Below are 113,936 nucleotides of genomic sequence, written 5' to 3'. Positions count from 1 at the left end.
TGCGCGCTCAGTACGGCCCACGAGTCCGGCGTTTGAGTGTCAGCAGCGAGCCCAACGCGATCATCGTGAAGAGCAGGCCGCTCCAGATGTCATAGGACAGGCCAAGCAGCTTGTAGGTCGCGGCTTCGCTGCAGGAGGCCGTGGCCATGAACACCGTAGGCCAGCGCGCTTCCAGGTCGAGAGCGGAGAGCACCTTGTCCGCGAAGGTCATGTCGCAACTGGCGAGCTTGGCGGCCACTTCGTGCTGATAGCCGGCCGCCACCAGCCCCGCAATGCCCAGCGCCGCCACCAGCAGCAGGGCTACCACGCGGCCCGCCTTGACGCGCTGCACGCACCAGCCCAGCACGCTGACCACGGCGATCAGGATGTAGAGGCCGCGCTGCATCACGCACCAGGGGCAGGGTTTGATGTCGAACTGGTATTGGGCGATGAGGGCACCCGCCAGGGCGGCGATGGATGCCACCGCCGTGGCAGCGAGCACCCGCGCAGGAGTGAGCAGCATACGCATCAGTCCTGGATCTCGGCGATCAGTTCAATCTCCACGCAGGCCCCGGTGGGAATCTGCGCCACGCCGAAGGCGCTGCGTGCATGGGCGCCGATTTGCGGCCCGAAGACGTCAACGAACAGCTCGGAGGCGCCATTGGTCACCAGATGCTGCTCGGTGAAATCCGCCGTGCTGTTGACCAGGCTCATCAACTTCACGATGCGGGTGACCTTGCCCAGGTCACCCACCGCAGCTTGCAGCGTGCCCATCAGGTCGATGGCAATGGCACGTGCGGCGGCCTTGCCGGTGGCGGTATCGGTGTCCTTGCCCAGTTGGCCCACCCAGGTCTTGCCGTCCTTCTTGGCGATATGGCCGGACAGGAACACCAGGTTCCCGGTGCGCACGAACGGCACATAGGCGGCGGCCGGCACCGCGACGGGCGGCAGGGTGATGCCCAACTGCTGCAGGCGGTCGTGGACGGCGGAGGGGGAGGCAGAGCTGCTCATAGCGATGGAACGAGGGTGGTCCTGAACGGGACGAATGCTACACCCGGGCTGCCCCCGGGTTTGGGCGGGCCGGTGCGGCACGAGGATTGCCAAAACCGGTCATGCAACTGCTTGATTTCCCGCTCTCCGCCACCGATGTCCCCCTGGACAGCGATGCCCAGCTGATGCGGCAGCTCGGTGAATTGCTGCAGGAAACGCTGGGTCAGGCGCCTGGGGTCCGACTGCGGCGACTGATTGGCGAGGGCCTGGATGCGTTGCCCCAGCCTGGCGGGGGCCGCACCTTGCAGCGCTGGCAGATGCTGGCCCGGGTGGCTGGCGATGACCTGGCGCTGGCCAAGCTCTACGAGGCACATACCGATGCGCTGGCCATCCTGGCGGCGCTGGACCCTGGCGCCGGTGTCGGTTTGTTCGCCAGTCCGTCTTATGGCGTCTGGGCAGCCGAGGCCGCCGACATCCGTGTGGTGGCGACAGAGGACGTCAGCGGCCAGGTGATGCTGAACGGCCGCAAGCCCTGGTGCTCCGGCGCGACCGAAGTCCAGCGCGGGCTCCTGACTGTCTGGATGCCGGACAGTGCCGGGCCGTGGCTGGCTGACGTCGATATGCGCCAGCCGGGTGTCCGGTTCGACGACAGCGCCTGGGCGGCGGTCGGCATGGCCGGAACGGGCACGGCGGAAGTGATCTTCGAACAGGTGCCGGCCCGTCTGGTGGGCGGCTGTGGCGCCTACCTCGACCGCGCCGGGTTCTGGCACGGCGGCGCTGGCATTGCCGCCTGCTGGCATGGCGCCCTGGAAACCCTGACCGAGGCCTTGCGGGTCGCCACCAGCATCCGGCAGGGGGAGGGGTGGCACCTGCAGGTGGCCCTGGGGCAGGTGGACGGCCTGCTCAGCGCCAATGCGGCCACGCTGCGCGAGGCCGCCGCCTGGATCGATCAGCATCCGCAGGCCGATGCACGCACCTGGGCGTTGCGGGTGCGCACCGCCACCGATGAAGTCGCCCAGCAGGTGCTGCGTGCGGTGACACGCGCGCTCGGGCCAGGACCTTTTTGCCGCCATCCCGGCCTGGCGCGACTGATGGCTGACCTTCCCGTGTTCCTGCGCCAAAGCCATGGAGACCGTGATCTGGCCATGCTGGGCACGCTGGCATCCGCGAGCGCTGCGGATGCTGGTGGAGGTCCGCCATGGCGGCTGTGATGGGCGACGCCGCCCGGGCACGAGACCGCCAGATCGAGGGTGCGGGTACCCTGGAATCCACCTGGCAAATGGCCCCCACGCTGCAAGCGCTGCAGGTCACGGATCTCGACACCTTGCTGCCCGCGCACCGTCGCCTGGTGGTGGTGGCGCCGCATCCTGACGATGAAGTGCTGGGCTGCGGCGGCTTGCTGTCCATGGCCTTGCGGCGGCAGGGCGGGGCCACACCCGTGCTGGTGGTCGGCGTGACGGACGGTGAAGCCAGCCATCCGGCGTCCTCCCGCTGGACACCGGATGGCTTGATTGAACGGCGAGGCTGCGAGCGTGCGCGCGGGTTGGCGGCGCTGGGCCCCGGTGCCGAGTTGCGCGTGCTGCGGCTGCCGGACGGAGGGCTGTTGGATCGGGAAGCTGCTCTGGTGCAGCGACTGATGGGGCTCCTTCAACCGGCCGATGTGGTGGTCACGACCTGGCGGCTGGATGGCCATCCTGACCATGAGGCCTGCGGTCGCGCCTGCGCCGCCGTGGCACGCGGCATCGGTTGCAAGCTTTGGGAGATGCCGGTATGGATGTGGCACTGGGCCACCCCGGGCGACGCGCAGGTGCCCTGGCACGCCTTGCACCGCCTGCCATTGCAGGAAGAGGCCTGGACGCGCAAGCGAGCGGCCATCCAGGCCCACCGCAGCCAGATTGACCCGGATGGTCAGCATCCTCCAGTGCTGACCGCCGCCACGCTCGAACGGCTGATGCGTCCTTCCGAATTCTTCTTCCATGGAGGGGCATCGTGAACACCCAGAGAACAGATCGTCCGTGGGGGCAGCAGCCCGCACAGCCCTTGCCCGACGCAGCGAATTCGCTGATCCATCACATGGACCGGCTGTTTGAGGAGCCGGACCCGTGGCGGTACCGCACCAGCGCGTACGAGGCCCGCAAGCGCGCCATCACCATGGCCTGCCTGCCGGACCTGCGGTATGGGCGGGGGTTCGAGCCCGGCTGCGCCAATGGCGCCCTGAGTGAGTTGCTGGCGGCCCGTTGCAGCGAACTGGTGTGTGCCGACGCCAGCGCGGGTGCCTTGCACAGGGCCGTTGAACAGGTTGGCGCCCGGCAAGGCGTGCAGTGGCGCCAACTGACGGTGCCGCAGCACTGGCCGGAAGAGCACTTCGATCTGATCGTGCTCAGCGAGTTTCTCTATTACCTGGATGCCCAGGCGTGCACCGCAGTGGCACAACAGTGCCTGGCCTCCCTGACGCCGGGCGGTAGCGTGCTGGCATGCCACTGGCGGGGCCAGGCGGACGACTTCGTGATCCAGGGAAGCGAGGCCCATGGCTGCCTGCGAGAGGTCTTCCATTCATCGCCGGAGATGGCAGCCGTGCGCGCGCATCGGGAGGCGGATTTCTTGATTGACGTCTGGTCGATGCGGTCGTCGTCCCCCGCGGCTGTGCTGTCGCCATCACTGCCGAACCGAGCCGAAGGGAGCCGACGATGATGGGCGTGGTGGTGCCTGCGCATGATGAAGAGGCCCTGATCGGCCGTTGCCTGGAGGCACTGGCGGCGGCGATTGCACATCCCGGGCTGGCGGGCGAGCAGGTGCAGGTCCTGGTCGTGCTGGACAGCTGCAGCGACCGCACCGCCGAGATCGCCGCCCTGCACGGCGTGCAAACCCTCGCTGTGGATTGCCGCAATGTCGGCATGTCCCGCGCGGCCGGCGCGCGTCTCATGATCGAGCGTGGGGTGACCTGGCTGTCATTCACGGATGCGGATTCCACCGTGGCGCCATGCTGGCTGTTTCATCAGGCCGCCTTCTGGCGGGGGCGGTCGGCCGACGCCGTGTGCGGCGTGGTCACGGTGGACGACTGGCAGGATTTCAGCGCCGGGGGACGGCAGCATTACGAGGCGCTGTATGCGGACGAGGACGGTCATGCGCATGTCCACGGCGCCAGCCTGGGCATCTCCTCGGACGCTTATTTGCGGGCGGGTGGTTTTGCGCCGCTGGCCTGTCATGAGGATGCGGATCTCGTGCAGCGGCTGGCAGCGCTGGGCGGCCGTGTGGCGCGCACCAATGCAGTCCGGGTCTCGACCAGCGCCCGCCGTGTGGGCCGCGTGGTGGGCGGTTTTGCCAGCTACCTCGACCAACTCTCTCGATGTGCCACTGCCGCGATGGCGGTAGTGCCGAATGGGCACGGGCTCTGATGGATGACGTGCTCAATGCGGTGCAGTGGCCGGCCATGCTGGTGACGCTGCTGGCGGCCTGGCTGGTCGCGGCGCGCAGCGCGCGCAAGCGCGTCTGGGGATTCTGGATCTTCCTGGCCAGCAACCTGCTGTGGGTCCTGTGGGGCTGGCATACCGGTGCTTATGCGCTGATCCTGTTGCAGGTGGGGCTGTTCGTGATGAACCTGCGAGGCGTCAGGAAGAATGAACACCGCCGGTGAGGGACAGAAAGTCCAGCGCGTTGTCCGCCGCAGCGCCTGAGGCGGTGTTGTCAAAGATGCACCATTGGGCCGCCTGTTCGCTCCAGCGCAGAAGTTCGTCCGCCCGGGATTGGAGCCAGTCGGCGTCGTAGGCCGACCAATACATGCGCGGGGAACCGTGCCACCGTCTGTACAGGATGGCGTGGCTGCCGTCACTGTCCGAGCCGAGCCAGCCGCCGGGGAGTGCGGCATCGGGGTGGCGCGCGGGATCAACCGCCACGCGTCCGATCCGGGCGGCATTCATCAGGCGGTCGGCCTGCGGGGTGAACCAACTGGCATGGCGCGGCTCGCAGACGGCCGGGGTATCGGTCAGGCGCGCCAGCAATCGGAAGAAGGCGGAGGCAGCGCGTGCCTCGAAGGCCAGGGAGGGCGGCAGTTGGATGAGCAGGACCGACAGCCGGTCACCCAGGGCAGCCACTTCATCCAGGAATTTCACCAGTGCTTCCCGAGTCCCGCGCAGGGCGGCGTCGTGCGTCACCGTGCGAGGAAGTTTGACCGAAAACCGGAAGCCGTTGGGCGTGGCATCGGCCCAGCGTGCATAGGTCTGCGGCTGGTGAGGCCGGTAGAACGAGGTGTTGATCTCTGCACAGTTCAGCACGCGCGCATATCGCTGCAGATGGCTGCCGTCACCAGGGAACGCCTGGGTCACGGCGCGAGGGATGCTCCAGGCGGCGGTGCCAATGCGGAGGTCGGGCATGAGGCGGGGTGATGGGGAAGGTGAATGAAGCTGATGGTGAAGAGCAACTCGCGCTCCTGTTGGTGAGAACTCGCCGCACCCTTCGTGCCCTCTCCTGGGGGATGCGGCGCGCAACCCCTCTCTGTCGGGAACTCGTCCATTCGCTTGATCATCCGCAAGCCTGTGTCTTGGACCGGTCCCACCATGCAGGGCCTGTGTCACCCCGTCCGCCGCTGTCATCTGGGCCTGCATGATCCCTCGCGAACACCGTCACGAACACCGTCAAGCAAAGCTTCCCACTGACGCTGCCGCCCCCGGCGTCGTTCGTCGCGCCACGCCTGCGTGGTGCTGGACGGCTGTGCTGGTGTCGCCGCTGATCGGCGTGTCGGTGGTCCATGGGCTGCCCCGTCTTCCGTCCAACATCGAATGGATGGGGTTGGTCACCGTGGTGGCGATCCTGCTGCTGTGTCTGTGGAAGCTCAGACATTGGGCGCTTGGGGCGGTGCTGGTGGCATTGCTGGGACTGGCCTGGTGCGCGCATCGGGCGCAGATCCGCATGGCCGAGCTGCTGCCCGCCGTACTGGAGGGGCAGGTGGTGGCGGTGCAAGGGCGGGTGGATTCCCTGCCGCAACGGCTCGTTGGTTTTGGCAGCACCGAGGGGTGGCGCTTCGAATTCCAGGTGCGCCCGTCCGTGGCGCAAGACCTGCCGCCGCGGGCGCTGTTGTCCTGTTATGGCATGCCCATGCCGCCACGTGTCGGCGACGCCTGGGCGCTCTCGGTGAAATGGCGGCGGCCCCATGGCCTGATGAATCCGCAGGGGGGCGACAGCGCCCTGTGGATGCTCTCTCAGAACATTCCGGCCACCGGCACCTGCAGCAGCCGGGGGCAGCAACGGCTTGCCCAAGGGAGTGGGTGGCGCATCGATGCCTGGCGGCAGGCGTTTCGCGAATCCATCGAGCAGGGGGTTGCCGACCGCCGAGGCGCGGGTGTGCTGGCTGCGCTCAGTCTGGGGGACCAGGGTGCCGTGCGGCCGGCGGACTGGGCGCTGTACCGGGACACGGGCGTGGCGCATTTGCTCTCGGTGAGCGGCCTGCACGTCACCATGTTTGCCTGGCTCGCCGGCGGTGTGGCGGGCTGGTGCTGGCGTCGAAGTGCGAGCCTGTGCCTGCGTTGGCCCGCGCCGCATGCGGCGCTGTGGGCGGGCAGCCTGGCGGCCGGGCTGTATGCCTTGTTCTCCGGCTGGGGCGTACCGGCGCAGCGGACCTTCGGGCTGCTCCTGATCCTGGCGTTGCTGCGGCAGTGCCGGGTGCAGTGGCCCTGGTCCATGAGTCTCGCGGTGGCCGCACTGGCCGTTGTGCTGGTGGACCCCTGGGCGCCCACGCAGCCCGGTTTCTGGCTCTCGTTCGGTGCGGTGGCATTGCTGATGGCCTCCGGCGGGATGACCACGGCGGGATCGGCGCCCGCAGGACCCCGTCGCGCCAAGGCCCGGGGCCCGGGCGCGCTCGATGCTGATGTGGCCTCTGCGCGATCGGCCAGGGCGGTATGGCAGCGTGCACTGCTGGCAGGCCTGCAATCGCAATGGGTCATCACCATCGGCCTGGCACCATTGACGCTCTTGCTGTTCCAGCAACTGTCCCTGGTGGGGTTGGTGGCCAATGCCGTGGCCATTCCGCTGGTCTCTTACGCCATCACCCCGCTGGCTTTGCTGGGGATCTTCTGGTCACCGTTGTGGACGGCAGGGGCCTGGTTGGTGGCCGGGCTGAATCTGCTGCTGGAGTGGCTGCAGCAAGCGTCCGGCGCCGTCTGGTATTTGCCCTGGGCGCCGGCATGGGCCCAGGGGCTGGGGCTGGTGGGCGGCCTGGCCGCCACGATTCCCTGGGGATGGGCACTGCGGCTGGCCGGGCTGGGTCTGTGCCTGCCGCTGTTGTGGCCGGCGGTCACTCGCCCACCGCCGGGCGAGGTCGAATTGCGGCTGCCGGATGTGGGGCAGGGCGGTGCAGCCGTGTTGCGAACGCATCGCTACACGCTGGTGTTTGATGCCGGCCCCGGGTGGGGGCAGGACGCGGACGCGGGGGACCGGGTGTTGCTGCCGCTGCTTCGCGGCCTGGGTGAGCGGCGCATCGACCTGCTGATGGTCAGCCATGCAGACCAGGACCATGCCGGTGGCACGGCCAGCTTGCTCAAGGGCCTGGCGGTCACCCACCGCTTCGGTGCCGTGCCACAGGGCCGTCCCTGCGAACGTGGGCAGCAGTGGGTATGGGATGGTGTTCGTTTCGATGTGCTGTGGCCGCCCGCCGGGCTGTGGCGTGACCTGACGCGCAACGGCGCCTCATGCGTCCTTCGCGTCGAGGCGCATGGGAAGCGCGTGCTGCTCACTGGCGACATCGAATCGGCCCAGGAGGCACGGCTGCTTGCTTTGGAAGGGGCGGCAGGATCGGCGACGGATGTGCTCATCGTGCCGCATCACGGCAGCCGAACCTCCTCCAGTCCCGCCTTTGTAGCGGCGACCTGGCCGGCCGTCGCCGTGGTGCAGTCCGGGTATCTGAATCGCTTCGGCCATCCGCGAGCCGAGGTGGTGGAGCGATATCGGCAGGTGGGTGCGGAGGTGATCAACAGTGTGGGGTGCGGCGCATGGATGTGGCGCAGCCAGGAGGCTGATCAGATCCCCGTCGCCGGATGCGAGCGCATGGTTCGCAGGCGGTATTGGTTGGCCGCGCCGAGCACGGGGTTTGCCGCGCCGAGCACAGGGTTGCCCGCGCCGCGCACGCGCTTGCCCGCGCCGCGCACGGAAGAGGCCGTGCGGCCCGGCTCAGGAAGCTGAGCCGGTTGCTGACGTTGAAGGACCTGTTGGTGAAGGACCTGTTGGTGGCGTGGCTGCCTGACCCGCCTTGCGCCAGCTCGCCAGCGTGTTGGCAAATTCGATCACCGCCATGGCGTAGTAGCTGCTTTGGTTGTAGCGCGTGACGACATAGAAATTCTTGGTGCCCGCCACATACACAGGTGAGGCGCTGCCCATCTGCAGCTCGATCAACGCCAGCGGGCCGACGTGCCCCAGGCCCTCGACACTCAGATCGGCGCCTGCCGCCAGGAACTGGTTGACGTCCAATTGCGGTAGGACATCCGAGATCAGCAGCTGCGCACGTGCGGCCGTGTCCACCGGCGCCTGGACGGCGTAATGCGTCGGCAGGCCAGGCTGCCAGCCGTGTTCGCGCAGGAAGTGCGCCACCGAGCCGATGGCGTCCACCGGGCTGTTGATCAGGTCCACATGCCCGTCGCGGTCGAAGTCAACCGCGAAGCGGCGCCAACTGCCCGGCATGAATTGGCCCCAGCCCATGGCACCGGCGTACGAGCCTTTCATGCCCAGCGGGTCCAGGCCGTTTTCCCGCGCCAGCAGCAGGAACTGGCCCAGCTCTTGCCGGAAGTAGCCGCTGCGATCTCGGGCACCGGGAGGCAGTGGCGAGGGGTAGTCGAAGGCCAGCGTGGTGAGCGCATCCAGCACCCGGTAGCCCCCCATGATGCGGCCGTAGAAGGTCTCCACCCCGATGATGGCCGCGATGATCTGGGCCGGGACACCGAAGGTGGCTTCCGCCCGTGTCAGGTCCGCCTCGTTGGCGGCCCAGAAGGCCAGGCCGGCCTGCAGGCGTTGCGGTTCGATGAAGCGCTGGCGGTAGGCACCCCAGTCCTTGGACTGGCCGGGCGAGCCCGGCAGGATGAGGCGCTGCACCGAGGCCTGCACACGGGCCTGCGCCAGCAGGTTTCGCAGCGCCTGCGCTTCATAGCCCAGCGCGGAAGCCTGCTCGTCCGCAAACTGCATCAGGTCGGCACGCTCACCGAAGGCGGGAGCGGCGGCTGCGGTGCGTGCGGGTGAGCGTGCCTTCAATGGCTTCTTCTTGCCGGCTGTGGCGGCCTCTGCCGCCGTGGCCACACCCCCCAGGGCGGGCAGGGCGGCGGCCAGCGAGGCTTGAAGGAGGGAGCGGCGGCGGAGGGTCATGCAAACAGCCAGAGTTCAGTCGGACACCGCTCTTGCGCAACAGCAGCGGCCCATGTCAAATGAAAAAAGCGTCGTCAACGCGCCTGGGTGGCGAGTTGCTGCCGGAGCGACTCGCAGGCCGCCAGGAAACCTTGTTGCCATTGTGACGTGCCCACCAGGCGATCCTGTCGATAGCGTTGGGCATCCAGTTGCAACAGGGCGTTCACCAGCGGTTGAGCGGCTGCGCCGTGCCGGGCCTGCAACTGCTGGGCCCATTGGCGTGGGGTTTCATGGTCGGCGGTGGACAGGCCCAGGCCATCCAGGGCGCGGCGCAGGCGGGCTCGCTGGCGCGACCACGGGTCATGGGGCCGGCGCTGCCAGGCGGCCACACCGGCCCCGACCACCGCGCCGCCCGCCAGCAGCAGACCGCCCATCTGGACCAGCAGCGCCCAGTTGGGGTCGTCGAAACCCAGCCGCTTCAGAAGATCCATCTGCTCGCCGCCGGAGAAATTCAACACCTGTTGCTGCCATTGGTTGTTGATCGATTCCCAGGCTTGGCGCATGCGTTCCAGGGTGCCCGGGCTGACGGTATCGAACACACCGGCAATGGCACCTGGCGGCTGGCGCAAGCGGCGGCCCTGGACCCGGTCCGGTGCCACGGCCGCCGTGGGGTCCACGCGCTGCCAGCCGCGGCTCTGGGTCCAGTATTCAGCCCAGGCGTGCGCCTGGCCCATGCGGACTACCATGGCGCCGTCTTGCAATTCCGGGTCGGCGCCCTGGAAACCGGTGACGACGCGGGCCGGTACACCCGCCGCACGCATCATCACGACATAGGCTGCGGCGAAGTGCTCGCAGAAGCCCAGCTTGCGATCGAACCAGAACTCATCGATGGCGTCAGGCGTGTTTTCACCATAGACGCCGGGGGTCAGCGTGTAGGTGTAGCCGTTGGTACGGATCTGGCGGAGCAGGTCGGTGCTGATCGATGTCGCCCGCGCCGCTTCGTCCTGCTCCGCATAGCGTTGGCGCAGCGTGGCGCCCAGGGCTACGGCGCGTGGGTTGAGGTTGGGGGGCAGTTGCAACTCCTGCTGCGTCAGCCCCCGCGACTGCTCCATGCCCCAACTGGCCCGTGGCCAGGCCTCGTAATCAAAACGCAGCCGCTCGGTAACGGCCCGCGGTGCCACCCATTGGCCCTGGCCGCCGCGCACCAGCGCCATGTCGCCCACCCGCAGACGGTCGTCCGGCGGCGGCGGGCTGAACTCGAGCATGGGCAGCACGGTCACCCGCAACGGCTCCATCGTCACCTGGAAGCGGTAGACCGGCCCGGTCAGTTGGACGTCCTTGTGGCTGCTGCTCCAGTAGCCTCGCGCGGCGGTCCAGGTGCGTCCGTCGAAGCGCGACAGCACCTGTGCGCGGAAATAGAGCTGGGATTGCGGCGGCGGGGGGCCTTTGAACTGAAGCCGCATGGCAATGGAGTCGTCCATCGCCACGTCCGCAAAGGAGCCGAACTCCATCGTGTCGGACAAGCCGGTGCGCGCGCCTGCGTCCTTGGGCAGGCCCCACAGCGGCGGCAGGCGGGGAAACAGCATGAACAGAACCAGCATCACCGGCAGGCCGTAGGCGGTGTTGCGTGCTGCAATGCGGGCAGCCAGCCGGAGGCTGGGCACGCCCTGCGGCATCTGCGCCAGCACCAGCGCGGACAGCAAGCCCCAGACGCACAGCAGGGTCCACAGCGCCGTCAGCAGCGCCTGTGAATAGAGGAACTGCGTCAGCACCAGGAAGAAGCCCAGGAAAAACACCACGAACGCATCCCGGCGCGCCCGCAACTCCAGCGTCTTCAGCGCCATCAGCATGGCCAGCATGGTGATGCCGGCCTCGCGGCCCAGCAGCGTGCGGTGGGTGATCCAGGTCAGCGTCATGATCAGCGCCAACGCGGCCACCAGGGTCCAGCGCCCGGGCAGGGCGGCACTGCGCCAGGCCATGTGGGCGCGCCAGGCCAGCACCGCGGCCGTGACGGCACTGCACCACCAGGGCAGGTGGTCGGCATGCGGTATGAGGGTGGCGGCGATGATGGCGAGCAGGAACAGGGTGTCCCGCGCTTCACGCGGCAAAGGGCTTCGCACCCGCGAACGCCCGCTGACAGCGGTGCGCAGGACGCTGCTCATGGCCGGTCCTCCAGCAGCGTCAGCGCTTCCATGCAGACGCGGTAGTGGTCCGTACCCAGGTCGGGGTCGACCGCACGGTCGCCCAGGCGCAACCCATAGGGCAGCCCGGCGTCTTCGGCGCGCTGCACCCAGGCGGCCAGGCGGGACAGGCGTGCTTCAAAAGGCAGGCCCCGGGTGGCGGCCAGATCCAGCCATTGCTCGCTGGCGCGACTGCCCAGGCGTTCACGCACCAGCAGGGGCGCGGCGCCGCTGTTGATCCCGCCGGAGGGTGGTTGTGGCTGCGCGAGCGCCATGGCGGATTTCTTCCAGAGAATCTGTCGCGGCGAATCGCCGTGGCGGTAAGGACGCAGGCCGGGGTCGTCTCCCAGCCCGGGCTGGCCCTGGCCTTGGGGCAGGCCTTCCTCACTGGCGGCCGTGGCTGGCGCATCGATCTCGGGGGCGGGATAGACCCAGGCCACGGCGGCGGGCCGCCACAGGCTCCAGGCCCCAAAAAGCCCCAACGGGAACCGCGACTCGATGCGCAGCACCGGCAACAGATGGCGGCCCCGTGCCGGGAAACTGACCTGCAGTTGCAGTTGCGCATGGCCGCCGGCCGGCACGTCGGTGAACGCGGTGTCGGCGTAACGTCCCTCCGGCAGCCGCAGGCCGATGCCGTAACGAGCCTTGCCGGTGTTGTGCAACCGCACATCCAGCACCAACGCCTGGCCGGCGAAGGCGGGGGCGGGTGTCTTGAGGTCAAGCTTCAGCCCCCGCAGGTTGCCGTGGGTGCTGTGCATGGAGGCCAGCCCGGCGCCCGCCAACAGAAAGGTCAGCAGGTAGCCCAGGCTGAGCTGGTCATTGATGGAAGCCAGCAGCAGCAGGAGCAAGGTGGCACAGAACGCCATGCCCGGCCGGCTGGGCAGGATGTAGATGTTGCGCTGGACCAGCGAGGTGGTGTCGCTGCGGGGGTGGCGGGCCTGCCACCAGGCGTCCCAGCGGTTCTGCCACGGCCAGCGCCAGGCGCGGCGTGGCGGGGTGATGGCAGAAACGAGGGCCGGGGCAGCGGCCGAGGTCGGAGCCGCCGCAGGGGCGGCCGCGCCGTCCCCGGAGGTGCCGCGCAAGGAAGCGAGCTTCAGTCGTCGGAGCATGCGCGTCTGTGCCGTGGTCGGTGCAGTGTGGCCGGCCCGCTGCTCAGGGCAGCGGCACCGCGGCCATCATGGCGCGCACCTGCTCGCGGGCGCCCCGGGCACTGCCGCCGCGCGGACGCAGGCGGTGCGCGATGGTCTGCGGCAGGATGGCCTGCAGGTCGTCCGGGGAGACGTAGTCGCGGCCACTCAGCAGCGCCTTGGCCCGGGCGGCGCGCAGCAGCGCCAGGCCCGCGCGCGGGCTCAGGCCTTCCTGGAACCATTCACCACTGCGGGTGGCTTCCAGCAACGCCTGCAGATAGTCCAGCAAGGAGGGCGCCACATGGATCTTCAACACCTCGCGCTGCAGGGCCTGCAACTGTTCCGGTGTCATCACCGGCTTGAGCTGGCGCAGCAGCTCACGGCTGTCCTGGCCCATCAGCAGCTCGCGTTCGGACTGACGGTCCGGGTAGCCCAGGCTGATGCACATCAGGAAGCGGTCCAGCTGGGATTCCGGCAGCGGGTGGGTGCCCAACTGCTCGCTGGGGTTCTGGGTCGCGATGACGAAGAACGGCAGGGGCAGGGGATGCGTGACCCCGTCCACGCTGACCTGGTATTCCTCCATCGCTTCCAGCAAGGCACTTTGCGTTTTGGGGCCGGCGCGGTTGATCTCGTCGGCCAGCAACACCTGGCTGAAGACGGGTCCACGATGGAACTGGAAGGCGGAGGCGCCGGTGGCAACAGCGGCCGGGTTGTACACGCTGACACCCAGCAGATCGGACGGCATCAGGTCCGTGGTGAACTGAACGCGGGAAAACTGCAGCCCCAGTGAAATGGACAGCACATGGGCCAGCGTGGTCTTGCCGACGCCGGGTAGATCCTCGATGAGCAGATGGCCACCCGCCAGCAGGCAGGCCAAACAGTCCTCCGTCTGGGCCTCCTTGCCCTTGATGATCGTGCTAATCTGCCGGCGCAGGTCGGCCAGCGGTCGAGACGTGAGCGTCGTGGTTGCTTCGGAGTCCATCACAGCACCATATCGCAAAATCGGAGCGCGCAAAAACGGAGCGGTTTCAGGGACGTCACACAGCGACGTCATACAGCGACGTCATACAGCGAAGTCATAGAGAGATGTCAACTGCCTACCTCAGCCACCAGGACTGCCACCGTCATGACATGGGTGGGGGGCATCCGGAATGTCCGCAACGGCTGGATGCGATCGAGGACTGGCTGATCTCCCACGGCATGGATGCCGCGCTGGACCGGCATGACGCGCCCAAGGCGGAGCTGGCCTGCCTGGAGCGTGCTCACTCCGCCCGTTATGTGGCGGAGATGCGGGCCACGCTCGAGGCGCTGGAGCAGCAGGCCGCCCGCGGCGAGGGCGTGGCGCCCAAGGCGCTGGACCCCGACACTTTTGCCAATGGTCACACTTGGGCGGCCGCCTTGCGCGCGGCTGGCGCTGCCGTCATGGCGACGGACCTCGTGATGGACGGCCGCGCGGAGAACGCCTTCTGCGCGGTACGCCCACCCGGCCACCACGCCACCCGCGACCAGGCCATGGGTTTTTGCTTTTTCAACAACGTGGCGGTGGCCGCGCGCCATGCCCTGGATGTGCGAGGGCTGGACCGGGTGGCGGTGGTGGACTTCGATGTGCACCACGGCAATGGCACTGAAGACATCCTGGCCAATGATGACCGGGTCTTGATGGTCAGCATCTTCCAGGACCCGCTCTACCCCTATAGTGGCAATGATCCGCTGGGGCCCAACATGCTGAATGTGCCGGTGCCGCCCTACACCCGTGGGCCGGAGGTTCGCGAGATGATCGAAGCGCTCTGGATGCCGGCCCTGGAACGGTTCAAGCCGCAGATGATCTTTGTCTCTGCGGGTTTCGATGCTCACCGCGAGGACGAGCTGGCTCAGCTGGGCCTGGTGGAAGCAGACTATGAATGGATCACGCTGCGGATCATGGATGTGGCCAGGCGCCACGCCAAGGGCCGCATCGTTTCCTGCCTGGAGGGCGGCTACCACCTCAGCGCCCTCGGACGCAGCGTGGGCGCACATCTGCGTGCGCTCGCCGGACTTTGACTTGACTGATGAGTGCTGAACTGAATTCCCCCTCCCTGAGCCAAACGCTAAGCCACACCCTGAGCCTGAACGAGCTGAAGACCCTGCTGGCTTCGCTCACCCAACCCACCGCCTTCATCGAGCTGGGGCTGCTGGTGGCCTGCCTCGGGTTGGCATGGCTGATCGTCTACCGCATCAGCCGGCACTTTCCGCAGCCGGAAGGGCACAAGTCGGTGCTGCTGGGGCGTCGGGTGTTCGACGGCTTGCTGTTCCCGGTGCTGGCGCTCTTGCTGGCCTTTGCCGCCCGGCGGCTGATGCCGGTGCTGGACCAGCCGGTGGCGCTGCTGCGGCTGGTGATTCCGGTGCTGATGTCCCTGGTGATCATCCGTTTCGTGGCCCGCGTGCTGCGGGCGGCCTTTCCCCATTCCATCGGCACGCGGCTGCTGGAGCGCAGCGTCTCGTGGGTAGCGTGGGGGGGCTCCATCCTCTGGATCATCGGGGTGCTGCCCGTGGTGCTGGACGAACTGGATCACGTTCAGGTCAAGTTCATGAAGGGCAGCGGCACGAAGGTGCCCAGCCTGGCGGATGTGCTGGGCGACGTGCTGTGGGTGGGCCTGGTGATGATCGTGGTGCTGTGGCTGTCGTCGGTGGTGGAGTCCCGCCTGCTGCGGGGCAAGGCCATTGACCTCTCCATGCGCAAGATCGCCGTCAACATCATCCGCACGGTACTACTGCTGGCGGGCGCACTGGTGGCCTTCAAGACCTTCGGCCTGGATCTGAGTGCCTTGTCCTGGCTGGGCGGCGCGGTGGGCGTGGGCCTGGGTTTCGGCCTGCAGAAGATTGCGGCGAACTATGTGTCGGGCTTCATGATCCTGGCGGAACGCTCCTTGCGGATCGGGGACATGGTCAAGATCGACAACTTCGAAGGGCGCATCAGCGACATCAAGACCCGCTACACCGTCATCCGCGCGCTCGGCGGGCGCGAGGCCATCGTGCCCAACGAGACCCTGATCACCAACCGGGTGGAGAACCTGTCACTGGCTGACCCGCAGGTGCTGATCAGCACCGTGGTGCAGGTGGCCTACGGCACCGACCTGGACGCGCTATTCCCGCAACTGGTGGCTGACATGAAGCAGGTGCGGCGTGTGCTGAGCGAGCCTGCGCCCAGTGTGAACCTGAGCAACTTTGCGTCGGATGGGTTGGAGCTGACTTGCTCGTTCTGGATTTCCGATCCGCACAACGGGCAGGGCGGGGTCAAGTCGGATGTGAACCTGGCCATCCTGCGGCTGCTGAACCGGCTGAACATCGACATTCCGTTCCCCCAGCGCGTGCTGCGCACCGTGGACGCCACGCCCGCGCCTGCATGGACAGGTGGGGGCGCGCCGCGAGTGACGGGCTGACGGCCGGCACGTCCCTCGGGCGCCAAGCAAAACGGCCACCCGAAGGTGGCCGCTGGCGGGGACGCTCAAAGTGGCACCGGATCTCGCAGATCTCGCGGTCCGGATGCCGCATCAACGCGGTATCAGACCGCCGTCACTGGAATGGCGACGGCCTTGCCTGAGGCAATGCGTTCCTTCCACTCGGCCGGGCCGGTGATGTGGGCGCTGGTGCCGCCGGCATCCACCGCCACGGTGACTGGCATGTCCACCACGTCGAACTCGTAGATGGCTTCCATGCCAAGGTCTTCGAAGCCCACCACCTTGGCGGTCTTGATTGCCTTGGAAACCAAGTAGGCGGAGCCGCCCACGGCCATCAGGTAGGCGCTCTGGTGCTTGCGGATGGACTCGATGGCCACCGGGCCGCGCTCGGCCTTGCCGATCATCGCGATGAGGCCGGTCTTCTCCAGCATCATGTCGGTGAACTTGTCCATGCGGGTGGCGGTGGTGGGGCCGGCAGGGCCGACCGCTTCATCGCGCACGGGGTCCACCGGGCCGACGTAATAGATGACGCGGTTGGTGAAGTCCACCGGCAGGGATTCACCCTTGGCCAGCATGTCCTGGATGCGCTTGTGGGCGGCATCACGGCCGGTCAGCATCTTGCCGTTGAGCAGCAGGGTGTCGCCCGGCTTCCAGCTGGCCACTTCTTCCTTGGTCAGCGTGTTCAGGTCTACGCGCTTGCTCTTGTTGTAGTCCGGCGCCCACTCGACGTCGGGCCACAGATCCAGGCTGGGCGGGTCGATGTAGGCGGCACCGCTGCCGTCCAGCACGAAGTGGGCGTGGCGGGTGGCGGCGCAGTTGGGGATCATCGCCACGGGCTTGGAAGCGGCGTGGGTGGGGTAGGTCTTGATCTTGATGTCCAGCACCGTGGTCAGGCCGCCCAGGCCCTGCGCGCCGATACCCAGCGCGTTGACCTTCTCGTAGAGCTCGATGCGCAATTCCTCCAGCTTGTTCTGGGGGCCGCGCGCCAGCAGCTCATACATGTCGATGTCTTCCATCAACGCTTCCTTGGCCATCAGCATCGCTTTTTCGGCGGTGCCGCCGACGCCCAGGCCAAGCATGCCGGGCGGGCACCAGCCGGCGCCCATGGTGGGCACCGTCTTGAGCACCCAGTCGACCAGGTTGTCGCTGGGGTTCATCATCACGAACTTGCTCTTGTTTTCCGAGCCGCCGCCCTTGGCGGCGACCATCACATCCACCGTGTTGCCGGGCACCAGGTGCATGGAGATGACGGCGGGGGTGTTGTCCTTGGTGTTCTTGCGATCGAAGATCGGATCGGACAGCACCGAGGCGCGCAGCTTGTTTTCTGCGTGGTTGTAGGCGCGGCGCACGCCTTCATTGACGGCGTCGTCAATGGAGCCGGGGAAGTCCGCGAAGCGCACGTCCATGCCGATCTTCAGGAAGACGTTCACGATGCCGGTGTCCTGGCAGATCGGACGACGGCCTTCCGCGCACATCTTGGAATTGGTCAGGATCTGGGCGATGGCGTCCTTGGCGGCAGCGCTTTGTTCGCGCTCATAGGCCCGCGCCAGATGCTGGATGTAATCCGCCGGGTGGTAGTAGCTGATGTACTGCAGGGCGGCGGCGACGCTTTCGACGAGATCGGCGTAGCGGATCGTGGTGGTCATGATTGCTTGTCTCACTGGGGCAACCACTCATTATCGCAAGGTGCCACGCCTCCTGCTCACGTCAGGGCGGGGCGGGGGCGGGTTCTCGCACGGTTGCTGAGGCTTCTTGCAGATGTGCCCTGCCAGCGGAAAGGGTTCCACGGCGTATCGCTTCCGCTCTCCGTTTCGAAGTGCTGTAGATCAGCTTGAAGTTGGTGCCGAGATTCCGGCGAGCGTCACCTGTGGCGATACGCCGTTCTTGACTCCGCGATTGAGCTGGGGCGGCGCGATAGCTGTCGGGAAGCGCGGTCAGGGAGGACTTGCCACGAATGCCTTCGCGACAGATGGTGGAGGGGCTGAAGCCGAGCTTGTCTGTGATCTGACGAAGGCTGCCTCCGGACTGAAGCAACAGCTAGATGGCAACGCGATCAGTTTGACTCAGGCGATAGTAGTGAATTCCCATTGGCGCGGCTCCTTACAAGATGTGGGATGTCCCACTTTAATCTTGAGCCCGCCCTACTTGAATTCCATGTCCCAGTCTTCTTTGGCGGAACGCTTGATATTCTTGAACATGTATTCCATCTTCATCAAGTCCTCGTTGACGTCGAGTTGCTTGTCTTCATCGTCAGTGGTTGCGGCTACTTGCTCCAGGTGCTGCTCGTAGTGTTTCATGGCAGCCCAGAGGATGTTGTATTCGGCGAAGATGAGTTTGACGGCCATTACTTCGCTTCCACGGTAATCAGTTGAACTTGCGTCGGGTCCGGGCCGAGTTCTTCCAGTGCGCCCAGATACTTGCGCAGCGGCATAGTCGTGGATGGTGCAATCAACTGTGCCCCTCATAATCAGGACGCATGTCCTTTGCGAGCACAAACTCATTGGGCAACCTCGCACCCGTCTTGATCTTCCAGACTCTAGATGCGAGATGCGCAATTTCGGTGCGCTGTGCGACGGAACCGGGGCACCGTTATAGATGGATATGAAAACAGCCGGCCAGTTGTCACCAACAAGCCCGCACAGCGGCGGGTTTGTTGATCGTCATTGGGCAGCTGCTATTTGCCCCCGCCGCCCGGGATCCCGCCGCGGGTCGGCTTGAACGTGTTGGCGGCTTCGTCAGCCAGCCGACGACGTTCTTCTTCACTCAATGGAGGGCCGCAGACCTTCTTGGCCAGCATGGAACCCGTCTGGGATTCGCCACGCTCACACTGGCGGGCCTGGGCAACCTGCTGGTTGTCCGGACCATCGCTGGCGGGGTTGGGGCCGGCACAGGCGGCAAGTGCCAGCAGCGGCACGGCGAGAGCAAATACGGCTCGCATGAAAAACTCCCTCGATCAATGTAGGTGTTGCGGCCCGGATGCTAGCAGCCGGTTTGCCGAGGGCTTACCCGGGTGAACGCCAACGCACAACGAAGTCCAGTGGACCTCTCGCAGAGAATGTTAGCCTACCGCACGATTTCTCCGTCTTTGAGTCATCCCGGTTTCGGTTCGTTACTGCTGTACTGGCGAGTTGCAGAACTGAAGCCCCTGGCCACTCCCATGCAGACCACCACACGCCTGACACCCGGCCTCAAACGCTTCTTTGGCAGCGAATCCGCTGGAGGTGTCGTGCTGGCGCTTGCCGCCATCGCCGCCCTCATCCTCAGCAACTCGGCCTGGGCACCGGCCTATCTCGCGTTTACGCAGATTCCGGGTGAATTGAACATCGGCCGTGGCGCCCTGGTGCTGGACAAGCCGTTGATCGTCTGGGTGAATGACCTGTGGATGGCCGTCTTCTTCTTTCTGGTCGGGCTGGAGATCAAGCGGGAATTCGTCAGCGGCGAATTGGCCCAGCGTTCCCAGGCGGTGTTGCCGGCCGTGGCGGCCTTGGGAGGCATGGCCGTCCCGGCCTTGATCTATGCCGCCTTCAACTGGCACAACAGCGTCAACCTGCATGGGTGGGCGATTCCTGCTGCGACCGATATTGCCTTCGCCATCGGCATCGTGATGCTGCTGGGGCGGCGGGTGCCGGTCTCGCTGAAGATCTTCCTGACCGCCGTGGCGATCATGGATGACCTGGGGGCCATCGTCGTGATTGCGCTTTTCTATACCAGCCACCTGTCGCTGGCCATGCTGGCCGCTGCGGCGGGTTGCCTGGCGGTGTTGCTGGCGCTGAACCGCGCCCGGGTCGGGCGGGCGGACGTGTATATCGTCGTCGGGCTGGCCCTGTGGCTGTGTGTGCTGAAGTCCGGTGTGCATGCCACCCTGGCTGGCGTGGCAACGGCCCTGTTCATTCCGTCACTCGACCGCCATGGGCAGTCACCTGCCGAGAGCCTGGAGCACGGGTTGCACCCGTGGGTGGCCTTTCTGATCCTCCCGGTATTTGCCTTCACCAACGCCGGGGTGTCCCTGCGCGGCCTCTCGCCGGCAGATGTGCTGCACCCGATCTCCCTGGGTATCGCCCTGGGTCTGCTGCTGGGCAAGGCGGTGGGGGTGTTCGGTACCGCCTGGCTGATGATCCGCCTGGGGTGGGCCAGCAAACCGGGCGGTGCGAACTGGATGCAGTTCTTCGGCGTCTGTGTGCTTTGCGGCATCGGCTTCACCATGAGCCTGTTCATCGGTGGTCTGGCCTTTGCCGGCCTCCCGCCCGACTTTGATACGCATGTGAAGCTGGGTGTGCTCGGTGGTTCGCTGCTGTCCGGCATCGCCGGCACGCTGATCCTGATGCGGCGGCCCTCCCAGGCCGCCTGACCCTCAATATTTGGCGTCAGTGCTCAGCGCCAGTGCCTGGCTTCAATGCTTGTCCGAAGGCCCGTGTGAGAGCAGGCGGTCCGTATAGGCAATCGCCAGTGCGGAGAGCAAGAAGGCCAGGTGGATCACCGTCTGCCAGATCAGCACCTTGTCATCGATGTTCTGGGCATTGATGAAGGTCTTGAGCAGGTGGATGGACGAGATGCCGATGATGGCCGTGGCCAGCTTGACCTTCAGGACGGAGGCGTTGACGTGGTCCAGCCACTCTGGCTGGTCCGGATGGCCTTCCAGCTTGAGGCGGCTGACAAAGGTCTCGTAACCCCCCACGATCACCATGATCAGCAGGTTGGAGATCATCACCACGTCGATCAAGCCCAGGACGGCCAGCATGACGATGGTCTCATTCAGCTTGGGGTCTCCCCCGTCTTTCAGGATCTCGGCCTTGTAACCCACGCTCTTGACCAGCAACTGCAGGGCCTGGTCGTTACCGAAGGCGGCTTCGATCAAATGGATCAGCTCGCTCCAGAACTGCACCACATACACACCCTGCGCCAGGATGAGGCCCAGGTACAGCGGCAGTTGCAGCCAGCGGCTGTGAAACATCACGGCCGCGAACAGGCCCAACCTGGCGGACTGGGGCGGTGTATGGTCAGGCGTTCGGTCTGGCGTGCGGTCGGACATGTAAGGGGCGCTTTCCTGGGTTCTTGATATCGATGGGCGTTCAGCGGCGAACCGCCCTAAAAGGGCAATTTTAGTGAGTCAAAGCCTTCGGTAGAGTAAGGCGATCGTCAGTGTGAAACCGCAAAGTCGCGGCGCATCGGATAAACCGAATCACGATCCAGCCTGCACGGAGACAAAGGCATGAGCGACAAGATCTACACCCCCCCGGCGTCCGCCGTCCAGGGCGCGCACGTATCCGGCATGGCCGCCTACGAGGCACTGTGCAAGGAGGCTGAGTCGGATTACGAGGGCTACTGGGCGCGTCTCGCACGCGAGCTGCTGAGCTGGAAGCAACCTTTCACCCAGGTGCTCAACGACAGCGATGCCCCCTTCTTCAAGTGGTTCGAGGACGGCAAGCTCAATGCCAGCTACAACTGCCTGGACCGCCATGTTGCGGCCGGGCGGGGTGATCGCGTTGCCCTCATTTTTGAGGCGGACGACGGCACCGTGACGCGGGTCACCTATGCCGAGCTGCTGGCCAAGACCAGCCAACTGGCCAATGCGCTGAAGCAGCGCGGTGTCCAGAAGGGCGACCGGGTGGTGATCTACATGCCCATGTCGGTGGAGGGCGTGGTGGCCATGCAAGCATGCGCTCGAATCGGTGCCACCCATTCTGTGGTGTTTGGCGGCTTCTCCGCCCAATCCCTGCGGGATCGGGTGCAGGATGCTGGCGCGGTCATGGTGCTGACGGCAGATGAGCAGCAGCGGGGCGGCAAGTCGCTGGCGCTGAAGAGCATCGTGGACGAAGCGCTGGCCGACAACAGCTGCCCCACCATCCGCCAGGTCATCGTCTATCGCCGCACGGGTGGCACCATTGGCTGGGTGCAAGGGCGCGACGAGTGGCTGCACGACGTGGTCGCCTCGCAGCCCACCACCAGCGAACCGGAATGGGTGGAAGCCGAGCATCCGCTCTTCCTGCTCTATACATCGGGCTCCACCGGCAAGCCCAAAGGGGTGCAGCACAGTACCGGCGGCTACCTGCTGCACGCGGCGCTGACCACCAAGTGGACCTTTGATCTCAAGGACAGCGACATCTTCTGGTGTACCGCTGACATTGGCTGGGTGACTGGACACACCTACATCACCTACGGCCCGCTGGCGCTGGGCGGCACTGAAGTCGTTTTCGAAAGTATCCCGACCTATCCGGATGCGGGCCGCTTCTGGCAGATGATCCAGAAGCACAAGGTGAGCATCTTCTACACCGCACCGACGGCGATCCGTTCGCTGATCAAGGCGGCAGAGACCAACGCCGCAGTGCACCCGAAGAACTACGACCTGAGTTCGCTGCGTATCCTTGGGTCCGTGGGGGAGCCCATCAACCCGGCGGCCTGGGAGTGGTACCACCTGAACGTGGGTGGCGGCCGCTGCCCCATCGTAGACACCTTCTGGCAGACCGAAACCGGTGGCCACATGATCACACCGCTGCCAGGTGCCACGCCGCTCGTGCCCGGGTCCTGCACGCTGCCGTTCCCCGGCATTGCTGCGGCCATCGTGGATGAGACCGGCCATGACGTGCCGAACGGGCAGGGCGGTATCCTGGTGGTGAAGAAGCCGTGGCCGTCGATGATTCGCACCATTTATGGTGATCCCGAGCGTTTCAAGAAGAGCTACTACCCGCCGGAGCTCAAGGGCTACTACCTGGCGGGTGATGGCGCTATTCGTGACGAAAAGACCGGTTACTTCACCATCACCGGACGCATTGACGATGTGCTGAACGTGTCGGGTCACCGCATGGGCACGATGGAGATCGAGTCCGCGCTGGTGAGCTGCACGGAGCTGGTGGCGGAGGCCGCGGTGGTGGGGCGCCCGGACGAGACGACGGGCGAAGCGATCTGCGCCTTTGTGGTGTTGAAGCGGCCCCGCCCGAGTGGTGACGAAGCCAAGGCCATTGCCAAGCAATTGCGGGACTGGGTGGCCAAGGAGATCGGGCCGATCGCCAAGCCCAAGGACATCCGCTTTGGCGACAACCTGCCCAAAACCCGCAGCGGCAAGATCATGCGCCGCCTGCTGCGTTCAGTGGCCAAAGGGGAGACGGTCACGCAGGACACGTCCACGCTGGAGAATCCGGCCATCCTGGAGCAACTGGGGCAAGCGTATTGAGGCTGCCCGATTCTTCGGGTGGGCTCATAATTCCGCTGCCCCCTCAATTTCTGGAGCGCCACATGAGCCGCCGTTCCATCGCTTTGTTCTCCCCGCGCAGGTGGGGCTTGATGTGCGCTTTGCTGCTTGGGTCGGCAACGTTGGCATCGTCGCCGGTGTTTGCGCAGGCGCAGGTCAGCTTCAAGGAGCCTGACAAGTTCTCCGACCTGGGTGATACGCAGTGGGATCGTCGCAACGCCATGAAGCAGATCGAGGAACACCTCAAGCAGCAGGCCGGGCGTGAGTTGCCGGGCAAGCAGCTCAAGATCGTGTTCACGGACATCGACCTGGCAGGGGAGCTGGAGCCGCGCGTGTCGGCCAATCGGGTGCGGGTGATGCGCTCGATCACCATCCCACGCATGGAGTTCACCTACACCCTCACTGAGAACGACAAGGTGCTCAGCGAGGGCAAGGCCGTCATCAACGACATGAACTACCAGAGCTCGATGAACCGCTATTTCGACAGCGAGCCCTTCCGGTTCGAAAAGAAACTGCTGGATGACTGGATGGCCAAGGAGTTGCTGCACAAGGATCGTCTGGCGCGCACAGGCCCTTGATACCGCGCCATGGGCAGGCTGATGGGCCGCCCCTCAGCTTCAGCTTGTGCAGCTTCGCGTTCAGGCAACAAAAAACCCGCCAGCGGCGGGTTTTTTGTTGGGAGAACGGGCTGAATTACTTCAGCTTGGTTTCCTTGTACAGCACGTGCTTGCGTGCCTTCGGGTCGAACTTCATGAATTCCAGCTTTTGGGGCGTGGTCTTCTTGTTCTTGTTCGTCGTGTAGAAATGACCAGTGCCGGCAGTGGATTCCAGCTTGATCTTTTCGCGTCCGCCTTTGGATGCCATGGTGTCGCTCCTTCAGTGATTAGGCTTGACCGCGAGCACGCAGGTCGGCCAGCACGGCGTCGATGCCGTTCTTGTCGATCAGGCGCAGGCCAGCGTTGCTGATGCGCAGACGGACCCAACGGTTTTCGCTCTCGACCCAGAAACGACGATATTGCAGGTTCGGCAGGAACCGGCGCTTGGTTTTGTTGTTGGCGTGGGAAACGTTGTTCCCGACCATGGGCTTCTTGCCCGTGACTTCGCAGACGCGTGCCATGTGGACACTCCGATACTTGTCGTACAGCGACCGTTCACTCACCCGGTTTGATTCAGGGAAGAACGGCGGCCTCACCTCGCCAGAAGGGGTGGCGGTAACCCTGGCCGCTCGGTACCTGGTAATTGGTACCTGAGCTGCCGCATTTCTTTAACTGAAGCCCTTCACAGGAGTCAGCCAAGGAAAGACCGCGACTGTAGCACAGCCGCGCTCGTGGCGCCAAATGCTGAAAAGCCCTTGGCGCCGGTTTGCCGCCCAGCGGCCGGCTTACTCTTCCAGGAAGCGCTGGGCGTCCAGCGCGGCCATGCAGCCGGTGCCGGCGCTGGTGATGGCCTGGCGGTAGATGTGGTCCTGCACGTCGCCAGCAGCAAACACGCCGGGCACGCTGGTCATGGTGGCAAAACCATCCAGGCCGCTGCGGGTGCGGATGTAGCCGTCCTTCATCTCGATCTGGTTCTGGAAGATCTCGGTGTTGGGGCGGTGGCCGATGGCGATGAACACGCCCTGCAGCTTCAATTCCTCGGTGCTGTCGTCCCGGGTACTCTTGACCCGGATACCGGTGACACCGCTTGCGTCGCCCAGCACTTCATCCAGCGTGCTGAACAAGTGCAATTCGATCTTGCCGGCGCGTACCTTGTCCATCAGCTTGTCCACCAGGATGGGCTCGGCGCGGAACTTGTCACGGCGGTGGATCAGGTGCACCTTGCTGGCAATGTTGGACAGGTAGAGCGCTTCCTCGACCGCCGTGTTGCCGCCGCCCACCACGCACACTTCCTGCTCGCGGTAGAAGAAGCCGTCACAGGTGGCGCAGGCGCTCACGCCGCGGCCGGAGAAGGCGGTCTCGGACGGGATGCCCAGGTATTGCGCGGAGGCGCCCGTGGCGATGATGACGGCATCAGCCGTGTAGGTGTTGCTGTCGCCCACCAGCGTGAAGGGGCGCTTGCTGAAATCCACCGAGTTGATGTGGTCAAACACGATCTCGGTCTGGAAACGCTCGGCATGTTCCTGGAAGCGCTGCATCAGCTCCGGGCCCTGCACGCCCATGACGTCGGCCGGCCAGTTGTCCACCTCGGTGGTGGTCATGAGCTGCCCGCCCTGGGCCATGCCGGTCACCAGCAAGGGCTTGAGGTTGGCGCGCGCCGCGTAGACGGCGGCGGTGTAGCCGGCGGGGCCGGATCCCAGGATCAGCAGCTGGGTGTGGCGTGTAGTTTGGCTCATGAAAAGAAGATGGGGACGCACGTCGGACGCACAAGAGCGACAGCCTACGGCCTTCACCCTATCAACACCCGAGAACAAGTTGGCACAATGCATTCATTCTAGGTTGCACCTCATGGGTGCAACCGGAATGTCCCAGATAGACCCTAGACCCCGACAGGAGGTGCCTCTTTATGGCCATGTTGTCCAACCTGGATCTGATCCGCAGGGTCCCCTTGTTCTCCCTGCTGACCGCCGACCAGGCCCAGTCCATTGCGGACAGTGTCGTCAAGCGGCGCTTCAAGCGTGGTGAGCTGATCGTCGAGCAAGGCACGAAATCCAATGCCTTGTTTATCCTGCTCAACGGACGCGCCCGCGTCCTGACCGCGGACAACCGCGGGCGCGAGGTCATCCTCGCGGTGTTGCAGCCCGGCGACTATGTGGGCGAAATGAGCCTCATCGACAACGAGCCGCATTCGGCCACGGTCCGGGCGGAAGTCCAGACCGACATGCTGGTGCTGGGCCGGGCGGACTTCGCCCGCGGCCTGCCCGAGCCGAGCAGCCTCGCCTACGGCATCCTGCGTGGCCTGGTGGCACGCCTGCGCAATGCGGACCGTCAGATCGAATCCCTGGCCTTGCTGGATGTCTATGGCCGTGTGGCTCGCACGCTGCTGGACATGGCCGAGGAAGAGAAGGGCGTCAAGATCATTCGAGGCAAGGTGTCCCGCCAGGACATGGCCAAGGTGGTCGGCGCCTCCCGTGAAATGGTCAGCCGGGTCATGAAGGACCTGGAGGACAAGGGTGTGATCGAGACCCTGGAGAACGGCTCCGTGGTGATCAAGGAACGCCTGCAACACGATTGAACATGTTCAGGGCGGCCTGCCCGGCGGTTCCGGGGATTTGCTGCGTCACAATCGCACCATGAGTTTCCCCGGTACCCTGCTGGGCGGCGAAGACGCCGCCGCTGAGCTGTCTGATCGTCCGTCCGAAGGTTCGGCTGACCGTGCGGCGGAGCGTGCTGAACGCTCCGCCGAGCGTTCATCCGAGCGTTCATCCGAGCGTCAGGCCCGCAAGCCCCGCAAGGCCACACCCGCCCCGCCGGCCCCGGCCAGCCCGCTGCGCACACCCATCTGGCTGCTTGCCAGTGGCCTGGTGTGGTGCCTGGTGCTGCTCGCCATGGTCAGCCACGACAAGGCGGACAACGCCTTCAGCGTGGCCGCCGGCCAGGCGCTGACGCAAAACCGCGTGGGAACGCTGGGCGCGTGGATCTCCGACCTGCTTCTGTTTGGTTTCGGTTATTCCTGCTGGTGGCTGCTGCTGGTGGGGCTGCGCAGCTGGCTGGGCAGTCTGGCGCGCTTGCTGCGCGCGGATGGTTCCCCGGCGCCAACCTTCCAGCAACGCCTGCCCACTGCGGGTGGGGTGCTGCTGCTGATGGCCGCCAGTTGCTCCCTGGAATGGACCCGCCTGTACGGCTGGGAGTCGCATCTGCCCGGGCATGCCGGCGGCGTGCTGGGCTACCTGCTGGGGCCCTGGAGCATGAAGCTGCTGGGCTTTGCCGGCTCGGGCGTGGTGTGGATCGCTGCGCTGGTGGCGGGGGTGTCCCTGGCGCTCAAGTTCTCGTGGCTGCGGGTGGCCGAGCACATCGGCACCTGGCTGGAAAGCCTGCGCGAGCGCCGTGTCGTGAAGCGTGAAATCGCAGAAGACAAGCGCGTCGGCAAGGTCGCCAAGCGGGAACGTGATGCCGTGGTGGAGGTGGAGCGCCAGGTGCTCGTGGAAGAGCATGTGCCCATCCTCATCGAGCCGCCCGTGGTGGAGGTGCCCAAGTCCACCCGTGTGGCCAAGGAACGTCAGCAGACGCTCTTCGTCGACCCTGCCGACACCAAGCTGCCGCAGGTCGACCTGCTGGACGCGCCACCGCCGCGCATTGAAACGGTCACGCCCGAGTCGCTGGAAATGACCAGCCGCATGATCGAGAAGAAGCTCCGGGACTTCGGTGTCGAGGTCCGCGTGGTGGCCGCTTCTCCCGGGCCGGTCATCACCCGCTACGAGATCGAGCCGGCCACTGGGGTGAAGGGCTCGCAGATCGTCAACCTGGCCAAGGATCTGGCCCGCTCGCTGAGCCTGACCTCCATCCGGGTGGTGGAGACCATCCCGGGCAAGAATTTCATGGCGCTGGAGCTGCCCAATGCCCGGCGCCAGACCATCCGCCTGTCCGAAATTCTCGGCTCCCAGGTTTATGCCGATGCCGCCTCCCCGCTGACCATGGGCCTGGGCAAGGACATCATCGGCCTGCCGGTGGTGGCGGACCTGGGCAAGATGCCGCACTGCCTGGTGGCTGGCACCACCGGCTCGGGCAAGTCGGTGGGTATCAACGCCATGATCCTCAGCCTGCTCTACAAGGCCGAGGCCCGGGATGTGCGCCTGATCCTGATCGACCCCAAGATGCTGGAAATGAGCGTCTACGAGGGCATCCCCCACCTGCTCGCACCGGTCGTGACCGACATGAAGCAGGCCGGCAACGCGCTGAACTGGTGTGTGGGCGAAATGGAGCGGCGCTACAAGCTCATGTCCAAGATGGGCGTGCGCAACCTGGCGGGCTACAACAAGAAGATCGCCGACGCGCATGAGCGCGAGGAAAAGATCCCCAACCCCTTCAGCCTGACGCCGGAAGAGCCTGAGCCATTGGACCGCCTGCCTCACATCGTGGTGGTGATCGACGAACTGGCCGACCTGATGATGGTGGTGGGCAAGAAGATCGAAGAGCTGATTGCCCGCCTGGCGCAGAAGGCCCGTGCTGCCGGCATCCACCTGATCCTGGCCACGCAGCGTCCGTCGGTGGATGTGATCACCGGCCTGATCAAGGCCAACATTCCCACCCGCCTGTCCTTCCAGGTCAGCAGCAAGATCGACAGCCGCACCATTCTTGATCAGATGGGCGCCGAGGCCCTGCTGGGCATGGGGGACATGCTCTACATGGCCTCCGGTACCGGCCTGCCGGTGCGGGTCCACGGCGCCTTTGTCAGTGATGATGAAGTGCACCGCGTGGTCGAATACCTGAAAGAGCAGGGCGGCCAGCCCAACTACATCGAGGGCATCCTTGAAGGTGGGGTGCTGGATGACGGTGGTGGCGGCGACGGCCTGCCGGGCCTGGCGGCGGGGGACGACGGTGAGTCCGACCCCATGTATGACCAGGCAGTGGCCATCGTGCTGCAGCACAAGCGTGCGTCCATCTCCCTGGTGCAGCGCCATCTGCGCATTGGCTACAACCGGGCCGCCCGTTTGCTGGAGCAGATGGAGAAATCCGGCCTCGTTTCCTCGATGGCCACCAATGGCAACCGCGACATCGTTGTTCCCAAGCGGGACGATTGATCTCGTCTGACTGAATCCGATCTGTCGAGTCTGATCCCCATGCGCTTCAAGAATCTGTTCCCGCTTTCCCTGTGGTCGGGCCACCGGGCTCCCAGCCTGGCCCGTGCCGTGGCGCGCACCGTCGCTGGGGGCGCCTTGCTCGGCGCCGCGACCCTGGCTCACGCGGACGGCGTCACGGCCCTTCAGCAGTTTGTTACCGAGGTCAAGAGCGGCCGCGCTGCCTTCACCCAGACGGTGACCGCGCCGGACGGAAAGCGCAAGAAGAGCACCACTGGCAGCTTTGAATTCCAGCGGCCCAACCAGTTCCGCTTCAGCTACGACAAGCCGGCCGAACAACTGATCGTGGGTGATGGCAAGAAGGTCTGGGTCTATGACCCCGACCTGGCGCAGGCCAGTGTGCGCAACATGGACCAGGCGCTGGGTACCACGCCGGTGGCGCTGCTGGCGGGCGGCGACATGTCACGTGATTTCACGCTCAAGTCCCAGCCGGCGGAGCAGGGCGTGGAATGGGTGCTGGCCACCCCCAAGCGCAGCGACAGCGGCGTGCAGAACCTGCGCCTCGGTTTCCGGGGCCGGGAGCTGGTGGGGCTGGAGATCGTGGATGCCTTCGGCCAGCGCTCGGTGATGCAGTTCAGCTCGGTGCAGATCAATGCCAAGGTGACGCCCGATCGTTTCCGCTTCGATCCACCCGCCGGCACGGACGTGATGGAGCAGCGCTAAGCGCATGAGCAACGCCTCCCTCTTCCCGGATGAATTCGATCCGGCGCCCAGCCTTGCGGCCGCCGCCGCCCCGGTCAGCGCCCATGCGCCGCTGCCCGAGCGGCTGCGCCCCCGCAAGCTGGACGAGGTGGTGGGCCAGCGTCATCTGCTGGGTGAAGGCATGCCGCTGCGGGTGGCGCTGGAAAGCGGCCGCCCCCACAGCATGATCCTGTGGGGGCCGCCGGGCGTGGGCAAGACCACGCTGGCGCGCCTGATGGCCCAGTTCTTCGACGCCCAGTTCATTGCCATCTCCGCCGTGCTGGGCGGAGTGAAGGACATCCGCGAGGCGGTGGACCGGGCATTGGCCGCCTCGGGGCAGGGCCGGCGCACGATCGTGTTTGTCGATGAAGTGCACCGCTTCAACAAGGCGCAGCAGGATGCCTTCCTGCCGCATGTGGAGTCGGGCCTCTTCAGCTTTATCGGCGCCACGACGGAGAACCCGTCCTTCGAGGTCAACTCCGCGCTGTTGTCCCGCGCCACCGTTCATGTGCTGAAGGCCCTGGACGAGCAGGACATGCGCGAGCTGCTGCAACGCGGCGGCGAAGCGCTGCACAGCCCGCCGCTGAGCGACCCCGCCGCCCAGCGGCTGATTGGTTATGCAGACGGTGACGCGCGCCGCCTGCTCAACACGCTGGAGACTGTGGCCCAGCTCACGCCCGCCGGCACCACGGAGATCGACGAGGCGCTGCTGGAGCGCACACTCGGCGAGCAGTTGCGCCGTTATGACAAGGGTGGTGATCAGTTCTACGACGTCATCTCCGCGCTGCACAAGTCCGTGCGGGGCTCCAATCCGGATGCGGCGTTGTACTGGATGGTGCGCATGCTCGATGGTGGCGTGGATGCGCGCTACATCACCCGGCGGCTGATCCGCATGGCCAGCGAAGACATCGGCCTGGCGGACCCGAGGGCACTGCGGATCTGCCTGGACGCCGCAGAAACCTACGAGCGGCTGGGCTCGCCCGAAGGCGAGCTCACCCTGGCCCAGGCGGCGGTCTACCTGGCCATCGCGCCCAAGTCCAACGCGGTCTACAACGCCTACAACGAGGTGCGCGCGCTGATCAAGCAAGACAGCTCGCGGCCTGTGCCGGTGCACCTGCGCAATGCGCCCACCCGCCTGATGAAGGAGCTGGGTTACGGCAAGGCCTACCGCTACGCGCACGACTTCCCAGGCGCCTATGTGGCGGGCGAGCAATACCTGCCGGACGGGCTGGAAGACCAGCGCTTCTACCAACCCGTGCCGCGCGGCCTGGAGCTGAAGATCGGCGACCGCATGGCCGAACTCCGGCGGCAGGATGCGGTGGCGCGGGGAGACCAGGCGCCGGGGAGTGATGAGGAAGAGGGGGGCGACGCTCGCGGTTCGCGGGGAGCCTCGCGCTCGTCGTGATGCGGGACCGCAGCTCGCTCCGGGTCGCCTCCGCGGTCTCGACCGCCGCTTTGACCGCCTTGAACGCCCTGGCCGCCTTGACCAGCCTGGCCCCCTTGGTCTCCCGTGCCGCCTTGGGCGGCATGACGCTCGCCTTCCTCGCCTTCCTCCCCCTGCTGCCCGAGGCCGCCTGCGCTGCACCCCATGTGCAGTCGGCCAAGCCGGCGGCGACCAGAACCGGCACCTCGGCCAGCACCTCGGCCAGCAGTACGGTAGCCGGCACTTCAGCCAGCACCTCAGCCAGCACGTCCAGCACCGCCACAACAGGTGCGCCAAAAGCTCCCCCATCCGTCCCGCCACCGGCCGGCCCATCGACCGCGCCCGCCCGACCACCGGAAGGCCCCACGCTCACCCGTATCCGCGACACCGGCGTGGTGGTGATGGGTTATCGCCCCGCCTCGCTCCCGTTCTCCTACCTCGACGCCCAGCTCAAGCCCATTGGCTACACCGTGGAGCTTTGTGAGCGGGTGATCGACACCCTGCGTGCACGGCTCAAGCTGCCCGACCTGGAGGTGCGGCGTGTGGCGGTGGGTTCCGCCACGCGCCTGCCCATGGTCACCAACGGCACGCTGGACCTGGAATGCGGCATCACCACCAACACGGCGGAGCGCGCCCGCACGCAGGCCTTCTCCATCACCATCTTCGTGGCGGAAACCCGCCTGATGACACGCAACGGCGAGCGTGTGCAGAGCCTGACGGAGTTGCGGGGGCGGCCGGTGGTGAGCACCATCGGCACCACCAGCATCCAGCATCTGGCGGCCGTGAATGAGCAGCAGCAACTGGGCATTCGCATCGTCGCCGGCCTGGATGATCCGGACGCCTTTCAACTGCTGCGCAGCGGCCGCGCGGAAGCCTTCCTGATGGATGACGTGCTGCTGCGCAGCCTGCTGGCACAGCAAGGCGGCTCGGTGCCTGCGCAGGATTACGTCGTGTCGAATCGCGGGCTGACCGTCGAGCCCTATGCCATCGGCCTCAATCGCGACGACCCGGCTTTCAAGGCGCTGGTGGATGAGACGATCACCGGTCTGTACCGCAGCGGCGAGATCTTCAGCATTTACAAGCGCTGGTTTGCATCCTCGTTGCCCGCCTCCGGCATCAACCTGCAGATGCCTATGAGCGCGGCGCTGCGCAAGGTGGTGGCCCAGCCCACGGATTCACCCGACCCCGCGCGGTACCGCTGAACCTTGCAGCCTTCGCTGGGCCGGGCAGCGTTCGCTAGCGTGGGTTCCGATAGCTTCGCAGCAGGCGCCGCAAGGGCCGTAGCGGCCGCAGCAGCCAGAAGCGCAGCGCCCGGACCAGCCGTTGGCGCCGGTCGCTGTGCAACGGGGCGTAGGCGTGGCTGGCCAGCACCCGAACCTCCACTTCCGTGCCGCCTTCCTCGCGGCTACGGATGCGCAGGCTGCCATGCAGGCGGCGCGCACGCTCGAACATGCCCTTGATGCCGTGATGGCCTGGTCGCCCGTCCGGGCTGGCGAATTCCGGCGACACGCCCTGGCCGTCGTCCACGATGCGCAGCGTCAATCGGCGTTCGTCGTAGTTCAACCAGACCGACAGGTGGCGGGCCTGGGCATGGCGCAGCGCGTTGGCGATGGCCTCCCGTCCGATCATCAGCAGCTCATCCCGCACGGCCGGCCGCAGTAGCGGTTCGGTGCCTTCCACGTGCAGGTCCACCTGCATCCGCTGGTCGGCCTGGGCCGCTGCCGCAGTGGCGAGGTCTTCGCTCAAGGGGCCGGAATGGGTGCGCAGGTCGGAGACACGGTCCCGTGCGGCGAGGATCAGGCGCTCGGCGTTGGAGAGGGCCCGTTCCAGCTTGTCGTGGACGTCCGGCTGTTCCACCCGGCGCGCCACGCTGTTGAACTGCAGCACCAGGCCCTGCACGCCCTGCAGCAGCGTGTCGTGCAGTTCGCGGGCGATGCGTTCCCGCTCCCGGTGGCGCTCTTCCATGCGCCACTGCACCTGCCGCGCGATGGCGCGGGTGCGCATGCGGTAGGCCATCCAGGCCACCACCAGCACCACGAAAACGGCGCTGAAGGCAAACAGGCGGCTCTGCATCCAGGTGGGGGCGATCTCGAAGTCCAGCGCGGCGCCCTGGGTGTCCCACACGCCGTCGCCATTGGCGGCCATGACCTGGAAACGGTAGCGGCCCGGGGCGAGGTTGGCGTAGGTGGCTTCGCGCACGCCCCCGGCGTCATGCCAGCCGCGGTCCACGCCTTCCATGCGGTAGCGGAAACGGGCCCGGTCGGCCGCTGCCAGCGTGACGGCGGTGTAGCTCAGTGTCAGGTGGGTTGTGCCGGGTGGCAGGCTCAGACCTTCATCTGCCAGGAAATGCTGTTCGCCGCTGCGCAGGCCATAGATCTCGGTGCGCGGCGGCTGGTTGTTGCGGGGTACGGTGCTGGGGTCGAGCCAGGCCACGCCACGGTTGGTGACGAACCAGAGCCGTCCGCGCCGGTCGCGCAGGGCAGTGGGCACCATGCCGGCCTGCAGCGCGATACCGGGCAGGCCGTCGCGGCGGTCGAACAAGCGGTAGTTCAGCGGTTCACCGGGCCGGGCGGACAGCGCCAGCAGGTTGTCCGCCTGTACCTGGACCACACCACGGCCGCCGTTGAGCCAGAGGTCGCCGTTGAGCGACTCCACAATGCCGGTGACATGGCCGAAGACGGCATCGGTGTTCTGGGTGACGGTGGTGAAGCGCTGCCCATCAAAGAAGGCCACGCCGTTTTCGCCAGCGGCCACCAGGCGGCGGTCGGTGACGCTGAGGGCGGTGGCCCGGCCGATGGCCAGGCCATCCCGGCTGGTCCAGCGGGTGAGCTGGTCGTCGCTCCAGCGCAGCACCTCATCTTCGTTGGCCATCCAGAGCGCGCCGTCGGGGCCGCGGGTCATGGTCTGGGGGGCATGCAGCTCGCGCAGGCGTGGGTCGCGCCGCACGCCATCGGGCGTGGCGAGGTAGAGGCCGTCGTCCTCCACCGACAGCCACAGCCCATGGCCGCCATCCGGCAGCGCGGCCAGCACCTGGGTGCGGCGGGCGCTTTCGGGCAGCAGGAACTCGCGCGTGTCGCTGTCGTCGCGGCGGTAGAGGCGGTCCGACCCGATCCACCAGAGGGCGCCATCCGCCGTCCGCACCGCATTGCGCGACGGCACGGCGCCGCCCTGTTCACGCGGGGCGGCGGGTGGGTCGGCTTCCACGGCGGCGCGCAGGTTGGCCGCCAGTACGCCGTCGCCCTGGGCCACCAGCGCAAAGCCCCCCAGCGAGGTGCCCGCCAGCGTGAGTAGTTCGTGAAGCCGGGTCCGCTGGAAACTGCTCAGCCCGTTGTTGCTGCCCACCCAGACGGTGCCTTCGCGGTCTTCCACCACCGGCACCACCACGGGGGAGGTGAGGCCCTGTTCGCGCTCGAAGCGCTCCAGGCCGTCCTGGGGCGTGAGGATGTGGCCGGTGGGAATGTCCGCCGCCGAAGGCAGCCGCCAGACGCCGGCACCGGCCACGGTGAGCCATACCGAGCCGTCGCGGGCGAAGAGCAGTTGCTTGGCGGTGGCGTAGGCGGGCTCGAAGGGTGGTGTCGGCGTGGCCGGCGCTGGCGCAGTTGTTGCGCCAGAAGCTGGCGCAGAAGCCGACGCAGCATCTCGCGCAGCTGTAGGCGTCGGTGCAGACGCCGATGAAGGTGCTGGCGCGATCGCAGGTGCGGCCCCAAGGGCGATTGCTGCCGCCAAGCTCGCCGTCTTTGCGGTGAGGTCGGGCAACGGCCGGGTGCCCCGAAGGGATTCGCTCAGCCAGATCCGGCCTTCCAGATCCTCCGCCACGACAGCCGAGCGCGAGACCGGGATGCCGGTGTCCCGGAGCCGGTGTTCACCTGGCATCAGGAACAGCAATCGTCGCGAGCTGCAGACCCACAACACGCCCCGCCGGTCCGTGTGAACGTAGTCCACGGCACCATCATCCAGACCCCAGTCGGCACCGATCATCTGCCAGCGCTCGTTCACGAAACGCGCGAGCCCGCTGCCTGCAGCGGCCCAGAGCACGCCGTCCGCCGTCTGGGTGAAATGCAGGACCCGGCCCGTGGGCAGCCCCTCGGCGGGGCCGAAGGCCTTGATGCGCCCGTCCTTCAGCCGTGCCGCCCCACCGCCATGAAAGCCCAGCCAGATGCTGCCGTCAGGCATGACCTTCAGGGCGTTGATGTTGGTGGAAGGCAGGCGCTGGCCTTCGCGCAGCGCATAGCGTTCGAAACGCAAGCCGTCAAAGCGGAACAGGCCCATGCCGGTGCCCAGCCACAACACGCCATTGGGGCCCTGGTCCAGGGTCCAGATGTCGGCCGGGGCGCCGTCGTTGACCAGCAGCGGGGTGTAGGCGTAGTCCTTGATGCCGCTGTTGGCGGGACCGCTGGTGGTGTTGGTGCTGGTGCTGGTGGCCGGCGTGGCCGTGGCCTGGGCCATCAGGTGCGCGGCGGTCAGCAGCAGGGTCGCACCCAGCATCAGCGGGCGGATCCGAGGCACGAGGCGGGACCAGTGGTCGGAAAAAATGGAGCTGAACTGCATGGGAGGGGCCGGGCAGCGAAGTATGCCATCCGGCCGGAGGGCCCCTTGTCCAGGGATGCGCACAGCGCAGCGTGCCTCACCGCGCCCTTAACGGCGCCCCTAGCGGCGCTGTTGCTGCGCTACGGCCCCAGGGCGCGGCGCACGGCTTCGGCCGGGTCTTCGGGTGGCGCTGAGGTGGCACCCGAGGCGGCACCGGAGGTCGCATCTGGGGCGGCGCCAGATCCGGCATCAGGCGGGGCGCCGGACGCGGCCGACCCCGGCGAAGATGCGGGCTCGAACAACTGGGCCGGATCCTGGTGGTGGCTGCCGGAGGCGTCCGTGCCGGTCTCGATGCCCTGCAGCATCTCGGTGGCCTTGTCCATATCCACCGCCTCCTCCTTGTCCAGGAAGGCGGTCACCGTGACCGGGAAGAAGATCACCACCGCCACCAGGATCAGCTGCATCAGCACCCAGGGGATGGAGCCCAGGTAGATGTCGCTGGAGGCCACCTTGCGGGGCAGGGCGCCGGTCTTGAAGAGCGTGTCGGCAATGCCGCGCAGATAAAACAGCGCAAAACCGAAGGGGGGATGCATGAAGCTGGTCTGCATGTTCACGCAGAGCATCACCCCGAACCACACCAGGTCGATGCCCATCTTCTCGGCCACCGGGCCGAGCAGCGGCAAGATGATGAAGGCGATCTCGAAGAAGTCCAGGAAGAAAGCCAGGAAGAAGATGAAGAGGTTGACCGCGATCAGGAAGCCGATCTGGCCGCCAGGCAGGTTGGAGAGCTGGTGCTCGATCCACACGCCGCCCTCCACGCCCTGGAACACCAGCGAGAACGTGCGTGATCCGATCAGGATGAACACCACCATGGCGGTGATGCGCATGGTGCCGGTCATGGCGCCGCGCAGCAGGGGCCAGGTGAGCCGGCCGTGCAGGGCGGCCAGGATGAAGGCGCCCACGGCGCCCATGGCTCCCGCTTCCGTCGGCGTGCAGACGGCGGTGTTGATGCCGGGCAGGCCGCCCATCGAGCCCAGCACGGCAAAGATGAGGATGGCCGAGGGGATGATGCCGCGCAGGCATTTGCGCCACAGCGCCCAGCCCTGCAGCGTGCGGGCCTCCTTGGGCACGCCAGGCACGTGATGCGGCTTCAGGCGGCCCAGGATGAAGGTGTAGAGCGCAAAGATCAGCACTTGCAGGATGGATGGGCCCCAGGCGCCCTTGTACATGTCGCCCACCGAGCGGCCCAGTTGGTCGGCCAGCACCACCAGCACCAGGGAGGGGGGCACCAGTTGCGTGATGGTGCCCGACGCGGCCAGCACCCCGGTGGCGTAGCGCATGTTGTAGCCGTAGCGCATCATCACCGGCAGCGAGATCATCGCCATGGCGATCACCTGGCCGGCCACGGTGCCGGTGATGGCGCCGAGGATGAAGCCAACAATGATCACGGAATACCCCAGCCCGCCGCGGACCGGGCCGAACAACTGGCCCATGGAATCCAGCATGTCCTCGGCCAGCCCGCATTTCTCCAGCACCGAGCCCATCAGGGTGAAAAACGGGATGGCCAGCAGCAGGTCGTTGGAGAGGATGCCGAAGACGTTTTGCGGCAGCGCGGACAGGAACTCGGGCGGGAACCAGCCCTGGCTGACCGCATAGATGCCGCAGGCCAGGCCCAGCGCAGCCAGGGAGAAGGCCACCGGGAAACCGATCAGCATGATGATGATCAGCCCCGCGAACATCAGCGGCGGGAAGTGCTCCATCGCGATCATTGCAGCGGCCTCTCGTAATGGGTGTCCATCTCGAGGCGGTGCATCAGCCACGCCAGCCGCTTGATCAATTCCGACACGCCCTGCAGCCCTAGTAGCGTGAAGCCCAGCGGAAGCAGTGCGGCGGCCGGCCAGCGGATCAGGCCGCCGGCATTGCCGGAGACCTCGCCACTGGCGAGCAGCTTCCAGGTGTAGCCCAGCCAGCCCAGGGCCTGCACGCTGTCCTGCGGCCGCATGCCGGTGGTGAGCTTGACCACGAAGAACTGCCAGGACAGCCAGGCCGCATAGAAGATGACCGGCAGCAGAAACACGAGCAGCCCGAAGGTGTCGACCCAGACCTTGCTGCGACCGCTGAGACGGCTGTAGACCAGGTCCACGCGGACATGTTCATTGAGCCGCAGCACCTGCGCGGCGCCGAGCATCACGCAGCCGGCGAACAGATACCACTGGATTTCGAGGAAGGCGTTGGAACTGATGTCCAGACCGTAGCGGATGACCGCATTGGTGGCGCTGATCAGGCACGACAGCAGGACCGCCCAGGCCGCCACGGCGGCAAGACGGTCATTGAGTCTGTCGATGCCCCTGGCAAAGGCGAGCAGGGCGTTCATCAAGGCATTCAGGTGTCTCCGAGCGGCTCCTCGACAGCGGGAGCCTGCTCACAACCGCAGGGCGGTCTTGGAGACTGTAGCCATCGCTGCGTCTGGTGCGGAGGAATTCCGGGGCCAGTCCGGGAAAGTCCTCCCCTTGAGCCGTGTGATCACGCCCCTGCCGGTAATCGCCATCCGGGGGGGCGAAAGGCAAAACGGCCGCGCTGGGTGGCGCGGCCGTTGGATGGGTCAGGTGGGGCGGGCAGGTCGGTCGGCGTCCGGCAGGTGTGCGCCCGCGCCGGTTTCAGAGCTGGCTGGCGGCTGCGAACAGCTTGGTCGAGCGAGCACCGGAGCGGCAGAAAGCGAGTACCGGCGTGGGCAGCTCGTCGATCAGCGCGCGCATGGCCTGGATCTCTTCCGGCGACTGGTAGCCGCCCTGCACCGGCAAGTGGCGGTAGGCCAGGCCGGCCGCCTCGGCGGCGGCCTGCATGGTAGCGCTGGTGGGTTGATCCGGGCCGCCTTCGAAGTCCGGGCGGTTGTTGATCACGCTCTTGAACCCGGCACCCGCCAGGGCGGCCATGACCTCCGGCGTGAGCTGCGGGGCGACGCAGAAGTCCGGCGTCAGCTGTTGAACGGTCAGTTCCATGGCGGGGCTCCTGGGGTGGGGTCAGGCCAGCGCGGCCTTGACGGCGGCGGAAACCAGGCCCATGTCGGCCTTGCCGGCGAGCTGCGTCTTGACGGCGCCCATCACCTTGCCCATGTCGCCGGGGCCTTTGGCGCCCAGTTCCGACACGATGGCGGCCACTGCAGCCTGGATCTCTTCGGCACTCAGGCGCTGCGGCAGGTAGGCTTCCAGCACCTTCACTTCGGCGCTTTCCTTGTCGGCCAGGTCCTGGCGGCCTGCGGCGCTGAATTGGCTGATGGCGTCCTTGCGCTGTTTGATCAGCTTGTCGACGATCCCCACGAGCGTGACGTCATCCACCACGATCCGCTCATCCACTTCCTTTTGCTTCACGGCGGCCAGCAGCAGGCGGATGGTGCCCAGGCGTTCGCTGTCCTTGGCACGCATGGCGGTCTTCATGTCTTCGGTGACTTGTTCTTTGAGGCTCATGGACTTCTCTCCGTTGGAATCATGACGTTGGAATCATGAAACAAAAATCAGAATACAAAAAAGCCCGCGGCAGCGTCCTGCGCGGGCTTTCTGTGCTGTTCGGGCGTTGGGAGGCCGTCTGACGGGCATCCCGGGCCGGAAACTGCTGATCTGCTGACTGACAACGGATGAACCGTGTCAGCGGGCTGGGATCAGTACAGCTTCTTGGGCAGCTGCATGCTGCGCACGCGCTTGTAATGACGCTTCACCGCGGCGGCCTTCTTGCGCTTGCGCTCGGCGGTCGGCTTTTCGTAGAACTCGCGGGCGCGCAGCTCGGTGAGCAGGCCCAGCTTTTCAATGGTGCGCTTGAAGCGGCGCAGGGCCACGTCGAACGGCTCGTTTTCTTTGACGCGAATGGTGGTCATGAAAAAAGAATTCCTTCAAATAGCGCTCGGTGTTCGCAAGGATCGCTGCTGGGGGAGTAATTTTCAGCTCCCTCAACTGGGCTCTCGAAGCGGGGGTATCCGGATTCCGCTTCCGAATCGACGCGCAGGGTTTGCCAGCAAAGACGCGGATTCTAGCCTGATTTTTTCAGGCTGACCACCAAGTGGGGGGTGCCAGGGCGCAAACCGGTGGGACGAAGCCCGGAAGTATCTCGCAAGAGGGTGAGGTAAGCCTGTGCAGGGTGTGACATATTCCCTTCCATGACTCAAGGCCTGTCCCTGGCTGGCAAGCTAGGATGCTGAGCCCCAAGCTTAGGGGGAGTGGCCACGCAACCGTGCGGTCTGCTCTTGCCCCGGCTTGATCAAGCCATCTACATTCACTTCATCCACCATTCGACCGCCAGGCCCACCTGGCCTGGCCTGTCCATGGAACTCACTGCCGCCGCGTCCCCTGCGCCTGCCAGCTTCGATGCCTGGCTCGCTTCCTTCGGGGCACCTCTCGGGCCGGTTGCTGCCGGCCTGGTGAGCCTGCTGGAGCCCACCGGCGCCTGCCTGGCGGTCAAATCCATGGCCACCGGGCGTTATGTCTTTGCCAGCGCCGGCCTGACCGAGCTGTTCAGCCGTACCGAGCAGGGCATGGTGGGCGCCACGGACAATGAGCTGATGCGCGCCGACGAAGTCCAGGCCATGCGCCGGGCCGAGCAGGCCACGCTGGCGCAGCGCGGCGTAGTGAGTTCCGAGCACCGTCTGGAGCTGGGCGGCCGCCGCCGCGAGGTGATGGTGACCCGCATTCCGCTCGGCTCCGAACACATCATGGCGCTATGGAGCGACAAGACCGAGGAGCGGCATCGCGAATCCCATCTGCAACGCGCGCTGCAGCAGCTGGAGCAGCAGCAAAAAGCGCTGGAGCAGATGCGCCGGGAACTGCAGCAGGGCAGTGGCCGCGACGAGGTCTCGGGCCTTTACATGCGCGCCCAGTTCGATGACCAACTCCTGCGTGAGATCGACCTCTCCACTCGGGAGCACCGCGAATTCACCTTGGTATTGATCGCCCTGGATGCCCAGCCGGCACCGGAGGGCCAAGTGCTGGACCACGAGGCACGCCAGCGCCTGCTGGAAGGCTTGGGCCGCATGCTGCGCGCCAACACCCGAGCCATGGATGCCGCCTGCCGCATTGGCGAAGACCTGTTTGCGGTGCTGCTGTCTGGCGTGGGCCTGGCTACGGCGCATGCGCGCATGGAGCAGCTTCGTCGCCAATGCCATGCCCAGATCGTGGTGCTGCACGGTCAGGACCTCGGCCTGTCGCTCTCCATGGGCGTGGCCAGTTTTCCGCACACCGCTTCACGCCAGGAAGAATTGCTGCATGCCGCCGAGATGGCGGTCAAGGAAGCGCAACGCCGTGGAGGCAACCAGGTGGTGCTGGCGTCGATCCCATTCGGGCTTGGTGGTTGACTTGGCGGCTGACGTGGCTGGGCAACGGCTCGCCAAGGTCAGTCAACAAGGTGGGTCAGCAGGGTCAGCCAGCAAGGTCAGCCCAGCAAGGTCAGCCCAGCAAGGTCAGCCCAGCACCTTCAGCAGATGGGCCCATTCGCCGGGCGTGACCGGTGTGATGGACAGACGGTTGCCCGGTTGAAGCGTGCGCATGGTGGACAGGGCAGGATCCCGCTTCATCTCCGCCAATGACAGCAGCCGTGTCTTGCGGACAAAACCCACGTCCACATGCAGCCAGCGCGGCGTCTCGCGCACGGACTTCGGGTCGAAGTAGGGGCTGGTGGGGTCGAACTGCGTGGCGTCGGGATAGGCGGCACTGCGCACTTCCGCCAGGCCGGCAATGCCGGGTTCGGGGCAGGAGGAGTGATAGAACAGCACGCCATCACCCACTTGCATCGCATCACGCATGAAGTTGCGTGCCTGGTAGTTGCGCACGCCGGTCCACGCAAGGGTGCCGGCGGCTTGCAGGTGATCGATGGAGGCCTCGTCCGGTTCGGACTTCATCAGCCAGTATTGGGGCACGGTAGATAAGGTGTCCACAGCGAACCGTGAGTCGCATTCCTGAACCCTAGGGGTACAGGTGGGCGAGGTCAGCAAAGCTTCGGGTTCATCTGACGCGAGACGCTCACACCAGCCTTGCAATATTCCAAGCCCTTGCTCGCGAAAGCATCGGTTCAAGGAAATATAAAACTCACGCGAACGCGGTGGACGAAGACCATTCTACGCGCGCGTGGCCAGAGTCAAAGCAGTTGCCCATCCTGCGCAAGGGCTTCATCCAGGCGTTTCATCAAGGTTTCGATTTCAGGTATGGAATCTGCGCCGAGATCGGCTGCGGTGGACGATGCAGACGACGCGGCCGCCGACAGATTGGCCGCCGATCCAGCCGCAGCGGCGCTGGGATCCGCCGCGCCGTTGCTGCCATCGGTGAGGGAGTAGGCCAGGTTCAACGCCGCCAACACGGCAATGCGTTCACGCGCCTTGATCTTTCCCGAGTCGCGGATGGCGCACATTTCCTTGTCCACCCGCGAGACCGCCTTGGTCAGGGCGGCTTCACCCCCCTCGGGGCATCCAAGCAGGTAGCTCTGGCCCATGATGGTGACTTCCATTTGCTTCATGTGCCGCTCTTTTGCGAGTCAGTGGATTCCAGAGGGAGACGGTCGAGCAGCGCATCCACCCGCGAACGGGCAGCGGCCAGGCGCGAGCGCAGGCTGTCGCGCTCCTGGGTCAGAGCCAGCACCTGCTGTTCCAGCAAGGTGTTGGTCCGTGTGAGTTCCTCATGGCGCACAAGCAGGCGTTCCACACGATCGACAAGGTCGTAGATGCTGGGCATGGTTTGCGGGAGTCCCTTCGCTTTGTGAGTCAGGCGCTGTCGCGAGATTGTAGGCGTCAGGGGGTCAGCGAGCCGCTGCCATCGGGGCGCTGTCACATTGCGACACCACTGCGCATCGTTCGCACAGCGGGCGTCGCGCCTGACAGACGTAGCGGCCATGCAGGATCAGCCAATGGTGCGCATCCACCATGAATTCCTGCGGCACCCGCTGGAGCAGTTGCTGCTCCACCTCCAGCACGTTTTTGCCGGGGGCCAGGCCGGTGCGGTTGCTGACGCGGAAGATATGCGTGTCCACCGCCATGGTGGCTTCACCGAACGCCACGTTGAGCACCACATTGGCGGTCTTGCGTCCGACGCCCGGCAGGGCCTCCAGCGCCTCACGGCTGCGCGGCACCTGGCCGCCATGCTGGTTCACCAGGATGCCGCAGGTGGCGTAGAGATTCCGGGCCTTGGTTTTGTACAGCCCGATGGTCTTGATGTAATCGGCCAGGCGTTCTTCACCCAGGGCGAGCAACTTCTGCGGCGTGTTGGCGACCACGAACAGCCGCCGGGTGGCCTTGTTGACGCCCACATCGGTGGCCTGGGCCGACAGCAATACCGCCGCCAGCAACTCGAACACGCTGGCGTATTCCAGTTCAGTCTGGGGCGACGGGTTGGCCTGACGCAGGATTTCAAAAAAGGCCTGGACCTGGGAGGCGTTCACGGGGCGAGCCTCCTTCAGGCGCCGCGCTTGGCGCGCGAACGGGCCAAGGCGGCTTCAATAACGGCCCGCTTGCGATCCAGCTGCACCGGGTCGGTCAGCCTGGAGGCTTCTTCCAGATGTTCCAGCTTGTGCTGGGCCTTGGCCTCCAGCTGCAGGTCGTGCTCCCGCTGTTGCCTGGCCACACGCACCTCGTGGTCGCGGTAACGCTGGCGTGCCACCTCCGCCTGGGGCTGGCTCCAGGCCGCCCAGCCGGTGCGGCCCGGTGTCACGTCCTTCAGGGAGATGCAGTCCACGGGGCACACGGGAATGCAGAGTTCGCAGCCGGTGCAGTCCTCGTCGATCACCACATGCATCTGCTTGTTGCTGCCCAGGATGGCGTCCACCGGGCAGGCCTTGATGCACAGGGTGCAGCCGATGCACCAGTCCTCATCAATGAGCGCCAGGCGCAGGGGGCCTTCCACCCCGTGTTCCGGGTTCAGGGGGACAACGGGGTCTCCCGTCAGTGCGGCCAGACGGCGGATGCCTTCGGCGCCACCGGGCGGGCACTGGTTGATGGCCGCCTCGCCGCGGGCGATGGCGTGGGCGTAGGAATGGCAGTCGGGGTAGCCGCAACGCGTGCATTGCGTCTGCGGCAGGGCCTGGTCCAGGCGATGGACCAGGTCCTCAAGGGCAACGGGATTCACTCGGTCGTCTGGCGCTGGCGGCTCGATCTGGCTGACGAGCGCTTGGGCGCGGCTGGCTGATTCAATGGAGCCGCATCGTACTGGGCAATGAAGTCGCGCACCGACGGATACACCTTTTCGCGCCAGCGGCGGCCCGAGAAGATGCCGTAGTGGCCGGCACCCATCGCGTCGTAATGGCGTTGATGCTGGGCCGGGATGCCGCTGCAGAGCTCATGCGCGGCGCGCGTCTGCCCGGCACCGGAGATGTCGTCCAGCTCGCCTTCCACCGTGAGCAGGGCGGTCTGGTGGATGTCCTGGGGGCGCACCCGTTGGCCGCCCACGTCCCAGGTACCGTTGACCAGGGCAAAGTCCTGGAAGACGGTGCGGATGGTGTCCAGGTAGTACTCCGCCGGCATGTCCAGCACGGCGTTGTATTCGTCGTAGAAGCGGCGGTGGGATTCGGCGCTGTCGTCGTCCCCGCGCACCAGATCCAGAAAGTAGTCGTAGTGGGAGGTGAGATGGCGGTCCGGGTTCATCGCCACAAAACCGGTGTGCTGCAGGAAGCCGGGGTACACCTCGCGCCCTTCACCGGGGAAGTTGGTGGGCACACGGTGGATGACGTTGTTCTCGAACCAGCTGTAGCTCTTGTTCATCGCCAGGTTGTTGACGGCGGTGGGGCTGCGGCGCGCGTCGATGGGGCCGCCCATCATGGTCATGGAGCGGGGGGTGGTCTCGCCGTTGCTGGCCATCAGCGAGATGGCGGCCAGCACCGGGACCGTGGGCTGGCAGACCGAGATGACATGGCAGTCCGTGCCGACGTGGCGGATGAACTCCTGCACGTAGAAGATGTAGTCGTCCAGATGGAAGGCGCCGTCTTCCAACGGCACCATGCGAGCGTCGGTCCAGTCGGTGATGTAGACCTTGTGATCCTTCAGCAGCTGGGTGACGGTGTCACGCAGCAGGGTGGAATGGTGGCCCGACAGCGGGGCGACCACCAGCACGGTCGGTTGGGCCTTCATCTTGGACAGAACGGCCGTGTCGTCCGTGTAGCGCTTGAAGCGCAACAGGCGGCAGAAGGGTTTTTCCAGCGCCACCAGCTCTTGCACTGCAACGTCCACGCCATCGACCTGGACGGAGCGGATGTTGAACTCGGGTTTTTCGTATTCCTTGGCCAGCCGGTGCATGAGATCCAGGCTGGCGGACACACGCTGCGAAGCGGGCATGTGCGAGAACGGCGACAGCGGATGGCTATAGAGCTTGGCGGCAGCGCTGGCGAATTCCGCGAACGGACTCATCAGGGCGCGCTGGGTTTCATAGAGCTGATAGAGCATCTGGCTACCCCTGCGGAGGACCGGTGGACGGGAGACGGAGGACGAGGCGCATGCCTCTGTGCATTGTGCAACGCAGCAATTCTAGGCCTGCGGCAGGCTCAGTGTCCGCCTGAGTCGCGTCAACTGCGCAGCCAGGAGGGCGGCCAGAAGCGAGGAGGTGGGATTTTCGTCACACAGCTCCCGGAAAAAGACCCGGGGCCGGCCCGCTTTCGCAGGACGGCCCCGGTGGGAGGCTTTTGTTGCCCCAGTGCCGCTCAGGCGGGCTGTCTGAGGGCTTTTCAGCCCTTCTTGACCGCCGCAATCGCTGCGGCCACCGCCTTGATGTTCTTGCTGTTCAGTGCGGCCACGCAGATGCGGCCCGAGTCCACGCCATAGACACCGAACTCGCCGCGCAGGCGCTGCATCTGCTCCACGCTGAGGCCGGAGTAGCTGAACATGCCCTTCTGACGGGTGACAAAGCTCAGGTCTTCCGAGATGCCGGCGGCCTTGAGTTCCAGCACCAGCGCTTCACGCATCTGGCGGATGCGTGTACGCATGCCGGCCAGTTCTTCTTCCCACTGGGCACGCAGGGCCGGGGTGGACAGCACCGTGGCCACCACCTGGGCGCCATGGGTCGGCGGGTTGGAATAGTTGGTGCGGATGACAATCTTGAGCTGGCTCAGCACCTTGGTGGTTTCTTCGGCACTGCTGCACACCACGCTCAGGGCGCCCACGCGTTCGCCGTAGAGCGAGAAGCTCTTGGAGAAGCTGGTGGACACAAAGAAGTCCAGGCCGGCGGCCAGGAACTGCTGCACCACGGCGCCGTCTTCGGCGATGCCTTCCCCAAAGCCCTGGTAGGCCATGTCCAGGAAGGCCACCAGGCCGGCCGACTTGACGGCCTCGACCACCTGGTCCCATTGGGCGGACGTCAGGTCGTAACCCGTCGGGTTGTGGCAGCAGGCGTGCAACACCACGATGGTGCCGGCCGGTGCGGCCTTGAGCGCGCCCAGCATGCCGTCGAAGTTGATACCGCGGTTGGCGGCGTCGTAGTAGGGATAGGTCTCGACCGGGAAGCCGGCGTTGGTGAACAGCGCGCGGTGGTTTTCCCAGGACGGGTCGGAAATCAGCACCTGGGCCGAGGGGTTCAGCCGCTTGAGGAAATCCGCGCCCACTTTCAGGCCGCCAGTGCCGCCGAGCGCCTGCACCGTGGCCACGCGCTTGTTCTTCACCACGTCGGAACCGGCGCCAAACACCAGTGCCTGCACGGCCTGGTCGTAGGCGGCGATGCCGTCGATGGGCAGGTAGCCGCGGGCCTTGGGGGCTGCCAACATCTGCGCCTCGGCTGCGGCCACGCAGCCCAGCAGGGGAAGCTTGCCGTTGTCGTCGTAATAGACACCCACGCCCAGATTCACCTTGCTGGGGTTGGGGTCGGCATTGAATTGCTCATTCAGCCCCAGGATGGGGTCGCGGGGGGCCATGGCGACGGCGGCGAACAGGGACATGAGGATTTCCTGACAGGTGTCCTGACACTACGTTGGCACGAGCGAGCGCGACAATTGCCGGGCGCCAAGCCAACCAGAGCGGGGAGCAAGTTTGACGGGTTTGCTACGCTGTTGAATTGAGTGACCAACGCAGCCTGTCGATTGTAGGCAGGGAATGGGCGTTGCCCAGGGATTACCCGATGAGTCGTACCACAGTTGCCAAGACCTCCAAGCCTGCCAGCGGTGCCAGCACCGCAGCGGCTGCAGGCATTCATTCAGAGGGCCAGGGCGCTGATATCGCCGTGGCCGATGGCGAGTTTCCGAAGGGCGAATTCGTCTCTTTCGAAGGCTCTCCCTTCCAGCTCTTCCAGCCCTATCCGCCCGCCGGAGACCAGCCCGCGGCCATCCAGCAGCTGGTCGAAGGCGTGCACGACGGCCTCAGCTACCAGACCCTGCTGGGCGTGACCGGCTCGGGCAAGACCTTCACCATGGCCAACACCATCGCCCGTCTGGGGCGGCCGGCCATCGTGTTTGCGCCCAACAAGACGCTGGCGGCCCAGCTTTACAGCGAATTCCGCGAGTTTTTCCCCCGCAACGCGGTGGAATATTTCGTCAGCTACTACGACTATTACCAGCCTGAGGCCTATGTGCCGCAGCGCGATCTCTTCATCGAGAAGGACAGCGCGATCAACGAGCAGATCGAGCAGTTGCGCCTGTCCTGCACCAAGAGCCTGCTGGAGCGCCGGGATGTCGTGATCGTGGCCTCCGTGTCGGCCATCTACGGTATTGGCAACCCGAGCGACTACCACCAGATGGTGATGACGCTGCGCATTGGCGACAAGATGGGTCAGCGCGATGTGATCGCCCAGCTGGTGCGCATGCAGTACACCCGCAACGAGATGGAATTCACCCGCGGGCACTTCCGCGTGCGCGGTGACACCATCGACGTGTTCCCGTCCGAACACTCGGAGCTGGCCCTGCGCATCGAGCTCTTTGATGACGAGGTGGAGGGGCTGCAGCTGTTTGACCCGCTGACGGGCCAGATCCGCCAGAAGATCCCCCGTTTCACCGTCTACCCCTCCAGCCATTACGTCACCCCGCGCGACCGCGTGGTGGCCGCGATGGAGACGATCAAGGAGGAGCTGCGCGAACGTGTGGCCTTCTTCATCAAGGAAGGCAAGCTGGTGGAGGCGCAGCGGCTGGAGCAGCGCACCCGTTTCGACCTGGAGATGCTGCAGGAAGTGGGTCATTGCAAGGGCATCGAGAACTACACCCGCCACCTCTCGGGCGCCGCGCCCGGCGAGCCGCCGCCCACGCTGGTGGACTACCTGCCGCCCGATGCGCTGATGTTCCTGGACGAAAGCCACGTGCTGATCGGCCAGTTCGGGGGCATGTACAACGGTGACCGGGCCCGCAAGAGCACCTTGGTGGAGTTCGGCTTCCGCTTGCCTTCGGCCATGGACAACCGCCCCCTGAAGTTCGAGGAGTACGAGCGCAAGATGCGCCAGGCCATCTTTGTCTCCGCCACGCCGGGGGATTACGAGAAGCGCCAGGCTGGCCAGGTGGTCGAACAGTTGGTGCGGCCCACCGGCCTGGTGGATCCGCTGGTCGAAGTCCGGCCGGCCACCCACCAGGTGGACGACGTGCTGCAGGAGATCCGTGACCGTGTGGTGATCAATGAGCGGGTGCTGATCACGACGCTGACCAAGCGCATGGCCGAGCAGTTGACCGAATACCTCGGCGACAACGGTGTGAAGGTTCGTTACCTGCACTCGGACGTGGAGACGGTGGAACGGGTGGAGATCCTGCGGGACCTGCGACTGGGCACCTTTGACGTGCTGGTGGGCATCAACCTGCTGCGCGAGGGGCTGGACATCCCGGAAGTCTCCCTGGTGGCCATCCTGGATGCCGACAAGGAAGGTTTCCTGCGCGCTGAACGCAGCCTGATCCAGACCATTGGCCGCGCGGCCCGCAATGTCAATGGCAAGGCCATCCTCTACGCGGACCGCATCACCGAGTCCATGCGCAAGGCCATCGGCGAAACCGAACGCCGCCGTGCCAAGCAGATTGAATTCAATGCGGCCAACGGCATCACGCCACGCGGTGTGGTGAAGCGCATCAAGGAACTCATCGACGGCGTCTACAGCGACAAGCCGGGCCGCGATGACGCCAAGCTGATCGAGCAGGCGGCCGAGGTCGAGGGCCTGAGCGAAAAGGACCTGAGCAAGCGCATCACCCTGCTGGAAAAGCAGATGCTGGAGCACGCGCGCAACCTCGAATTCGAGAAGGCCGCGCGGCTGCGGGATCAACTGGCCCAGCTCAAGGAGCAAGCCTTTGGGGCTGCGGTGCACGACAACGTGGTGCCCATCACCAGCGCCAAGGGCTGAGCCGGCCCCCCCCGGGCGGCCCAAGACCCCGCCTGGAGCAGGGGCTCTGGGGCCCGTCTTGGGGTTAGCCCGGCAGGCCGTTGCTTAACCTAGTAGAATGCTCGGACATAGCAGGGGGTTAACCCTGCTCCGTGAGTCGGCCCGACGTGTCGGGCTGTCGCCTCAAGGTCCTGATGCCATCAATGGCCAAGGAGAAGTTCGATGCGTCTCACCACCAAGGGTCGTTTTGCCGTTACCGCGATGATTGATTTGGCGCTGCGTGAAAACAGCGGCCCCGTCGCGCTAGCGGCAATCAGCCAACGCCAGCAGATTTCGTTGTCTTATCTGGAGCAGCTGTTCGGCAAGCTCCGTCGCCACCAACTGGTCGAAAGCACCCGTGGGCCGGGCGGCGGTTACTCGCTGGGCCGTCGCTCGGACGAAATCACCGTGGCCGACATCATCGTCGCCGTGGATGAGCCCATCGACGCCACGGGCTGCGGTGGCAAGGAAAACTGCATGGGTGACGACACCGGCCGCTGCATCACGCACGACCTGTGGACCGCGCTGAACAACAAGATGATCGAGTACCTCGACTCCGTCACCTTGCGCAAGCTGGTGGACGACCAGCTCGCCAAGGGTGTCACGGTGGAAGAGGCTCCCATCAAGCGCGCCATCTCCAGCACGCCGGTCGTCAAGCCGATCCGCATCACCGCGCCCAATTCCGTGTTCGCCCTGGGCAATGCCCTGAGCAAGTGAAGCAACAAGAAGAACTGTTCCCATGGACATGACCCCGCATTTCCCCATCTACATGGACTACGGCGCCACCACGCCGGTCGACCCGCGCGTCGTGGACGCCATGATTCCCTGGTTGCGCGAGCATTTCGGCAACCCGGCATCGCGTAGCCATGCCTGGGGGTGGGAAGCGGAGGAAGCGGTGGAGAAGGCGCGCGGCCAGGTCGCCGCCCTCATCAATGCCGACCCCCGCGAGATCGTCTGGACCTCCGGTGCCACCGAGTCCAACAACCTCGCCATCAAGGGGGCCGCGCAGTTCTACAAGAGCCGCGGCAAGCACCTCATCACCATCAAGACCGAGCACAAGGCGGTGCTGGACACCACCCGTGAGCTGGAGCGCCAGGGCTTCGAGGTGACTTATCTGGATGTGCAGGAAAACGGGCTGATCGACCTGGACGTGCTCAAGGCGGCCATCCGTCCCGACACCATCCTGATCTCCGTGATGTTCGTGAACAACGAGATCGGCGTGATCCAGGACATCCCGGCCATCGGCACGCTGTGCCGCGAGAAGGGCATCGTCTTCCACGTGGACGCAGCCCAGGCCACCGGCAAGGTCGAGATCGACATGGCCACGCTGCCGGTGGATCTGCTGAGCCTGGCCTCTCACAAGAGCTACGGCCCCAAGGGCATCGGCGCGCTGTATGTTCGCCGCAAGCCGCGCGTGCGTCTGGAAGCCCAGATGCACGGCGGTGGCCATGAGCGCGGCCTGCGTTCGGGCACGCTGCCCACGCACCAGATCGTCGGCATGGGCGAGGCCTTCCGCATCGCCCGCGAGGAGATGGCCAGCGAACTGCCCCGCATCAAGGCGCTGCAGCAACGCCTGCTGGACGGCCTGAAGGACATCGAGCAGGTCTTCATCAACGGCGATCTGACCCGCCGCGTGCCGCACAACGTCAACGCCTCCTTCAACTTCGTCGAAGGCGAGTCGCTCATCATGGGCATCAAGGGCATTGCCGTGTCCTCGGGTTCGGCCTGCACCTCGGCCAGCCTGGAACCCAGCTATGTGCTGCGCGCCCTGGGCCGCAGCGACGAGCTGGCGCATTCCTCGCTGCGCATGACCATTGGCCGCTTCACCACGGAAGAAGAGATCGACTACGCGGTCTCCCTCCTGAAGGATAGGGTTTCCAAGCTGCGCGAGCTCTCGCCGCTCTGGGACATGTACAAGGAAGGCGTTGACATCAGCACCATCCAGTGGGCCGCCCACTGATCGCCGCTGAACGACGCATCGGGCACACAAGAAAGACGTTGGAGAACGACCATGGCATACAGTGAAAAAGTCATCGACCACTACGAAAACCCGCGCAATGTCGGCGGTTTCGAAAAGGGTGACGAATCGGTGGGTACCGGCATGGTGGGCGCACCGGCCTGCGGCGACGTGATGAAGCTGCAGATCAAGGTGAACCCGGCCACCGGCCTGATCGAGGACGCCAAGTTCAAGACCTACGGCTGTGGTTCGGCCATCGCCTCCAGTTCGCTGGTGACGGAGTGGGTGAAGGGCAAGTCGCTGGACGAAGCCCTCTCCATCAAAAACACCCACATCGCCGAAGAACTGGCGCTGCCGCCGGTCAAGATCCACTGCTCGATCCTGGCCGAGGACGCCATCAAGGCGGCCGTGGACGACTACCGCGCCAAGCACCTCCAATAAGGCGGGCGGGACGGAATCCATCATGTCTGTCACTCTGACTGAAGCCGCAGCCCGCCACGTGACGCGCTACATCTCCAAACGGGGACGTGGCGTGGGTGTGCGCCTGGGCGTGAAGACCACGGGCTGCTCCGGCCTGGCCTACAAGCTTGAATATGCCGATGAGGTCACGCCGGATGACGTGATCTTCGAAGGCCATGGCGTGAAGGTGCTGGTGGACCCCAAGAGCCTGCCCTACCTGGACGGCACCGAGCTGGACTTCGTCCGCGAAGGCCTGAATGAAGGCTTCAAGTTCCGCAACCCGCGTGAAAAAGACCGCTGCGGCTGCGGCGAGTCCTTCCGGATCTGAATCCCTCCCGGTTGGGTGGGTGCTGAAGGGCATGTAGCGCGGTGGAGACGCCGCGCTTTTTGCATTCTTGCCGCCCTCCGTGCCTGCCCGATCTCCATGCCCGTGAATCCGTGAATCGCATCAGCCCGTGAAACTGGACGACGACGACTTCCTGCTCTTCGGCTTGCCCGCTCGTTTCGAGCAGGACGGCGCCGACATCGCCACACGCTGGAAGGCGCTGGTGGCCAAGGTGCATCCGGACCGATTCACGGCGGACGGCGCCGCGTCTCAACGCCTGGCCATGCAATGGTCGCTGCGGGTGAACGAGGCCTACCAGCGGCTCAAGGATCCCCTCAAGCGCGCCGCCTACCTGTGCGAGCTGCGGGGTGCGCCCATCCAGGCCAACGAGAACACCAGCATGCCGCCCGCCTTCCTGATGGAACAGATGGAGTGGCGTGAGTCGCTGGAGGAGGCCGGTGGCATGGAGGCCATCCTGGCCATCGATCGCCAGGTGGCTGAGCGCGAACGGGCGCTGCTGGCCCAGGCCGGCCGCGCCCTGGACGACAGCAACCAGCCCGCCGAGGCCGCCCAGTCCGTGCGGGCCCTGATGTTCCTCACCCGATTCCGTGCCGATATCGACAAGCGCCTGGAGGCGCTTGAGCAGCCTTGAGCCTGCCGGCGAACGTTCTCCGCAGTCTCCCCCGCAGTTCCAGAACAACAAAAGAGTCCGACACACCATGGCCTTGCTCCAGATCTCAGAACCAGGCGCCTCGCCCGACCCGCATCAGCGCCGTATTGCGGTGGGCATTGACCTGGGCACCACGCATTCGCTGGTGGCCGCCGTGCGCCATGGCGTCTCGGAATGCCTGCCGGACGAGCAGGGCCGTGTGATCCTGCCCTCGGCCGTGCGCCTGCTGCCGGAAGGTCGTCGCCAGATCGGATTTGACGCGCTGGCTGCGCAGGCCGAAGACCCCGAGAACACCATCGTGTCGGTCAAGCGCTTCATGGGGCGCCGCGTGGCCGACGTGGTGGGTCCCGACCAGTTGCCCTATCAGTTTGAAGACACCCCCGGCATGCTGAGCCTGGTGACGCGTGAAGGCCGCAAGTCGCCGGTCGAAATCTCCGCCGAAATCCTGGCCACGCTGCGCCAGCGTGCCGAGGACACCTTCAACGACGACTTGTTCGGTGCCGTGATCACGGTGCCGGCCTATTTTGACGACGCCCAGCGCCAGGCCACCAAGGACGCCGCCCAACTGGCGGGCCTGGATGTCCTGCGCCTGATCAACGAGCCCACCGCCGCGGCCATCGCCTATGGGCTGGACAACGGCAGCGAAGGCCTCTATGCCGTCTATGACCTGGGCGGTGGCACCTTTGATATCTCGTTGTTGCGACTGACGAAGGGCGTCTTCGAGGTGGTGGCCACGGGCGGCGACGCGCAGCTCGGTGGTGACGACTTCGATCGCCTGCTGGCCGACTGGGCGTTGCAGCAGGCCGGCCTGGCCGCCCGCAGCGCGCAGGACAAGCGCCGTGTGCTGGTTGCTGCCCGTGCGGCCAAGGAAGCCCTGACGGACCAAGAACGTGTGACGCTCAGCGCCGCACTGGACGCTGGTGCCTTGCAGGTCGAGGTGAGCCGAGCGCAGTTCGAGACCCTGAGCCGCGCCCTGGTCGACAAGACGCTGCTGGCCGTGCGGCGTGTGGTGCGTGATGCCAAGGTGACGGCGGATGACGTGCAGGGCACCGTCATGGTGGGCGGGTCCACCCGCATGCCGGTGGTGCGCCGGGCCGTGAGCGAGCTGTTTGGTCGCGAGGTGCTGACCAACCTGAACCCTGATGAAGTGGTGGCGCTGGGCGCCGCCGTGCAGGCGAACCAGCTGGCTGGCAACAGCGCTGACGGCGAGATCCTGCTGCTGGACGTGATCCCGCTGTCGCTGGGCCTGGAAACCATGGGCGGGCTGGTGGAGCGCATCATCGAGCGCAATGCCACCATCCCCGTGGCCAAGGCCCAGGACTTCACCACTTTCAAGGACGGCCAGACGGCCTTGGCCGTGCATGTGCTGCAGGGCGAACGTGAGCTGGTGAGTGAATGCCGCTCGCTGGCGCGCTTCGAGCTGCGGGGCATCCCGCCGATGGTTGCGGGCGCGGCCCGCATCCGTGTGAGCTTCCAGGTGGATGCCGACGGCCTGCTGAGCGTGTCGGCCCGGGAGATGACCTCCGGCGTGGAGGCCGCGGTGCAGGTCAAGCCCAGCTACGGGCTCTCCGACGACCAGATTGCCACCATGCTGCGTGAAGGTTTTGCCAGCGCCGAAAGCGACATGGGTGCGCGCAAGCTGCGCGAAGCCCGTGTGGATGCCGAGCGCATGCTGCTGGCCACCGCCTCGGCCCTTCAGGCGGACGGCGACCTGCTGGGCGATGCGGAGCGCCAGGCCATCACCTTGCTGGAAACCGATGTGCGCGCCTGGGCCGCCACCGAGGATGCCGATGCCATCACTGCCGCCGTCGAGGCACTGGCCAAGGGCACCGAAGGCTTTGCCGCCGCCCGCATGAATCGCGGTATCCAGCAGGCCTTGACCGGCCGCAGCATTGATTCGGTCTGACCCAGGCAGTGCCCGCCAGACCCCAGGCCGACCCAGGAATCCCCATGACCATCATCAAGATCCTTCCCCATCCCGAGTACTGCCCCGAGGGCCGTTCGCTCGAAGTGCCTCCCGGTACCTCCATCTGCGAGGCGTTGCTGGACAACGGCGTCGAGATCGAACATGCCTGCGACCAGGTCTGTGCCTGCACCACCTGCCACGTGATCGTGCGTGAAGGCTTCGCCTCGCTCTCCGAAATGGAAGAGGACGAAGAGGACATGCTGGACCGTGCGTGGGGCCTGGAGCCCAATTCGCGCCTGTCGTGTCAGGCCATCCTGTCCAATACGCCGGTGACGGTCGAGATCCCCAAATACTCGATCAATCACGCCAAGGAAAATCACTGAGACCCTCACTGAGCTTCGGCGCCAGCCCTCCCATGCGTGTTCTCGGCATTGAATCTTCCTGCGACGAAACCGGCGTAGCGCTGGTGGACGCTTCCGGCGACGGCGTGCCGCGCCTGCTTGCGCACGCGCTGCACAGCCAGATCAGCATGCACCAAGCCTATGGCGGCGTGGTGCCGGAGCTGGCCTCGCGTGACCATATCCGCCGGGTGCTGCCGCTGACCCGCGAAGTGCTGGCCGGTGCCGGCCTGTCGCTGCAGGATGTGGACGTGGTGGCCTACACGCAGGGCCCCGGCCTGGCCGGCGCCTTGTTGGTGGGCGCGGGGGTGGCGGCGTCGCTGGGTGCGGCGCTGGACCGCCCGGTGCTGGGTGTGCACCACCTGGAGGGGCACCTGCTGTCGCCCTTCCTGTCGGCCGACCCGCCCGAGTTTCCCTTCGTGGCACTGCTGGTCTCCGGCGGCCACACGCAGCTGATGCGGGTGGACGACGTGGGCAGCTATGAGCTGCTTGGCGAAACCATTGACGACGCCGCTGGCGAGGCTTTCGACAAGTCCGCCAAGCTGCTGGGCCTGCCGTATCCGGGCGGTCCGCATCTCTCCCGCCTGGCGGAAGGTGGCAACCCGGAAGCCTTTGCGCTGCCGCGCCCGCTGATGCACAGCGGCAAGCCGGACTTCAGCTTTGCCGGCCTCAAGACGGCCGTGCTGACGCAGGTGCGCAAGCTGGAGCAGCAGCCTGGCGGCATCACCGAGGCGCAGCGGGTTGACCTGGCGGCCTCCACACAGGCGGCCATCGTCGAGGTGCTGGTCAAGAAGGCCCTGCTGGCGCTGAAGGAGGCCGGCCTGAAGCGGCTGGTGGTGGCGGGTGGCGTGGGCGCCAACCGGCATCTGCGCGAGCGGTTGAATGCCGCCTGCGAGCGCCGCAAGATTCGTGTGCACTATCCCGAGCTGCACCTGTGTACCGACAACGGCGCCATGATTGCGCTGGCCGCCGGGCTGCGGCTGCAGCGCGACATGGCCGCGTTGACCCGTGGCGGTGGTTTTGAGGTCAAGCCCCGTTGGGACCTGTCGGCGATCTGAGATGAAGGCTGGTTATCGCGCCCTGGCACACGCGCTGTGGGGGATGATCCTTTCGCTGTGCGCCGCCTGGCCGGTGCAGGCGGCGGAGCCGATCCGCCTGGGCCTGGTGGAGGGCCTCTCCGGCCCGCTGGGCAACGGCGGCGAGGCGGTCTTTCGCAACCTGGTCTGGGCCAGCGAGCGGGTCAATGCCCGGGGCGGCGTGAAGCTGCCGGGCGGCGCCCGGCCGCTGGAGGTGGTGCGCTTTGACAGCAAGGGTTCCGTGGAGGAGTCGCTGTCCATGCTGCGTGCGGCCACTGACCAAGGCGTCAAGGTCGTCCTGCAGGGCAACAGTTCGGCGGTGGCGAGTGCGCTGATCAGCGCGCTGGACAAGCACAACGAGCGGGATCCGCAACACCGCGCGCTCTTGCTGAACTACGCCGCCGTGGACCCGGTGCTCACCGAGCAGCAGTGCAGCTTCTGGCACTTCCGTTTCGACGCTCACACGGACATGCGCCTGGCGGCGCTGGTCGAGGTGATCGCCCAGGACCGCCAGCTCAAGAAGCTCTATCTCATCGGCCAGGACTACAGCTTCGGCCAGCACCTGCGCGAGAAGGCGAGGGCCATGCTGGCCCAGCGCCGGCCGGACCTGCAGATTGTCGGGGACGAGCTCCACCCCTTGGGCCGGGTGAAGGACTTCATGCCCTACGCCACCAAGATCCGCGCCAGCGGGGCCCAGGCGGTGCTTACCGGCAACTGGGGCAACGACCTGACGCTGTTGATCAAGTCCGCCAGGGACCTGGGCCTGAACACCCGCTTCTACACGTTTTATGGCAACGCGCTGGGCGTGCCTGGCGTGCTGGGCGAGGCCGGGGTGGACCGGGTGCTGGCGGTCGCCGAATGGCATCCGAACGTGGGCGATGCCGCGTCGGAGCGCTTCTATGCGGCTTTCCGCCAACGCTTCCCCAAGCCGGAACACGACTATCTGCATGCCCGCATGCAGCTGATGGTGGAGATGCTGGTGGCGGCGATGGAAAAGGCCGGCTCGGACGAGCCCCGCGCCGTGGCGCTGGCGCTGGAGGGCCTCAAACTGGACGGCCGGCCGTTGGGGGTGGCGCACCAAGGCTTCATGCGTCCCGCCGACCACCAACTGCAGCAGCCGCTGTACGTGAGCATCATGCGGCGGGCTGGCGAGGCAGGTGTTCCGCACGATAACGAGGGTTCCGGCTACGGCTTCCGCACGCTGCGTTATCTCGATGCCGCCCAGGCCGAACAGCCGACCAGCTGCCACATGCGCCGGCCGGCCTCCTGAGCGCATGCGTATGCGCTGACGCTGATGCTGATGCTGATGCTGATGCTGGCACTGGCACTGGCACTGGCACTGGCACTGGCACTGGTGCAGTGGCGCTCCTCGCCTGATGCGGCGCAATTCAGGCGGGGCGCCGTCCGGACTCAGGCCAGGCCGGCCTTGTCCAGGCCGAACGCCTTGTCGTGCGCCCCTGGCGGCGTCAGGAACGCCGCATTCAGTCGATTCCAGGCGTTGATGGTGGCCACCGCGTAACTCAGTGCAGAGAGTTCCTGCTCGCTGAACTGGGCGCGGGCTTCCTGGAAGACCGCCTCCGGCACCCCACCGTCCGGCAGCCGAGTGAGGGCCTCGGTCCAGGCGAGGGCGGCGCGCTCACGCGCCGAGAACAGTGCGGACTCGCGCCAGATCGCCACGTGATACAGGCGCAGCGGCCGCTCTCCGGCGATGGTGGCCTCCTTCACGTGCATGTCCAGGCAGAAGGCGCAGCCGTTGAGCTGGGACGCGCGGATATCGATCAGGTGGAGCAAGGTGGCTTCCAGCCCGCTGTCCTTGGTGAGCTGGCTCAGATCGACCAGTTTCTTGAACAGGGCAGGGGATTGCTGCATGTAGCAAAGACGTAGGCTCATGGAATGACTCCGGTTGGACCATGGGTGGGAAAGGCGGGCCGCTTTCTGGCGGCCCACACCGACAAGACGATGGCGCCCCCCGCGGTGTGACACGGCGGGCAAAATTTTCTGGACCCTGCGGCGGTGCGACACCCGCCGTGCCTGGCGCGATGGCCGCCCAGCGCTGCGTCTGGATTGACCAGATCGAGTGCCTGCTGGCTACACTGACCGGTTTCCGGTCGGGAATGCCCCGCCCGCCGGCGTTTCAACCTCATGCCCGCAGGATGGTTCCGCCGTGACAGCTCCTTCGTCCTCGTCCACGCCTGATGGCGCCGCTGGTGCAACGGGCGCGCCTGGCGCTCCAGGCGCTGACAGCACCGCGCAGCCCAGCGTCTTCGGTCAGCGCGCCTTCACCACCTTTCTGGCCGCCCGTCTGATGGCGGTACTTGCGGGCCAGATCCAGGCCGTGGTGGTGGCCTGGCAGGTCTATGACCTGACCCGTCAGCCACTGGCGCTGGCCTATGTAGGCCTGGCGCAGTTCCTTCCGATGCTGTTGCTGCTGCTGCCGGCCGGGGACATGATCGACCGCTTCAGCCGCAAGCCCATTCTGGCGGTGAGCTGGGGCCTCAGCGGTCTGTGCGGCCTGGCGCTGTGGTGGCTGGCCGGGCATGGTCATGCCGGGGTGAATGGCATCTATGCCGTGCTGGTGGTGTTCGGCTGCGCGCGGGCCTTCTCCGGCCCGGCGCTGCAAAGCCTGCTGCCGCAGGTGGTGCCGCGTGAGCAGCTGGCCCAGGCCATCGCCGCCAACAGCATGCTCATGCGGGCGGCCAACATCGGCGGCCCCTTTGTGGGCGGTCTGCTGTATGCGTACGGCGGCGCCCAACTGACCTTCTCGGTCTGCTTCATCTGTTTCGCGCTGGGCACGGCACTGCTGGTCAGTGGCGTGCAGGTGCGCGCGGTGGCGGTCTCGCTGGCGGCCACCCAGGGCAATATCTGGAAGCGTTTTGGGGCCGGTATCCATTTCATCCGCACCCGGCCCATCATCCTGGGCACGATCTCGCTGGACCTGTTCGCCGTGCTGCTGGGCGGCGTGGTGGCCCTGCTGCCCATCTATGCCAAGGAAGTGCTGCACGCCGGTCCGCAGGGTCTGGGCGCGTTGCGCAGCGCCATGGCGGTGGGCGAGGTGTCGGCAGGGCTGTACCTGAGCATGAAGCCATTCAACCGTCATGTCGGGCGGACCATGTTCATCGCCGTGGCCATCTTCGGTGTGGCCAACTTGGTGTTCTCGCTTTCCACCACTTTCTGGCTGTCCTTTGCCGCCCTGATGATCGCCGGTGCGGCGGACATGGTCAGCGTCTACATCCGTGGTGCGCTGGTCCAGTTCTCCACGCCGGACGACATGCGAGGGCGCGTCAATGCCGTCAACATGCTCTTTATCGGCTCGTCCAACGAACTGGGTGAGTTCCGCGCGGGCAGCGCGGCGGCGGCGCTGGGAGTTGTTCCGGCGGCGGTGACCGGGGCCCTGTGCACCTTGGGCGTGGTGAGCGCCTGGGCGGCGCTGTTCAAGCCGCTGCGCACCGTCAACCGGTTCGAGGAGGCAACGCCGGCGGTCACGAGTGAGCCGGCGGCTCAGCGCTGACGGCCCTCTACCGTCTCTCTACCGGCTCTCTTTCGGCCCTCTTTCGGCCCTGTACCGGGCTTCCATAGCCCTCATAGCCGCCAGAACCCTCTACCGGGCCCCTGATGGCGCTATGCCGACCCTCTACCGGGCTTATACCTCTTTCGGGTAATCGACGGTCTGCGGGTGCACCGCGAAGATGCCCCGCGTTCCGCTATTGTTCCAGCATGCCCGATTTTCCTGACGCCGCCCTGCCTGCCCCCGCCGCCCCTGCGCTGCAGGGCCGCCTGCAATCGCCCATCCGCATCCTGACGGTGGACGACCATCCCTTGCTGCGCGAAGGCATTGCCGGCACCTTGGAAGACGAGCCGGACCTGCGGTTGGTGGCGGAGGCCGCCTGTGGCCATGAGGCGCTGGCGCGTTTTCGGGAGCACCGGCCAGACATCACCCTCATGGACGTGCGGTTGCCCGACATGGACGGCATTGACTGCATGGCCGCCCTGCGGCAGGAATTTCCGGACGCTCGCATCATCATCCTCACCACCTATCGCGGGGACGTGCAGGTCCGGCGAGCGCTGGCCGGTGGGGCCATGGGTTATCTGCTCAAGAGCATGTTGCGCAAGGACCTGGTCGACACCATTCGCGCGGTGCATGAGGGACAGCGCTGCATTCCTGCCGAGGTGGCTCGCATGCTTGACGAGGACAACGAGGGCAGCCTCTCGCCGCGCGAGATCGAGGTGTTGCGTCTGGTGGCCGAGGGGCGCTCCAACAAGCGTGTGGGCGTGGAGCTGGGTGTCAGTGAAGAGACGGTCAAGATGCACATGAAAAGCGTGCTGTCCAAGCTGCACGCTAACGACCGCACCCATGCGGTGACCATCGCACTCAAGCGCGGTTATTTCTCTCCCTGAACCAACAGGCGGCGCACCGGGCTACGGGCGCGACGGGTCCACCAAAAAAATACCGCGCAGGCCCGGGAGGGCACAGCGCGGCAACAGGGAGGATTCAGTCAGTCAGAGAGTCAGAGAGAGAGTCACAGTCAAAAGAGCGAGGGGAGAACTGTCGGGCTGGTTCAGCTCAGCCAACGGTCGTCGGCGTTGCGTTGCCATTGATCCAGTTGCCGGTCCGCCTCGTCCTTGGCGATGCCATAGCGTTCCTGGATCTTTCCTGCGAGCTGATCGCGCTTGCCGGCCACGACATCGATGTCGTCGTCCGTCAGCTTGCCCCATTGCTCGCGGACCTTGCCCTTGATTTGGGTCCAGTTGCCTTCAATACGGTCCCAGTTCATAGAGAACTCCTTTCGCTGGTTGGGGAATGACTCCAGTCTAAGAAGCCGCCGTTGCCACCAGGGTCAGACAATCCTCAAACCCCCTGTAGGACATCGTGAAGGGCCTTCCCGAGCTCGGGGAGCGCCCCTTGGGGGCAGGAGCGAAGCGACTGGGGGGCCCAACCCCAAGCGACGGGCCGCCCCGAGCTTGGGGAGCGCCCCTTGGGGGCAGGAGCGAAGCGACTGGGGGGCCCGATCAATGCCCACGGATGGCGGGCGGCAAGTAATCCTTGCCGACCATCGCTCGGGCGAAGAGGTAGTTGTTGCGAGCGCGGGCTGGCAGGCTGTCGAGATCCACATGGCCTTGCTGGTCACAAGGGAACGACATGGCGCGCCCCGGGTCGAACAGCGATTCGAAGCGCACTTCATACAAAGGCATGGCGCCTTCGGCGGCCGAGATGCTGAGTTGGCTCATCGTGTTCTCCTTGGGAGATGCTTTGACTCAACTATCGGCGCCGTGGCGTCCGCTTCCCATAGGCGCATCTCGGTGCCGCGTGTCGGTGATGCGAACTGGCGGGTGTACGGCGTCGTCCTACACGCTGTCCGTACAACCGCAGGAACAAAGGGGCGTTGACGGCAGACCGCGTACGGCATCCTGGATGCCCACTGAACAGGGCAATTCGACGCAATCCGATGGGGCACCGTCTGCCAGGAATGCAGCGATGGACAGCGGCTCGCAGGGCTCCTGGGCATGCGCCCGGCGGCCCTGTGGGACTACGCCTACACCAGGGCGCGGCCTTGGCCGCTTCGTCCTGGTGGTGGTGGCAGTGAACATGCAGCCATTGCAACCCGTTCCGCTCCGGTTCTTCCAGCACGCCCAGCCTGCTCATCCCTGAGGCCCTGAACCGCCCTGTGGATGCCACACGATCACGAGGTGACCCCATGGACGACATGCTGCTGCTGATGACCCTGGCATCCTGCACCGCCACCGCGCTGGCCTTGCGCCTTTGGCAGTGGCTGGACGAACTTGGACAGGACGATCACCTGGAGGAAACATCATGAGCTCTCGTCCCCCACTGCCGCCTGAACATCCCGCTGACGAGTCCGTGCTCGACCCCTCGGTGAGCATGCAACACGTGAGTGACCAGCCACTGGACCAAAGCGCCTTTGTCTGCGGCGAAGTGACCTATCGAACGGGCGACGGCCCCATGCTCCAAGTTCGGCAGGGTCCCATCCAGGTCTCGGTGGCCGAGCACGACGTTACCTTGGGCTGGGAAGAAGAGGACAACCGCATGAGTGCCGTCATGCCGCGCAGTGAATACGCACGCTTCGTGGGCAGCGGTGCCATCAAGCCGGTGGTGCCGCATCGCGCCAGCGAGTGAGGGGTCGGGGCGAGGCCGCCGTCCCCCAAACAAAAACCGCCCCGAGGGGCGGTTTTTTATGTCGTGAGGCGTTCTTCTGGCTTACAGCCAGGCCACGCCGTAGTAGTCATAGACCTTGCGGCCGTATTCATCCGAATATTCCGGACGTTCCGTCTGGGCATAACGAGGTGCCTTGTCCAGTTGATCCTCACGCAGGGGCACCACGTAGCCGTCCAGCCCGGTGTCGTACTTCAGCATGTTCCAGGGGATTGGATACCGGTCGGTACCAATGCCCATGAAGCCGCCGAATTCCAACGCCGCATAGCGGACGAGGCCGGAGCGCTTGTCGATGACCAGGTTGTCGATGCTGCCCAGTTTGTCGCCATTGCCGTTGTAGACCTTGGTGCCTTCAACGCGATCGGACGAGATGGTGGTGCTTGCCATGGGGGTCTCCTTGGAAGTTGCTACACCACCCCTTGTGGCAAGGCACGTGCCGCCGCAGCTGCCAGGCGCCTTGTTGCCAGGACGTCAGCCCCTCGGGTACTGCCCTTGCCCGTGCGGAGTTTCGCTGCCTTGCAGTCCTCATTCTGGAGCCCATGATCAAGCTGCCTACCGCGCTACAGGAAGCCGTTGACCTCGTCACCGAGGCCGCCCAGGGCTGGAGCGATGACAACGCGCCCAGCATGGGTGCGGCGTTGGCCTATTACACGCTGTTCTCCATCGCGCCGCTGCTGCTGATCGTCATTGCGGTGGCCGGTCTGGTGTTTGGCCAACAGGCCGCCAGGGGCGAGGTGATGGATCAGCTCTCCGATCTGATCGGGCTGCAGGGCGCCATGGCGGTGGAGGACCTGCTCAAGCGCGTGAACCGTCCGGAGGAGGGCGGCTGGGCCGCCATCATCGGCACCGGCGTACTGATCGTGGGGGCCACTTCGGTGTTTGCGGAACTGCAGAATTCCCTCAACCGGATCTGGAAGGCGCCGCCCCCGAAGTCCATCCCTGTGTGGCAGAGCCTGTGGACGCTGGTGCGCCGCCGGCTTCTGTCACTGGGGCTCATCATGGGGCTGGGCTTCCTGTCCATGGTCTCCATGGTGGCCAGCGCCGCCCTGGCCGCCATTGCCAAGTGGTGGTCACCCTGGCTGGGCGACTTCCTGCTGCTGGCGCAGGTGCTCAATGCCTTGCTGGCGTACGGCCTGATCACCGTGATGTTCGCGGTGATCTACAAATGGGTGCCGGACGTTCCCATCCGCTGGCGGGATGTCTGGGTGGGTGCGCTCATCACGTCGGCGCTGTTCAGCCTCGGTAAAGCGCTCATCGGGCTCTACCTGGGTCGCAGCGCGGTGAGTTCGGCCTACGGTGCCGCCGCCTCGCTGGTGGTGATGATGCTGTGGGTCTATTACTCCACCCAGGTCTTCCTGATGGGAGCGGAACTGAGCTGGGCGTTTTCGCGGCGGCACAGCCTCAAGACGCCTCAAGAATTGCCTGGGGCGCAAAGTCAACGGCTCGAGCCCGTTCAGCAGGGGCGCATCGAACCCGTCTGAAGTATGGTGGATCGCCCGTGAACACCGATGGAATCGGTGATTCCCGCCGCAAGCGATGCGGCAATAAGCGCTTCGTGGAAACGCCGGGTGAGCGACGGTGACGGGTCTTGCGATGGGGTGGTGCAGCTGCCCGACGAGGCGCGCGCACGCGTCTGCGCCGACGGGGCACACCCATTGCCAAAAGAAATCATGGTGATCGGCCTCGCCGGTCTGACGACCTCAACAGGAGTTCCGACATGAATTCAAATCAACGCAGTGATGCGGGTAGCTACGGCACCCAGCCAGGCCGTCTGCAAGGCGGCACTTGCCCTTATGAAAGGCATGAGGGTGACGCCGGCTATCAAAGCGAACGCGATGCGCAGGGGTACAGCGGTCCCCAGCATCAGGCGCATTACGCCGCGCCCGATCATCAACAGGGCGCTGAGCCAGCGGGCATCCTGGATGACGATCATCACGCCATCCGCCAGGAGCGCTATCGCAAGTTCAGCGACGAGTTCAGCCAATGGCGGTCCGAGCAAGCGTTGCGTGGCGGCAGCGCGTCGCAAGGCGTGAGCAGCACTGGCCTCAAAGACGGAATCAACGCTGGAGTCAGCGCCGGAATCGAGGCCAGACTTGGCGCTGGCTCGACGGGCTCGCTGAGCTTGTCCAGCAAGACGAAGTAAGTGGCGCAGGCCCCCTGGCGCTGATTGACCTCGGCCTGGATCTCATCATGAACAAGCCCGCATCCCTGCATCGTGTGGACAATCCCGCCCACCGCCTCCATGTGGTGGAGGTGGTGGGCGACGGCATCGTCGGCGGCATGGGGCGCGGTGTCGAACGCCTCGTGGCCCACCTCAGCCAGAGCGGACGGTTCCGCTTCACCGTGCTGTGCCCGTTCGAGGGCGACTTCACCGAACGGGTGCGAGCGGCCGGGGCCGAAGTCGTGATCGTGCCCATGCCGGAAGATCCGCCCTGGCAGGCCATCCAGATGGTCACCGGGCTGGTTCGCCAGCGGCAGGTCGGCCTGTTGCATGTTCACCTGCCCAATGCCCATCAGCTGGGCGGGCTGGTGGGGCGGATCACTGGCGTGCCGGTGATGGCCACCATCCACAGCCGCAAGCTCACCATGCCCGACCTGGAAGCGCACCGCATGGTGGGCAGCCATCTCAGCATGGAATGCCAGCACAGCTATCTCCATGCCGTGGGCCTGGGCATCGATCCGGACAAGCTCAGCTGCGACCCACACGGGGTGGACACGCAGGCCTTCCAACCCGGTCCGCGCCCGGTTGAGGGGCTGCGCCAGCGCTTCGACCTGTCGGAAGACAGCCTGTTGGTGGGTCTTGTCGGCCGGCTCTCTCCGGAGAAGGCGCCCGACCGATTCCTGCGCGCGGTGGCCTTGCTGCATGAACGCATGCCCGACGTGCATGTCATGGTGGTGGGCGAAGGGCCCCTGCGACCGCAACTCATCGAAGCAGCCCAGCGCCAGGGCCTCCTGTCACACGTGCATTTCACCGGCCGTATCGACGACATGGCGCCGGTCTATCACGACCTGGATCTGCTGGTCAGCAGTTCAGAAGCCGAAGCGACCCCATTGGCCTTGATGGAAGGTATGGCCAGCGGCTTGGCGGTGGTGGCAACGCGCGCCGGTGGTGTGCCGGAGTTCGTGGAGCACGGGCGCAGTGGCTGGCTCGTTGCCCCGAAGGACGACGAAGACATGGCCATGCGCATGCATCAGATGCTCACCGTGCCGGACCTGCGTCAACGCATGGGCGCTCGGGCACGGGCCAGCATGGAAGAGCGCCACCCACTGGGACCTCGCCTGGATGCGCTGGCCCAACGCATGCGCCAGTTGGCGCGGCCCCGAGCGGTGACGGCTGAACCCCGCCGGATGGGCGGCCCACCGCGTGTAGTGACCTCGCGAGGCGAGGCGGTGGCGCAGGCCCTGCATCAACCCGTGCAGGCGGCAGGCACGCCTGACTCGGTGGTGGCGGACCTGGACCTGGCGGTTGCGCCACCAGTGCCCGTGGAGCCTGCGGCTGCCATGGTGACGGTAGCGGTGCTGGATCCCTTGGAGGCTGGCCCCGCGCCAGCGCCACAGGCGCCGGACTTCACCCCCGCCATCACGAGCGGCGGCGCCCGCTCGGCCGCTGCGGGCAGCGGTGTTGACAGGCCTGCCTTGACGGCACTGCCGATCACCGAGCCGCTGCTGTCCAACCAAAAAATGTAGGCGCGATTTTCGCCCGTAGGCATCGGGCTTGCCGCGTGATGGAGCCACAGGACAGATGTTCTTCCAGCTCCGCCAACCAGGCGACAAGGGCGGTCACCATCGCGTTCTGCGACTTCCATGTTGTATCAACGATCCAAGGAGATAGCCCATGAACAGCCGTTCCAAGATCACTACCGTCGCCATGGCCGTGGCGCTCGCCTCCGGCGTAGGCTTCCTGCATGCGCAGAGCGCTGGCGGCGGCGCCCAGGGTAGCTCGGGCACCACCACCGCACGCGACCGCACCAACGATCCGCTCTCCAACAACAACGATCAGCTCAACAAGAGCATGAACAACACGAACGCCAACAACGCGAACAACACCAACAACGTTGATCGCGCTGCAGGGCAGACCTCCACCAGCAGCCAGAACAACGGCAACAACAACACGACCGAGACCTGGCAAGACCCCAACAGGGGGCAGACCAACATGACCGGATCCACCGACACGAGCCGCGACAACACATTGCCGGCTCGCGCCGACCGCAACTGAGGGGCTCATCCTCCGAGCCGCCGCGAGCCGGGAGGCATTCACGAGATTGGCCCCGCGCCCGGCCTTGCGGCCCATACATCCAGGCGACCCGTAGCGGTCGCCTTTTTCACGTTGCGTCAGGGTACGCCGATTGCCGCTCATCCCTACAACGACCCGTGGAGCAGTGATGACCAAACAGGCCGTGAGCGAGGTGCCCGATCGACGTTGGAGCAATGTGCGGCGCATCCTGTTGGTGCGTCTGGACAGTCCCGATGGCGTAGTGATCAGCACCCCGGCCTTCGCGGCCGTGCGAGAGACGCTGCCTTGGGCCCATCTCACCTTGCTGGCTGCGCCCGCTGCTGAAGCGCTGCGGCCGCATCTGGAGATGCTCAACGAGATCGTGGGGTTCAACGCCCCATGGATGAAGGCGGGCGCCGCCATGCTGGATGCGGAAGCGCCCGACATGCGGGGCGAAGCAGAGCGGCACATGGTTCGTCGTCTCGGCCGTGGCCATTTCGATGCTGCCGTCATCTTCACCGCCGGCACGCAGAGCGCCATGCCCGCCGCACTGATGTGCCGCATGGCCGGTATCCCGCTGGCGCTGGCGTATGTGCAGGAACGCGCCTATGGGCTGCTCAGTGACGAGGTACCGGAGGAGGCCGCCGCAGCGGTAGGGGCAGTGGAGGGCCTCCAACACGAGATCGATCGCCAACTGGCCCTGGTGGGGCACGTGGGGCTGCGCATCCAGGACGACCGCCTGCGCTTTCGAATGCTGCCCAGAGACGAACGTGCCGTGCAGCAATTGCTGAAACAGGCTGGGCTGCCCAGCGGGCAGGGTTATGTGCTGGTGCACCTGGACCCTGGTGAATTCTCGCGCCGCCATCCGCCGCAGGCGCTCGGAGAAGCACTGGACCTGCTGCAGGATGCCAGCGCGGCGGATGGTGCCGCCATCGTGTTCTGCGGTGAGCCCACCGAGCAGTCGCTGATCGAGGCCGTACGCCGTGTGATGAGCGGCCCGAGTCTGGTACTGGCCCGTTCCCCGGCCCTGGGCGAACTCGCGACGTTGATCGCCGGTGCACGGGTGCTCGTGAGCAGCCCGGACGGCCCGGTCGCGCTGGCCACCGCTGTCGGCACCACGGTGGTGGATCTGGAGGCGCTCACCGATCCGCAAGAGACACCGTGGCGTGTCGCCGCGCCCGTGTTGGAAGCGACGCCGCCTTGAACTTGGTCCAGCAGCTTGCGATTTATCAAAGAACGGAGATGACGGCCGTCTAGCCCTGTGCGCATGCCCGCGTACTGAGCACCCAGCGTTCAGAGGCCCCTGGCGGGCTTCTGCAACCAACTTGAGGTGCTTCGCGTATGGTCCATCCCTTCCAAGCTATCCCTGCGTCAACCGGCGTGTTGCCAACACCATGGATGCCGGCGGCTGCGGGACCCTCTCAGTCGCCGGCCACCGGGAACTCCGCAGCGGCCAACGTACTGCTCCAGCACTTGAACGCACGCTTCGGAGACACGTCGGCCTGGATGCCGTATCTGGATTCTGCGGAACGCTTCTTTCGGTCCTTGCCTGAGGAGCATCGTGAGCTGCTTCACACCTACTTGTTCCCGGCGAATGCGGAGCGGCTGAGTCGGCTGGAGGCCTGTAGCCGCAATCCTCAGGCCATGGCTGAGGAGATGGTGCAGCCCCAAACTGTCCAGTCCCCAGTGGATGCAGAATTCACCGCCACACCGCGGCCTGCCCGGCAGGTGGTCACCAGCGCTGCTTTTTCCCAACCGCCAGCGGCTTTTCAGCAGTTCGCGCCGGTGGGAGGGTGGCCAGTTGCTCTGGGGGCCGGGGCCCTGCCCGCGCACAGGGTTCCCACGCCTGGGGGCGCCTGGCTGCCGCCACCCATCAATCCGCCGATCGTGGTCCTCAACCGGCACCCCTCTGACTGGGGTGCGGCCAACTTTTTAGGGGCCGCGAGTGCGGGCATCGGGCTTGGTGCTGGACTGGGGTTGGGGCTGGGCGGTGGGTGGGGAGGCTACTCGCCGTATCCATGCCATTCGATGTTTGCCTCCCCGCCTTACTTCGGCGGTTTTGGGAGTTACGGGGGCTGGGGCGGATTCGGCGGTCCAGGAGGATTCGGCGGATTTGGCGGCGATTACGGCGTTGGCGGCATGCTGGCCGGCGCCGCTGTCGGCGGTCTGGCAGGCGGGGTGCTGGGCGCTGCTGGCGGCGGCCTGTTCGGCGGAGCCATCGGCGCGGGCCTGGGTGCCCTTGCATACGGTTTCCTATGAGCGCGCCGGATGTCAGCCGGCTGGCCCCCGGACACTTCCGCGTGTTGCGGCAGGGGGTGTTTCAGCCCCCCCCGCCGTCGGCGCAAGCCCGGCAGGCGCTTCGGCCCGCCGCGCCCCCCACTCCCGCAGCGCTGGCGCGGGGTGCCGATGTCTTGACGTCGCCCCTGCCCGTGCCCGTGATCGAGAGACCACGGGCGCCCTCAGCACTTGTTGATCTGTGCCGGCTTCCTGTCATGCACCGCATTCTTGAACTGGCGCAGCGCCGGCTGACGCTGCTGAGCTTTGAATCCCAGATCGAAGCTGAGTACCGCCGAGGTCATCCCTACGCCTGTGCCATGGAGATGGCACGGGCGGTCTATGGCGACCCGCGTTATGAACAGATGGTCAATCGCCTGAAGTATGCGGACAGTGCGCAGTGCGCACGCATGCTGGCGGCCCGCATCGCCTGCGATTCCATGTCCCTGGCGGTGCGAACCGCCACTGCCGACGGCCTGAGTAGCGAGTTCGTGCTGGTCGCGTCGCAGTTGCCCGAAGAAATTGACGACTGGCATGAGCTGCCTGAAGACACCGTCCTGATGGACCCCTGGGCGCAGCGCCAGGGGCCCGCACGGGCGTTGCTGCTGGCCGCTGGCGTGGAGACCAGCCGGCTGACCATCCAGCGCATGTTTGGCTGAGCACGGGCGGCCCTCAACGGGTCAGGCTGGTCGGCGGCTGAGGCGGCCCAGGCCGTCAGCCGTGGGCCAATGCTTCGTCGTGGTCCATGTGATGGCGAGCCAGCAACTGCATCAGCTTGTCGGGATCGACGGGTTTGGTGAGGTGGTGGTCGAAACCAGCGGCGATGGCGTCCTCGCGGTCGGTCATCTGGCCCCAGCCTGTGATGGCGACCAGTACCGGCGGGCGTCTGTCGTTGCGGGTGCGCAAGCGGCGGGCCACTTCGTTGCCATCCACACGGGGCATGCCGATGTCCAGCAGGCAGGCGTCCACCGGTTCGTGCTCGAAAGCGTCCAGCGCTTCCTGGCCGTCGAAGGCCAGCACCACCTTGTGGCCCTGCAGGCGCAGCAGGTGGCCCAGGCTTTCGGCCGCGTCGCGATTGTCGTCAGCCACCAGGATGCTCAGCGGGCCACTGGCGTTCGCCCAGGGGCGGCCAGCGGCGGGTGCCGCCGGTACGGCGTGCCGCAAGGGCAGACGCACCACGAAGCGGCTGCCGCAGCCCGCGCCCTCGCTGTAGGCGTCGATACGGCCGCCATGTAGTTCCACCAGCCCTCGCGTCAGCGCCAGGCCAATGCCCAGGCCTTCATTGAGCCGGCCGCCGGCACGGCGCAACTGGGTGAACATGTTGAAGACCTCGCCCAGCGATTCGCGAGGGATTCCGATGCCGTTATCGCAGACCTCGATCAGCACCTCGGCCCCCTGCGCGTTGGCACGGATCAGCAGCTTGCCGCCCGGCTCGGTGTACTTGGCCGCATTGGTGAGCAGATTGGCCACCACCTGCGCCAGGCGCAGGGCGTCGCCCTCGAAGTGCAAGGCGCGCTTGGGTAGTTCCACCTGGAGCTGGTGCTGCCGGCCCTCAATGGTGGGGCGTGCCGTTTCCACCGCGGATTCGATCACCGCATTGAGTTCCACCTCCTCCAGCCGCAGGCTCAGCGCACCCCGGGTGATGCGGGAGATGTCCAGCAGGTCATCCAGCAGCAGCGCCATATGCTGCACCTGCCGCTCGATCACGCCGTGGCTCCAGCGCTTTTGCGCCTCGGTGGCCTGCGGCGCGCTGGAGAGCAGGGCAGCCTGACGGATGGGGGCCAGCGGGTTGCGCAGCTCATGGGCCAGCGTGGCCAGGAATTCATCCTTGCGGCGATCGGCCGCTTGCAGGTCCGCGCGGGCGCGAGCGCGCTCGGCATGCACGATGACCTTGCGTGCGCACAGGTCGGTCAGGTCGGTCTCGCGCAGAGTAATCTCATGGGTGTCCGGGAACTGCACGCTGATCATGCCCATCAGTTCGCCGCGCTCGGTGATCAGCGGCGTGCTGTGCGAGGCGCCCAGTCCCATCGCCCGCGCCAGGCTGCGCAGGTCCTCACAGCGCGGATCGGTCTGGAAATCACCCACCACCACCCGCTCGCGTTGCTGGCGGGCCATGCCGCAGGTGCCGCCGCCGGCATCCATCAGGCGCTGCAACTGCTGCAGCGCCGCCGCGTCATAACCGACGGAGGCCTCGATCTTCAGGCGCTGGTCCGTCGGGTCCACGAAGGAGAGTACGCCGTGGCCGGCATGGTGCAGGGCCACCACCGCCTCCAGCACCAGCTGGAACTGCTGGTTCAGCGGACGCGGCTCCAGCAGCCGGGTGCTGAGTTCCTGCAGCCGGTGCAGATCATTCACCCGCAGGCTCAGCTTGGCCTGCGTCTCCTGCAGCTGGGTCTCCATGCGCTTTCGCTCGGTGATATCCACCACCGCACCGCGCACGTGGGTGACCTGCTGGTCGTCACGGATCAGCCGAACCCGCAGCAGCAGCCATGTCAAGCCTTCCTGGGTGGGCCAGGCCAGTTCATGTTCGAATCGCTCACCCTGGCGATGCAGCAGATGTTCCTGTGCCAGACGTGCCTGGGCCACCAGCGGCGCCGGAAAGCGGGCCAGCAAGGACAGGGCCGGCACCGCCTGGTCCGGCACCGAGACCCCGCACAGCCGCGCCAGCGGCGGGCTCAGATACAAGGTACCTGCCAACTTGTCGTATTCAAACAGGCCGACATCGGTTTCTTCGGCCAGCAACCGCAGTCGCGCCTGGGCCTGGGCGGCGCGCAGGCCGCGTTGACGCAGCCGTTCACCCAGCGCCAGCACCAGCACGCCATAGATCAGATAGGCGGCAATGGTGACGCGGCCATCATTGGACTGCTGCCAGAACGCCTGGAACGATGCTTCGTCCATGCCGGCGCTGGCCAGGCCGGCCAGCAGCACGACCGCGCCCGGCGCCGGGCCGAACCATACCGCCGCCAGCGCGACCGCCGGCAGGAAGAACAGGAAGGGTTCGCCGCTGCCGATCAGGGGCCGCGCCAGCCATTGCAGCACCATGGCCAGCAAGGCCAGGCCCACCACAAAGGCCAGCCTCAGCAGGAATTGCCGACTCGTGTCGCTGAGCAGCATGGATCTCATCGTCTTTCATCTCTTTCAGCGCCCGCATCCACTGCAAGGCAGCGCTGCACCGACCGCCCCGGGGACGTCGTGCAGAGCTCCCCACGCGGGCCCCGCCTGATTGAAGCATCGTCGCGCGTTCGTATTTTCGAAATGTCCCCAAAATTGGTTGGAAATGGTCACCGAACGTTTTTGCGGGCACGGTGCTTGCCCTCCTGTCCGGGTCACTCACTCACGTTTCACCGGAGAAGAATTCATGTCGCTGCGCAAGCTGGTCTGGATGGCGCCGCTGCTGATGGCCGTCGCGACGGCACAAGCCGAAGCTACCAGTGCTCCTGCCACAGCCACTCAGACGCAGGCCAAACCGGTCTCCGTGCAGGCGACGGCTGCCCGCGAGGAGCCCAATGCGCCGCGCGACATCAAGGCCCTGATGGCCCTGGTCGGCGGTCTGGCTCTGGTGGGTTGGGTGCAGCGGCGGCGACGGGATGCCTGAACTTTTTTCAGAGGATGGCCTGCGGGCCACCCCGTTTCTGATCAGCGGCCCGTGGGCCGCTTTTACACGCGCAGGATCACCGGAGCGTTGGGCGAACCGCGGACCTTGAATATTTTTCAAAATGAGCCGCTGAACGGTGACGTCAAGCGGCTCGGTTACTGCAAGAATAAGTGATGGTGTTCCTGAATACCATCGTGATTGCCTTCCGGGAGGCGCGCTGATCGGGCGCGGCGGGCGGTGTCACAAGTTGATGCACACAAATCTGTCAGCCTGGCCTTCACGGGCTGGCGGAGACAACACCTAAGGACGTACCGGTGACCCATGCCTTGATCGTGGACGACGACATTGATTCTGTCGCCACCTTGCAAGAACTGATTGCCAGCGAGAGGTTTACCGTCTCGGTGGCTCATACCCTGCGTGATGCCCGTCGCCACATTGCGCTGCAGCAACCCGACGTGGTGCTGCTGGACCTGCAATTGCCGGACGGCAACGGCATGGAGCTGTTCTCCGACCCCCAATTGGTGGCCAATTCCGAAGTGGTGCTGATCACCGGCCATGCCAGCCTGGACACGTCCATCCAGGCGCTGCGCCTGGGTGCCGCAGACTATCTGGTCAAGCCCATCAACATCCGGCAATTGCAGGGGGTGCTGTCGCGGGTGATGAAACCCGCCGCCCTGCAGGCCGAGGTGGCCGACCTCAACGCCAACCTGGTCAACACCGGGCACTTCGGTCTGCTGTGGGGCCGAACCCCCGCCATGCAGCGCATCTACGACCAGATCTCGCGGGTGGCGGGCACCAGTGTCTCGGTGTTCATCAACGGCGAGAGCGGGACCGGCAAGGAGCTCGTGGCGCAGACCGTGCATGACCTCAGCCGCCGCCGCAAGAAGCCCTTCCTCGCGGTGAACTGCGGCGCCATTTCGCCGAACCTGATCGAAAGCGAAATCTTCGGCCACGAAAAGGGCGCCTTCACCGGTGCGGACAAGCAGCACGAAGGGTTCTTCGAGCGCGCCAGCGGCGGGACGCTGTTCCTGGACGAACTCACCGAAATGCCGCTGGAGTTGCAGGTCAAGCTGCTGCGTGTGCTGGAAACCGGGCGCTTCATGCGCGTGGGCTCCACCACCACCATTGATGCCGACGTGCGAGTGATTGCCGCCGCCAATCGCCCGCTGTTGCAGGCCGTGCAGGCTGGCAAGCTGCGCGAGGATTTGCTGTACCGGCTCAACGTCTTCCCGATCGAGATGCCACCGCTGCGTGAACGCCTGGATGACGTGCCGCTGCTGGCGGACCACTTCCTCAAGGGCATCGCCGCCAAGGAAGGCAAGAACAAGCGCTTCACACCGCGAGCCCTGCAGCAACTGCAGACTTACCACTGGCCCGGCAATGTGCGCGAACTTCGCAACGCGGTGCAGCGCGCCTACGTGATGGCAGGCGGCGAGATCATTGACGAGCAGTGGCTGCCGCGCCCGGACCCGAGCCAGGAGACCGTCTCCAGCCTGTCAGCCAGCACCGGCACCTTTGCCGCCGTGTCGCCCGGCCTGAGTGCTGCCGCCTCGGTGGCGCACCACGTGGCCGCACCGGCGGAAACGTCCGGCCCTTCCGTGGTGATGCCGCTGGGCAGCTCCATGGCGCAGGTGGAGAAAGCTTTCATCCTGGCCACGCTGCAGCACTACAAGCATCACAAGGAACAGACGGCAGCCGTGCTGGGCATCAGCCTGAAGACCCTCTACAACCGGCTCAAGGAATACGCGGCGGAAGATGCTGCGGCGATCGACAGCACTTCAGCCACTCACTGAACTACCCACCGAGGCGACAAAGGACCGGGGCCCCACAAGGGCCCCGAGTTCTTGGTGCCCTCTGCATCACTCCCGCGAGCCGAGGTGACCCTGATTCGGGATGGCGCGCAAGGTGCAATCCGCTGCCATAGCGGGCGCTATGGCGAGAATTTCCAACGCCGCCGACCGCCCGAAACGGGGTCATCCCGGCCGCGAGGCGTCGTGCAGAGGTTCCCTTGGTGCCTGGGCATGCAGCCTGCCTCGATGCCTCCATCATCCGCTTCAAGCCGAGGGTGGCAATGGCACTGTGTTGGGTCTCCGATGTCGAACCGGGTCTGCGCCGGTTGCGCACCGCCAAGGGCTTTCGCTACGTGAATGCCCAAGGGCGCCCGGTGCGGGATGCGGCCGTGATCCGGCGCATCCGTTCATTGGCCATTCCGCCGGCCTATGAGGATGTGTGGATCTGCGCCCGCGAGGATGGCCACCTGCAGGCCACCGGCCGCGATGCACGCGGGCGCAAGCAATACCGCTATCACCCGGACTGGATGCAATCGCGCGGCGAGAACAAATTCGGCTCGCTGGGGGACTTCGCCCAGCGCCTGCCGCGTCTGCGCCGCCAGGTGCAGCGCCGTCTGCGCGCTGGGGGGCTCGACCGGGAGCGGGTGGTGGCCGCCCTGGTACGGTTGCTGGACCGGACCTGGATGCGGATAGGCCACCGCGAATACGCGCGCCAGAATGGTTCCTATGGCCTCAGCACGCTGTTGTGCCGCCATGTCAAGGTGAGCGGTGACGCCCTGTTGCTGAGCTTCGTGGGCAAGAGCGGCGTGCGCCAGCAACTGGCCGTGCGCGACGAACGCGTGGCGGCTCTGGTGCGACGCTGCCGTGACCTGCCGGGCCAGGAGCTGTTCTGTTATGAGGACGCGCTGGGCGAGCCGCATCGCATCGATGCATCCGACGTCAATGAGTGGCTGGGCCGCATGGGTGGCTCGGAGTGCAGTGCCAAGGTCTTCCGCACCTGGCATGCGAGTGTGCTGGCGCTGGACCTGTTGGTGGCGCATGCCGCAGCCGGGCATGCGCCCGGGGTTGCGCTCAAGGAAACCTTGCAGCAGGTCTCGGCGCGGCTGGGCAACACGGTGGCGGTCTGCCGAAAATCCTATGTCCATCCCGAGGTGCTCGCGCTGGCGCAGGGCGAATGTTTCAGCACGCTGCCCACGCAGCGTTGGATCCGCCAACCACCCGCTGCACCCGGGCTGAGCGTGGCGGAACGACGCCTGGTGGGGATGCTGCGCGCCCTGGGCCGGGCCCAAGCTCAGGCCCAGGACCAGGCGCGGCGGATGTCTCCTCAGTCCGCCGTGGCCACGGGGCCGGCGAGCAGGCTCAAGCCAGTGTCGGCACCACCGACGCAAGCGCGTGAGTCAGGCCGTCAGGCCAGTGCGAACCGGCGGTCTTCACCGTCGCGGCAGGCGTTGGCGCCAGGGCAGGGCGCACGCCGTCCGCCGGCATCGCCGCCAGCAGGTGCTCGGCCAGCGTCGCCCACGAGTTGAACACCCCTGCTGGCTCGCGCAACGGCGAACGGCGCCATTCGGTTTCGCCGCCGCTGTCGAACAGCAGGCCCTGCGCGCCAGCGCGATGGCCGGCTTCCACATCGTCCAGCGTGTCGCCCACCATCCACGAGCGGGCCAGGTCCAGGTGATGCGCGCGGGCGGCGCGAATCAGCATGCCGGGGGCAGGCTTGCGGCACAGGCAGGCGGGCCGGCCACGGGCGTCGGGCGCATGCGGGCACACGGCAACGTCGTCGATCACGACACCGAATTCGTCCTGCAAGCGGCGCACCAGCACCTCCTGCAGGCGTGCAAGCTGGGCACGCGTAAAGAAGCCTCGTGCCAGACCGCTCTGGTTGGTGACGATCACCAGGGCCAGCCCGGCGTGACGCAGGCGGGCCAACGCCTCGCCGGCGCCCGGCATGAAGCGCAGCTTCGCGGGGTCGATGTTGTAGGGCACGTTCTCGATCAAGGTGCCGTCCTTGTCGATGAACAGGCAGGGGCGCAGCGGACGGGCCGGTGCACCGGTGAAGGCATCGGTGGGAAGGAAGGTGCTCAAGGCCAGTCGCTTTCAAGAGTGGGCTGGTCGGTCAGGCTGGGGCTGGTATGGCCCTCGGGCTGTTGAAGCACGTAGCGAACGGCTTGAGCCACGTGGAGGGGATCCTGAGGTCGGGCATCGGCAAAGCCCGGGAAGCCACCGGGCGTCAAGGCGGACTTGGCGCCGCCCGACACGGGTGCATTCACGCGCACGTGGGACAGACCCAGGAGGCTCCACCTGGTGGTGGGAACCATCGTGGGCTCGGTGGCGGCGATGTTGAAGATGTGGCCGCCGCCGCGCTTGCGCATGTGCGCGCTGGCGGCCCTGGACAGCGCCAGGGTGCCTGACAGTTGAGTGTCGAGCACGCCGCCGTCCATGCCGGTTCCGGACGGAGACCCCGAGACTTCCGGCGCAGTGTTGATGACCAGGGCGTCCAGGCGACCGAAGCGCTGCACCACGAGGTCCACGGCCTCCGCACACTGGCCCGAGTGGCCCAGGTCCAGGGCCAGCGGCATGACCTGGATGTCGCGCTCACTCAGTACCGCAGCGCTGTCCTGGGCCCGCTGGAAGTCCCTGTCGGCCAGCACCACACGCATGCCGCTTTCACCCAGCACCTGCGCGATGGCTGCACCCAGGCCACGGCTGCAGCCGGTGATCAGGGCCACCTGCTCGCGCAGCGAGGGCAGTTCGGCGTCGGCGGTTGATACTGCGGCAAGGAAGAGGGCCCCCGCGCCGGGCGGGGAGGGCATGGCAGGGACAGAGGTCACGTCGATCATGGTCCGGAAATCCTGTGCAGCTGGAGCTGCAAAAAGCATGTGTGAGATGGCAGGCGGCGTGCCGCCTGATTTGCCGTTCCGGATCGGCGGGGAGAACGCAGGCGCGACCCGATGCGTGTCAGTGGCGTGTGGGGGTGCAGGCTGCCGCCGCTTACCGCGCCTGCGGCCGATAGGCGGCCGTGGCGGCGAGTGAACGCGACGGTCTGGCCGTTGACACCGACATCCCAGGGGCCGCAAGGCGGCCCGGCGACGGGAGGGACGCGTCGCCGGAACGCCCCTGCGAAGGGTCTCCCACGCCGCCGTCCTCCCACCCGCCAGCCGGGCCATGGACACCCCGGGGCGGCGGCAACAGCTCCGACAGGCGGGCCAGCGTGCGCCGCACATCCAGCGGCTTGGCCCACATCTCCTGGAAACCCGCGCCAACCGCATCAAAGTCGGAATCAGCCGTGACGGCAATGGCTGGTACCCCGGCCCAACCGCGGCGCATGCGTAGCAGTTTCAGCAATTCGGAACCGTGGCAATCCGGCAGATTCAGGTCAACGAGCAGGAGCGACGGATGAAGCCGCGCACTGATGCGCCAGGCGGGCATGCCAGCCTCCGCGACATGCAGGCGCAGATCCCGGCGTTGCTCAAACATCGCTTCCATGACGATGACGTTGAGCGGGCTGTCCTCCACGTACAGCACTGAGGTGAGACCGTCGTTCATCGGTTCGCTCCTTCCCTTGCGAAAGATGGTGGTCAGTGAATCCGGGGACAACGGCAATTGCCGTGCCCGAGGTTTCCATGGGCCCGTTCCCAACTTGCGCGCTCGCTGGGCCTCGTCCTGGAGAGCGGGACGAGGCCGAGGTGCTGCGATATCTGTGTGGCGACATCGCCATGGTGGCTCAAGTTGGCCGAGACCTCAAGGCGTTCTACCGCGGGTGGCCAGTTTTTGTTGGAGCGTCGGCATGCCGCTTGCCGTTTATCGCCATCCGACATCCCAACCCTAGGAAACCGACATGACCACGACCCCCATCAACGAGAAGAGCGACAAGACTGTTCCCTTCACCACCTCGGAAGACGCGGCCAAGGCCTCGGTGCCCAACAGCAACGGGGTCAACAGCACCGCAGGTGTTGAACTGGTGAACCGGGTGGCGCAAAGCGCGCATGCCGCCATCGACAAGCTGGCCAACCAGGCCACGCCGGCGGTGCAGCATTTGCAGAAAAGCCTGGAGGGCACCGGGGAAATCCTCCATCACCGTGCCGACCAGCTGCGCAATACCGGCAACGAGCTGTGCGAAAGCGCCCGCTCCGGCGTGCGTGAGCATCCGCTGGTCGCCATTGGTACCGCCTTTGCGCTGGGCCTGCTGATCGCGCGCCTGGCGCGCTGAGGCCGGTCACCCCATGAGCGATCCCCGTCGCGACACCGGTACTTCGCCTCTGCCCGACGGGCCGCCGCCGTCCGCTTCTGCAAGAACGGGCGGTGACCCCGGTTTCCCGCCGCCGCCCGAACCACCTGCCGGACCGCCTTCTTTCCCTCCGGGCGGTCCATCCCTTCCCGGTAGTGGCGGCGGGTCCCCCGCGCCCGAGCCGGGATGGCTGGGCGACATCCAGGGGCTGATCCGCTCGGCGCGCGGCATGTTCCAGAGCCGACTGTTGTTGCTGGTGCTGGAACTGGAGCGTGCCCGGCATGGCGTGGTCAGCCTGTTGGTGCTGCTGGTGGTGGCCGCCATTGCCGGTGCCACGGCTTGGTGGGCCTTGTGGGCCGGCCTGATTGCGTTGGCCGTCCATCTGGGCCTGGCGCTGCCGTGGGCCTGCGCAGGCGTGCTGGTCATCAATTTGCTGGTGCTGGGCTGGGTTGTGGCGGCGATGAAGTCGTTGACGCCGCTGGTTTCCCTGCCGGCTTCCCGTCGCCAGTTCCACTGGCTCTTCAACGATCCCCGAGACCAAGAGGAAGCTCCCACCGATGGCCGCACCGCCACCCCCAGTGCCTGAAACGCTTGAGGAATTGAACGCCCGCATCGACCTGGTCGAACTGCGAGTCGTCCGCCGGGACATGGAGTTCCGCCAACATGCGTTGTCGCTGAAGAGCCGAGGGCGCACGGTGCTCACGCTCAGCCATTGGCTGCGGCCGGTGCTGGGCATGGGTTCGGGTTGGCTGTTCTGGCGTCTGTTTCGCAAGCGCCCGCACCATCGCCACGCCAGTCGTGGCGAGGACAGGCCTTCAGGGCGCGCGGGGCGCGGAGCGCGGCCTCCACGCGGGGCCGGCTTGTTCAGCGGCCTACTCGCTACCTTGCTCGGTGAGGTCGCGGGCGCCCATGCGTCGCAAGAGCCCGGTGGGCACGGGGCTCACGGCCCAGCGGACCCGTCGGGTCACCCAGCCCACTCCGGCCATCCGGGCCATGGCGGTCCGCACGGGCCTGCAGCCAAGCCTGAACTGGCATTGCTGCAAATGCTGACGATGGCCTGGGGTTTCATGCCGGTACGCATCCGCGGCAGCCTGGGGCCACAGAGCACGCAATTGCTGCTGGGCGTCGTGGCCGGCCTGATGCATGGCATGCAGCGCAAAAAAGCCGCGCGCAAGGAGCAGCGGCCCGAGGCTGATCAGCACGCGCAGGCGGCCGAAGCGCAGGCCCAGGCGCGTCAGGCAGGTGCCAGCGTACGCGGCGGCTCGGCAGCCGCTCCGGCCGCCCCCAAAGCCGTGCCGCCCGTCTCGCCAACGTCGTCCTGAGGCGCCCCACCGAGGCGCTCCACAGAGGCGCTCCACAGAGCGTCCCACGGAGCGCCTCACCTAGCCTCACAATGCGGCCCTACTGAGGCGTTCCACGGGCGTTCTGACGCGAGTTCTCAGGTGCTGCTCGCCGAGTTGCGTGCCTGGTCGCGCAACAGCCGGATCTGGTCGTGGTTGCGCAGCACGCCCGCGAGTTGGCGTTGCACCACGTCCAGCGTGCCGCTCGGCAATTCCTTCTGAGCCGCCTTGCGATAGCGCGCCACGGCCGCGTCCTCGCCACGTTCACATTCTTCCAGCATGGCGACGTCGCTGTAGCCGGTGAGGGTGCTCTTCACGGCGACCCAGCCGCGATGCAGGGCGCCTGCGGTGCTGCCGTCATCTTCGGGTTTGCCACCGTGCTGCCGCACGAGTTGCTGCAACTCCGCGCTGGCCTGGCGGCAATCCGCTGCGCGCTGCGCAAAGACCTCACGCAGGCTGGCGCTGCGCACGTGCTCGGCACAGCTCAGGAAACCGTATTCGCCGTCCTTGCTGGTCTCGATGAGGGTGTTGAGTTCGTCGATGACATCCTGGTTGTCCATGGCATCTCCTTTCGTGAGTGCTTGAGATGCTCCATGGGCAGCAAGGTGTATTCCCGCGCTGGCGGCAGGGGCGCAATCGTCAGCTCGTGGTCATGGGCCGTCCCATGGCCTTGGCCAGCGCGTCCAGCAATTGGGCGGGCGAGGCCGGCTTGCGCAGCACCGGAAAGATGGACTCGGCGGTCAGGGCCGTGCTGTAGCCGCTGATGAGCACCACCGGCAGCCCGGGCCGGCGGCGGCGCAGCTCACGCGCCAGCGCCTGGCCGTCCATGCCGCCGGGCATCACCACGTCCGACAGCACCACATCGAAGGCTGCGCCACTGCCGAACTGCTTGAGGGCTTCTTCCGCATTGGCGGCCGTCACCACCTGGCAGGAGAAGCTGCGCAACAGGCTGGCGGTCACGCGGTTCAATTCTTCGTTGTCCTCCACCAGCAGCACGCTGGCGCCGGCCAGGGTGCCGGGGTCCGTGATCAGTTCCGGGCGCACCGAGGGGGTGGAGCCACTGGCTGGCAGCAGCAGGGTGACCGTGGTGCCATGGCCCGGCTGGCTGGCAATACGCGCCATGCCACCGGCCTGCACACAGAAGCCCAGCACCTGGCTGAGGCCCAGACCTGTGCCTTTGCCCACTTCCTTGGTGGTGAAGAACGGCTCAAAGACGCGGGCCTGCACATCCTCGGGAATGCCGGCGCCCTTGTCGGTGAAGGTGATCACCACGTAGTCGCCAGGCCCTACGTCCTGGCGCTCGTAAGGCTCGGCATTGCGCGCCTCCAGAACGATCTCGCCCATGCCGTTGGTGGCGTCTCGGGCGTTCAGGGCGATGTTGATCAGCGCCAGTTCCAGCTCCGCAGCGTCCAGCTGCACGGTTCGGGTATCTGGCGCAACCGTGAGGGTGAGCTGCATGCGTTTGCCCAGCACGGTGGCGAGCAGCTCCTTCATCTCGCCCAGGGCCACACCCATGTCGAGCACCTGCGGCCGCACGGGCTGGCGGCCGGAGACCCGCAGCAGATGCTGCGTCAGCCGGCTGCCCACTTCCACCGACCGCATGATCGCGCCCACCGGCATGGCGAGCGAGTCCGCATGCGGGCTGCGCTGGATGAGATGGGCGCTGTTGCTGATGACGCCCAGCAGGTTGTTGAAATCATGCGCCACCCCGCCGGTCAGCCGCCCCAGTGCGGCCGTGCGCTGGGTCCGGGAGCTGCGCTGTTCGGCCTCGCGGGTACGCACGATGGCCTCATTGACGCGCCGCTCCAGCTCGCCGCGGCCCTGCCGGATGGCGGCGCTGGCGTCTTCCAGCGCCAATGCCACCTCGTCGCATTCGGCCATGCCGGTGGCGCCGGCCTGCACGGGTTCGCCGGCGCGCAGCTTGTTGGCGATGGTGGTCAGTTCGTGGATGGGCCCGGAGATGCGGCGGCTGATCCACAAGGCGCCGCCCAGGCCGGCCAGGATCAGCAGCAGGGAACCAAAGACGATGGGCTGCAGCGCCTTGGCCCGGCCCCCCAGCAGCGACTTGCGCGGCACCGCCGTGAGGAAGGTCCAGCCCTGCGGGGAGGTGCTGAAGTAGCCGATGACGTTCTGGCCATCCAGCGTGGTGGATTCGAAGACCGATGCGTCATGCTCGGCCATCTTGAGCCGCAGATCATCGGTGGAGCGGCGGCCTGCGTAGGCGGTGCCCCCGGGGTGCCGGGCCACGACCGTGCCCTGGGCGTCCATGATGGTGGCGGTCCAGTCGTCGGGCATGTCCTGGGTGTCGATGATCTGCTGCAGCTCCTGCGGCAGCAGCGTGACCGACAGGTTCATCAGCACCCGGCCATTGCGTTCCACCGGCTGGACCAGCGCGGCACGCAGTTGGCCATCCACCGGGTCGGGCTCCAGCCCGCCGATGACGGGTTTGTCCACCAGCGCGCGGCTCGGGTCGGTGGCACGGGTGGTGAGCGTGGCGGGCCCCGCCTCGCCAGCGTTGGTCGCGGCACCCGGTGCGCCGGCCGCCCCCGGCGTCGCCAGCGTACCCAGCGCAGGGGGCACTGCCGGTGAAACGGGCGCGCCCGTCGCGGCTGCATCCGGTGCTGAGCCCGCCAGCGTGGCGTTCCTGGCATTGCCGGACAGCGAAGAGGGGGTGGCTCCTGGCAGCAGGCCCACGCCGGCGGCCAACGAGGGCGGCGCCATCGTCGGCCCGAGCGACCCGGGCCGCGTGGTGAAGAGCACCCGGTCCGGTGTGGACAGTTCGACCCAGCCGGCCATGCCTTGCATGGCTCGGCGCGACTGCAGCGCCAGCGTGGCGAGGTCTTCGGGCGGCACCTGCGGGGCCGTGTCCAGGATCTGAGAGAGCGACAGGATGCGGGCGATACCGGCGCGCCGGGAGAGTTCCTTGTCCACCACCATGGACAGGGCGCGCGTGTTGTCTCGCAAGTGCCGCACGAGCGCGTCCTGCTCCTCGACCCAGGTCTGCCAACTGACCCACAGGGCGGCAACAACGCCGGGCACCATCACCGACAGGACAAGCAGCAACAGACGGGTTCTGATGGACAGGGGCATGGGCAGTGAAGCGCTCCGTACACGCCAGCGGGGCCAGGCGCCTTGGTCAGGCCTGGGCGGCGAATGATGAAGGGTGCTGTTCAATTCGGGGAGGACGGTTGGCAGTCTAAGGGGCGGACCGGGGTTCATGAATGTCCGTGCGGATCTCGGTGTGCACTTCTCGCGTCGCCGGTTCAAGGCGGCTCGGGTCGGCAGGACGTTCCTGTACCTCGGTATGGATGGTGGTGTCGATAGTGGCCACGACCGGCCCGGGCTGAAGCAGCGAGGCCAGGCTCGGGCAGGGCCTGTCGCTGCCCTGCAGGTAGACCGAGATCGGCCGCATCAGCCGGTTGCGCTGGCTGATGGACTTCAGGCAGATGAGCAGGGGCACTGCGAGCACGGCGCCGGCCATGCCCCAGAGCCAGCCCCAGAACATCACCGACAGCAGCACGGACAGCGGGTTCATCGACAGCCGCTTGCCCACCACCATCGGGGTGACGGCGTTAGCCTCCACCGCGTGGATGGCCAGGTAGGCCAGCATGGGCGCACAGAGCGCAAGAACGCTGCCGTCGCCGAGTGACGAGGCCAGCGAGGCTGCAAGGATGAGCCCGGCCATGATCAACGGGCCGAGATAGGGAATGAAGTTCATCAATGCCGCGAGCGCGCCCCACAGGCCCGGGTTGGGCAGCTCCAGCGTCCACATCACCACGCCCACCACCATGCCCACACCAGCGTTGATCAATCCCACCGACACCACATATCGCGAGATGTCGCGCTGCGCGGCGCGCAGCCCCCCCAGCACCAATGCCCGCAATCGGGGTCGCGCGGGCAGCAGCTCAATACAGCGTGACAGCACCCAGTGTTCCGAGGCCAGCAGGAAATAGAGCAGCACCGTGGTGGCGGCGGCGGACACAACGAAGCGCACCCCCTGACCCACGACCTGGGCCGTCAGCGCCAGGCTTTCGCTGGTCAGCCGCTCCCGCAACGGATCGGGCGTGGCCGGTGCGGCGGCTCGGCTGCCAGTGCGGCGCTCGGCCGGAGGCCCGAAACCCGGGATGGTGGCCCGCCAGCGGTCCACGCGATTGAGCGCCTGGGAGACCGCCTGCGGCGCGCGCTCCCACCACTGCGCGGCGGGCTCCGCCAGCAGCGCCAGGGCCAGCACCGAGCAACCCACCAGCGTGGTCACCAGCATGGCCGCGCTGATGCCTTCCGGCAGGCCGTGGTGCCGCATGGTGCGCACGGCGGGGGCCATCACAAAGGTGAGGATGAGTGCTACCAGCACGGGCAGCACGATGCTGCTTGCTTCCCGCAGCAGGAACAGCAAGGCAATCAGCAAAAGGCCTCGGGAGGCCCAGCGGCGCACCGTGGTTGGCCGTGGCAGGACAAAGGCACGCAAGGAAGGGGTGCTCCAGGCAAACAAGGGAAGTCAGTCAGCCTTTTGGGGGCTTCGGCAGCCTTGAAAGCAAGCGGCGCGCCAATGTCCATGGAAGCGCGCTCAAGGGCTCACAAAACGTGAACGGATTCGCTGTTCCGCTTTCTTTTATTGAGCCGGCTGCGGGGATTGGTGGAGAGGGCCAGCCAGCGAGGGAGTGCAGCGTGACGCTGGCACGACTTGCCACCCAAAAGAGGGGGCGTTCAAGCTGAAAAAGGAGGGGAATTACGGCGCGGGTACATCACGCGTCGGTAAAAGCTGCCGCAAAGGATGCCCGCAGCCGCGCGATTCGCGCGTTGTTCAGCAGGTCTTGGCCTTGCGGAGCGCGGAATGGATCGTCGCTCGGCCCACTTCGTAGAAATATCGGCAGGCCGCGTGCCTGACTGAACAACCACGCAATAGCCTGTATTTGCGGGGGTTTTAGTCGCTTTGTAGTGAGGTCGCCACCTGCCTCGCGGCCCGGCAGACCCATGAATTTCGTCCTGCTCCCCAGCGGCGGCATGGGTCTTGCGTTGGATGAGTCTCTAGCCGGTCCATCGCAGTTGCGGACCGGTGCATTACACACCTCACAGGAGTAGCCACAGTGGGAGCTTTGGAACTACGGCACGAGCATAGGCAGTCGCAGACGCTGTCCCCCCGCCTGCAACATGCCGTCAGGTTGCTGCAGATGTCCTCGCTGGACTTTTCGACCATGGTCACGGACATGTTGGGGCGCAACCCCTTCCTGGAAGTGACGGAGGGCTCGGAAGACGGAGCCCCGATGGACGGCGACATGCCGATGGCCGAGACGCCGGCCATGGCCGACATGCCGGACACCATGCCCGACGATCGCGAGATCTGGCGCGCCGAGAGCGGCGGTTCGCTGCGCCGCGCCGAAGACGGCGAAATGAGCGCGCTGGAAATGACCGCGGCCCAGACCTGCCTGCGCGAACATCTGCGCGGTCAGTTGAATGTGCTGCGCCTGTCCAATCGAGATCTGCTGCTGGCGTCCATCGTGGCCGAGTCCGTGGATGACGACGGTTATTTGCGCATCTCGCTGGAAGAACTGGCGGCGGTGTCCCAGCTCAATCCACCGCCGGAACCCGGTGAAATGCAGATCGCGCTCAAGCGCGTGCAGGCCTTGGACCCGTTGGGCGTGGGTGCACGCAGCGTGGGGGAATGCCTGCTGCTGCAGCTCTCCAAGATCGAATGCGCACGCAGCCGCGTGCTGGCCGAGCGCATCATCACCCAGCATTTGAACCTGCTGGCTTCGCGCGACGTGCCGGCCTTGGCGCAATTGCTGGACATCACCGTGGCAGAGGCCGAGGCCGTGTGCCTCAAGCTGCGCCGCTTTGATCCCCGGCCGGGCTGGCGCTACGAAACCACCCAGGCGCCCTACATCGTGCCGGACGTGCTGACCACCAAGGTGCGGGGCCAGTGGCGAGTGCAATTGAACCCGGCCGTGATCCCGAAGGTGCGCATGAACCAGGTGTATGCGGAGCTGTTCCAGCGCCACCGCAACCAAGGGCATTCCGAGCTGGCCAACCATCTGCAGGAAGCACGCTGGACGATGCGCAACATCGAGCAGCGCTTCTCCACCATTCTGGATGTGGCCGACGCAATCGTGCGCCGCCAGCGCCACTTCCTGGAGTTCGGCGCGATGGCGATGAAGCCGCTCGGCCTCAAGGAGATTGCCGATGAGGTCGGGATCCATGAGTCCACCGTTTCACGTGTGACCAACAACAAGTACCTGGCCACGCCCACCGGCGTGTACGAGCTGAAGTACTTCTTCTCGCGTGCCATCGTCAGCAGCAATGGCAGCGCCTGTTCAGGCACTGCCATTCGCGGGCTGATCAAGGACATCATCGAAGCCGAGAAGCCGGACAGCCCGTTGTCCGACGCCGAGATCACCCGGCAGCTGTCCCGTCAGGGACTGGTGGTGGCACGGCGGACGGTGACGAAGTACCGCCAGATGCTGCGCATCGAGGCGGTGGATCGGCGGCGTCAGCACAGCTGATCCACCAGGGGCAGCCAATCAGGGCTGCCCCTTCTTCTTGTCATGACCCGCCACCGACCCGCTCGGGGCGGGTGCCCCCTTGGGGTCGTCCACCATATCGTTGCGCCGTTGGGCATCCAGCCCAGGTGTCGCCCGCATGTCGGTGTCGACCTGACCTTGCTGCAGGTCGCGATGCGCCTGCTGCAGCACTTCACGCTGTTGTTCGCCGGCGGCGCCGGTTCCCATCGCGCCGGTGGAATCACGCCCTACCGACTGGTCGCGTTCATGCGGCAATTGCAGATCACCATCGTCGGGAGATGCGGTGCCTGCGCCGGCATTTTCTGACGATCCCTTGGCACTAGGGCCCTTGGCACCTGCGCCCTTGGCGTCACCTGCGCCCGTCGCTGTGCCCGGGGCGACGGGCGGCTTGTCCAGCAGGTGATCGGGGCTCTGGCGGGCGCCAGGCGCGGAGCCCGGTTCAGCGCGTTCAGGCGCCTCTGGTGTGGTTGAGCGGGCCATTGCGATCTCCATCAGGGTTGTGTTGCTCCGCATGGGCAATCTGTTGGCCCAGGCCGCACCTGGCAGATCGACGCAGGGTTCAGCGCCAGGCCTGATCCAGCCGTCCACCTGACGCCCGGCAGGGTTGTCGATTGAGTAGGAGATAACGCAAGGCCCGGGCGTCGCGGTGGTCCTAGCATGCCGTGCTGTACATGGAAAAGGCCTGCGATGTTCAATGCTGCCGCACACACCTGCGCTGCACTTGCCTGCACCACACCTTCAAGTGACGCGACGCCCACACCCCATCAAGACGACTCGTCCGCTGCTCTGCGCCCCGTGGAAGACCGGCATTCGTCAGGACAGGTGAGTTGGGCCGAGCGCTACCAGGAAGCGTTGGATGATCGGATGGACTCCCAGTTCAGCGCCATCATCAACCGTGTGAACCGGCTGCTCGATCGAATGGATCACCACCGCGACAGAAAGGTGTCGGCCCATGGTAAGAGCCGTAGCAAGGTGATCACCGATCGCCTGAGGGAGATGATTGAGTGGCCCCGGCCGGCCAACGCAGGCAGGTGGTCCAAGGCAATGAAAGAGCTGACACAGTTGGCGGACAACATCGAGTGGCTGGCGGGACGCGCCTGCAGCACTGAATCCGAGTCAATTCGTTTCCGTGTGCTGGAAGGGAGGGCGGCCGAGGCGCTGCCTGAGTTGTTGGATCCAGCCAGGCCGGAACGCATTCGTCAGCTTGACATCCAACCATGGGCTGAGATCGAGGCTGCCCGGTGTCGTGGTGAGAACCCCTTTCTGCTGCTGAGGCCGCGCTTCAGCTGCTGGGGTGAGGCTGCCGTTGAACCTGACTTGCCCATGGAGGATCTGCCGCTGACGCTGCAGCCCATCTCTGATCAGCGCTGGATGGGAGCGCTCATCAGGGCGCGCACGGGTGAAGCGAGCAGCCCACTGCCCTTGAGCCTGCAAGGTGAGGCGTCGACCAGGGCGGAGGATGTCGATGCCGTTTTTCAACTGCTACTTCAGCTTCCCGCCAAAGCCCAGGTCCAACTGGGGAACGCCAGGGTGGGAATCGTTCCCCTGCGCGCCGGCTCCGAGACCGCGAAACGACTGTTTGGCGACCTTCCCCTGCATCAGCAGGTTCGCTACTTCCCTGCGAAACGCATGCTCATGGTCACGACGCAGCCGCGTGGCGAGACCTGCGTCGTGCCCTCTGCGAATCCGGAGGGAAGCCCCAGCATCGTCCCCTTCACGTCACTTCAGCGGCAAGCCGAGCGCGGGCGGCGTCCGGCGCCTTTCTGGTTGGAGATCGGCCATGTACTGGCGCCGGAGCTGGCTCCAGGACTCTCTCCTGAGCGACGGCGAGCTGCCGCGAAAAGGGCCGAAGAGGCCGAGAAGGCTGAGCTGGTGCTCGGGGAGTCCTGTGAGCTCTACGTCGACAAGTGTGTTGCGCAATGCAAGTTCGACCACGACGCACTAAACGACTTCCTGAGAGCGCTGGTTCAGGACGCTGCGGCCGACCCCTTTCACATGGACCTGGGACATTCCGAGATGGAGGCGCGGGCCATTGCGTGTGGCCTTTATCTTTCCGGTCAATACTTGACGCCTTCGTTGCAGGGCTTCATGGGGAGGCAGTTGGGGCAGCACGCTGCGCGTCGTCATGCCCATCAGCGTCCGTACGCTGGCTCTGGCCCTTACCGGGCGTCCCCGCTTTATCAGCCGCGCCAGGCAGGTCTGCCTCCGTTGACGTGGCAGTTGCCAGGCCAGTTGCGAGGCCAGTTGCCAGGGCAGTTGCCAAGCGAAACCCCAGGCCGGCCCGGCGAGAGCTGATTGCCTCACTGCCGCCTGACCTGTTCCAGCCAGCGGTCCACATGGCTGCGGTACACCGGCTCGTTCAAGTCGGGCCACTGCTTGCGGTCAAAAGCCTGCTGGGCGTCCAGGTCGTTGCGGGTCAGGGTCAGTACGAGATCGGCCTTCTTGTCGTCAGGCACCCGGATGGCTTTCAGCGGCAAGGCCAGCAGCTTGTCGTTCAGGCTCCAGGCCCGATCAAACGACACCACCACGTAACGCACCCGCGCACTGCGCAGGGACACCACCACGTCCTCGATCTCACCAGCGTCCTTGGCGTTCTGGTCGTCCACATCCCGCCCCAGCAGGTCACCCACGCGCACCAACCGCGAATTCGGGTGGGGGGCCACCTGGCCGGCCGCGCCGAAATAGCGCTCGATCTCCATGGCGTAATCCGGCTGGGCCCAGTCCGGCCAGCGACTCTTTTCGAATCCCGGCGCCGAACGCAGCTTCTCCTTGTTGATGTCCAGCACCAGGTGCTCCTGGGTGCCGTTGTATTGGAAGGCGGTGAGGGGGAAGGCGAACAGCTTGTCGCCCACGCCCATGGCGCCACCGAAGGACAGGATGGCGTAGTGGATGACCTCGTTGTTGACATCCAGGATCAGGTCACGAATTTCGCCCAGTTTCTGGTTCTGAGGGTTGCGGACCTCCTTGCCGATCAGCTTGCTGGCGCGAATGTCGCGGGTCACCGAGGCGTCGGGGTGGCCGGCCGTCGGTGAGCCGGGCACTGGCGGTGCGGTCTGCGCCACGGCCAGGCCTGCGGCGCTGCCCAGCATCACCGTCAGCAGCGCGGCACCCCAGGTCGAACGAGTCCGAATGAAGGTGCCGTCGGATGAAATATGCGCCATGGGGTCTCCAGTTGTCGTGATACGTACACACGGCAACGCTGATGCCAGCTGTGCGCGATGCGGCCACCTGGCACATCGCTTGCCATCGTTTTCAGATGAATGCATCCGCTTGGGAAGCGCGCCTGAAGGCGCTGGACATTGAGTTGTGGGGGCAGTGGCTGATAGGCGCCGTGATCATCGTGGTCGCCGCCTTGCTGCTGCATCGCCTATTGAGGCCGCTGGCGCTGCGTCTGGCCCGGTTTTCGGTGGTGGCCACCGCCGTGGTGCGCCACGGGGATCGGCCGGCCAGGTGGGCGTTGCCCATGATCGGCCTGCTCATTGCGACACAGGGGGTGCCGGAGGGCACGACCGGCCTCAACGGTCTGCAGCACTGGCTGGGCGTGCTGACCATCCTGGTCATTGCCTGGCTGGGTATGGCGGCCATCGCGGGTGTTGCCGAGGCCATCTCGGAACTGCATCCGTCCAATGTCGCGGACAACCTCCACGCCCGCCGCATCCAGACGCAGACCAAGGTGTTGGCGCGTATCGCCAGTGGTGCGGTGATGCTGGCGGCGCTGGCCTTTGTGTTGATGACCTTCCCGCGGGCGCGGCAGTTGGGTGCCAGCCTGCTGGCCTCCGCTGGCATCGCCGGCCTGGTCATGGGCCTGGCGGCGCGCTCGGTCTTCAGCAACCTGCTGGCCGGCCTGCAGATCGCCATGGCCCAGCCGATCCGGCTGGACGATGTGCTGATCGTGGAAGGCGAGTGGGGCCGGGTGGAAGAAATCACCAGTACCTATGTGGTGCTGAAGATCTGGGATGAGCGCCGGTTGATCATTCCTCTGCAATGGTTCATTGAGCATCCGTTCCAGAACTGGACGCGCAGCAGCGCCGACATCCTGGGTACGGTGATGCTGTGGGTCGACTACACGCTGCCGGTGGCCCAATTGCGGGAGAAAGCGCAAACCATGTGCCGCAGTTCGACTCACTGGGATGGCCGCGTCTGCGTGGTGCAGGTAACTGATGCCACCGATCGTGCCATCCAGCTGCGCATCCTGGTGAGTGCGCGGGATTCTGGCCAGAACTTTGACCTGCGTTGTGAACTGAGGGAGGGGCTGATCGCCTACATCCAGAAGGAATTCCCGCAATCCCTTCCTCGCCTGCGGGCGCTGGTGGAGAGCGAACCGGCACCGACCGCGCCGTCCGTCAAGCCCTCCCTGCCGCCTTCCCCCGCGCCCTGAGCAGGGAGGGCGCTGGCTGGCGAACGGAAATTCCTGTCTCCCATACTGAGGACGCTGTGAATGCGAGCTGCGTTGGCGGCGCGCCTTTTGACGGCACCACGGAGGAGACACCATGCCCAACCGGCTGACGAATATCTTAGGCAACTTCATTCCGGCGTTGCGGGCCCATGATGCCGGACATGCCCACGACGCAGCACCGGCTGGCTCGAGTTCCATCCAGGGGCGAGGCGTCGGCAGCCATACTGCCGATAATGCCAGCGAGCTATTGGGCAAGCCCCTCGTCTTCCAGCAGCGCATGGGCCAGGCGCTCGACGACATGCAGGAGTGGCCGGCGGCACAGGGGGAGAAGATGCAGTCCCTGCACAAAGAGGTTGTGCTCTTGCTCGCGGCCACTACGCGTGGCCACCGGATCGAATTGGGCGATGTTCGCGGGCTTGAGCGATGGTTGCAGAACCTGGAGGGTGCCAGGCGGGCATGGCAGAACATGCCCTGCACGAGGCTGCGCGAGGTCGATCACCTGGCGTCGATCCGCACCAACGATCCCGTGGGTGACCTGGCACTGATGGAGCAGTTGGCCCTGGCTCGTCATGAAGAAGCGGCTGCCCGGAACGCCTTCGGCTGCGGCGACTGGGGCAAGGCGGAACTCGCGGACGGCAGAGCCCAGCTGCATTGCGACGTGGGCAAGCGCGTGGACCAATGTATGCGTGCCGGCACCCGCGATGAGAAATCCCGTCTGGTCAAGTTGTTGGACACCTGCCGAAAGACCGGTAATTTTCAAAGCGCACTGACGTTCCGCCTGGCGGCCGAAGGTGCGCAGCCTGCAGCTTCGGGCTTGTTGCGTAGTCTGTCTGACGCCGATTCCCTGCTGTCGGACAGCGAGATCGAAGCAAGCTGTCAACGCGCCAGCAAGATGGAGGGCCGGGCTTTTTTCGATGAGCTCTTCAGATTGCGCAAGCTGATTCATGCCTGGCCGAAAGAAGGGGTGCTCGCCCTGCGTACCCGCCAAAGCCTGGCGGTGCTGTCCGATCAGCGGCTCAAGGACACAGAACGGGTGGGGTCCGAGCTTTTGTATTTGTTGTCTCAGACTCGCGAACTGATCCAGGGCGCCGCGAGAATGCTCAGCGCCGTCGATGCCTTTAGCGGCAAGTTGGCCCGCTTGCGGGAAATTTTAGGGAGTGCCCCGCATGAGCTCAACCAGGCGCTGGCGGGTCGGGAGACCCATCTGCGGCGCATGCAACAACAATGTGTCTATGCGTTGACGAACGGCCACCTGGGTGAGGCCGAATCAATGCTCAAGGCGGCTGACGCACTAGGCGACAGGATTCTGGCGCTGCTTGAAAAAACGGCCTCGGGTGCCTGGCAGGATGCGTCCTTTCAAATCGATCAGCGAAATAGCCTGAGCCAGACCGCGCAGCGGTGGCAGGAGCGGCCGCTTTCCGTGCAGCAGCAGCAACTCCTGGCACGGTTCGATCTCTGGCAGGAGCATTTTGACCATGCGGTCGATGAACGGGAGGCGTGCGAAATCTTGTATGAAATGGAAGAGCTGATTCAGCAGGTGCGTGAGATGTTCTCTGCCTCGAGAACACCCGTTGCGGCGGCCTTGGCCCCTGCCTGAGTCAGGCCTCGCGACTCAGGCCACCGGATCCAGCGCGCGCGTCATCTGTCGAAGTACTTCCGCCATTTCCGCCTGCTCCAGCAGGAAGAAGCGTGCGTGGCTGTCATCCAGCCGCGGTCCCACCCGGGCGGTGACCCAGTCGTGGCCGGCCCGTTCAAAAACGGGCTCGTCATTGGTGTCGTCGCCCGCATAGAAGCCGCTGGCGCAACCGTACTGCGCCATCAGGCGTTGCATGGCGTCGCCCTTGTCGGGGGCGCCGTCCACCAGCACATTGACCACACGCTTGCCATGTTCCGTGACCACCTGAGGTGGCAACTGCGCCACCAGCTCGTCGATCACCTCACGGGCGACCACGGGGTCCGGCGAGAGCCGGTAGTGAATGGCGATGGAGGCGGACTTGTCCTCGATGGAGACGCCTGCAGCCCCCAACTGGTGGCGGCGTTCGGCCACCCGCGCCCGGAAGGGCGCCAGGGCCTGCACCAACGCCGGGTCCGGCCCCTGCACTTCGTCCTCCGCGCCGTGGTTGCCCACGATGTGGGTGGGCTTGAAGCCCAGCCGATGGCGCACATCCTCCACCTGCCGGCCGGTGAGAATGACCACCGGCAGGCGCTGGGCGAGTTCGGCCAGCAGGGGCACCATGTCCGGGGGGACCCGTGCTTCGTCTGGATGCATGACGATGGGCGCCAGTGTCCCGTCGAAGTCGAAGGCCAGCAGCGGCTTGTCCTGGACCAGCCGGCTCAGGGCCAGGCGGCCCTCGGTGCCGAGCAGATGCTTTTGTGATTTCATGGCGTTGTCGCCTCCGATCCTTCGCGTGAGCGGCGCTGCACGCGGCGCGTGATGCGCTCGCGCAGACGCCATTGGCCCGCATCGGCCAGCATGCGGCCGGCCCAGCGGTACACGTTGAACTCACGCACTGTCATGCGCAGGCTGGCCATGCGTTCGCGCTGTTCCTGCGGCGGCATGGTGGCAGCGCGGTGCAGCGCATCGGTGGTTTCCTCCACGTGGTAGGGGTTGATGACCAAGGCCTCGGGCAGCTCACGGGCTGCACCTGCGAACCTGCTCAGGATGAGTACCCCTTGCTCATCGTCGCGTGCGGCGATGAACTCCTTGCAGACCAGGTTCATGCCGTCATGCAGGCTGGTCACCACGCACATGTCGGCGGCGCGGTAGAGCTCCATCAACGCGGCATGGTCATGGTGCTCGGCCAGCAGCAGCACCGGCTTGTAGCTGCCCTGGCCGTACTGCAGGTTGATGCGGTCGGTCACCCGATGGATGCGGTCCTGGAATTCGCGGTATTCATCCAGGGCGCTGCGGGTGGGCGCGGCCACCTGCACCAGCACGAAGCGGCCTTGCCACTGGGGGTATTTCTCCAGCAGGCGCTCCACCGCATGCAGCCGCTCCAGGATGCCCTTGGTGTAGTCAAAGCGGTCCACCCCCACCGCCAGGCAGGTGCCCTCGGCCAGGCCCAGCCGCTCGAAGACGGCTCGACGCGCTTCGGTCGGCGCCGGCCAGGCGACGCGCTCTTCGTCAGTCGGCCAGGCAATGGAGATCGGATAACTCTGCACCAGCGTCGGTTCTCCCTGATAACTGATGGTCGAGTGCTCGTGTTCGATCCGCGCCTCCAGGTAGCGGTCCACCGTCTCGGTGAAGTTCTTGCAGTGGAAACGTGTGTGGAACCCCAGGATGGTGCTGCCCAGCATGCCCTGCAGCAACTCGCGGCGCCAGGGGCAGATGCCGAAGGACTCCGGGTTGGGCCATGGGATGTGCCAGAAAGTGATGATGGTGGCGTTGGGCAGCTTCTCGCGCACCATGGCGGGCAGCAGGGCGAAGTGATAGTCCTGCACCAGCACGACCGGGTCGTCGCTGCGCGCCTCGGCCACCACCGCATCGGCAAAGCGCTGGTTCACCGCGCGGTACTGGGCCCAGTCGGACTCTCGGAACACCGGGCGAACGTGGGCCACGTGGCACAGCGGCCACAAACCCTCGTTGGCAAAGCCCTGGTAGTAGCCTTCCTCTTCCTCCTTGGTGAGCCAGATGCGGCGCAGCACGTAGTCCTTGGTGTCTGGCGGCACGGCCACGCGGTCATGCTCATCGACGGTCTCCTGGTCGGCATTGCCGCTGCCGTGGGCGATCCAGGTGCCGGAGCAGGCACGCATCACCGGCTCCACCGCCGTCACCAGGCCGCTGGCGGGGCGGCTGACGTGGATGCCGTCCGCGCCGCGCAGATGGATGTAGGGCTCCCGGTTGGAGACCACGATCACCTGGTCACCGCGCAGCTGGGTGCGCAGCAAGCCACGCAGCCGCTCCGGGTCCCAGGGGGTGAGCGGGCCATGTTCGCGGTAGAGGTTGTCCTCCAGTTCACGCAGGTGCTGGCGGATCTCCACCTCCAGCGGTTGCAGTTCGGGCGGGGCGCTGTCTGTGCCGCCGCCGCCCGTCTGCAGCAGCGGACGCACCAGCCCCTCGCCACGCATGATCGCGCGCATGCCCGACACCCAGCCCCGCCAGCTGAGCTGGGCCACCACCATGGTGATGCCGGCCACCGCCAGCCCCAGCAAAGTGATGAAGATGATCATGTAGCGCCGCGTATCGATGCTGCGGCGGTCCGGCAGGCTGAGGTCATGCAGCAGCACCAGGCGGTCTGAATCGGCCTGCTGCGTGTTGACCGGGAAGTCACCGATGTGCACGGCACCACTGGCCAGCTCCAGCCGGGGGTCCTGCTGGCGAGCGATGGTGCGGGCTTCCTGGCAGGTCAGCGAGGTCGGGAAGCCCTTGGTGCTGAGGATCTGCTCGTTGGTGGCACTGCATAGGGCAATGCCCACCAGCCGTTCGTCCAGTACACCACGCTCCAGCAGGCCGCGCAGGCGGTCCAGCTTGGCATTGGGCTCGATGTCGGAAATGGCCAGAGACAAGGTCTTGGCCACCATGGAGCCGCGGGCGCTCAGGTCGCGTGAGAACCAGCGCAGCGTCATTCGGTCCAGCAGCGGCAGGGCCAGCAGGGCGGCGACCGTCAGCGTGACCAGCAGCGGAACCAGAAAACGGATCTGCAGGTGGATGGATTTCATTCTTCGACGCTCCCGGGCCGTCGTCGCGGGAACCAGGGTCGGTGAGGGTTCCTCCCGAGGTTCTCGTCGCCTGAGGCTGATGTTGAATTTGTTGTCGACGCTGTTGTGGAAGACTTACGAAGCGCGAGCAGCCCGCCCACCGCCAGACCGGTGGCAAAGCCGCCGTAGAGCAGCCACTTGCTGGACGCCTCGGCAGCCCGGTCTGCCCCAGGCGTGAAACGACGGGGCCGCACCACCTCGTCAATGCCGGCCGCCACGGCGGTCAGCAGCAGCGCGTCGGTGCAGGCATCCACCCGCCCGGGGCGACGACGCAGACCACGCAAGCGGTCATACAACGCGCCCCACAGCACCGTGGTGGCGACGTGAAAGGCCAGAGTGCTGACCCGTGAGGCCAACGGCGGACGACCCACGCGGTATTCCGCAGCACCGGCCAGTGGACCCACCCGATGAGCATGGTCCGTGCGGCTGCCCCGTAGTAACGCCAATCCCGATAGCAGGCTGGCTAAAACACCTTCAGCGCCTGCGCGGCGCAGTGCTGGTAGCAGCAATCCCTTCAATGGCGACTCCTGACAGAGAGAAATATCGCTCGCATCAGGCAATCACCGTGCCGAGTTGTTCGCGGAGTGGCCGCATTCCGAACAAGATGGGTCGTGTAGAGTGGCCGCTGTGAGCACTGTCAGCCGGCAACCCCGACGCCATGGGCCCTCGGTGGCGTGGAGGCGGCGAAGCGCGCCCCCGGAAACAAGGGCAACGCAGGGGCGCTCTGCGGGCCTGAACCGCCCGCTCCCATGCCCCCGGCATCTCCATGGCAGAGCGCCGACGATGGGGCTGCCCTTTCCGACTACTGGATAGCGGTGGGTGGCGGCATGTAAGGCGGTTCACGCACCGGAACGGGGTTTTCCGGCAGTGGCGGGTCGATCACTTCGGGTGGGCCGGGCTCCGGCGCCGTCGGAGGGCCGTGGGGAGGTGGCGGCACGCCGGGCACCTCGTTGGGGAAGGGCGGTGAGGGCGGAATGCTGTGGGCCCGTTGCGGAGGGGATCCGGCGGTGAAGGATGGCATGTGCGAATTCCTTGGAGTTCCCGGGTCACCCTGCAAGCGGCGCGCCTGCCTCCAGTGGGCAAGGCCCGCAGAGAAGTCGGTTAAACAACATTTCGTTTCCATTTGACCGGCGATGTCGGCATCCAGATTGCCGCACAGATCGCAAAAGGAGCCTCAGCCATGCTCGAAATGCGATTTGAGCCCCCGCATCAATTGTCCTTATGGGCAGACCCGCCTGAGTTACACCGGTCTACGGGTCTGGCGCTCGCCGCTGCACCAGCGCCGCGACCTTCGCCGGAACCCGGCGCCGATCCGGCTAAAGATGACAACTCCAGCAGCGTGCCCCGCATCCCGGACCCGGCGAACGAGACGGATGAAAACGACGCCGATCCACCACCGCACCATCCCGAGGGCCCCAAGCGTTATCACGATGATTACGCCTCTCCTCGGCGTATGTCCCACGAAGGCGGTCGCCCGGCCATGATGGAGTGCTAGCCATGAGCCATGCCTTTTTGCAAGGTGGCGTGCGAGCCGATGTACAGGCGCGCGATGAGGTGGTGACGCTGCTGATGGACGACCACCAGCAGGCTCTGCTCGCCTTCCGTCATTTCGAGCGGATGCAGTCCGCTGGCGAGTTGGCGGCTTGCGAGGCGTTGATCCGCCGTACCTGCGCGCTGCTCACCCTGCACGCCACCCTGGAAGAGGAACTTTTCTATCCGGCCGTACGGCGTTGCCCCGAGATCGGTGCGGCAGAGCGGCGCCTCGTGCACGAGGCCGAGGTTGAGCACCTGGTGGTGCGTATCCTCATGTCGCAGCTACGCCGGATGGAGGCGGACGACCCGCAGTTCGGACCCCTGGTGGGCGTGCTGGGTCGGTATGTCGCGCACCATGTCAAGGACGTGGAGCAAGGGCTGCTGCCGCGCTTGAGCCATTCCGCCTCGGTGGATTGGCGGCAGCTGTCCAACAGCCTGCGCCGGCGTCGTTCCGAACTGGAGTCGCAGTGGCGGGACGAACTGCAGGGCGACGCAGCCCTCGCCACCGCGCTGCGCAAGGAACGTTGATCCCCCGCGCGGGTCGTGCGCAGCCGGGCGGCTGGCCCGGCCCGAAGACACGCGTGACGGGGTTTCGGCTCACTGCGCACGATGGCCCGACTCGACGCTTGCATCGCTCATCAAGCTGGCCGGCGACTGCGGTAGAAACCGGATCCCGGTGCGCCGCACCAGCTCCTCGTAGCTGATCGGCTTGCCGATCCGTGCACTGGCGGTATTCGGTAGCCAGTGAGCCCAGGCGCGACCTGTGGTTTCGTCGTGCACCAGCTTGTACAGGGCGACTGGAATAGCCGGTCCGGCGGTGTTCAGGCGCTCCGGTGCGCTCCCGTACTGGGCGCCCGTGATGATGGTGACTGTTCCGCGTGCCCGCATGACATAGGCGCGGGTGTCCTTTTCGATCTTGGACCAGACCTGCTGGTTGTTCACCGAATTCTGCGGTACCACATTCGCCAACGAAAAGGATTGGGCCATGGACCGGTCGCTGCTCATGTCGCGCGCCGGTGTGAGGTGGCCCCGGTCATGGCGTTCTTCCTTCGGCAGCCTGGATTCTCCTGCGTAGTCCTCCAGCTGCGCCCGTTCCCTCAGGGGTAGCCGGGCGTCAGAAAAAAAAGCCTTGCGGCCGTCCGGTCGTTTCACCTCCGCGCCCGCTCGCAGCTCCGCGGCCGACAGCCTTTCCGCCGAGAAGAGCGGGCCTTTGAGGGTGGCCGAATGCAAGACCGCGAAGCGGTCATAGCACAAGGCGCGGAGCGTCCCGTAGGCGTTGGCGGGCCGGGCCTCACCGCTCTCGATGACGGGCGCCGCCCCACGATAGAAATGACCGGCACATGCCTGGAAGTTGGCCGATGAGGGCGGCAGGCCGACGGTTCTTGGGCTGGCCGCTGTGGCGCCCGCTGGCTTGAATGCACGGTCCACCGCGCGTTCCAGATCGCGGACGGTGTGCGGTGTGTCGAAGGCGGCACTCAGGCCGGGAAGGGGGGCGAAGGCGGCGCCCACCAGGGCGCACACGGACAAACGGCGGAATGAGCGAAACAGCACAGGCCAGTAAATGACTGAAGACAGTCGGCAGCCTACCGGGGAAGGTGGGGGCCATAGCGACTCGATGTGCGCTCCTCAGCATCAACGAGGGCGGACGATGCTCGGCACGTGGCCAGCGCGTCGTCGGCATGCCGGTGGCATGCGGGTTGCCGCCTCTCACCAATGAATGGATCAAATGGAGAACACCATGACCACCAAGTACGGCAAGAAGGCCCAGGATGAAGTAGGCAAGGCACTGCACGAGGAGAAGAAGGGCGAACTCAAGAGCGGCAGCACCGGCAAGACGGTGACCAGCCGCAAGCAGGCCATTGCGATCGGCTTGTCCAAGGCGCGCCAGGCGGGGGGCAAGGTGCCGTCCAAGCGCAGCTCGACTCGGTCACCCCGCCATTGAAAAAGCAACTCTGCATTCCTCCCGCGAGCCGAGGTGGCCCTGATGAGGGGCGGGCGGATGCAGAGGTGCCAGGCGCCTCAGCGGGGCGTCACGCGCCAGATAACGTTGCCCACGTCATCGGCCACCAGTAGTGCGCCCTGCTTGTCCAGCGCCAGCCCGACCGGGCGGCCCTGGGCCTGCCCCTTGGCATCAAGGAAGCCGTTCAGCACGTCCAGCGGCATGCCGCTGGGCTTCGCACCCACAAAGGGCACAAAGATCACCTTGTAGCCAGCTGGATTCTTGCGATTCCATGAGCCGTGCTGGCCGACGAACATGCCATGTGCGTAGCTCTGCGAGAGCTTGTTGCCGTCCGCCGAGGCGAGGCCCAATGAGGCGGTGTGCGCGCCCAACGCGTAGTCCGGCGGGATGGCCTTGTCGACCAGGTCAGGCCGCTGCGGCTTGACGCGGTCGTCCACATGTTTGCCGTAATAGCTGTACGGCCAGCCGTAGAAGCCGTTCTCCTGCACGGACGTGATGTAGTCCGGCACCAGATCGTCCCCGAGTTCATCACGCTCATTCACCGAGACCCAGAGCGCCTTGCTGGTCGGCTCCCAGGCCAGACCCACCGGATTGCGCAGCCCACTGGCGAAGACGCGGCTGGCGCCGGTCTGGATGTCGATCTCCAGGATGGCAGCGCGCTCCTGCTCGGCTTCGATGCCGTTCTCGGCCACGTTGCTGTTGGAGCCGATGCCGGCATAGAGCTTGGTGCCGTCGCCATTGGCGATCAGGCTTTTGGTCCAGTGGTGGTTGATGCGGCCCCCGGGCAGGTCGGCCAGCTTGACCGCCGGGCCGGCCAGTTTGGTCTGCCCCTGCGCGTAGGGGAAGCGGACCACGGCATCGGTGTTGGCCACATAGAACTGATCACCCACCAGGGCCATGCCAAACGGGGAATTCAGGCCCTCGGCAAAGACGAAGCGCTGATCGGCCACGCCGTCCCCATTGGTGTCGCGCAACAGCGTGATGCGGTTGGCGCTCTTGACGGTGGCACCGGCCTTCTTCTGGAACTGTTTGGTCACCCAGGCCTTGGGGCCCTTGCCGTCGTCGGGGCGTTCAGGGGCGTTGGTCTCCGCCACGAGGACATCGCCGTTGGGCAACACATACAGCCAGCGCGGATGCACCAGCTTGTCGGCAAAACGCACGACCTTCAGGCCGGCCGCTGCCTGGGGCTGCGCATTGGCCGGCCATCCCACCGCCTTGGCGACGTTGATGGTGGGCACCAGGGCCTTGTCCGGTTCCGGCAGCGTCGGGTTGGGGCCAAAGCCCACCGGTGTCGCGGGCTGTGCCTCCAGGGCATGGGCTGCACGCAGGCCGATGCCGCCGAGCAAGGCGACGGCGACCACGGCAGGGAGGACGGCGGGATGGACGACGGGCGAGGACTTTTTCTTGTGCATGAAACGCTCCGGGCAGTGGGCTGCAATGAATGAATCGATGAAGGATTCAATGAATGAATCAATGGATGAGCGGCAGGGGGGGCTAAGACCCCCGGTCCGGCCTCACACCGGCCCACCAGTCCAGCGCGGTTGCGATCACGGTCTGACGGGCCTGGGGGTCCCCCTTCAGCAGGGACATGAGGTAGGACTTGAGCTGCGCGGCCGACACCTTGGGCGGCAGCGGCGGAACATTGGGGTCGGCCACCATCTGCAGCAGCATGGGGCGGTCGGACTGCAGGGCAGCATCCCAGGCGGGGCCGATGTCCTCGGGGTGGTCCACCTTCAGGCCCCCCAGGCCCAGCATGCGGGCGTATTCCGCGTAGGCAAAGGGCGGCAGCGCCTGCGAATCTTCGAAGCGGGGGTCGCCGCTCATCACACGCTGCTCCCACGTCACCATGTTGAGGTCGCCGTTGTCCAGCACCATGATGACCAGGCGCGGGTCTTTCCAGCGCTGCCAATGATGGGCGACCGTGATCAGCGCATTGATACCCATCATCTGCATCGCGCCATCGCCCAGCAGCGCTACGACCGGACGTTGCGGATGCGCAAACTTCGCGGCGAGCGCGTAGGGAATGGCCGAGCCCATGCTGGCCAGGCCGCCAGAGAGTGAACCCATCATGCCGTCGCGCGCCTTGAGGTCCCGGGCGTACCAGGCGGCCGTGCTGCCGGAATCTGCAGTGATGATGACGTCGTCGGGCAGCCGGGGTGACAGTTCCCAGAACACCCGCTGCGGATTCAGCGGCGAGGCATCCACCATGGCACGGGCCTGCACCACCTCCCACCAGCGCCCGACGTTGGTCTGGATCTCATGGCGCCAGCGCAGGTCGGTGCGCTGTTCCAGCAGGGGCAGCAGCTCACGCAGCGTCAAGGCGGCGTCCCCGGCGAGATTGACCTCCATGGGATAACGCAGCCCGAGGTGACGCGGGTCGAGGTCGATCTGCACACCGCGCGCCTGGCCTTCCTTGGGCAGGTATTCGCCGTAAGGGAAGCTGGAGCCAATCATCAGCAGGGTGTCGCAGCGCTCCATCATTTCCCAGCTCGGCACGGTGCCCAGCAGGCCGATGGCGCCAGTGACGTAGGGCAGGGTGTCCGGCACCGCCATCTTGCCCAACAGGGCCTTGGCCACACCCGCGCCGAGCTTGTCTGCCACGGCCATGACCTCGGCGGTGGCGTGCAGCGCGCCGGCCCCCACGAGCAGGGCCACACGTGCCCCCGCATTGAGCACGGCGGCGGCGCGTTCCAGTTCTTCGGTGGGAGGCACCTGGGCGATGCCGGTGGTGCCGATGCCCGAGTGCACCGTGCCGTGTTCACGCGGCGGTTCCTCCACGGCTTCCAGCGCCTGCACGTCATGCGGGAGGATCACGCAGGTGACGGCGCGGTGATCCCGCGCGATGCGCATGGCCCGGTCCAGCACATGGCGCACCTGCGCCGGCACCATCACGGTCTGCACATATTCGTGGGCAACATCCTTGAACAGGCTGTGCAGGTCCACTTCCTGCTGGTAGTCCCCACCCATGGCGGAGCGGGCCTGCTGCCCGATGATGGCCACCACCGGCTGATGGTCGGCCTTGGCGTCGTACAAACCATTGAGCAGATGAATGGCGCCCGGGCCCGAGGTGGCCATGCACACGCCCACCTCGCCGGTGAACTTGGCATGGGCGCAGGCCATGAAGGCGGCCAGTTCCTCATGCCGGGCTTGTATGAATTCCATCGCGTCACCGGCCCGGCGCATGGCACCCATCAGACCGTTGATGCCGTCGCCGGGATAGCCGAATACCCGCCGCACGCCCCAGGCCTGGAGGCGGTGGATGAGTTGATCGCCGACGGTTCCCATGCAGAGCAGCTAGCAATCGGGGTGCCCGCAGGCCGACGCTCAATGCATCAAGGGTGGGGCCCCAAGGGACCCTCCGCATATCTCCCGCGACGCCGCGAACCGCCGAATCGGGGTCACATCGGCTGCAAGGCGTTATGCAGAGGTTTCCCTAAGGTCTGCATAACCGGTTCAGCGCGGTTTGAAGGGTGTCCGCCAGACGAAGTTCGGTGAAACCGTTGTGGTCCATCAGCTCGACCAGCTCGTCGTCCAAAGGGGGCTGCGGTGCGGTGTCCAGTAGATCGGGGGTGGTCGTCATCAGCGATTGGGAAAATTCCAGAAGGCCTGCCACGACCTCCCGGATGGTCTCCTCCAGGGCGGCCAGGATCTCTTCCTGGTCAGGCTGGTCGGCACATTGCGAATGGACGGCCTGCCGCAGGTCCGCGAGCCCGATGTCGATCTGGCGGCAGGCGTGCCACCAAGGCGAGAGCCGGTCTGCGGTGCGGGCGTCACTGGCCTCAAGGTTCTCATAGGCCTCATGTGCTTCATGGGCCTCATGTGCCACAGGGTTCACCAGGTTGTTCACAGCCCCGGACAAGGGCGGCGCGTCTCGTGTGCGCGCCAGCGTGGAGGTCCGCTCGGGTGAAGGTAGTGATGAGGGCAACGGACGGGGCGTAGAGGGGGGCATGGGACGACGGGACCAGCGGGGAAGCGGAGTCCGCAACGTTCCCAATCCTCGTCATAGCGCCCGCTATGGCGGTGGTTGGCGCCTGGTGCCCCATGCCAGTTCGGGGTCACTTCGACTCATGGACGTGTGCAGATTACCTAGGCGCCGGAAAAGAGTGGTGATGCTGATGGGTGGGTGTGGTGGAGTATTTGGTTCAAACGAGTCAGGAGAACTAATCAATGTTTGAGCAGGTAGTCCGCCATCAATCGGGCCTGCGTTTCGCTGATGCCGACGGTGGGCATCGCGGTGTGCGGGTCCATGGCCTGCGGATCCCGGATCCATCGCGACAGACCCTCCTCGTCGGCGGGCACCTTGCTGCCGATGCGTTGCCGGCCGGCCAGGCCTTCCAGCCGCGGGCCCACGCCCGTCTCCGGCCCCACCACGCCCGGGATCATGTGGCAGGCCACACAGCCGTGCTGGGCCAGGGCTCGGCGGGCGCTGGCCCAGCGATCACTGCTGTCACGGCTCGCGGAGCGCCCGTCCGCCTCGTGAATCATGCCGTCCGGCGCCCACCCCGTCGTCTCCGCTGCCGGACTTTCCGGAATGGCGTGGCAGCTGGCGGAAGTGGCGGCGGAGGCGGTCAGGCGTCGGTACCCGTCCGGTGTCAGAGTGGGCAACTGGTCCAGAAAGGCCACCACGGCCCAGAGTTCCTCCTCGCCCAGCCGGTATTCCCAGGCGGGCATGCCGCTCATCTTGATGCCGTGGCGGGTGATCCAGTAGAGCTCGGCCGGGCGCCAGTGCCGGGTGGCCTCGACCAGCGAGCTCGGCACCGGCTGCAGGCCTAGCGCAAAGGCCTCGGGCGGAATGCCCGGCGCGCCGTGGCAGGCCACGCAGCGATCACGAAAACACGCCGCCCCTTGCAGTTGCCGGGCCGGGTCGGCCAGGCCCACCGGCGGGGTGACCGAAGCGGCCCGCTGCCGCACGGATTGCCTGAGGGCCACCTCCAGCAGCCGATGCACGGGCCGCCAGTGGGACCCCGTGGCGCTGACGTCATAGAAACCGCCCCAGACGAAGGCCAGCGCGCCACCGGCACCCAGCAACGCGGCCACCAACAGGGTGGCGGCCACAACGCGCAAGGGGCGGCTGGAGAGCAACATGGGCGGCGCACGGCAAGCGCAATGCCCAAGCGCAAGGGCGAGGGCGAGGGCGAGGGCGGGGCCCAAGCGAAGGCCCCATGGGCCATGCCAACAAGGGCTGCTGATGCGGCCAGGGCCGGGCACGCCGCGTGCTCCAGCGCGGCGATGCCCATTCCTGTCCTGCTCATCCACCTGGCGCGTGGCCTGGCAAATGTCCTGGCACCTGCCCCGGCCACGATGGTCCACCGGCACCGGCGGCTGCCTGGCGTGATGCTGGGCGTGCTGTCGGGCGCGGGGATGAGCCTGGGCCTGGCCGCCTGCAGCGAAGACGCCCCGGAACCCCTGAGGCGCTGGCAGGTGCCCGGCGCTGACCTGGCCCGCGGACAGGCCCTGATGGCCCAATACCAATGTGGCAGCTGCCACCGGATTCCCGGCGTGGCCGGTGATTCCCGGCTGGCACCTGCGTTGACGGACTTCGGCCGCCGCAGCTACATCGCCGGGCAGTGGCCCAACACGCCGCAGGGCCTGCAGCAATGGCTGATGGATCCTCCCGGCGTGGTTCCGGGCGCGACCATGCCGCGCCTGGGAGTCTCCGCCACTGACGCACGCGACATGGCCGGCTATCTGCTGTCGCTCCAATGAGCCTCAGCGACGTGATGCAACCCGCCAGCCCGGAGGCGTCGGCGCTGGCGGCCATCATCGAGACCAGCCTGTGGGTGGGGGTGGGCGCCTTTGTGCTGGCCATGGTGGTGCTGGCAGGCGCGCTGCTCTGGCAAAAACGGCGGCCCGTGGCCGAAGGCTGGTGGATCTGGGGCGGCGGCTTGGTGTTGCCGGCGCTGGTCTTTGGCGGCTTGCTGGCCTGGAGCATGGGGCGCAGCGAGGGGCTGGACGATGTGGCGCCCGCCGGATCGCTGCAGGTCACGGTGACCGGCCGGATGTGGTGGTGGGATCTGCGTTATGCCGAAGACGGCGGCCTGCCGGCCTTCGCCTCGGCCAATGAGCTGCGCGTGCCGGCCGGGCGCACCGTGAGGCTCACGCTGGCCTCGGGTGACGTGATCCACAGCTTGTGGGTGCCTTCGCTCAACGGCAAGATGGACCTGGTGCCGGGGCGGCTGAACCGGCTGAGCTTCACCGCGAGCACGCCGGGGGTGTACCGCGGGCCCTGTGCTGAATATTGCGGCACGCAGCACGCAGGCATGGTGCTGCAGGTGGTGGCGATGGCACCGGAGGATTTCGATGCGTGGCGGCGGCGCCAGGCCCAGCCATCGCAGCCACCGGCCCCCGCCGCGCAACCACTGTCCCTGCGTGGCGCGGACCTGTTCCGTGACCGGGGCTGCGCCGCGTGCCACACGGTACGCGGTCGCAGCGAGGTGGCCGCCGAGGGGCTGGGCCCCGATCTCACCGGGGTCACCCAGCGTCTGTGGCTGGGGGCTGGCGTACTGCGCCAGTCCAGCGGCCGGGAAGCCCTGAAGCGGTGGATCACGGACGCGCAGGCGATCAAGCCCGGCGCCCGCATGCCGACCTTTCGACATCTGCCTGCCCAGGAGATCGACGCGCTGGCGGCTTTCCTGGAGGATGGGCCATGACCCCCGAGCGCCGGATGCCTGCCCGCTGCGCGTCGCCTGCGTCCCAGCTGGGGAGGGCGGCGCCGTGACCCGGCCGCCACCGCTGAGCCGTCTGCCCAGGCCCACGGGTGAACTGGAGCGCCTGGAGGCGGCCTGGGCACCGCCGCGCGGCTGGCGGCGCATCGGCAGCGTCAACAACGTCTTCATCGGCAAGCTCTACATTGCCACCGCCTTCTTGTTCCTGGTGCTGGGCGGCGTGCTGGCGCTGCTGATGCGGGCCCAGCTCGCGGCGCCGGGCCTGACGCTGTTCAGCGCACCGGTTTACCAGCAACTATTCACCATGCATGGCACGGTGATGATGTTTCTCTTCGCCGTGCCCATGGTGGAGGCGCTGGCGGTCTACCTCCTGCCCAACATGCTGGGCGCGCGGGACCTGCCGTTCCCCCGGCTCTCCGCCTTTGCGTTCTGGGCCTACGCCATCGGCGGATTGGCCTTTTATGCCACGCTGTTCTGGCAACTGGCCCCGGATGGGGGCTGGTTCATGTACCCGCCGCTCAGCAGCCGCGCCTGGTCCCCGGGCCTGAATGCCGACTTCTGGCTGCTGGGCATCGGCTTCATCGAGATCTCCGCCATTGCTGGGGCCATCGAGCTGATCACCGGCATTCTCATGACCCGCGCGCCGGGCATGAGCCTGGCCCGCATGCCGGTGTATGCCTGGTCCATGCTGGTGGTGGGCGGCATGATCGTGCTGGCGTTTCCGGCGGTGATCGCCGGCACGGCGCTGCTGGAGGTGGAGCGCGCCTTCGACTGGCCCATCTTTGATGCCACCCGTGGCGGGGATCCGCTGCTCTGGCAACACCTGTTCTGGTTCTTCGGTCATCCGGAGGTCTACATCATCTTCCTGCCGGCCGCCGGCCTGGTCTCCACCATGCTGCCGGCGCTGGCGCGCACGCCCCTGATCGGACGCAACGCGGTGGTGACGGCCCTGTGTGCGGTGGGGGCGCTGAGCTTCCTGCTGTGGGTGCACCACATGTTCACCGCCGGATTGGGCGGGCTGGGCCCCAGCCTGGTGTCGCTGTTCAGCGTCGCCATCGCGGTGCCCGGGGCGCTGCAGATCTTTGCCTGGATTGGCACCCTGTGGCGCGGCCAGGTGCGCTGGACGACGGCTGCGCTCTTTGTCACCGGGTTTCTCGCCGCCTTCGTGCTGGGCGGGTTGACCGGCGTGATGCTCGCGCTGCTGCCCTTCGACTGGCAAGCCCACGACAGTTATTTCGTTGTAGGCCATCTCCACTACGTGCTGATTGGGGGCATGGTGCTGCCGATGTTTGCCGGGCTCTACCACTGGATGCCACTGTGGCGGGGGCGGCCCCTGTCCGAACAGGCCGGGCGCTGGGTGTTCGGGCTGATCTTCGGCGGTTTCAATCTGGCCTTCTTTCCCATGCACATCGCCGGCTTGCTGGGCATGCCACGGCGGGTGCACACCTATGAAGCGGGTCTGGGCCTGGAGTGGCCCAACCTGTTGTCGTCGCTGGGGGCCGTGGTGATTGCTTTGGGCGTGCTGCTGTTTTTGATCGACCTGGTACGCACCCAGCGCGGCCCCGAGCAGGAGCATCAGGATCCCTGGCGATCGCCTACGCTGGAGTGGCTGCCGGCCGAGGACTACGGCACGCGCAGCATTCCCCATGTGGCGCATCAAGAGCCGCTGTGGCAACACCCCTGGCTGCACCAGGAGGTGGTGGCCGGCGGGCACTGGTTGCCCGGCACGGTGACGGGGGGGCGCGAGACGCTGATCACCAGCCCCGTGGCGGCCGAACCCCGGCGCGTCGCGACCCTGGCCGGCGACAGCGTCTGGCCGGTGCTGGCCGCCGTGGGCACGGCCGCCTTTTTCCTGTTGATGACGGTCAAGAGCACGGCGGGCACGCTGGCCGGCCTCGTGTTGGCCGTCGTGGCGATCTGGCGCTGGTTGTGGCAGACCGATCCGCATCCGCTGGTCGCCGAGGCGGAGGTGGCGCAGGGGCGCTGGCTACCACTGGGGGCGCAGGGCCGGATGGCACCGTCGTACTGGGCCACCTGGATCGTGATCGTGGTGGGGGCCTCCGTGTTGGCGTCCATCGGGTTTGCCCATCTGCATGTGGCCATGCGGCTCGCAGTCTGCCCGCCGCCGGGCGCGGCCTTGCCGGCGCTCGGTGTGAGCGGGCTGATCACGGTCGGGTACGGGGTGAGCTTCGGCCTGCTGTGCCTGGCAGGCCGTGGTCTGAAGATTCACGGGCTGTCCGGCTGGCGGGCCGTGTGGCTGTTGCCGGCGTGGGGGCTGTGCGCGGCCAGCTTCGAGCTCGGACGACGGGCGGCGCTGGGCGCTGGTCCGGCGCCGACCACTGACGCCTGGACCGGGACGCTGGCCGCGCTGCTGGGCTATCAGGGCCTGCATGTGCTGATGCTGGGATGGCTGGCGGTCTACCTGGCAGCGCGGATACTCGCGGGTCTGGTGAGGCCCCGTCAGAGGAACACCTGGGACAACATCCGGCTCCTGTGGGGCTGGTGCTGTGTGCAGGGCGTGTTGGTGTTGTGGTGGCCATCGCTGGTGGCCTGGGGAGGATGAACGGATGATGTTGAGAAGACGTGTCGGATCGACACTGGTGCTGGGTGGCCTGTGCAGCATGGGTGCTGCGCTGGCCCAGACCCAGGAGCCTGGGCCGTTGGCCCGGACGCAGGAGCCGGCGCCATCGGCCCGGACGCAGGAACCGGCGCCATCGGCCCGGACGCAAACGCCCGAGGGTTCGCCAGCCGTCGCGGCCCGTCTTCCCACCGTGGTGGTGACCGGCAGTGTCACCGAGCGGGCACTGTCCAGTGCACCCTATGCCGCCACGGTGCTGGACGCGGACACGCTGCGCCTGGCCGGACCGATGGTGAATCTTTCCGAGGCGCTGGCACGGGTGCCGGGCATCACCGCCAACAACCGCCAGAACTATGCGCAGGACTTGCAACTCTCTTCGCGCGGCTTTGGCGCACGGGCGCCCTTCGGTGTGCGGGGCCTGAGGCTCTACACGGACGGTATCCCCGCCACCATGCCGGACGGGCAGGGCCAGGTGACCCACTTCGACCTCGCCTCCGCCCAGCGCGTGGAGGTGGTGCGAGGCCCCTTCACGGCGCTGTATGGCAACAGCTCGGGCGGTGTGATCGCCACTGTCTCCGCACCCGTGGCCCGGCCCGCCGTTGAACTGGACCTGGACGCGGGTGCCAATGGCCTGCGTCAGGCCCGGGTGAGCGCGGCTGCACCGCTGGGCCATGGCTGGGAGGGGCAGGCCAGCGCCAGCGGCTTTCAAATCGATGGGTTCCGTCCGCAGAGCGAGGCCCACCGCACCCTGCTCAATGGGCGCCTGGCCTGGACTGGCGAAGCGGACAGCCTGACGCTGCTGGCGAATTCACTGAACCAGCGTGCCCAGGACCCCCTGGGGCTGACACGTGCGCAATGGAATGAAAATCCCGACCAGACCACGCCGCAGGCCGAGCAGTTCAACACCCGCAAGAACGCCACCCAGACGCAGCTGGGCGGCCGCTGGCGCCACCGTTTCGATGCGGCAGGCCCGCTGACTGACAGCAGCCTGGTGGCCTACACCGGCTGGCGTGGCGTGACCCAGTGGCAGTCCATCACGGTGGGCGCCCAGGCTGCCCCCGGCAGCGGTGGTGGGGTGGTGGACTTCGACCGGCGCTACGACGGCGTGGATGGCCGCCTGGTCTGGCGCGTGGCCGGTGGCGCCCTCTCCACCGGCCTGAATCTCGAGCGCCAGCGGGACGACCGCCAGGGCTACGAGAACTTCATCGGCACCGGCACGGCCCAGCAACTGGGCGTCACTGGCGCGCTGCGGCGCGACGAGGAGAACGAAGCCTCCACACGGGAAGCCTATGCCCAATGGCAGGGCGCCGTTACCACGACCCTGGAGGCCACCTTGGGCGTACGTGCAGGCCAGGTGCGGATGTCCACGCAGGACCACTTCCTGAGCAATGGCGACGATTCCGGCGCGCGCCGCTACCGCTATGCCAACCCGGCGCTCGGGCTGGGCTGGCAGGTGGCGGAAGGCCTGCTGCTGCATGCGGCGGCCGGGCAGGGTTTTGAATCCCCGACCCTGAACGAACTGGCCTACCGGCCCGACGGCGGCGGTGGCTTCAATGCCGACCTGAAACCGCAGAAGAGCCGCCAGCAGGAGGTGGGGCTGAAGTGGCGGCGCGAGCGACTGGAACTCGACGCCACCGTGTTCCATATCGCCACCCGCGACGAGATCGCGGTGCTGACCAACAGCGGCGGGCGCTCCAGCTACCAGAACGTGGGCCGTACCCGCCGCAGCGGGCTGGAAGTCTCCGGGGCCTGGCGCTTCACGCCGGGCTGGCGCACGGCCTGGGCCGTGAGCACCCTGGAGGCCAGTTATCGCGACAGCTTCCAGACCTGCACCGGCACGCCTTGCGCCACTGCCAACGTGCCGGTGGCTGCCGGCCGGCGCATTGCCGGCACCAACGGCGGCAGTGCCTTCGCGGAGCTGGCCTGGAAGCCACCGGTGTGGGCGGGCGGTGAGGCGGCCGTGGAGTGGCGCGCCGTGAAGCGAACGGCCGTGAACGACACGAACAGCGAGTTCGCGCCCGGCTACGGCCTGCTCCATCTGCGGCTCAGCCAGGAGGGGCAGGCCCAGGCAGGACGCTGGACCTGGATCGCCCGGGTCGAGAACCTGATGGACAGGCGTTATGTGGGCAGTGTCATCGTCAACGATGGCAACGGGCGGTTCTACGAGCCCGCACCGGGGCGAACCTGGTGGCTGGGGCTGAAGTTCACCACGGACCTCGGTTCCTGACCGGGATCATGCGCTGCGTGCGACGCTGCGGCGCGCCGGGTTCGCCATCTCGCCTGCCACCTCGCGATCAAAGGAGGCCATGAACAGCTTCTGTTTGGACATGGTGTTGAAGGAATGCGTTTCGTCCATCCGCTGGTAGGCCTCCACGTCGGAGGTCGGCACGGCTGCCTGCAGTCCCGTGATGTAGCGCTGCGCCAAGGTGCGCATGCTGCAGTCGGGCGTTTCCCTCAGGATGCGTTGGGTCAGTTCCAGTGAGGCGATGCCCGCCAGGACGGCGTCCTCATCCAGCATACGCTCCCGGTCCGGCGCCTCGCCATTGATGAGGAGATCGGGCGGCTGTTGGTCCAGCAGCTCGCGCCGACGGGCCAGCAACGTGGACGCCAGCGCCTTCGTGTTGATGGCCAGGAACTGCGTGCGCAACGCCGGGTCCATCGGTTCATCACCGGCTGGAAGACTCCCCATGATGGGGCCGTCGCAAAGCTTGTCCGGCGCCATGCCTTGATAGCTGATCCTGGCCAGTGCGCATCGGGTGGGGAAGGCGGACCCGCCATCAATCGGGCGGCAGTTTCCGTGGAGGTCGACCAACATGTTGCCCCACTTGACATCGACATTGCCCATGGCAAGGTTGGCGAGCATGACCTTCTGGAGTTCCCGTGCCTGGATGCGGGTGACCTGGGTCGTCCAGAGCTTTCTCGTCCGGTTGACTTCGTGGAGCCCCGCCTCGGAGGGGGCTGCGTTGATGGCCAGCGCATGTGCATCCATCGTCCGACCATTGATCCCCTCGATGAGGGCGCCGAATTCACCCTCGTGGGTCCCGAGCTGGACCTTGGGGAATCCGAAGTCCAGGCCGGTGGTGTTGAGGACCTCATCATTCAGCACGCTGCACATCTTCTCGCGCATCGCCGCGCCACCAGGAGGCGCGAAGTTCTGGGGCGATTCGCCCTTCATCGGCTTGAAGGCATAGGCCACCTGCTTTTGCGGGGTCTTGATCAGGACGACGTCCGAGGTGCCGGCCTCGGCGGTCGATGTGGCCCCATGCCGCGCGAGGATGGCGGCCTGCCGCTCGGTCGCGACCCGTTGTGCCACGGGATCGTTCGGGTAGGCGCGCGGGTTCGGCGAGAACCGGTTGACGAGCAGTTCGTCCACCGCCTGGCGCATTTCGAGCACGGCAACTTGCTTCATGTCGGCCGCTTTGGCAGCCCGGTTGTTCTTGTCCACCAAGGCCTCCCACCGATCCAAGCGTTTCGGCGTGAGGTAGCCCTTGAGGGTCTCCTGCAGTTGCCGCGCGGGCCGGTAGGCATCGTCAGGGTCACAGCGGCTCAGGGCTCGGGCGGCGTCAAGAACCCGGGTGAAGTCAGGGGCACTCTGTTTGGACCGCACCCAGCGCAGCAGGCCGGTGTGGCCGAAGCGGCGCCCCAGTTCGTCCAGGCGTTCCTTCGGAAAACTGAATGCTGAGGGCTTCGGTTGTGAGATGCCCACGGCCGCAGCCTGGACGGGTGAACCCGTGCTGGTGTTGTGCTTCGCCGAGTGGCGGCCCAGCAGCCGATTGAGGAAGCTCGCCTTTTTAGGCGGGAGCGTCTCGCGAGCGGCGCGAACGGCTTCGGCGTGTACGGTGGCGCCTGCGCGGCCTGTCTGGTCGGCGCGAGTGGTGCATGAGGGGAGGCGGCCTGGGGCGAGGTAGATCACGGCGAGGGCTCCTTGATGCGGTGAGGTGTGCCCATGGAATCGGGCGTGTGCATCACTTGGTGCCTCCGAGGCCTGGCGCGGGTTCCCGGTGAAATCTTGCCAAAAATCAATGCAAGAGCGTGATCTGCTCCATCGCCCGCAGCAACTGCTGGGGTTTCAGTGGCTTGCTGAGATGGGCGTCAAAACCCGCTTGCAGGGCTTGCTGCCGGTCCACATCGCGAGAAAAGGCGGTGAGGGCGATGGCCGGGATGCGCGCCGCGGCCGTGGTGGCCGTGGCACTGCCAGCGCCTGGCGCTCCGTTGGCGCCCGATCGGCCGATCTCGCGCTGCCGGACCTCACGGATCAGCTCATAGCCGTCCTTGCCCGGCATGCCCACATCGCTGATGAGCAGGTCGAAGGTCTGGCCGTCCAGTGAGGCGAGGGCCTCGTCGGCGCTGTGGACCAGCGTCACGCGGATGCCGCGCTCCCCCAGGATGAGGCGCAGCATCGCGCCGGCTTCCGCGTCGTCGTCCACCAGCAGCACACGCACGCCTGCCAGGCTGGTCAGGGTGACGGTCTCCGGGCCTTCCGCCGGCCCGAGCAGGCCGGCTGCAGTGTCCGTGATGTCCAGGGACAGGGCGGCCTCTTCACCGGGCAGCCAGAAGCTGATCTGCGTGCCCAAGCCGGCGCCCTCGCTGTGCACGCTGACCCAGCCTCCATGGGCCTCCACCAGGCTCTTCACGATGGCCAGCCCCAGGCCGAGGCCGCCGTGGTGGCGGTTGCTGGCCGCATCGCTCTGGGTGAAGCGGTCGAAAATGTAGGGCAGGAACTCGGGCGCGATGCCCTGGCCTTGATCGGACACCTGCACCAGCGCACCACCGTCCTGCTCGCGCAGCGTCACGGTGATGGTGCTGCCCTTGGGCGAGAACTTGGCCGCATTGCCCACCAGGTTCCAGATCACCTGCTGCACACGCCCGCTGTCGGCCAGCAGGGGAAGGGCTTCATCCTGCAGCACCAGCGCCAGCCCGTGGCCGCCGGTGATCAGGCCTTCCTGCACCGCCGCCACGGCCGCCCGGATGATGCTGCCGGCGTCCACGCGTTCCCGGCTCAGCGGCAGCTTGCCGACGTTCAGGCGGGACATGTCGAGGATGTCCGAGATCATGCGGGCCTGGATGTTGATGTTGCGCTCGATGGCGGTGAGCCCCTTGGTCAGCAGCTCCGGCGGGCTGTGGCGTTGCAGCACATGGGTCCAGCCCATGATGGCGTTGAGTGGCGTACGCAACTCGTGGGAGAGCACCGCGATCAGGTCGTCCTTGAGCCGGCTCAGGCGTTCGGCCTCGCTGCGGGCGGTGCGCTCGCGGTCCAGCATCTCCAGGCGCTGCTGGGCCAATTGTTCGCGTTGGGAGATGTCGATGGCCATGACCATGCCGACGCCGGGCTCGACCGGGGGCGAGGTGGTCCACTCCACGGGCACCGGTTCACCAGTGGGCCTGAGCACCGCGAATTGGGCGCTGATGCCGCCTTCTTCCATGCGCAGGAAGAACTGCATCGCCACCGCCCGGTCCGCCTGCGCCACGAAGCTCAGCAGAGGGTGACCCACCACCGCCGTGGCGTCGCGCCGCAGCAGCGCCAGCATGGCGGGGTTGGCGTCCAGTACGGCACCGTCGGCGGCCTGCAGCAGGCAGATGCCGCTGGGGGCCTGGGCGTAGACCGTGCGGAACTTGATCTCGCTGCGGCGCATGGCCTCTTCGGCGGCCTGCGTGCGCACCAGCGCCTGGATGGTGGAGACCAGCACGGCGGGTTCCACCGGGTGGGTGAGGTAGGCGTCCGCGCCGGCGTCCAGCCCGCGCACCTTGTCCTCGTCCGTCAGGTAGGCGGCGGTGAGGTGGATTACCGGCAAGCGGAAGGTGGTGCGCTGCGCCCGCAGGCGGCGGCAGAGCTCGAAGCCGTCGATATCGGGCAGGTGGATGTCCAGCACCACGGCAGAAATGTCGCGGTTCGCGATCGCCAGGGCCTGGGCGCCAGTGGCGGCCTCCTCGGTGGGGAAACCGGCGGCGTTGAGCAGCCGCACGGTGGTGTAGCGGCCCACGGGGTCGTCATTGACCACCAGCAAACGGTGCTGCGAGCGGTCGATGGCCCGGGGCTCGCTCATGCGCTGGGCTCGCTGCCGGCGTCTCGGACGCGCAGCGGCACTGTTACCGAGAATACCGACCCCTTGCCGGCTTCGCTGACCAGGCCCACATGGCCGCCCAGCAGCTCCGCCAGCCGCTTGCTCAGGGACAGGCCCAGGCCGGTGCCGCGCAGACGTTTCTGAATGGGGGAATCCAGCTGGATGAAGTCCTGGAAGATGGCCTGGTGGAATTCCTCGGCGATGCCGATGCCGGTGTCGCTGACAGAGAAGACCATGCTGTCGCCTTGCTGCACCGCCGACACCCGAACCTCACCATGGGC

103 protein-coding genes, 1 other RNA gene and 1 pseudogene (1 of these 105 cut by a window edge) are annotated in these 113,936 nt (G+C 66.3%); 52 read left to right on the top strand and 53 right to left on the bottom strand.

What is annotated here, in order from left to right; all coding sequences use genetic code 11:
- Positions 1-7: 7 nt before the first annotated feature.
- Both BMY53_RS13780 and BMY53_RS13775 read right to left on the bottom strand, forming a co-directional pair.
- Positions 8-502 carry a disulfide bond formation protein B gene (locus tag BMY53_RS13780; RefSeq protein WP_255370187.1) on the bottom strand — a complete coding sequence of 165 codons (495 nt, stop codon included), beginning with the start codon at positions 500-502 and terminating at the stop codon, positions 8-10.
- 5 nt (positions 503-507) lie between these two features.
- Positions 508-990 (bottom strand): RidA family protein, encoded by a 483-nt coding sequence (locus BMY53_RS13775; RefSeq protein ID WP_092947047.1) that lies wholly within the window; start codon positions 988-990, stop codon positions 508-510.
- A gap of 101 nt (positions 991-1,091) precedes the next feature.
- Here BMY53_RS13775 and BMY53_RS13770 point away from each other — a divergent pair, with 101 nt between their 5' ends.
- The 5 genes from BMY53_RS13770 to BMY53_RS13750 are packed head-to-tail and all read left to right on the top strand — an operon-like array spanning position 1,092 to position 4,603.
- A complete protein-coding gene (locus BMY53_RS13770; protein WP_092947046.1) occupies positions 1,092-2,180 on the top strand; it encodes an acyl-CoA dehydrogenase family protein in 1,089 nt (362 codons plus the stop codon).
- On the top strand, positions 2,168-2,962 hold the full coding sequence (locus BMY53_RS13765) for a PIG-L deacetylase family protein (protein WP_092947045.1): 795 nt from the start codon (positions 2,168-2,170) through the stop codon (positions 2,960-2,962). Before BMY53_RS13770 ends, BMY53_RS13765 begins: the two co-directional genes overlap by 13 nt.
- The gene (locus BMY53_RS13760; protein WP_143074072.1) at positions 2,959-3,660 is read left to right on the top strand and encodes an SAM-dependent methyltransferase; all 702 of its coding nucleotides are present in this window, start codon (positions 2,959-2,961) and stop codon (positions 3,658-3,660) included. Before BMY53_RS13765 ends, BMY53_RS13760 begins: the two co-directional genes overlap by 4 nt.
- A complete protein-coding gene (locus tag BMY53_RS13755; protein WP_092947043.1) occupies positions 3,657-4,364 on the top strand; it encodes a glycosyltransferase family 2 protein in 708 nt (235 codons plus the stop codon). The genes BMY53_RS13760 and BMY53_RS13755 overlap by 4 nt, the downstream gene beginning before the upstream one ends.
- Positions 4,364-4,603, top strand: coding sequence for a hypothetical protein (locus BMY53_RS13750; RefSeq protein WP_092947042.1), 240 nt, complete (start codon positions 4,364-4,366; stop codon positions 4,601-4,603). Before BMY53_RS13755 ends, BMY53_RS13750 begins: the two co-directional genes overlap by 1 nt.
- On the opposite strand, the gene BMY53_RS13745 is transcribed toward BMY53_RS13750, so the two are convergent.
- The gene (locus BMY53_RS13745) at positions 4,578-5,339 is read right to left on the bottom strand and encodes a DUF72 domain-containing protein (protein WP_092947041.1); all 762 of its coding nucleotides are present in this window, start codon (positions 5,337-5,339) and stop codon (positions 4,578-4,580) included. The two genes, BMY53_RS13750 and BMY53_RS13745, sit on opposite strands and share 26 nt — an antisense overlap.
- Positions 5,340-5,682: 343 nt before the next feature.
- On the opposite strand from BMY53_RS13745, the gene BMY53_RS13740 reads away from it, so the two are divergent.
- A complete protein-coding gene (locus BMY53_RS13740) occupies positions 5,683-8,139 on the top strand; it encodes a DNA internalization-related competence protein ComEC/Rec2 (RefSeq protein ID WP_177200874.1) in 2,457 nt (818 codons plus the stop codon).
- Here the strand turns inward: BMY53_RS13740 and mltB are convergent.
- The 4 genes from mltB to BMY53_RS13720 form a co-directional block, all read right to left on the bottom strand.
- Positions 8,128-9,309, bottom strand: a complete 1,182-nt coding sequence (gene mltB, locus BMY53_RS13735) for a lytic murein transglycosylase B (protein WP_092947039.1) — start codon at positions 9,307-9,309, stop codon at positions 8,128-8,130. The two genes, BMY53_RS13740 and mltB, sit on opposite strands and share 12 nt — an antisense overlap.
- A gap of 74 nt (positions 9,310-9,383) precedes the next feature.
- A complete protein-coding gene (locus BMY53_RS13730; protein WP_092947038.1) occupies positions 9,384-11,450 on the bottom strand; it encodes a transglutaminase TgpA family protein in 2,067 nt (688 codons plus the stop codon).
- Positions 11,447-12,577 (bottom strand): DUF58 domain-containing protein, encoded by a 1,131-nt coding sequence (locus tag BMY53_RS13725; protein WP_092947037.1) that lies wholly within the window; start codon positions 12,575-12,577, stop codon positions 11,447-11,449. Before BMY53_RS13725 ends, BMY53_RS13730 begins: the two co-directional genes overlap by 4 nt.
- A 43-nt stretch (positions 12,578-12,620) precedes the next feature.
- Positions 12,621-13,577: an AAA family ATPase gene (locus BMY53_RS13720; RefSeq protein WP_092947036.1), complete on the bottom strand. Its 957-nt coding sequence runs from the start codon at positions 13,575-13,577 to the stop codon at positions 12,621-12,623.
- A 104-nt stretch (positions 13,578-13,681) separates the two neighbouring features.
- On the opposite strand from BMY53_RS13720, the gene BMY53_RS13715 reads away from it, so the two are divergent.
- Both BMY53_RS13715 and BMY53_RS13710 read left to right on the top strand, forming a co-directional pair.
- The gene (locus BMY53_RS13715) at positions 13,682-14,635 is read left to right on the top strand and encodes a histone deacetylase family protein (protein ID WP_092947035.1); all 954 of its coding nucleotides are present in this window, start codon (positions 13,682-13,684) and stop codon (positions 14,633-14,635) included.
- Between the two features lie 8 nt (positions 14,636-14,643).
- Positions 14,644-16,014, top strand: coding sequence for a mechanosensitive ion channel family protein (locus BMY53_RS13710; protein ID WP_092947034.1), 1,371 nt, complete (start codon positions 14,644-14,646; stop codon positions 16,012-16,014).
- A gap of 122 nt (positions 16,015-16,136) precedes the next feature.
- Here BMY53_RS13710 and BMY53_RS13705 read toward each other — a convergent pair whose 3' ends face one another.
- From BMY53_RS13705 to BMY53_RS13695, 3 genes are all read right to left on the bottom strand, one after another.
- A complete protein-coding gene (locus BMY53_RS13705) occupies positions 16,137-17,678 on the bottom strand; it encodes a fumarate hydratase (protein WP_092947033.1) in 1,542 nt (513 codons plus the stop codon).
- A 495-nt stretch (positions 17,679-18,173) separates the two neighbouring features.
- Positions 18,174-18,377: a hypothetical protein gene (locus tag BMY53_RS13700; protein ID WP_092947032.1), complete on the bottom strand. Its 204-nt coding sequence runs from the start codon at positions 18,375-18,377 to the stop codon at positions 18,174-18,176.
- A 329-nt stretch (positions 18,378-18,706) separates the two neighbouring features.
- Positions 18,707-18,970: a hypothetical protein gene (locus BMY53_RS13695; protein ID WP_092947031.1), complete on the bottom strand. Its 264-nt coding sequence runs from the start codon at positions 18,968-18,970 to the stop codon at positions 18,707-18,709.
- Between the two features lie 219 nt (positions 18,971-19,189).
- On the opposite strand from BMY53_RS13695, the gene nhaA reads away from it, so the two are divergent.
- Positions 19,190-20,380, top strand: a complete 1,191-nt coding sequence (gene nhaA / locus BMY53_RS13690) for a Na+/H+ antiporter NhaA (RefSeq protein ID WP_092947030.1) — start codon at positions 19,190-19,192, stop codon at positions 20,378-20,380.
- Positions 20,381-20,422: 42 nt separating this feature from the next.
- Here nhaA and BMY53_RS13685 read toward each other — a convergent pair whose 3' ends face one another.
- The gene (locus BMY53_RS13685; protein WP_092947029.1) at positions 20,423-21,061 is read right to left on the bottom strand and encodes a TIGR00645 family protein; all 639 of its coding nucleotides are present in this window, start codon (positions 21,059-21,061) and stop codon (positions 20,423-20,425) included.
- A gap of 180 nt (positions 21,062-21,241) precedes the next feature.
- Here BMY53_RS13685 and acs point away from each other — a divergent pair, with 180 nt between their 5' ends.
- Together acs and BMY53_RS13675 are read left to right on the top strand one after the other, a co-directional pair.
- Positions 21,242-23,200 carry an acetate--CoA ligase gene (gene acs, locus BMY53_RS13680; RefSeq protein ID WP_092947028.1) on the top strand — a complete coding sequence of 653 codons (1,959 nt, stop codon included), beginning with the start codon at positions 21,242-21,244 and terminating at the stop codon, positions 23,198-23,200.
- A 62-nt stretch (positions 23,201-23,262) separates the two neighbouring features.
- A complete protein-coding gene (locus BMY53_RS13675; RefSeq protein ID WP_092947027.1) occupies positions 23,263-23,796 on the top strand; it encodes a DUF3016 domain-containing protein in 534 nt (177 codons plus the stop codon).
- A gap of 115 nt (positions 23,797-23,911) precedes the next feature.
- On the opposite strand, the gene rpmG is transcribed toward BMY53_RS13675, so the two are convergent.
- From rpmG to trxB, 3 genes are all read right to left on the bottom strand, one after another.
- Positions 23,912-24,082, bottom strand: a complete 171-nt coding sequence (gene rpmG / locus BMY53_RS13670; protein WP_067273562.1) for a 50S ribosomal protein L33 — start codon at positions 24,080-24,082, stop codon at positions 23,912-23,914.
- A 19-nt stretch (positions 24,083-24,101) separates the two neighbouring features.
- Complete coding sequence (gene rpmB / locus BMY53_RS13665; protein ID WP_058934742.1) at positions 24,102-24,335, bottom strand: 50S ribosomal protein L28; 234 nt, start codon at positions 24,333-24,335, stop codon at positions 24,102-24,104.
- Positions 24,336-24,599: 264 nt separating this feature from the next.
- On the bottom strand, positions 24,600-25,550 hold the full coding sequence (gene trxB, locus BMY53_RS13660; RefSeq protein ID WP_092947026.1) for a thioredoxin-disulfide reductase: 951 nt from the start codon (positions 25,548-25,550) through the stop codon (positions 24,600-24,602).
- Positions 25,551-25,720: 170 nt separating this feature from the next.
- On the opposite strand from trxB, the gene BMY53_RS13655 reads away from it, so the two are divergent.
- Genes BMY53_RS13655 through BMY53_RS13635 form a run of 5 tightly spaced genes read left to right on the top strand, consistent with a single transcriptional unit; the run spans position 25,721 to position 32,258 of the window.
- Positions 25,721-26,389, top strand: a complete 669-nt coding sequence (locus tag BMY53_RS13655) for a Crp/Fnr family transcriptional regulator (protein ID WP_092947025.1) — start codon at positions 25,721-25,723, stop codon at positions 26,387-26,389.
- 58 nt (positions 26,390-26,447) lie between these two features.
- Positions 26,448-28,895: a DNA translocase FtsK gene (locus tag BMY53_RS13650; RefSeq protein WP_092947160.1), complete on the top strand. Its 2,448-nt coding sequence runs from the start codon at positions 26,448-26,450 to the stop codon at positions 28,893-28,895.
- Between the two features lie 39 nt (positions 28,896-28,934).
- Entirely contained in the window at positions 28,935-29,615 is a 681-nt protein-coding gene (lolA, locus tag BMY53_RS13645) for an outer membrane lipoprotein periplasmic chaperone LolA (RefSeq protein WP_092947024.1), read from the top strand.
- A 4-nt stretch (positions 29,616-29,619) separates the two neighbouring features.
- Positions 29,620-31,038, top strand: a complete 1,419-nt coding sequence (locus BMY53_RS13640) for a replication-associated recombination protein A (RefSeq protein WP_092947023.1) — start codon at positions 29,620-29,622, stop codon at positions 31,036-31,038.
- A gap of 50 nt (positions 31,039-31,088) precedes the next feature.
- Entirely contained in the window at positions 31,089-32,258 is a 1,170-nt protein-coding gene (locus tag BMY53_RS13635; RefSeq protein ID WP_177200873.1) for an amino acid ABC transporter substrate-binding protein, read from the top strand.
- A gap of 34 nt (positions 32,259-32,292) precedes the next feature.
- Here the strand turns inward: BMY53_RS13635 and BMY53_RS13630 are convergent, their stop codons facing one another.
- The 6 genes from BMY53_RS13630 to rpsU form a co-directional block, all read right to left on the bottom strand.
- A complete protein-coding gene (locus BMY53_RS13630) occupies positions 32,293-35,604 on the bottom strand; it encodes a ligand-binding sensor domain-containing protein (protein ID WP_092947021.1) in 3,312 nt (1,103 codons plus the stop codon).
- Positions 35,605-35,723: 119 nt separating this feature from the next.
- On the bottom strand, positions 35,724-37,352 hold the full coding sequence (locus BMY53_RS13625) for a TRAP transporter large permease subunit (protein ID WP_404947875.1): 1,629 nt from the start codon (positions 37,350-37,352) through the stop codon (positions 35,724-35,726).
- Positions 37,349-37,957: a TRAP transporter small permease subunit gene (locus BMY53_RS13620; RefSeq protein ID WP_092947020.1), complete on the bottom strand. Its 609-nt coding sequence runs from the start codon at positions 37,955-37,957 to the stop codon at positions 37,349-37,351. The genes BMY53_RS13625 and BMY53_RS13620 overlap by 4 nt, the downstream gene beginning before the upstream one ends.
- Before the next feature lie 283 nt (positions 37,958-38,240).
- Positions 38,241-38,582: a protein tyrosine phosphatase family protein gene (locus tag BMY53_RS13615; protein ID WP_092947019.1), complete on the bottom strand. Its 342-nt coding sequence runs from the start codon at positions 38,580-38,582 to the stop codon at positions 38,241-38,243.
- Between the two features lie 21 nt (positions 38,583-38,603).
- Positions 38,604-39,047, bottom strand: coding sequence for a GatB/YqeY domain-containing protein (locus BMY53_RS13610; RefSeq protein WP_092947018.1), 444 nt, complete (start codon positions 39,045-39,047; stop codon positions 38,604-38,606).
- A gap of 191 nt (positions 39,048-39,238) precedes the next feature.
- Positions 39,239-39,451, bottom strand: a complete 213-nt coding sequence (rpsU, locus tag BMY53_RS13605) for a 30S ribosomal protein S21 (protein WP_012346814.1) — start codon at positions 39,449-39,451, stop codon at positions 39,239-39,241.
- A gap of 444 nt (positions 39,452-39,895) precedes the next feature.
- Between rpsU and BMY53_RS13600 the strand changes: the two genes are divergently transcribed.
- On the top strand, positions 39,896-40,921 hold the full coding sequence (locus BMY53_RS13600; RefSeq protein WP_092947158.1) for a GGDEF domain-containing protein: 1,026 nt from the start codon (positions 39,896-39,898) through the stop codon (positions 40,919-40,921).
- 105 nt (positions 40,922-41,026) lie between these two features.
- On the opposite strand, the gene BMY53_RS13595 is transcribed toward BMY53_RS13600, so the two are convergent.
- The 8 genes from BMY53_RS13595 to BMY53_RS13560 form a co-directional block, all read right to left on the bottom strand.
- Positions 41,027-41,464: an EVE domain-containing protein gene (locus tag BMY53_RS13595; RefSeq protein ID WP_092947017.1), complete on the bottom strand. Its 438-nt coding sequence runs from the start codon at positions 41,462-41,464 to the stop codon at positions 41,027-41,029.
- A 28-nt stretch (positions 41,465-41,492) separates the two neighbouring features.
- A non-coding RNA gene (gene ssrS / locus BMY53_RS13590) (6S RNA) lies at positions 41,493-41,671 on the bottom strand.
- A gap of 29 nt (positions 41,672-41,700) precedes the next feature.
- Entirely contained in the window at positions 41,701-42,075 is a 375-nt protein-coding gene (locus BMY53_RS13585; protein WP_092947016.1) for a cell division protein ZapA, read from the bottom strand.
- Positions 42,072-42,290 (bottom strand): DUF904 domain-containing protein, encoded by a 219-nt coding sequence (locus BMY53_RS13580; RefSeq protein ID WP_092947015.1) that lies wholly within the window; start codon positions 42,288-42,290, stop codon positions 42,072-42,074. Before BMY53_RS13580 ends, BMY53_RS13585 begins: the two co-directional genes overlap by 4 nt.
- A 64-nt stretch (positions 42,291-42,354) precedes the next feature.
- Complete coding sequence (gene nth, locus BMY53_RS13575) at positions 42,355-42,993, bottom strand: endonuclease III (RefSeq protein WP_092947014.1); 639 nt, start codon at positions 42,991-42,993, stop codon at positions 42,355-42,357.
- A gap of 14 nt (positions 42,994-43,007) precedes the next feature.
- Entirely contained in the window at positions 43,008-43,676 is a 669-nt protein-coding gene (gene rsxB / locus BMY53_RS13570; protein ID WP_092947013.1) for an electron transport complex subunit RsxB, read from the bottom strand.
- Positions 43,673-44,986 (bottom strand): polyhydroxyalkanoate depolymerase, encoded by a 1,314-nt coding sequence (locus BMY53_RS13565; protein WP_092947012.1) that lies wholly within the window; start codon positions 44,984-44,986, stop codon positions 43,673-43,675. Before BMY53_RS13565 ends, rsxB begins: the two co-directional genes overlap by 4 nt.
- 278 nt (positions 44,987-45,264) lie before the next feature.
- Positions 45,265-46,467 (bottom strand): amino acid aminotransferase, encoded by a 1,203-nt coding sequence (locus tag BMY53_RS13560; protein ID WP_092947011.1) that lies wholly within the window; start codon positions 46,465-46,467, stop codon positions 45,265-45,267.
- 179 nt (positions 46,468-46,646) lie between these two features.
- Here BMY53_RS13560 and uvrB point away from each other — a divergent pair, with 179 nt between their 5' ends.
- From uvrB to BMY53_RS13510, 10 genes are all read left to right on the top strand, one after another.
- Positions 46,647-48,833, top strand: a complete 2,187-nt coding sequence (gene uvrB / locus BMY53_RS13555; RefSeq protein WP_092947010.1) for an excinuclease ABC subunit UvrB — start codon at positions 46,647-46,649, stop codon at positions 48,831-48,833.
- Positions 48,834-49,034: 201 nt separating this feature from the next.
- Positions 49,035-49,568, top strand: a complete 534-nt coding sequence (locus tag BMY53_RS13550) for a Fe-S cluster assembly transcription factor (protein ID WP_088449628.1) — start codon at positions 49,035-49,037, stop codon at positions 49,566-49,568.
- Positions 49,569-49,590: 22 nt separating this feature from the next.
- On the top strand, positions 49,591-50,811 hold the full coding sequence (locus tag BMY53_RS13545) for an IscS subfamily cysteine desulfurase (protein WP_092947009.1): 1,221 nt from the start codon (positions 49,591-49,593) through the stop codon (positions 50,809-50,811).
- Between the two features lie 51 nt (positions 50,812-50,862).
- The gene (gene iscU / locus BMY53_RS13540; protein WP_092947008.1) at positions 50,863-51,249 is read left to right on the top strand and encodes a Fe-S cluster assembly scaffold IscU; all 387 of its coding nucleotides are present in this window, start codon (positions 50,863-50,865) and stop codon (positions 51,247-51,249) included.
- 22 nt (positions 51,250-51,271) lie between these two features.
- A complete protein-coding gene (gene iscA, locus BMY53_RS13535) occupies positions 51,272-51,595 on the top strand; it encodes an iron-sulfur cluster assembly protein IscA (protein WP_092947007.1) in 324 nt (107 codons plus the stop codon).
- A gap of 127 nt (positions 51,596-51,722) precedes the next feature.
- Entirely contained in the window at positions 51,723-52,244 is a 522-nt protein-coding gene (gene hscB, locus BMY53_RS13530; protein WP_092947006.1) for a Fe-S protein assembly co-chaperone HscB, read from the top strand.
- A gap of 67 nt (positions 52,245-52,311) precedes the next feature.
- Positions 52,312-54,168: a Fe-S protein assembly chaperone HscA gene (gene hscA, locus BMY53_RS13525; protein ID WP_092947005.1), complete on the top strand. Its 1,857-nt coding sequence runs from the start codon at positions 52,312-52,314 to the stop codon at positions 54,166-54,168.
- A gap of 44 nt (positions 54,169-54,212) precedes the next feature.
- Entirely contained in the window at positions 54,213-54,551 is a 339-nt protein-coding gene (gene fdx, locus BMY53_RS13520; protein WP_092947004.1) for an ISC system 2Fe-2S type ferredoxin, read from the top strand.
- Between the two features lie 32 nt (positions 54,552-54,583).
- Positions 54,584-55,624, top strand: a complete 1,041-nt coding sequence (tsaD, locus tag BMY53_RS13515) for a tRNA (adenosine(37)-N6)-threonylcarbamoyltransferase complex transferase subunit TsaD (protein WP_092947003.1) — start codon at positions 54,584-54,586, stop codon at positions 55,622-55,624.
- Position 55,625: 1 nt separating this feature from the next.
- The gene (locus tag BMY53_RS13510) at positions 55,626-56,912 is read left to right on the top strand and encodes a branched-chain amino acid ABC transporter substrate-binding protein (protein WP_092947002.1); all 1,287 of its coding nucleotides are present in this window, start codon (positions 55,626-55,628) and stop codon (positions 56,910-56,912) included.
- 140 nt (positions 56,913-57,052) lie between these two features.
- On the opposite strand, the gene BMY53_RS13505 is transcribed toward BMY53_RS13510, so the two are convergent.
- Positions 57,053-57,532 carry a carboxymuconolactone decarboxylase family protein gene (locus BMY53_RS13505; protein WP_092947001.1) on the bottom strand — a complete coding sequence of 160 codons (480 nt, stop codon included), beginning with the start codon at positions 57,530-57,532 and terminating at the stop codon, positions 57,053-57,055.
- Positions 57,533-57,806: 274 nt separating this feature from the next.
- Here BMY53_RS13505 and BMY53_RS13500 point away from each other — a divergent pair, with 274 nt between their 5' ends.
- Positions 57,807-59,150: an MFS transporter gene (locus BMY53_RS13500; RefSeq protein ID WP_255370186.1), complete on the top strand. Its 1,344-nt coding sequence runs from the start codon at positions 57,807-57,809 to the stop codon at positions 59,148-59,150.
- A 206-nt stretch (positions 59,151-59,356) separates the two neighbouring features.
- Positions 59,357-60,037, top strand: coding sequence for a response regulator (locus tag BMY53_RS13495; protein WP_092947000.1), 681 nt, complete (start codon positions 59,357-59,359; stop codon positions 60,035-60,037).
- 161 nt (positions 60,038-60,198) lie between these two features.
- On the opposite strand, the gene BMY53_RS13490 is transcribed toward BMY53_RS13495, so the two are convergent.
- Entirely contained in the window at positions 60,199-60,414 is a 216-nt protein-coding gene (locus BMY53_RS13490; RefSeq protein WP_092946999.1) for a CsbD family protein, read from the bottom strand.
- 235 nt (positions 60,415-60,649) lie between these two features.
- Positions 60,650-60,868 carry a hypothetical protein gene (locus BMY53_RS13485; protein ID WP_092946998.1) on the bottom strand — a complete coding sequence of 73 codons (219 nt, stop codon included), beginning with the start codon at positions 60,866-60,868 and terminating at the stop codon, positions 60,650-60,652.
- 583 nt (positions 60,869-61,451) lie between these two features.
- Here BMY53_RS13485 and BMY53_RS13480 point away from each other — a divergent pair.
- Positions 61,452-61,775 (top strand): hypothetical protein, encoded by a 324-nt coding sequence (locus tag BMY53_RS13480; RefSeq protein ID WP_092946997.1) that lies wholly within the window; start codon positions 61,452-61,454, stop codon positions 61,773-61,775.
- An 81-nt stretch (positions 61,776-61,856) separates the two neighbouring features.
- Here the strand turns inward: BMY53_RS13480 and BMY53_RS13475 are convergent, their stop codons facing one another.
- Positions 61,857-62,198 (bottom strand): PRC-barrel domain-containing protein, encoded by a 342-nt coding sequence (locus tag BMY53_RS13475; RefSeq protein WP_092946996.1) that lies wholly within the window; start codon positions 62,196-62,198, stop codon positions 61,857-61,859.
- Between the two features lie 152 nt (positions 62,199-62,350).
- Between BMY53_RS13475 and BMY53_RS13470 the strand changes: the two genes are divergently transcribed.
- The 6 genes from BMY53_RS13470 to BMY53_RS13440 all read left to right on the top strand — a co-directional run bounded on the left by BMY53_RS13470 (position 62,351) and on the right by BMY53_RS13440 (position 68,957).
- On the top strand, positions 62,351-63,292 hold the full coding sequence (locus BMY53_RS13470; protein WP_092946995.1) for a YihY/virulence factor BrkB family protein: 942 nt from the start codon (positions 62,351-62,353) through the stop codon (positions 63,290-63,292).
- 236 nt (positions 63,293-63,528) lie between these two features.
- Complete coding sequence (locus tag BMY53_RS25960) at positions 63,529-63,954, top strand: hypothetical protein (protein ID WP_177200872.1); 426 nt, start codon at positions 63,529-63,531, stop codon at positions 63,952-63,954.
- A 47-nt stretch (positions 63,955-64,001) separates the two neighbouring features.
- Entirely contained in the window at positions 64,002-65,498 is a 1,497-nt protein-coding gene (locus tag BMY53_RS13460; RefSeq protein ID WP_177200871.1) for a glycosyltransferase family 4 protein, read from the top strand.
- Between the two features lie 148 nt (positions 65,499-65,646).
- A complete protein-coding gene (locus tag BMY53_RS13455) occupies positions 65,647-66,027 on the top strand; it encodes a hypothetical protein (RefSeq protein WP_092946992.1) in 381 nt (126 codons plus the stop codon).
- A 166-nt stretch (positions 66,028-66,193) separates the two neighbouring features.
- Positions 66,194-67,228 carry a glycosyltransferase family 9 protein gene (locus BMY53_RS13450; RefSeq protein ID WP_092946991.1) on the top strand — a complete coding sequence of 345 codons (1,035 nt, stop codon included), beginning with the start codon at positions 66,194-66,196 and terminating at the stop codon, positions 67,226-67,228.
- A 1,288-nt stretch (positions 67,229-68,516) separates the two neighbouring features.
- Positions 68,517-68,957 (top strand): hypothetical protein, encoded by a 441-nt coding sequence (locus tag BMY53_RS13440; protein ID WP_092946989.1) that lies wholly within the window; start codon positions 68,517-68,519, stop codon positions 68,955-68,957.
- Positions 68,958-69,012: 55 nt separating this feature from the next.
- On the opposite strand, the gene BMY53_RS13435 is transcribed toward BMY53_RS13440, so the two are convergent.
- Entirely contained in the window at positions 69,013-71,421 is a 2,409-nt protein-coding gene (locus BMY53_RS13435; protein ID WP_092946988.1) for a hybrid sensor histidine kinase/response regulator, read from the bottom strand.
- A gap of 235 nt (positions 71,422-71,656) precedes the next feature.
- Between BMY53_RS13435 and BMY53_RS13430 the strand changes: the two genes are divergently transcribed.
- The 3 genes and pseudogenes from BMY53_RS13430 to BMY53_RS26420 form a co-directional block, all read left to right on the top strand.
- On the top strand, positions 71,657-71,893 hold the full coding sequence (locus BMY53_RS13430; RefSeq protein WP_092946987.1) for a hypothetical protein: 237 nt from the start codon (positions 71,657-71,659) through the stop codon (positions 71,891-71,893).
- 314 nt (positions 71,894-72,207) lie between these two features.
- A complete protein-coding gene (locus BMY53_RS13425) occupies positions 72,208-73,686 on the top strand; it encodes a sigma-54-dependent transcriptional regulator (protein WP_092946986.1) in 1,479 nt (492 codons plus the stop codon).
- Positions 73,687-73,964: 278 nt separating this feature from the next.
- Positions 73,965-74,774: pseudogene (locus BMY53_RS26420) on the top strand (DNA topoisomerase IB); the annotation flags it as partial.
- 268 nt (positions 74,775-75,042) lie between these two features.
- Here BMY53_RS26420 and BMY53_RS26415 read toward each other — a convergent pair.
- From BMY53_RS26415 to BMY53_RS13405, 3 genes are all read right to left on the bottom strand, one after another.
- Complete coding sequence (locus BMY53_RS26415) at positions 75,043-75,765, bottom strand: D-glycero-alpha-D-manno-heptose-1,7-bisphosphate 7-phosphatase (protein ID WP_255370185.1); 723 nt, start codon at positions 75,763-75,765, stop codon at positions 75,043-75,045.
- A complete protein-coding gene (locus BMY53_RS25955; protein WP_177200870.1) occupies positions 75,762-76,520 on the bottom strand; it encodes an SDR family oxidoreductase in 759 nt (252 codons plus the stop codon). Before BMY53_RS25955 ends, BMY53_RS26415 begins: the two co-directional genes overlap by 4 nt.
- Before the next feature lie 151 nt (positions 76,521-76,671).
- Positions 76,672-77,226, bottom strand: coding sequence for a response regulator (locus BMY53_RS13405; RefSeq protein ID WP_092946984.1), 555 nt, complete (start codon positions 77,224-77,226; stop codon positions 76,672-76,674).
- Positions 77,227-77,518: 292 nt separating this feature from the next.
- On the opposite strand from BMY53_RS13405, the gene BMY53_RS13400 reads away from it, so the two are divergent.
- The 3 genes from BMY53_RS13400 to BMY53_RS13390 all read left to right on the top strand — a co-directional run bounded on the left by BMY53_RS13400 (position 77,519) and on the right by BMY53_RS13390 (position 79,230).
- Positions 77,519-77,890, top strand: a complete 372-nt coding sequence (locus BMY53_RS13400; protein ID WP_092946983.1) for a hypothetical protein — start codon at positions 77,519-77,521, stop codon at positions 77,888-77,890.
- Positions 77,891-78,137: 247 nt separating this feature from the next.
- Positions 78,138-78,494, top strand: coding sequence for a hypothetical protein (locus tag BMY53_RS13395; RefSeq protein WP_092946982.1), 357 nt, complete (start codon positions 78,138-78,140; stop codon positions 78,492-78,494).
- A 13-nt stretch (positions 78,495-78,507) separates the two neighbouring features.
- On the top strand, positions 78,508-79,230 hold the full coding sequence (locus tag BMY53_RS13390) for a hypothetical protein (RefSeq protein ID WP_143074070.1): 723 nt from the start codon (positions 78,508-78,510) through the stop codon (positions 79,228-79,230).
- Positions 79,231-79,346: 116 nt separating this feature from the next.
- Here BMY53_RS13390 and BMY53_RS13385 read toward each other — a convergent pair whose 3' ends face one another.
- The 3 genes from BMY53_RS13385 to BMY53_RS13375 form a co-directional block, all read right to left on the bottom strand.
- A complete protein-coding gene (locus tag BMY53_RS13385; protein WP_092946980.1) occupies positions 79,347-79,808 on the bottom strand; it encodes a ferritin-like domain-containing protein in 462 nt (153 codons plus the stop codon).
- Between the two features lie 79 nt (positions 79,809-79,887).
- Positions 79,888-82,338 carry an ATP-binding protein gene (locus BMY53_RS13380; RefSeq protein ID WP_177200869.1) on the bottom strand — a complete coding sequence of 817 codons (2,451 nt, stop codon included), beginning with the start codon at positions 82,336-82,338 and terminating at the stop codon, positions 79,888-79,890.
- A gap of 106 nt (positions 82,339-82,444) precedes the next feature.
- A complete protein-coding gene (locus BMY53_RS13375) occupies positions 82,445-83,713 on the bottom strand; it encodes an AI-2E family transporter (RefSeq protein ID WP_177200868.1) in 1,269 nt (422 codons plus the stop codon).
- Positions 83,714-84,332: 619 nt separating this feature from the next.
- Between BMY53_RS13375 and rpoN the strand changes: the two genes are divergently transcribed.
- Positions 84,333-85,745 (top strand): RNA polymerase factor sigma-54, encoded by a 1,413-nt coding sequence (gene rpoN, locus BMY53_RS13370; RefSeq protein WP_092946977.1) that lies wholly within the window; start codon positions 84,333-84,335, stop codon positions 85,743-85,745.
- A gap of 18 nt (positions 85,746-85,763) precedes the next feature.
- Here rpoN and BMY53_RS13365 read toward each other — a convergent pair whose 3' ends face one another.
- Positions 85,764-86,243 (bottom strand): hypothetical protein, encoded by a 480-nt coding sequence (locus tag BMY53_RS13365; protein WP_092946976.1) that lies wholly within the window; start codon positions 86,241-86,243, stop codon positions 85,764-85,766.
- Between the two features lie 207 nt (positions 86,244-86,450).
- On the opposite strand from BMY53_RS13365, the gene BMY53_RS13360 reads away from it, so the two are divergent.
- Entirely contained in the window at positions 86,451-88,058 is a 1,608-nt protein-coding gene (locus tag BMY53_RS13360) for a hypothetical protein (RefSeq protein ID WP_143074069.1), read from the top strand.
- Between the two features lie 5 nt (positions 88,059-88,063).
- Here BMY53_RS13360 and BMY53_RS25465 read toward each other — a convergent pair whose 3' ends face one another.
- Positions 88,064-88,924, bottom strand: a complete 861-nt coding sequence (locus BMY53_RS25465; RefSeq protein ID WP_177200867.1) for a PRC-barrel domain-containing protein — start codon at positions 88,922-88,924, stop codon at positions 88,064-88,066.
- 95 nt (positions 88,925-89,019) lie between these two features.
- Between BMY53_RS25465 and BMY53_RS13350 the strand changes: the two genes are divergently transcribed.
- Positions 89,020-90,141, top strand: coding sequence for a mechanosensitive ion channel family protein (locus tag BMY53_RS13350; RefSeq protein ID WP_092947153.1), 1,122 nt, complete (start codon positions 89,020-89,022; stop codon positions 90,139-90,141).
- 112 nt (positions 90,142-90,253) lie between these two features.
- Positions 90,254-91,756 (top strand): hypothetical protein, encoded by a 1,503-nt coding sequence (locus BMY53_RS13345; RefSeq protein WP_092946974.1) that lies wholly within the window; start codon positions 90,254-90,256, stop codon positions 91,754-91,756.
- Positions 91,757-91,771: 15 nt separating this feature from the next.
- On the opposite strand, the gene otsB is transcribed toward BMY53_RS13345, so the two are convergent.
- From otsB to BMY53_RS25455, 4 genes are all read right to left on the bottom strand, one after another.
- Positions 91,772-92,542 carry a trehalose-phosphatase gene (gene otsB / locus BMY53_RS13340; protein ID WP_177200866.1) on the bottom strand — a complete coding sequence of 257 codons (771 nt, stop codon included), beginning with the start codon at positions 92,540-92,542 and terminating at the stop codon, positions 91,772-91,774.
- Positions 92,539-94,818 (bottom strand): alpha,alpha-trehalose-phosphate synthase (UDP-forming), encoded by a 2,280-nt coding sequence (locus BMY53_RS13335; protein ID WP_092946972.1) that lies wholly within the window; start codon positions 94,816-94,818, stop codon positions 92,539-92,541. Before BMY53_RS13335 ends, otsB begins: the two co-directional genes overlap by 4 nt.
- A complete protein-coding gene (locus BMY53_RS25460) occupies positions 94,815-95,261 on the bottom strand; it encodes a hypothetical protein (protein WP_143074067.1) in 447 nt (148 codons plus the stop codon). Before BMY53_RS25460 ends, BMY53_RS13335 begins: the two co-directional genes overlap by 4 nt.
- 398 nt (positions 95,262-95,659) lie before the next feature.
- Positions 95,660-95,878 (bottom strand): hypothetical protein, encoded by a 219-nt coding sequence (locus BMY53_RS25455; protein ID WP_143074066.1) that lies wholly within the window; start codon positions 95,876-95,878, stop codon positions 95,660-95,662.
- 476 nt (positions 95,879-96,354) lie between these two features.
- On the opposite strand from BMY53_RS25455, the gene BMY53_RS13330 reads away from it, so the two are divergent.
- Entirely contained in the window at positions 96,355-96,918 is a 564-nt protein-coding gene (locus BMY53_RS13330) for a hemerythrin domain-containing protein (protein WP_092946971.1), read from the top strand.
- A gap of 69 nt (positions 96,919-96,987) precedes the next feature.
- Here the strand turns inward: BMY53_RS13330 and BMY53_RS13325 are convergent, their stop codons facing one another.
- The gene (locus tag BMY53_RS13325) at positions 96,988-97,899 is read right to left on the bottom strand and encodes a DNA/RNA non-specific endonuclease (protein ID WP_218151231.1); all 912 of its coding nucleotides are present in this window, start codon (positions 97,897-97,899) and stop codon (positions 96,988-96,990) included.
- A 229-nt stretch (positions 97,900-98,128) separates the two neighbouring features.
- On the opposite strand from BMY53_RS13325, the gene BMY53_RS13320 reads away from it, so the two are divergent.
- Positions 98,129-98,332 (top strand): DUF6496 domain-containing protein, encoded by a 204-nt coding sequence (locus BMY53_RS13320; protein WP_092947152.1) that lies wholly within the window; start codon positions 98,129-98,131, stop codon positions 98,330-98,332.
- A 77-nt stretch (positions 98,333-98,409) separates the two neighbouring features.
- Here the strand turns inward: BMY53_RS13320 and BMY53_RS13315 are convergent, their stop codons facing one another.
- The 4 genes from BMY53_RS13315 to BMY53_RS13300 all read right to left on the bottom strand — a co-directional run bounded on the left by BMY53_RS13315 (position 98,410) and on the right by BMY53_RS13300 (position 103,435).
- Positions 98,410-99,762 (bottom strand): PQQ-dependent sugar dehydrogenase, encoded by a 1,353-nt coding sequence (locus BMY53_RS13315; RefSeq protein WP_092946969.1) that lies wholly within the window; start codon positions 99,760-99,762, stop codon positions 98,410-98,412.
- Between the two features lie 82 nt (positions 99,763-99,844).
- Positions 99,845-101,635 (bottom strand): thiamine pyrophosphate-requiring protein, encoded by a 1,791-nt coding sequence (locus BMY53_RS13310; protein ID WP_092946968.1) that lies wholly within the window; start codon positions 101,633-101,635, stop codon positions 99,845-99,847.
- A gap of 148 nt (positions 101,636-101,783) precedes the next feature.
- Positions 101,784-102,209: a hypothetical protein gene (locus BMY53_RS13305; RefSeq protein WP_143074065.1), complete on the bottom strand. Its 426-nt coding sequence runs from the start codon at positions 102,207-102,209 to the stop codon at positions 101,784-101,786.
- Positions 102,210-102,514: 305 nt separating this feature from the next.
- A complete protein-coding gene (locus BMY53_RS13300) occupies positions 102,515-103,435 on the bottom strand; it encodes a c-type cytochrome (protein WP_092946966.1) in 921 nt (306 codons plus the stop codon).
- Positions 103,436-103,579: 144 nt separating this feature from the next.
- On the opposite strand from BMY53_RS13300, the gene BMY53_RS13295 reads away from it, so the two are divergent.
- The 4 genes from BMY53_RS13295 to BMY53_RS13280 all read left to right on the top strand — a co-directional run bounded on the left by BMY53_RS13295 (position 103,580) and on the right by BMY53_RS13280 (position 109,820).
- Complete coding sequence (locus tag BMY53_RS13295; RefSeq protein ID WP_255370184.1) at positions 103,580-104,056, top strand: c-type cytochrome; 477 nt, start codon at positions 103,580-103,582, stop codon at positions 104,054-104,056.
- Complete coding sequence (coxB, locus tag BMY53_RS13290) at positions 104,053-105,000, top strand: cytochrome c oxidase subunit II (RefSeq protein WP_092946965.1); 948 nt, start codon at positions 104,053-104,055, stop codon at positions 104,998-105,000. The genes BMY53_RS13295 and coxB overlap by 4 nt, the downstream gene beginning before the upstream one ends.
- Before the next feature lie 64 nt (positions 105,001-105,064).
- Positions 105,065-107,578: a cbb3-type cytochrome c oxidase subunit I gene (locus BMY53_RS13285; RefSeq protein WP_255370183.1), complete on the top strand. Its 2,514-nt coding sequence runs from the start codon at positions 105,065-105,067 to the stop codon at positions 107,576-107,578.
- 4 nt (positions 107,579-107,582) lie between these two features.
- Entirely contained in the window at positions 107,583-109,820 is a 2,238-nt protein-coding gene (locus BMY53_RS13280) for a TonB-dependent receptor family protein (RefSeq protein ID WP_255370182.1), read from the top strand.
- Positions 109,821-109,826: 6 nt separating this feature from the next.
- Here the strand turns inward: BMY53_RS13280 and BMY53_RS13275 are convergent, their stop codons facing one another.
- From BMY53_RS13275 to BMY53_RS13265, 3 genes are all read right to left on the bottom strand, one after another.
- Positions 109,827-111,038: a hypothetical protein gene (locus BMY53_RS13275; protein ID WP_177200864.1), complete on the bottom strand. Its 1,212-nt coding sequence runs from the start codon at positions 111,036-111,038 to the stop codon at positions 109,827-109,829.
- A 574-nt stretch (positions 111,039-111,612) separates the two neighbouring features.
- On the bottom strand, positions 111,613-113,637 hold the full coding sequence (locus tag BMY53_RS13270; protein ID WP_092946962.1) for a hybrid sensor histidine kinase/response regulator: 2,025 nt from the start codon (positions 113,635-113,637) through the stop codon (positions 111,613-111,615).
- Positions 113,634-113,936 carry the 3' end of a sensor histidine kinase gene (locus BMY53_RS13265; protein ID WP_092946961.1) on the bottom strand. Its footprint extends 579 nt past the window's final position, so the window shows 303 of its 882 coding nt (coding positions 580-882); the start codon falls outside the window, past its right edge — the gene reads right to left on this strand; it ends in the stop codon at positions 113,634-113,636. The genes BMY53_RS13270 and BMY53_RS13265 overlap by 4 nt, the downstream gene beginning before the upstream one ends.

This window comes from Roseateles sp. YR242 (assembly GCF_900109745.1).
GTDB lineage: Bacteria > Pseudomonadota > Gammaproteobacteria > Burkholderiales > Burkholderiaceae_C > Roseateles.
This window is presented reverse-complemented; position numbering and strand designations above follow the sequence as displayed.

Coding starts and splice junctions, on each gene's coding strand:
- BMY53_RS13780 (WP_255370187.1), bottom strand. CDS start 502: ATGCTGCTCACTCCTGCGCGGGTGCTCGCTGCCACGGCGGTGGCATCC.
- BMY53_RS13775 (WP_092947047.1), bottom strand. CDS start 990: ATGAGCAGCTCTGCCTCCCCCTCCGCCGTCCACGACCGCCTGCAGCAG.
- BMY53_RS13770 (WP_092947046.1), top strand. CDS start 1,092: ATGCAACTGCTTGATTTCCCGCTCTCCGCCACCGATGTCCCCCTGGAC.
- BMY53_RS13765 (WP_092947045.1), top strand. CDS start 2,168: ATGGCGGCTGTGATGGGCGACGCCGCCCGGGCACGAGACCGCCAGATC.
- BMY53_RS13755 (WP_092947043.1), top strand. CDS start 3,657: ATGATGGGCGTGGTGGTGCCTGCGCATGATGAAGAGGCCCTGATCGGC.
- BMY53_RS13750 (WP_092947042.1), top strand. CDS start 4,364: ATGGATGACGTGCTCAATGCGGTGCAGTGGCCGGCCATGCTGGTGACG.
- BMY53_RS13745 (WP_092947041.1), bottom strand. CDS start 5,339: ATGCCCGACCTCCGCATTGGCACCGCCGCCTGGAGCATCCCTCGCGCC.
- mltB (WP_092947039.1), bottom strand. CDS start 9,309: ATGACCCTCCGCCGCCGCTCCCTCCTTCAAGCCTCGCTGGCCGCCGCC.
- BMY53_RS13730 (WP_092947038.1), bottom strand. CDS start 11,450: ATGAGCAGCGTCCTGCGCACCGCTGTCAGCGGGCGTTCGCGGGTGCGA.
- BMY53_RS13725 (WP_092947037.1), bottom strand. CDS start 12,577: ATGCTCCGACGACTGAAGCTCGCTTCCTTGCGCGGCACCTCCGGGGAC.
- BMY53_RS13720 (WP_092947036.1), bottom strand. CDS start 13,577: ATGGACTCCGAAGCAACCACGACGCTCACGTCTCGACCGCTGGCCGAC.
- BMY53_RS13715 (WP_092947035.1), top strand. CDS start 13,682: ATGTCAACTGCCTACCTCAGCCACCAGGACTGCCACCGTCATGACATG.
- BMY53_RS13710 (WP_092947034.1), top strand. CDS start 14,644: ATGAGTGCTGAACTGAATTCCCCCTCCCTGAGCCAAACGCTAAGCCAC.
- BMY53_RS13705 (WP_092947033.1), bottom strand. CDS start 17,678: ATGACCACCACGATCCGCTACGCCGATCTCGTCGAAAGCGTCGCCGCC.
- BMY53_RS13700 (WP_092947032.1), bottom strand. CDS start 18,377: ATGGCCGTCAAACTCATCTTCGCCGAATACAACATCCTCTGGGCTGCC.
- BMY53_RS13695 (WP_092947031.1), bottom strand. CDS start 18,970: ATGCGAGCCGTATTTGCTCTCGCCGTGCCGCTGCTGGCACTTGCCGCC.
- nhaA (WP_092947030.1), top strand. CDS start 19,190: ATGCAGACCACCACACGCCTGACACCCGGCCTCAAACGCTTCTTTGGC.
- BMY53_RS13685 (WP_092947029.1), bottom strand. CDS start 21,061: ATGTCCGACCGCACGCCAGACCGAACGCCTGACCATACACCGCCCCAG.
- acs (WP_092947028.1), top strand. CDS start 21,242: ATGAGCGACAAGATCTACACCCCCCCGGCGTCCGCCGTCCAGGGCGCG.
- BMY53_RS13675 (WP_092947027.1), top strand. CDS start 23,263: ATGAGCCGCCGTTCCATCGCTTTGTTCTCCCCGCGCAGGTGGGGCTTG.
- rpmG (WP_067273562.1), bottom strand. CDS start 24,082: ATGGCATCCAAAGGCGGACGCGAAAAGATCAAGCTGGAATCCACTGCC.
- rpmB (WP_058934742.1), bottom strand. CDS start 24,335: ATGGCACGCGTCTGCGAAGTCACGGGCAAGAAGCCCATGGTCGGGAAC.
- trxB (WP_092947026.1), bottom strand. CDS start 25,550: ATGAGCCAAACTACACGCCACACCCAGCTGCTGATCCTGGGATCCGGC.
- BMY53_RS13655 (WP_092947025.1), top strand. CDS start 25,721: ATGGCCATGTTGTCCAACCTGGATCTGATCCGCAGGGTCCCCTTGTTC.
- BMY53_RS13650 (WP_092947160.1), top strand. CDS start 26,448: ATGAGTTTCCCCGGTACCCTGCTGGGCGGCGAAGACGCCGCCGCTGAG.
- lolA (WP_092947024.1), top strand. CDS start 28,935: ATGCGCTTCAAGAATCTGTTCCCGCTTTCCCTGTGGTCGGGCCACCGG.
- BMY53_RS13640 (WP_092947023.1), top strand. CDS start 29,620: ATGAGCAACGCCTCCCTCTTCCCGGATGAATTCGATCCGGCGCCCAGC.
- BMY53_RS13630 (WP_092947021.1), bottom strand. CDS start 35,604: ATGCAGTTCAGCTCCATTTTTTCCGACCACTGGTCCCGCCTCGTGCCT.
- BMY53_RS13625 (WP_404947875.1), bottom strand. CDS start 37,352: ATGATCGCGATGGAGCACTTCCCGCCGCTGATGTTCGCGGGGCTGATC.
- BMY53_RS13620 (WP_092947020.1), bottom strand. CDS start 37,957: ATGAACGCCCTGCTCGCCTTTGCCAGGGGCATCGACAGACTCAATGAC.
- BMY53_RS13615 (WP_092947019.1), bottom strand. CDS start 38,582: ATGGAACTGACCGTTCAACAGCTGACGCCGGACTTCTGCGTCGCCCCG.
- BMY53_RS13610 (WP_092947018.1), bottom strand. CDS start 39,047: ATGAGCCTCAAAGAACAAGTCACCGAAGACATGAAGACCGCCATGCGT.
- rpsU (WP_012346814.1), bottom strand. CDS start 39,451: ATGACCACCATTCGCGTCAAAGAAAACGAGCCGTTCGACGTGGCCCTG.
- BMY53_RS13600 (WP_092947158.1), top strand. CDS start 39,896: ATGGAACTCACTGCCGCCGCGTCCCCTGCGCCTGCCAGCTTCGATGCC.
- BMY53_RS13595 (WP_092947017.1), bottom strand. CDS start 41,464: ATGAAGTCCGAACCGGACGAGGCCTCCATCGATCACCTGCAAGCCGCC.
- BMY53_RS13585 (WP_092947016.1), bottom strand. CDS start 42,075: ATGAAGCAAATGGAAGTCACCATCATGGGCCAGAGCTACCTGCTTGGA.
- BMY53_RS13580 (WP_092947015.1), bottom strand. CDS start 42,290: ATGCCCAGCATCTACGACCTTGTCGATCGTGTGGAACGCCTGCTTGTG.
- BMY53_RS13565 (WP_092947012.1), bottom strand. CDS start 44,986: ATGCTCTATCAGCTCTATGAAACCCAGCGCGCCCTGATGAGTCCGTTC.
- BMY53_RS13560 (WP_092947011.1), bottom strand. CDS start 46,467: ATGTCCCTGTTCGCCGCCGTCGCCATGGCCCCCCGCGACCCCATCCTG.
- uvrB (WP_092947010.1), top strand. CDS start 46,647: ATGAGTCGTACCACAGTTGCCAAGACCTCCAAGCCTGCCAGCGGTGCC.
- BMY53_RS13550 (WP_088449628.1), top strand. CDS start 49,035: ATGCGTCTCACCACCAAGGGTCGTTTTGCCGTTACCGCGATGATTGAT.
- BMY53_RS13545 (WP_092947009.1), top strand. CDS start 49,591: ATGGACATGACCCCGCATTTCCCCATCTACATGGACTACGGCGCCACC.
- iscU (WP_092947008.1), top strand. CDS start 50,863: ATGGCATACAGTGAAAAAGTCATCGACCACTACGAAAACCCGCGCAAT.
- iscA (WP_092947007.1), top strand. CDS start 51,272: ATGTCTGTCACTCTGACTGAAGCCGCAGCCCGCCACGTGACGCGCTAC.
- hscA (WP_092947005.1), top strand. CDS start 52,312: ATGGCCTTGCTCCAGATCTCAGAACCAGGCGCCTCGCCCGACCCGCAT.
- fdx (WP_092947004.1), top strand. CDS start 54,213: ATGACCATCATCAAGATCCTTCCCCATCCCGAGTACTGCCCCGAGGGC.
- tsaD (WP_092947003.1), top strand. CDS start 54,584: ATGCGTGTTCTCGGCATTGAATCTTCCTGCGACGAAACCGGCGTAGCG.
- BMY53_RS13510 (WP_092947002.1), top strand. CDS start 55,626: ATGAAGGCTGGTTATCGCGCCCTGGCACACGCGCTGTGGGGGATGATC.
- BMY53_RS13505 (WP_092947001.1), bottom strand. CDS start 57,532: ATGAGCCTACGTCTTTGCTACATGCAGCAATCCCCTGCCCTGTTCAAG.
- BMY53_RS13495 (WP_092947000.1), top strand. CDS start 59,357: ATGCCCGATTTTCCTGACGCCGCCCTGCCTGCCCCCGCCGCCCCTGCG.
- BMY53_RS13490 (WP_092946999.1), bottom strand. CDS start 60,414: ATGAACTGGGACCGTATTGAAGGCAACTGGACCCAAATCAAGGGCAAG.
- BMY53_RS13485 (WP_092946998.1), bottom strand. CDS start 60,868: ATGAGCCAACTCAGCATCTCGGCCGCCGAAGGCGCCATGCCTTTGTAT.
- BMY53_RS13480 (WP_092946997.1), top strand. CDS start 61,452: ATGAGCTCTCGTCCCCCACTGCCGCCTGAACATCCCGCTGACGAGTCC.
- BMY53_RS13475 (WP_092946996.1), bottom strand. CDS start 62,198: ATGGCAAGCACCACCATCTCGTCCGATCGCGTTGAAGGCACCAAGGTC.
- BMY53_RS13470 (WP_092946995.1), top strand. CDS start 62,351: ATGATCAAGCTGCCTACCGCGCTACAGGAAGCCGTTGACCTCGTCACC.
- BMY53_RS25960 (WP_177200872.1), top strand. CDS start 63,529: ATGAATTCAAATCAACGCAGTGATGCGGGTAGCTACGGCACCCAGCCA.
- BMY53_RS13460 (WP_177200871.1), top strand. CDS start 64,002: ATGAACAAGCCCGCATCCCTGCATCGTGTGGACAATCCCGCCCACCGC.
- BMY53_RS13455 (WP_092946992.1), top strand. CDS start 65,647: ATGAACAGCCGTTCCAAGATCACTACCGTCGCCATGGCCGTGGCGCTC.
- BMY53_RS13450 (WP_092946991.1), top strand. CDS start 66,194: ATGACCAAACAGGCCGTGAGCGAGGTGCCCGATCGACGTTGGAGCAAT.
- BMY53_RS13440 (WP_092946989.1), top strand. CDS start 68,517: ATGCACCGCATTCTTGAACTGGCGCAGCGCCGGCTGACGCTGCTGAGC.
- BMY53_RS13435 (WP_092946988.1), bottom strand. CDS start 71,421: ATGAGATCCATGCTGCTCAGCGACACGAGTCGGCAATTCCTGCTGAGG.
- BMY53_RS13430 (WP_092946987.1), top strand. CDS start 71,657: ATGTCGCTGCGCAAGCTGGTCTGGATGGCGCCGCTGCTGATGGCCGTC.
- BMY53_RS25955 (WP_177200870.1), bottom strand. CDS start 76,520: ATGATCGACGTGACCTCTGTCCCTGCCATGCCCTCCCCGCCCGGCGCG.
- BMY53_RS13405 (WP_092946984.1), bottom strand. CDS start 77,226: ATGAACGACGGTCTCACCTCAGTGCTGTACGTGGAGGACAGCCCGCTC.
- BMY53_RS13400 (WP_092946983.1), top strand. CDS start 77,519: ATGACCACGACCCCCATCAACGAGAAGAGCGACAAGACTGTTCCCTTC.
- BMY53_RS13395 (WP_092946982.1), top strand. CDS start 78,138: ATGTTCCAGAGCCGACTGTTGTTGCTGGTGCTGGAACTGGAGCGTGCC.
- BMY53_RS13385 (WP_092946980.1), bottom strand. CDS start 79,808: ATGGACAACCAGGATGTCATCGACGAACTCAACACCCTCATCGAGACC.
- BMY53_RS13380 (WP_177200869.1), bottom strand. CDS start 82,338: ATGCCCCTGTCCATCAGAACCCGTCTGTTGCTGCTTGTCCTGTCGGTG.
- BMY53_RS13365 (WP_092946976.1), bottom strand. CDS start 86,243: ATGGCCCGCTCAACCACACCAGAGGCGCCTGAACGCGCTGAACCGGGC.
- BMY53_RS13360 (WP_143074069.1), top strand. CDS start 86,451: ATGTTCAATGCTGCCGCACACACCTGCGCTGCACTTGCCTGCACCACA.
- BMY53_RS25465 (WP_177200867.1), bottom strand. CDS start 88,924: ATGGCGCATATTTCATCCGACGGCACCTTCATTCGGACTCGTTCGACC.
- BMY53_RS13350 (WP_092947153.1), top strand. CDS start 89,020: ATGAATGCATCCGCTTGGGAAGCGCGCCTGAAGGCGCTGGACATTGAG.
- BMY53_RS13345 (WP_092946974.1), top strand. CDS start 90,254: ATGCCCAACCGGCTGACGAATATCTTAGGCAACTTCATTCCGGCGTTG.
- otsB (WP_177200866.1), bottom strand. CDS start 92,542: ATGAAATCACAAAAGCATCTGCTCGGCACCGAGGGCCGCCTGGCCCTG.
- BMY53_RS13335 (WP_092946972.1), bottom strand. CDS start 94,818: ATGAAATCCATCCACCTGCAGATCCGTTTTCTGGTTCCGCTGCTGGTC.
- BMY53_RS25455 (WP_143074066.1), bottom strand. CDS start 95,878: ATGCCATCCTTCACCGCCGGATCCCCTCCGCAACGGGCCCACAGCATT.
- BMY53_RS13330 (WP_092946971.1), top strand. CDS start 96,355: ATGAGCCATGCCTTTTTGCAAGGTGGCGTGCGAGCCGATGTACAGGCG.
- BMY53_RS13320 (WP_092947152.1), top strand. CDS start 98,129: ATGACCACCAAGTACGGCAAGAAGGCCCAGGATGAAGTAGGCAAGGCA.
- BMY53_RS13315 (WP_092946969.1), bottom strand. CDS start 99,762: ATGCACAAGAAAAAGTCCTCGCCCGTCGTCCATCCCGCCGTCCTCCCT.
- BMY53_RS13310 (WP_092946968.1), bottom strand. CDS start 101,635: ATGGGAACCGTCGGCGATCAACTCATCCACCGCCTCCAGGCCTGGGGC.
- BMY53_RS13300 (WP_092946966.1), bottom strand. CDS start 103,435: ATGTTGCTCTCCAGCCGCCCCTTGCGCGTTGTGGCCGCCACCCTGTTG.
- BMY53_RS13295 (WP_255370184.1), top strand. CDS start 103,580: ATGCCCATTCCTGTCCTGCTCATCCACCTGGCGCGTGGCCTGGCAAAT.
- coxB (WP_092946965.1), top strand. CDS start 104,053: ATGAGCCTCAGCGACGTGATGCAACCCGCCAGCCCGGAGGCGTCGGCG.
- BMY53_RS13280 (WP_255370182.1), top strand. CDS start 107,583: ATGATGTTGAGAAGACGTGTCGGATCGACACTGGTGCTGGGTGGCCTG.
- BMY53_RS13270 (WP_092946962.1), bottom strand. CDS start 113,637: ATGAGCGAGCCCCGGGCCATCGACCGCTCGCAGCACCGTTTGCTGGTG.